The following is an 84,931-nucleotide window of genomic DNA, read 5'->3' on the forward strand; positions in this document are numbered from 1 at the left end:
CAGGGGGCGGCACGACAGGCGACAGTCTGGCGGGGGAAAGCCGGGCGGAGGGAAGCCGGGCGAGGCACAGCCCGGCGCCCGGCAGCCAGGCGCCCGGCAGCCAGGCGCCCGGCAGCCAGGAAGGGGACGCCCACGCGGGCGGCGGGCAGGCGCGGGACGCCAGGCGTACCGGCTCCAGGGACGACGTCTGATGGACCGCTCGCGGACGGCGCGCCGCCGGCTCCCGGCCCTGGCGGCGTTAGTGCTGGTCGCGACCCCCCTGACCGCGTGCGGCACCGAGTCGAAGGCGATCTGCGGCGTGATCGTCGACTCCACCAGCTACGCCGACCCCGCCACCTCCAGGAACGACGTCACCTCCAAGCTCCCTTCCTTCGCCCAGGAGTGCGACTGGATCGGCTTCGCGGCTGTCACCGGCAGCTCGGAGAGCAGCGCCTGCCGCCAGGACCCGGTCCCCATCGCCGCCACCCGGGCGGAGAACCCCAACGAGAACCCCGTCGTCGAGGAGCGCGTCAGGGAGCACCGCATCACGGAGGTGCTGCCCAGGGCGGTCCAGCTGTTCGACTGCCCGGGCGAGGGCGAGGGGTCGGACGTGCTCGGTGCCCTGCGCTACCTGGTCAAGCAGCTCAGCGCGCAGCGGCAGCCCGACAAGGCGCACCGGATCATCGTGTTCAGCGACCTGATCAACAACCGGGGCGACCTGAACATCAACCGGCTCGACCTGAACGAGGACGCGCGCCGGCAGAAGGTGAAGGAGCTCCGGGAGGCGCGGCTGCTGCCGGACCTGACCGGGTACGCGGTGGTCGTCCACGGCTTCCTGCGGGAGAAGACGTCCAGCCCGGACCGGTTCCCCCTGCTCGAGGGCTTCTGGCGGGAGGCGTTCGAGGCGGCGGGCGCGACCACGGTGGACCTGCTCTGAGCGACCGTTGAGAGCGCTCTCCCACCCGGACAATCGCCGGATCACACCCATGTCAAGCGCGTTGTGCGGAATATTGACAGGAAGTCACGGCTGTGTTCACATCTCTGAGAGAGCGCTCTCTCTCACGCCTCCGCACCCCCCATGGAGCGATGATGACAACAGCAAACAGGCTCCGACGACGCCTCGCGGCGGTGTCCGTGGCGCTCGCGGCACTGTGCGGACTGCTCGTCCAGGTGGCCGTCGGCGCCTCGGCCTCCGTCCCGCCCACCCCGTCGGGCTGGTCGCTGGTCTGGTCCGACGACTTCAACGGCGCCGCGAACACCCTCCCCTCGTCGTCCAACTGGATCATCGACACCGGCCACTCGTACCCCGGCGGCCCGGCCAACTGGGGCACCGGCGAGGTCCAGAACTACACCTCCAGCACCTCCAACCTCAGCCTCGACGGCTCCGGCAACCTGCGCATCACGCCCCTGCGCAGCGCGTCCGGCGAGTGGACCTCGGCGCGCATCGAGACCAGGCGGGCCGACTTCAAGCCGGCTGACGGGCGCATCCTGCGCATCGAGAGCCGGCTCCAGATGCCGAACGTGACCGGCAGCGCCGCCCTGGGCTACTGGCCGGCGTTCTGGGCGCTCGGGGCGCCGTACCGGGGGAACTACTGGAACTGGCCGGCGATCGGCGAGTTCGACATCATGGAGAACGTCAACGGGATCAACTCCGTGTGGGGCGTGCTGCACTGCGGGGTGAACCCGGGCGGGCCGTGCAACGAGACCACCGGCCTGGGCGCCAGCCGGGCGTGCCCGGGGTCGACGTGCCAGGCGGCCTACCACACCTACCGGTTCGAGTGGGACCGGAGCGTGAGCCCGAACCAGCTGCGGTGGTACGTGGACGGGCAGCAGTTCCACGGCGTCAACCAGTCGCAGTTCGACGCGACGACCTGGGCCAACATGACCGGTCACGCGGGCTACTTCCTGCTGCTCAACGTGGCGATGGGCGGGGCGTTCCCCAACGCGCTGGGCGGCCAGACGCCGACCGCGGCCACCGTGCCGGGGCGGCCGATGACGGTCGACTACGTGGCGGTGTGGCAGAGCGGCTCCGGTCCCGGCCCGACCGATCCTCCCGGCGGCGTCGACGCCCGCTCCACCATCCAGGCCGAGGCGTACCAGGGGCAGTCCGGCACCTTCGTCGAGCCGACCACGGACACCGGCGGCGGCCAGAACGTCGGCGCCATCGCCAACGGCGACTGGCTGCGCTTCGAAGGGGTCGACTTCGGCTCGACGGCCGCCACGCAGTTCAGGGCGCGGGTGGCCTCCGGGGCGGCCGCGGGGGTGAGCGGGCTGGTGCAGGTCAGGCTGGACAGCCCCACGGCCACGCCCATCGGTGACTTCGCGCTGGGCAACACGGGCGGCTGGCAGAGCTGGCGTACGGTGCCGGCGAACATCTCGGGGGTGACGGGCACGCACACGGTGTACCTGACCTTCTCCTCCGGTCAGCCCGCCGACTTCGTCAACGTCAACTGGTTCACCTTCGCCACGTCCTGACCGGTGCTCCCCGCACCACCCGTCACGAGCGGGTGGTGCGGCGGCGGAGCACGATGCGTTCGGCCCAGCTAGCCGCCTCCGGGTCCCGCAGGCCCTCCACCACGCCCCCGAGGTAGGCGGTCGCCAGGCTGTCGAACCCGCTGTCGAGCTGCCGAACCCGGCCGGCCCGGCGCCGCTCCACCCCCTGCAGGTACTGGGCGATGCTCTCCGCGTAGCCCGCGTCCCGCTGGTAGGCCGCCTGGGCGCTGGCGGACGTGCGGGCCTCGGCGTCGCGCTTGGCGCGCAGCTCCCAGAGGCGTCGGTCGTTCGGGTTGTGCATGCGGCGGCCGAGGTCGGCGGCGATGAGGGCGGTGGCCACGAGGAGGGCGAGCAGGAGGATCATGGTGGGGAGCTGCCCGACGCCGTCCGAGGTGGGCCCGATCTCCTCCCCGTCCACGATCAGGGGTCGCACCAGGGCGTCGCGGCGCAGGACGGCCACGGCGACGATCAGGCCGAGCCACACGACCGCCACGCCGACCAGCAGCAAGCGGCCCTTGGCCGAGCTCCCGTGCTCCTGCCAGGAGCGGAACGCCCGCCCGTACATGTGCGGCGCCACCAGCATGATCAGCGCGGCGCCCGCGGCGAGGAGCGCGGTCATCGCGACGCTGTCGCCCCAGCTCAGGATGACCTGGTACAGGATGGGCACCTCGACGATCAGCAGGAGCAGCAGCAGGAGGGCGGCGGGCAGCCAGCGGCGCACGACCGGCCAGTGGCCGCCCGAGATGGCGATGGAGCTGGGCCGGCCGTCGCCGGGGCGCCTGCTGGGCTGCTCCAGCTCCGTGACCCGGCGCTGGCTGTCCTCCAGGGCCTTCCTGGCCTCGCCGAACGCGCGCTGCGACTCCGCCAGCCGGATCTTCTGCCCCTCGAACTCGGCCCGCGCCCGCTGGATCTCCTGCTCGGTGCGTTCCTCGATCTTGGCCAGCTCCTCCAGCCGCTCGTCCTCCAGCTCGTGGAAGCGGGGCACGCTGCCGGTCTGGAGGGTGAGCGTGTCGATCTGGCCGTCGGCGGCGTGCGCGCGGCCGAGCTCGCGCTCCTCGCGGCGGCGCTGCGCCCAGTCCGGCAGGCGGTAGAGGTCTCCCTCGTACGCCACCGCGGGCGCGATGCGGGTGACCTGGTCGCCAGGATCGGCGGACTCGACGGCTGTCTGCCGCTTCGAGCGGTTGAGGCGGTTGAGGCTGATGAAGCGCATCGGACCTCCCCGGCGGGGTTCTGCCTTCGATGCTAATTCCCGGGCGTGGAAAGCCATGGTGGTGCGGGCGAATTGGGGAACAATGGTGCGAGTGAGCGAATTGCCGGTGATCGATCTCGCCCCGTTCCTCGACGACTCGGCGGGCCGCGGGAAGCAGGCCGTCGCGGACCGGATCGGGGCGGCCTGCCGGGACAGCGGCTTCTTCTACGTCTCCGGCCACGGCGTGCCGCCCGCGCTCATCGAGCGGCTCGACGCGGCGAGCAGGCGGTTCTTCGCGCTGCCCGAGCACGTCAAGGACGAGATCTCGATGGAGCGGGGCGGCCGGGCCTGGCGAGGGTTCTTCCCGGTCGGCGGCGAGCTGACGTCGGGGCGGCCGGACCTGAAGGAGGGCATCTACTTCGGGGCCGAGGAGCCGCCGGGGCCGCTGCCGCTGCACGGCCCCAACCTGTTCCCGGCCCAGGTGCCCGAGTTGCGGGACGCGGTGCTGGAGTACCTCCGGACGATGACGGGGGTGGGGCAGGCGGTCATGGGCGCGATCGCGCTGAGCCTCGGGCTGGACGAGGACTACTTCCGCTCGGGGTACACGGCTCACCCGACCATCCTTTTCCGGATATTTCATTACCCGCCGGCCCCGCCCGACGACCCCGACACCTGGGGCGTCGGCGAGCACACCGACTACGGGCTGCTCACCCTGCTCCTCCAGGACGCCAACGGCGGGCTGCAGGTGCGCACGCGGCAGGGGTGGGTCGAGGCGCCGCCGCTGGAGGGCACGTTCGTGTGCAACATCGGCGACATGCTCGACAAGCTCACCGGCGGCCGATACCGCTCCACCCCGCACCGCGTACGCAACCGCAGCGGCAACGAGCGCCTCAGCTTCCCGTTCTTCTTCGACCCAGGATGGGACAGCGAGGTCCCGCCCCTCCCCTACGCCCCCGGGCGGCGCTGGGACGGCCAGGTGGACTTCACCGGCACCTACGGCGAGTACCTGCTGTCCAAGGTCTCCAAGGTGTTCCCCCGCCTCTTCGAGCGCCAGGTCTAGGCCGACTCGCGGACCACGAGCCGCGTCGGGAGCACGACCGACGTCGTGTGCCGCCCCTCCAGCCGCGAGAGCAGCAGGCGGGCCAGCGCCAGCGCCTGGTCGGCCACCGGGACGCGGACGGTGGTCAGCCCGGGCGTGGTGGCCGAGGCGGCGTCGATGTCGTCGAAGCCCACCACGGCCAGGTCCTCCGGCACCCGCTTCCCGGCCTCCCGCGCCGCCTGCAGCGCCCCGATCGCGAGCTGGTCGGTGGCTGCGAAGACGCCGTCCAGCGACGGGTCGTCGCCGAGCAGCCGCCGGGTGGCCGCCGCGCCCGACGAGCGCGTCAGCTCGGCCAGGGCCAGGTGCGGCCGCAGGCCCGCGCGCTGGAGCGCCGCACGGTGCCCGGCCAGCCGGTCCTGCACGGTGATCAGGTCCGTGGGGCCGCAGACCATGCCGATGCGGCGGCGCCCGAGGGCGAGCAGGTGCTCGGTGGCCGCCGCCGCGCCGCCGGCGTTGTCCACGTCCACGTACGGCACCAGCGACGCGATCGCCGGCTTGCCCAGCAGCACGATCGGCACCCCGGTACGCGAGAGCCGCTCGGCCAGCGTGTCGGCCCGGTCGGGCGGCAGCAGCACGACCCCGTCAGCCAGGCGGGCCTCCAGGTGCGCGACGATGCGCCGGTGGCTCTCGGCCGTGTCGGCGAGCATGAGCGTGATCTGCTTGCCCGCGCCCTCCAGCAGGCTCGTGACGTACTGGACCACGGCGGCCGTCAGCGCGTCGCCGCCCTGCCGGGGAACGGACAGGACGAGCGCGATCGCGTTCGTGCGGCGGGTGACCAGGCTGCGCGCGGCCAGGTTGGGGACGTAGCCGAGCTCGTTGACGGCCTGCATCACGGCGGCCCTGACCTCGGGGCTCACCGACGACTCGCCGTTGACGACCCGCGAGACCGTGGCCCGGGACACGCCGGAGCGGGCGGCCACGGTCTCCAGGGTGGGCCGCTTGGGGCGCGTCTCGGCGAGGCCGTTGCGGCGGATCACGTCGCGGTACCACAGCGCGCTGTCCTTCAGCCGCCGCCGCTGGGTGGCGAAATCGACGTGGACGAGGCCGAACTTGCGCTGATACCCGTCGGCCCATTCGAGATTGTCGAGCAGTGTCCAGACGAGATATCCGCGCACCCGGGCGCCGTCCTCGACGGCCGCGCGCACCGCCCGCAGGTGCTCCTCGATGAAACTGATGCGCTCGACGTCGTGAATTCCGTCGCCGGTGACCACGTCCACGAAATCGGCGCCGTTCTCGGTGACCATCAGGTCGAGGTCCGGATATTCGCGGGAAACGCGGAGCAGGAGATGGGAGAGGCAACTGGGGACGATGGGCCAGCCCATGGCGGTGACCGCCGTGGGAATGGTGCAGAAGAGAATGCCTTCGCTGCCCGGATGGGCGGGATCGGCGGGCTCGCTCGGCTGCGCCTGGACGACCAGCGGCGTGTAGTAGTTCACGCCGAGCAGGTCGAGGGGCTGGGCGATGGCCTCCAGGTCGCCGTCGTGGACGTGGCCGAGCCCGCCGTGTCGCTCGACGATCGGGAGCAGCTCGGCGGGATAGGCGCCGCGCAGCATCGGCTCCAGGAACTGCCGGTTGACCAGCGCGTCGATCCTGGCCACGGCCTCGGCGTCCTCCTCCGACAGCGTCCGGCCGAAGTCGCTGACCTGGGCGGGTGTCATGACCGGCGAGAGGTTGAGCACCGTGCCGACCTTGGCGGCCCCGGCCGAGCGCAGGGCCTGCACGCCCAGCCCGTGGGCGAGCAGCATGTGGTGGGCGCTCCGGAAGGCCTCGGCGGCCGACTTGCGGCCCGGGGCGTGGATGCCGGAGCCGTACCCGAGGAACGCCGCCACCCACGGCTCGTTCAGCGTGAACCACGTGTCCACCCGGTCGCCGAGCCGCTCGTGCACGGCCGCGGCGTAATCGGCGAAAAGGTAGGCGGTGTCGCGGGCCGGCCAGCCGCCGAGATCCTCGACCGCCTGCGGCAGATCCCAGTGGTAAAGGGTGGTGTACGCGGTGATTCCCGCGGCTCCCAACTCGTCGAGCAACCGGTCGTAGAAGTCGAGCCCGGCCGCGTTGGGCTTGCCGCGCCCGTCCGGGAGAATCCGCGCCCAGCTCACCGAGAACCGGTAGGCGGCCATTCCCAGATCTTTCATCAGCCGCACGTCTTCGGGATAACGGTGGTAATGGTCGCACGCCTCCGCCCGGTCGGCGGAAAAGGTGTCCCAGATGGAGGGCCGGCGACCGTCGGCGGCCGTGGCCCCCTCGATCTGGAAAGCGGAGGTCGACACGCCCCACACGAAGCCTTCGGGGAAGCTCGCGGTGCTCATGGTTACGGATACCTTCCGGTCACTGTTCAACGCGCCCAGTCTCCCGCGCGCCGCTCGTCGCGCGCCAGCCTGGCCAGGCGGTATACAGAGCGCGTGGAACTGGACCGGCTCGATCGTGACATCATCGCGGCGCTCGTCGACGACGCCCGCCAGACCTACGCCGAGATCGGCCACCAGGTGGGGCTGAGCGCGTCGGCGGTCAAGCGGCGGGTGGACCGGCTGCGCGAGAGCGGGGCGATCACCGGTTTCAGCGCCCGGGTGGCGCCGCAGGCGCTCGGCTGGACGACCGAGGCGTACGTGGAGCTGTTCTGCCAGGGCAAGACCAAGCCGTCGGACATCGCGCTGGCCGTGGCCAAGTTCCCGGAGGTGGTGGCGGCGGCCACGATCACCGGCGAGGCGGACGCGCTGCTGCACATCAGGGCCACGGACGTACGCCATGTGGAGCGGGTGATCGAGCGCATCGCGGCGCAGTCGTTCGTGGTGCGGACCAAGAGCTCGATCGTGCTGTCGAGGCTGGTGGACACCCCTCCCGGTGCGGCCGTCCCGGAATCGCGCAACGGATCGCCTGCCCCCGGCTGAGAGACGCAACAGATTCGCGCGAACACGCAATGTCAACCCCTTGGCCTGCATAAACATACATTCTTAGGCTGTCTCCAGCCCCTTCAATGGGGATTTCCCCTGCTAAAGGACTCGATGGAGCGCTGCATGCCCAAACACTTCCTCATGTGCCGTCCGGACTACTTCACGGTCGAGTACGCGATCAACCCGTGGATGCATCCCGAGGCGGGCGCCGACCGCGACGTGGCGGTCCGGCAGTGGGAGGGCCTCAAGTCGGCGTACGAGGAGCTCGGGCACAAGGTGAGCCTGATCGACCCGATCGACGGGCTGCCCGACATGGTCTTCGCCGCGAACGGCGCCCTGGTCGTGGGCGGCCGCGTCTACGGCGCCCGGTTCACCTACCCCCAGCGCGGCGCCGAGGGGCCCGCCTACCTGCGCTGGTTCGCCGAGCGCGGCTACCCGACGGCCGAGCCGGCCCACGTCAACGAGGGTGAGGGCGACTTCCTCACGCTCGACGAGGTCATCCTGGCCGGCACCGGCTTCCGCACGGACGTGGTGGCCCACCAGGAGGCGCAGGAATACCTGGGGCGCCCGGTGATCTCGCTGAAGCTGGTCGACCCGCGCTTCTACCACCTGGACACGGCGCTGTTCCCGCTCGACGGGCACAACGTCGCCTACTACCCCGGCGCCTTCTCGCCGGGCAGTCTCGCGGTGCTGCGCCGCATGTTCCCCGACGCGGTGGTCGCGACCGCCGAGGACGCCGAGGTGCTCGGCCTCAACGCGGTCAGCGACGGCACGAACGTGGTCATCAACGCCGAAGCGTCCAACCTCCAGTTGGAACTCAAGCGCCGAGGGTACGAGGTGATCCCGGTCGACCTCTCGGAGCTGCGTAAGGCGGGTGGGGGCCCCAAGTGCTGCACACTGGAGATCAGGGGGGAGAACTGACATGACCACCAGCGCAGAGCTGATCGAAGTGAGCGAGCGCCGCGGCGCCCACAACTACCATCCACTGCCCGTCGTGATCCATGAGGCGCACGGCGCCTGGGTCACCGACGTCGAGGGCAAGCGGTATCTGGACTGCCTGTCCGGCTACTCCTCGCTCAACTTCGGCCACGGGAACCCGAAGATCATCGAGGCCGCGAAGGAGCAGCTCGAGCGGCTCACGCTGACCAGCCGGGCCTTCTACCACGACCAGTTCGCGCAGTTCTGCACCGGGCTCGGCGACCTCACGAGCAAAGACATGGTCCTGCCCATGAACACCGGCGCCGAGGCCGTGGAGACCGCCATCAAGGTGGCGCGCAAGTGGGGCTACGAGGTCAAGGGCGTCGAGCCCGACCAGGCCAACATCATCGTGATGGAGGGCAACTTCCACGGGCGCACCACCACGATCGTCAGCTTCTCCACCGACCCGGAGGCGCACGACAACTTCGGCCCGTACACGCCCGGCTTCCGGCTCGTCCCGTACGGCTCCGCCGACGCGATCAGGCAGGCCGTGGACGCCAACACGGTCGCCGTGCTGGTCGAGCCGATCCAGGGCGAGGCCGGGGTGCTGGTGCCGCCGGACGGCTTCCTGAGCGACGTGCGCGCGCTGTGCACGGCCGAGGGCATCCTGATGATCGCCGACGAGATCCAGTCGGGGCTGGGGCGCACGGGGCAGACGTTCGCGTGCGACCACGAGGGCGTGGTGCCCGACATCTACGTCATGGGGAAGGCGCTCGGCGGCGGGGTCGTACCGGTCTCGGCGATCGCCGCGAACCGGGACGTGCTCGGGATCATCCACCCGGGCCAGCACGGCTCCACGTTCGGCGGCAACCCGCTGGCCTGCGCGGTGGCGAACGCGGTCATCGAGATCCTGAACACCGGCGAGTTCCAGGCCAGGGCCGCCAAGCTGGGCGAGGTGCTGCACACGCGGCTGCGCGAGCTGATCGGCAAGGGCGTGCTCGAGGTGCGCGGGCGCGGGCTGTGGGCGGGCGTGGACATCGACCCCGACCTGGCCAGCGGGCGCGAGATCTCGAAGGCGCTGATGAAGCGGGGGGTGCTGGCCAAGGACACGCACGGGTCCACGATCCGGCTGGCGCCGCCCATCGTCGTCTCCGAGGACGACCTGCTCTGGGCGATCGACCAGCTCGTCGACGCCATCTACGAGTTCAGGAACCGCTAGGCACAGCCTGTCCGGCTCCGCGAGGAAGGGCCCGGCCACCCTGCGTGGCCGGACCCTGTCCAGGGGAACGCTCCTCCGGTTCACGGGGTCACGCGCCGATGCGGCGCACGGTCACCGCCTAAGCGGTCACCCGCCAGACCTGCATGCCCTCCGGGGCGTCCTCGGCCGCGAACCCGGCCTCCTTCAGCTCGCTCACCAGCACCTCCGTCGCGGGCCAGTGGCTGGTGCCGGTGACCTCGTCCTCGCTGATCACCACGCCGCGCTGCCTGATCCGGTAGACGAACCGCGAGGTGACGCTCTCGCCCGCGACGTCGAGCACCTGCCCGGCGATCTCGTACGTGTGCCTGCCCACCTGGTACGAGCCCATGACCGCCGGCTCACCCGGCACGCGCGCGCCCCGGTCGCGCCAGTTGAACACCAGCCGCCCGCCCGGTTCGAGCTGCCTGGCCAGCACCCGCCACAGCTCGGCCCGCTCGGCGGCGGGGAAGCTCTGCAGCACCGAGATCATCACGACGGCCTCGACCGGCTCGTCCACCTCCACGTCCAGGGCCCCGCACGGCAGCACGGTCACGCGGCGCACCGCGTCCGGGTCGTGGGCCAGGCGCGAGACCAGCACCGAGCGCATGCCGAGCGACGGCTCCAGGGCGTAGATCTCGGCGGGGGTCACGCGGGCGATGAGCTCGGTGATGAGGCCGGTGCCGGCGCCGATCTCGATGACGCTCCGCCGGACGTCCGCCAGCAGCGGGGGCAGCAGCTCGCGGATCTCGGGCACGTGGCCGTCCTCGTGCCAGAGGTCGTAGAAGGGCACGGCGACGGCGTAGTTGTCCTCGTACATGGGACTTCAGCGTAGATGCGTGGAGTCGATCGGTTTGACCACCTCGCCGGTGGAGCCGTACCAGGTGACCTGGTCGGGCAGGGTGAGCGTGGCCAGCGCGTTCTGGAACCAGGGGCCCTTGGTGACGCGCCACCGGAACGGCGGGCGCGGGATGCCCGCCAGCCGCGCCAGCAGGGTGCCGACCAGGGTGGCGATCGAGAACTGGGTGAACACGTTGGCCCAGCGCAGCATCCGGCTGAGCGGGTTGCGGACCGGCGAGCAGACGACCTGGAAGACCGGCCCGCCGTCGGCCTTGGCCAGGTAGGAGTAGTGGACGTCGCCCGACAGGATCAGCACGGGCTTGCCCACCCCGATCAGCAGCCGGGCCAGGTCGTCGAACGAGCGCCGGAACGCCGCCCAGTGCTCCAGGTCGACGGCCTGCCGGAACTTCTCCGACCACCGCCGCACCAGCGGGCCCCACTTGCCGTCGCACAGGGCCTCGTTCCAGTTCTGTACGCCGTGCACGCCCTCGGGCAGCAGGAACGGGATCGACGAGCCGATGATCAGCTGCTCGGCCGGCCGCCGCGCCTGCTCCTCCAGCCAGGCCCACTCCCCGGGGTCGAGCATGCGGCGGTCGCCGGGGGTGAGCTGCCTGGCGCACCTGGTGTCCACCATGATCAGGCGGGCGGGCCCGAGGTCGCGGGCGTAGCTCCAGCGGTTGCTGCTCGGCTCGGCGTCGGCCCGCTCGGCGAACGCGTCGAGCGCCGCGCCGCCGTCACCGGCCATCAGCTTGGCCAGCACCGGGTCCTCGGCCCGCTCGGCCGGCGAGAGGTTGCCGAGGTGCTGGTAGATCCAGTAAGCCCCCAGCCCGGACATCACCCGGTGGGGCCACCACGGCACCTTGGCCATCTCCTCGCGCCAGGGCTGCGAGGTGTTCCAGTCGTCGCGCAGGTCGTGGTCGTCGAAGATCATCGCGCTCGGCACGGTGGACAGCAGCCAGCGGATCTCGGTCTCGGTCCACGCCTGGCGGTAGAGCTCGGCGTACTCCTCGAAGTCGGCGATCTCCCCCTGCGGCTCCGTGGTCCTGCGGGCGCGGATGTAGGCCAGCATCTCCGGCGAGGGGTTGTCGGCGTAGACCTGGTCGCCGAGGAGCAGCAGCAGGTCGGGCCACTCCTCCTCGTCCGCCTGCGCGAGGTGCTCGCCGTAGGCGCGCAGGACGTCGTCGCCGTGGCTGCGTACGTGCGCGGCGTCGTGCGGCACGCTGGTGCGGCACGACCCGAACGCCAGCCGCCGCGCCCCTCCGGCGGGCAGCAGCCGGATCCGGCTCGGCGGGCGACCCGCCAGGGGCCATACCTGCTCCCCGTCGAGCTTCACCGAGTACGAGGCGATATCCTGGGACAACTCAACGAGATCCACGATCGCGTAGTGGTGACCGTGCACGGCGAAGGTGGGCGACCGATAAGTCCTGCCGTCCGCCTCGACGGCGACCGTGCCGGGTTCGGCGGTCTCCACCCAGATCGAGGCGCTGACGGAGTCGACATAGCGCAACAGCGGTCCCACCACGAGTGCGGGCATTCGACCCCCGATTCGACGTTCCGGCATACTCTCGCCCGCAAGCCTGCCAGAGTGGCACGGTCCACAGCATCCGATCACCGGCTTGGATTTCTACCAACAACTAGGCAAGGTCAAACGCCCCGCTCTAGGATGATCGTGACAACAACGCCCAAATGGGGAAGGCAATGGCGCTTTTTCCGCAAATAGGGCGTACATAACAGGAGGAATTCCTTCCATGAGCATCATGGTGCCGTCAAAGACGCCGGCCCTGATCACCCCGGGCCGTCAGGCCCTCGATTCCGCTCTCCAGCAGCTCGACCAGGCCGCCGAGCATCTCGGGCTCGAAGACGGGCTCCGCACGATGCTGGCCACGCCCCGCCGCTCGCTGACCGTCTCGGTCCCGGTGCGGCGCGAGGACGGCCGCCTGGACGTCGTCCAGGGCTTCCGCGTCCAGCACAACGTCTCGCGCGGCCCCGCCAAGGGCGGGCTCCGGTTTCATCCCGGCACCGACATCCACGAGGTCACCGCGCTCGCGATGTGGATGACGTGGAAGTGTGCGCTGGTCGGCATCCCGTACGGCGGCGCCAAGGGCGGCGTGGCCGTGGACCCGGCCGGGCTCACCACCCGCGAGCTGGAGCGGATGACCCGCCGCTACGTCAACGAGATCCTGCCGCTGATCGGCCCGGAGAAGGACATCCCGGCGCCCGACGTCGGCACCGACGAGCAGACCATGGCCTGGATCATGGACACCTACAGCGTCAACGCCGGCTACTCGGTGCCCGGTGTGGTCACCGGCAAGCCGACGACGCTGGGCGGCTCGCTCGGACGCGCGGGCGCGACCTCGCGCGGCGTGCAGATCGCGGCCCTGGCCGCGCTCGGCCGCTCGCCGGAGGGCGTGACCGTGGCCGTGCAGGGCTTCGGCAAGGTGGGCGGGCCGGCCGCGCAGTTCCTGTCCGACGCGGGGTGCACGGTGGTGGCGGTGTCCGACGCCACCGGCGCCGTTCACTCCGCGCGAGGTCTGGACATCGCCCGGCTGCGCGCGTGGGTCGCCGAGACCGGCGGCGTGCGCGGCTTCCGGGAGGCCGACGCGCTGGCCCACGAGGACCTGTTCGAGCTGGACGTGGACATCCTGGTCCCGGCCGCGCTCGAGGGCGCGATCACGGAGGCCAACGCGCCCAGGATCCGCGCCCGCCTGGTCGTCGAGGGCGCCAACGGCCCCACCACGCCCGAGGCCGACGAGATCCTCGCCGCCAACGGCACCACGGTCGTGCCCGACATCCTGGCCAACGCGGGCGGGGTGATCGTGTCCTACCTGGAGTGGGTGCAGAACATGCAGGCCTACTCGTGGAGCTCCGGCGAGGTCGAGCTGAAGCTGCGCGACCTCATGCTGGGCGCGTTCTCCGAGGTCACGTCGCTGGCCGCCGAGCGCGGCCTGACGCTTCGGCAGGCGGCGCACGTCATCGGCGTGGGCCGGGTGGCCGAGGCGCACCAGATGCGCGGCCTCTACCCGTGAGCGCGACTTAAGTAGCACGGGGCCCGCCCAAGGTTCGATGCCGGGGCGGGCCTCGCGTTGGGACCCTGAACGGCATGAGAGGTTTCATCAACGTCGTCGCCGTGATCGCGATCATTCAGGGGTTGGGCGGGTTCATCGGGCGGGTGTGGTTCGACCGCGAATGGGGGTTCCTGCACCGGCTGGTGGAGTTGCCCCTGCCCGGTTATCTGGGCGTGGCGGTGGCCGGGGTGGTGGCGCTGGTCTGGACGGACGTGGCCAAGAAGCGCGAGCAGGGCTGAGCGCCGGCCGCCCGGCCGCCGAGCTCAGGGCCTGAGCCCGACCACGCCTAGCTCAGGCCCTGAGCTCGGCGTAGTCGAGCGCCTCCACCAGGCTCTCCAGGTCGCGCATGAGCTGATCGGTCCGCTCCCGCCCGAACGCCAGCGCGATCACCCCCTGCTGCTCGGCCACGGCCCCGTCCACCCGCGCGAGCAGCTCGGCCCCGCGCTCGGAGACGAACACCGCCACCCGCCGCCGATCCCCCGTCGACGGCCCCCGATAGACCAGCGCCCGGTCGATGAGCCGGTCGACGGCCTTGGTCAGCGTCGGGTGCGGCATCAGCACGGCCTCGGCGAGCTCTCCCATCGACTCGCCCCGGCCGTCGGCCAGCGCCCGCATGATGCGCCACTGCTCGACCGTGACGTCCTCGCCGGAGAGCACCGCCGCCAGCCCCCGGTTGACGCTGCGCTCCGCACGGCTCAGCAGATAGGCGAGTGAGGACCCGAGCCCAGAGGTGGTCATGGAGGAGGTCCTTTCGTCGGGGTGCTAGAAGGGAGGATACTCGTCGGCGTGGCGGCGACCGTCGATCCTCTCGAAGCGCGGCTCCTCCCCTCTGACTCGATCAGGATCGGCCTGGTCGTGCCCGTGTCCGGGGTGCTCGGCCTGATGGGCCCGTGTGCGATCAACTGCGCCGTGCTGGCCGCCGAGGAGATCAACGACCGGGGCGGCCTGCTGGGGCGGCAGGTCGAGCTGGTGCTCGTCGACGGCGGGCGGCCCGCGCAGGTGGTGGGGGCCGAGGTGGGCGGGCTGGTCCGGTCGGGCACGGTGGCGGCCGTGGCCGGGGCCCACGCGAGCGACGTGCGCGTGGCGGTGGTGGCCGCGATCGCGGGGCGGGTGCCGTTCGTGTACGCGCCGCCGTACGAGGGCGGGGGCCGCGCGCCGGGGGTCTACTTCCTCGGCGAGACCCCGGAGCGGCAGCTCGCGCCAGGCATCGAGTGGCTGATCGGCACGCGGCGGGCGCGCCGGTGGTACCTGCTGGGCAACGACTACATCTGGCCGCGCCTGGTGCACGCCAGCGCCCGCACGCGGCTGCGCGCGGCGGGCGCGACCGTGGTGGGCGAGCGGTTCGTCCGCTACGGCGCGGCGGTGAACTGGCTGGACCGGGTGGCCGACGCCAGGCCCGACGCGATCCTGCTGACGCTGATCGGCAGCGACCTGATCGCCTTCAACCGGGCGTACGCGGCCTCCGGGCTCGGGGCGGCCCGGCTGTGCGGGGCGCTGGAGGAGCACGGCCTGCTGGGCATCGGCGGCGACACCACCGGCGAGCTCTACTCGTCCATGGGCTACTTCCGTGGCCTGCCCACCTCGGCCGGCCTCGACTTCGCCGAGCGCTACGCCGCCCGGTTCGGCGCGGACGCCCCCATGCTCAACGCCCACGGACACGGCTGCTACGAGGCGGTCACGATGCTGGCCGCCCTGTGCGCGCGGGCCGGCTCGCTGGCGGTGCCCGCGCTGGACGCGGTCGCCGACGGCACCCGGATCACCAGCGCGCGCGGAACGCTCACGCTGCTCGATCGGCAGGTACGGCATCCCGTCCACCTCGGCAGGGCCGATGGCCTGGATTTCTTCCTACAGAAACCTTTTCAGTAGAAAGCTTTGGCTCTAAGGTGCGAATCGCCCCCCAAGCAGCTAGGAGCCGTCCATGAGCACAGTCGAGCAGTTCGGCTACCGCCAGGAACTCAAGCGTTCCCTGGGCTTCGCCGACCTGATGATCTATGGCCTGATCTTCATGGTGCCGATCGCACCCTTCGGCATCTTCGGTTCTGTCTTCTCCATCTCGCACGGGATGGTGGCGCTGGCCTACGTCATCGGGCTGGTGGCGATGGCGTTCACGGCGCTGTCGTACGCCCACATGGCCCGGGCCTTCCCGATGGCCGGCTCGGTCTACACCTACGCCGGGCGCGGCATCGCGGCCCCCGTCGGGTTCATGGCCGGCTGGGCGATCCTGCTGGACTACATCCTCGTGCCCTCGCTGCTCTACCTGATCGCCAGCATGGCCATGAACACCTTCGTACCGGTGATCCCCGTGTGGGCATGGCTGGTGGCGTTCGTCCTGCTCAACACGGTCATCAACTACCTGGGCATCCAGATGACGGCCAGGATCACCCGGATCATGCTGGTGGCCGAGCTGGCGGTGCTGGCGATCTTCCTCGTGGTCGGCGGCGTCGCCCTGGCCCAGGGCAAGGCGCAGACCGGCGCGCTGACCCCGCTCTTCGACTCCTCCTCCTTCACCTTCAGCGTGGCGTTCGCCGCCGCGTCGGTGGCCGTGCTGTCGTTCCTCGGCTTCGACGGCATCTCCACGCTGGCCGAGGAGAACCGCGAGGACGCCCGCCGCCTCGGCCGCTCCATGGTGGCCGCGCTGGCGGTGGCGGCCGTGCTGTTCGTGGTCCAGACGTGGGTGGCGGCGCTGCTCACCCCGAACCGGGCACAGCTGATCACGCAGGGCGACCTCAAGGGCAACGCCTTCTACGACACCGCCACGTTCGCCGGCGGGCCGTGGCTGGGGGTGCTCACCGCCGTGGCCACCGCCATCGCCTGGGGTTTCGCCAACTCGCTGGTCGCGCAGGCGGCCACCTCGCGCCTGCTGTTCGCGATGGGCCGCGACCGGCAGCTCCCGGGTTTCCTGGCCAAGGTGGACCCCAAGCACCGGGTGCCGGTCAACGCCACGCTGGTGGTGGCCGTCATCTCGCTGGTCGTGGGCATCTTCATGAGCACGAGGGAGAACGGCGCCACCGAGCTGGCCTCGCTGGTCAACTTCGGCGCGATGACCGCCTTCCTGCTGCTGCACATCGCCGTGGTCGTCCACTACACGGTCAGGCAGCGCAGCCGCAACTACTGGGCGCACCTGGTCGCGCCCGTGGTCGGCTTCGGCGTCCTGGTGGCCGTCGTGATCAACCAGAACGTCGCCGCCCAGTGGGTCGGCGGCGTCTGGCTGGCCGCCGGCCTGGTCGTCCTCGGCGTCTCGTATCTGCTGGGCCGCAGGCCCGTCCTACCGTCGGAGGTCAAGTGAACGTCGTCTCCTACCATCCCTCGCCGGAAGAGCTGAGCTACACCTTCGGGGGTCGCCCGGCCGTCGGCAAGGTACGGCCGGGCACGATCATGGAGCTGTACACCGAGGACTGCTTCGGCGGCCGGGTCCGTACGGTGGACGACCTGCCGTCGCAGGTGTGCGAGTTCCCCTATCTCAACCCGGTGACCGGCCCCTTCCACGTGGCGGGCGCCGAGCCCGGCGACACGCTGGCGCTGCACTTCGTCAAGATCACGCCGGCCCGGGACTGGGCGGTGTCCACCACGTTTCCCCACTTCGGCGCGCTGACCGGGACGCACACCACGGCCATGCTCCAGCCGCCGCTGGAGGAGCGGGTCTGGCGCTACGACATCGACCTGGAGCGGAACGTGGCCGTCTACCACGCCCGCAACAGCGACTTCAGCGTGGAGCTGCCGCTGGACCCGATGCACGGCACGGTCGGCGTCGCCCCCGGCGCGAACGAGGCCCGCATGACGATCACCCCCGACGCGCACGGCGGCAACATGGACACCCCGGAGCTGCGCGCGGGCGTCACCGTCTACCTGGGCGTCAACGTCGAGGGCGGGATGTTCTCGATCGGCGACGGGCACGGGCTGCAGGGACACGGCGAGGTGTGCGGCACGGCGGTCGAGTCGGCCATGAACACCGTGGTCGCGGTCGAGCTGATCAAGGGTGTGGCCACGCCGTGGCCACGGCTGGAGGACGACCTGCACCTGATGTCCACGGGGTCGGCCAGGCCGCTGGAGGACGCGTACCGGATCAGCCAGCACGACCTGGTCACCTGGACCTCGGAGCTGACCGGGCTGGACACGCTCGACGCCTACCAGCTCGTCAGCCAGGCCGGGCAGGCGCCGGTCGGGAACGTGTGCGACACCAACTACACCATGGTCGCCAAGCTGCCCAAGGCGTACGTGGCTCGGGCACCGGTCTACGAGTCCGCGCACGCTCGCCTGCGCGCGCTGGGTTCCGCGTACACAAGTTAGGGTAAACATTGATGTCGCAGGTCAGAGCACTGATCATCTTCGTCCTAGAGTGGGAAGGTGCTCAGGTTGGTGCTGTCTCTGGTCCTGCTCGATCCAGCCGCCGTCACCGAGGTGTCCCAACGAAACGTCCCCGTTCCCCGCGTGCTCACCCCTGAGGGCGACCGCCTGGGCTACGCGCCGGTCCCGCGCCCCTACACGGGGGCGCGGCGGCTGGCGGGGGTGCTGCTCGGCCACGATCCGGTCGCGAAGACGGACGTCCTGTGCGGGGGCACGGTGATCGGCTCCCGCAGTCGCAGCCTGGTGCTGACGGCGGCGCACTGCCTGTACCACGACGGGCGGCTGCTCAAGCACCTGGCCTTCCTGCCCGGGTACGACCGCGGCCGGCCGCGGCTGGGGGTCTGGCCGGTCGTGCGGACGTGGGTGCCGGCCCGGTGGCGCACGCGGCCGTACTCGCCGGACCTGCTGCCGTACGACGTGGGCCTGGTCGGCGTCGTCCGCCGCAAGCGCCCGCTGGAGGACGTGACCGGGCGGGGCCTGTCACCCATGCCCACCTCCCGGGGCACCGAGCTGCGCGGGCTGGAGCTGCTCGGCTACCCGGTGGGCAAGGGCTATCCGGGCACCACGATGTACCGGTGCCTGGGCGACACGGTCGAGGGCATCTCGCAGGGGCCGGGGCTGATGGTCACGCGCAACTGCCACGCCGCCGCCGGCGGCAGCGGCGGCCCCGCGTTGTACGGCGGCTCGGTGGCGGGCGTCGTGTCCTCCTCCAGCCCGCTGAGCGACGCGAAGGGCTACACCGTGCTGACCCGGCTGGGGCGCCGGCCGTTCGAGCGGATGTTCGCCAGGGCCGACCGCGCGATGCGGCTCACTCCGTCGTCCTGACGATCTCCTCGCAGAGGGCGTGGGTGGCCAGCGCGTCACCGGCGTCGATCCGGCGGCCCTCGCGCACGGCGGCGAGGAACTCCAGGCAGATCTGCTCGATGCCGCGCTGTCTGGCCACCGGCACCCAGTCGGGCCGCCTGGCGAGCGTCTCGCCGCCCCGGTAGTCGATGACGTCGCCGAGGTTGACCACCCGGCGCTTGACGCCGTCGCCCATGGCCTCGCAGCTCTCCTCGCCGGCGCCGCTCATCCGGTTCATGACGCCGATGGCGGTGAACCCGTCGCCCGACAGCTCCAGGACGATGTGCTCGATCAGGCCGTCCTTGACGCGGGTCCTGATGGACGTGCCGGTGACCTGGCCCGGGGCGAGGAACCTCAAGGTGTCCGCCACGTGGATGAAGTCATCGAATATCGCCCGCCGGGGGGTGTCGGGGTGGTTGTCGCGGTTCTTCTCCATGAGGATCAGGTGCCGGGGATGGGCGGCCAGCCCGGCGTACCCGGGGGCGTGGCGGCGGTTGAAGCCCACCATCAGGGACCTGTCCCCGGCCCTGGCCAGGCGTACGAGGTGCTCGGACTCGGCCAGGGTGTAGGCGATCGGCTTGTCGACGTAGACGTGGATCCCGGCGTCGAGCAGCTGCTCGACGATCTCCGGGTGGGCCTCGGTGGCGGCGTGCACGAACGCCGCCTCGACCCCGGCCTTGATCACCTCGTCCACGCTGGTGGACCGGGCGGCGATGCGGTAGGCGTCGCCGAGCCGGTCCAGCCGGGTCTCGTTGCGGGTGCAGAGGTGCAGGTCAAGGGCGGGCTGGGCGGCGAGCACGGGAAGGTAGGCCTTCTCCGCGATGTCGCCCAGGCCGATCAGCGCTGTCTTCACCCGTCGAGCGTAGCCTTGAGCGCCTGGGCGATCGGGGTAGGCGCGACGCCGAACGTGCTCTGGAACGCCGAGGAGTCGAGCACGTAGGGCGCGACGAACTGGTAGCGGATGTGCCGCATCTCGCCGATCATCGGCGAGAACAGCCCGGCCGCCCGGACCACCGGCCACGGCAGCTGCGTCATCCGGGGCGCGGGCCGGCCGAGCAGCGCGGCCATGCGCTCCCCGAGCTGCCGGAAGGTCAGCGGCTCGGCGGTGGGCACGTGCCAGGGCCGCCCCCAGGCCCGCTCATCGCTCCCGGCGACGACCAGCGCGTCGGCCACGTCGGGCAGGTACGTCCAGCTGTGCGGCATGTCCGCCGGCCAGACCAGCTGGATGGTCTTGCCCGCCCTGAGCGGCACGAGGAAGCGGTCGCCCATGTAGGACTGGTCGGTGGCGCCGGGGCCGAAGTAGTCGGAGCCGCGCACCTCGGTGGCCCTGATCCGGCCGGCCCGGTGCGCGGCCAGCGCGTCGGCCCACATCCTGGCCCGGACCTGGGCCTTGGGGCTGGTGGAGGCGAGCGGCAGGTCCTCGGTCATCGGGACCGACACGGGGCCGTACGGGTAGAGGTTGCCGAGCATCACGTACACGGCGCCGGTGGCCTCGGCGGCGCCCAGGAACGACGCGGCCATCGGCGGCCAGTCGGTGAGCCAGCGGTGGTATTTCGGGTTGACGCAGTTGTACAGGACGTCGGCCCCCTTGGTGACCTCGGTCAGCCGGGCCCGGTCCGCGACGTCGGCGGCCACCTTGACCGCACCCGCCGGGCCGCTGCCCGACCGGGTCACGACGACGACCTCGTGTCCCTGGGCCATGAGCTTGGCGGCCAGATGCGTACCGACCTGGCCGGAACCCACGACGACGTGCTTACCCATGATCAGACCTCTTTCCAGACGATGCGGAGAACCGCGTTGAGAACGAAGAGCGCGGAGAAGACGGCGGCGGAGGTGACCAGCCCGGAGGCGTAGAGCGCGAGGGCGCCGCCGCCGAACCAGAGGATCTCCAGCGCGGCCCGCGCCAGGCCGGTCAGCGGGTAGGTGGCGTTCGCGCCGCCCCCCGCCCCGAACAGCGCCCAGGCGGCCACGAACAGCGCCGGGCCGCCGAGCCCCGCCAGCAGCTTGACGATCCAGTGGGGGCTGACCGTGAAGCCCCAGTAGGCCACGGAGGCCAGCACGCCCAGCTCGAGCAGGAACATCAGCAGGGCGTTGGCGTTCTTGGCGAGGGCGAGCATTCCGGGCCTCCGTGAGTGGTGTTCGCTTACGAGAGCAATGCTCTCTCAAAAGAGCGCCAATCGTCAAGAGCAGTGCTCTCGATTTTTGGCACCGCTCTGATAATCTGCTTCACATGACAGCCAGCCGAACCGCCAGAGAACGCGTCAGGGCCGAGCTCACCAAGGAGATCACCGACATCGCGCGACGCCAGCTCGCCACCGAAGGGGCCGGCGGCCTGTCGCTGCGGGCCGTGGCGCGCGAGATGGGCATGGTCTCCTCGGCCATCTACCGCTACTTCCCGAGCCGCGACGACCTCCTCACCACGCTGATCATCGACGGCTACAACGCGCTCGGCGAGGCCGTCGAGCGGGCCGAGGCCACGTGCCCGCGCGTGGCATACCGGCAGCGATGGCTGACGGCCTGCCACGCCGTGCGCGACTGGGCGGTGGCCCACCCCCACGAAATACGCGCTGATCTACGGCTCCCCCGTGCCCGGCTACCAGGCGCCGCAGGACACGATCGCGGCCCGCGTACGCGACGTCACCGTGCTGGGCCGCATCGTCGCCGACGCCTGGCGGGCGGGCGCGCTGCGGACCCCGGAGACCGACGCCCCGCCCGAGCTCGGGCCCGACTCCGCCAACTTCCGCGCGCTCATGCCCGAGGTGCCCGACAGCGTGATCTGGCTGGCCCTCACGGCGTGGACCACGTTGTACGGGTGGGTCAACTTCGAGGTGTTCGGCCAGTTCAACAATGCGATCGACGACCGGGGCACGGCGTTCGGGCATGCCATGGGGCTGATGGGCGACACGATGGGGCTTGCTCAGTAAGACTTACTAAGTTTTACTGAATACATGGCACGCAGGACACAGGAGCTCGGCCGCTTCACGGACGTGGCGCTGCTGGTGCTCATCAGCCTCGCGGAAGGGCAGAAGCACGGCTACCGGATGATCGGCGACATCGAGGAGTTCTCGGGGACGTCGCTGGAGCCGGGCACGCTCTACGGGGCGCTGATGCGGCTGGAGGAGCGCGGCTGGATCGAGCCGGTGGGGTCCGCGGAGCGGCGCAAGCCGTACCGGATCACCGAGGGCGGGCGGGAGGCGCTGCGCGAGCAGCTCGCCACGCTCCGCCGCGTCGAGCAGGCGGGGATCACACGCGTGTCTTGGGGGCAGGCATGATGAGGACGCTGGCGAAGGTCGTGCTGGGCTGCTACCCGAAGGTGTGGCGGCAGCGCTACGGCGAGGAGGTCGCCGACCTGGTCGCCGCGCGGCCGGTACGCGCGCGCACGGTGCTCGACCTGGCCGGCGGCGCCGCCGACGCGTGGCTGCACCGGCGGCACATCCCCGGGGGCAAGCCCATCAGGATCCCGCTCCCGCTGCTGCTGCCCGTCGCCGGCTACGGGCTGCTCAATCTGTGGAATCCCGGCGTGCGCGACATGACCAGCATCAACGGCGTCTGGGCCCAGGCGGCGAGCCTGGGGCCGATCGCCGAGCAGCTGGCCAACGCGGCGACGTCACTGTTCATCGCGGCGGCCGCGATGGGCGCGCTCTCGGTGATGCCGCTGCTGCTCACCTCGTTGGCCGCCTCGTGGCGGCCGTCGGCCGGTGCCGTCACCCGGGGCAGGGCGCGTGGGGTGGTCGCGACCGCTCCGCTCCTCGCGCTCCCGATCTGGGGGTTCTGCTCCATGTACTACAGCATGGCCTTCGACGGCGGCGGGTTCCCCGTCGGGCCGCTGGGTCACGCGATGCTCGGCGGCTTCATGGGGCCGATCGTGCTGGCGCTGGTGCTGCCGCTGCCCTCGATCGCGGCCAAGGCGCCCGCCCTCGTGCCCGACGTGCGGGCGAGCGGCAACACGCTCGCGGTGGCGGCCATCCTGAACGCGATCGGCTGGCTGGCCATCGCGGTCCTGCTGGCCATGGGCCTGACCCAGGCGTCGCCGCGGTTCCTGATCGCCATGGCGGCCAGCGTGCTGGTCAGCATCGGGATGACCGCGCTGGTCGCGAGAAGCGCGCTCCGGCAGGGCCGCGCCACCGTGGGCGAGCTCAGCCTCGCCTGACCACCCCGCCGACCAGGCTTGTCCGGCCCGCGGTGGGGCAGGGGGCGGTCAGCTTCGGGCCGGTTTGAGCAGGGGCACGAGCACCTCGTCCACGATCTCGACCACGAGCCGGTCGGGGATGGGCGGCCCCTCGAAGAGGAAGTGGTGGCGCAGCAGGGCGTGCCCGGCGTCGAGCCGGCGGGGGGTGACATCCGCCGGATCCACCTCCCCGCGCTCGACGGCCCGGCGGACGACCTCCTCCATCAGCTTCCTGCTGACACCCTGCGAGTTCCGCCGCATGCTACCGAGCGGCGACTCGCCCCTGAGCGCCTCCCCGAGCAGCCCGCGCATCGCCTCTCCGGCCGGGCCGGACAGCGCCTGCGCCGTGCGGGTGAGCATCGCCACCAGGTCGTCGCGGAGGTTGCCCATGTCGGGCGAGCTCTCCGGCGTGGGCAGCGACTGGTAGACCGCCTGCATCACCAGCTCGATGCGGGTGGGCCAGCGCCGGTAGAGCGAGGCCTTGCTGGCCTTGGCCCGCTCGGCGACGCGCTCCATGGTCAGCCCGGCATAGCCGACCTCGGCCAGCTCGTCGAGCGTGGCCTGGTAGATGGCGGCGCTGAGCGCCTCGCCCCGGCGCCGTGGCTGCTTGCGGTGGTCGGTGACCATGGTGGCAATTTTAGGGAGCGCCGGTGACCGCGCCGTCGTGGGCGGTGACCGCCTGCCCGGTCACCCTGCCGGTGTCGCCGTTGACGGTGACCACCTGCCCGTCCGCCAGCACCGACGTCGCCGTGCCGGTGCCCATGACGGCCGGGATGCCGTACTCCCTGGCCACGATCGCCGCGTGCGAGGCCGTGCCCCCGGTGTCCACGACCACGGCCGCCGCCTGCTGGAACAGCGGCGTCCACGACGGGTTCGTGTACGGGCAGACGAGCACGTCGCCGGCGGCGAGCCGGCCGAACTCGGCGGGGGTCCTGATCACCTTCACCGGCCCCGTCGCGCTGCCCCCGCCGGCCGGCGCCCCCGTGACCAGCGCGTCCCCCGGATCGGAGGCCGGGAAGACCGCGGCGGGGTCGAGCAGCCGCACCCCGGCCAGCTCCTCCCGCTTGGCCGCCCGTGCCCTGACGGTCTCGCGCAGCCGCTCGGCCGCCTCCCCTCGCAGGGCGGCCACGTCCGCGATCGCCTCCAGCTCCTCCAGCCGCAGGTGGAAGACGTCCTCCGGCTGACCGAGCACGCCCGCCGCGCGCAGCCGGCGGCCCATCTCCAGCAGCGACCTACGCAGGACGGGCTGCGGCATCATGAAGTAGAAGTGGCTGTCCTCGCGGAAGGCGACGCCCGCGCGGGCCGCCGCCACCCAGCGCGCGACCCTGGCTCGGCGGCGCTTCGAGCGCAGGAGGGGGTGGGCGAGCAGGCGTTCGAGCGCGTCGTCGGGCTCCTTCTGCGGGGGCGGCCCGGCGGCCAGCACCCTGACCAGGTCGAGGACGACCTCGGGGGCGTCGCCCCAGGTGGGCACGGTGACGAGGAGAGGGCTCGCGGTCTCGCGGTGGCCGTACTCCGCCAGGAACGCCGCCAGCGCGTCCGCGAACTCGGCGGGCGGCGGGTCGGTGTCCAGGGCTCCCGTGCGCCTGGCCACCTCGGCCAGGTGTTCCAGCGCCCGGTTGGTGTCCGTGGTACGGGTACGCGCCCCGTGCAGCAGGTCGCCGAACAGCGCCCGCCGCCCGAGCAGCCTGGTCGTCACCAGCAGCCGCAGCATCGCCAGCCCGAAGCCCGGCAGGTAGTCCACCCGCAGGTCGGCCACGGGCGTCACCAGGGCGAGCGCCTGCCTGGGCACGCGCCGCAGCTCGGCCCACGACATCGCGCCCAGGTCGCGGGCGCCCAGCTCCTCGATCGCCGCCAGGTAGTCGCGGAAACGCGGGTCTCGCGTCCACCGGGCGGGGTCGTACCGTCTGGCCTTGGCCAGCAGCCGGAACGGCGTCGCGAGCACCTTCACCGTGGGGTGCGGGGCGGGCGGCAGGAGCTGGTAGACGACGCCGTCCTCCTCGCGCAGGAAATCCTCGAACGCGCGCCGCACGCCGAAGGTGCCCAGGACCTTGCCCATCAGCCCGGCCGGGCCGTACGGGACCCACGTGGACATGTCGATCGGATACGGCCGCTCGGGCAGGTATTCCAGCAGGACCGTGGCCAGGCGGCGCTGCACCGGGTTGAGCCTGCCCACCGGGGGCGGCGGCAGCGCGGTCATCGGGCGGGCCTGCAGCAGGTGGACGCGGCCGCCCGCGTACGCCCACTCGATGTCCTGCGGGCGGCCGAAGTGCGCGGCCACCTCGCGGCCCAGCCGGCCCAGCTCGGCCAGGACCGCGTCGGGCAGCCGCTCGGCGCCCTCGTCCGTGCCGCTCTCGCGGGTGACGCCGCCGCCCGCCGTGCCGCGAATGACCACCTCGCGGCGGCCGGGCGTGAAGTCGGCCTTCCCCGACGGGTGCAGCACGTAGTGGTCCGGCGTGACCAGGCCGGACACGACGGCCTCGCCCAGGCCGCTGCTGGCGTCGATCACGATCCGGGTCCGGTCGCCGCTGACCGGGTTCGCGGTGAACATGACGCCCGCCACGTCCGCCTCGACCATGCTCTGCACGACCACCGCGATCCGTACCTCGGAGTCGTCGATGCCCAGCTTGGCGCGGTAGGCGACGGCGCGGTCGGTGAAGAGCGAGGCCCAGCAGCGGCGTACGGCGTCGAGCAGCGCCGCCTCGCCGACGACGTTGAGGTAGGTGTCCTGCTGCCCGGCGAACGCGGCGCCGGGCAGGTCCTCGGCGGTGGCGCTCGACCGTACGGCCACGGGGCCGCCGCCGAGCGCGGCGTAGGCGTCGACGATCGCCTGCCGCAGGTCGTCGGGCAGCTCGACCCGCTCGAAGGCGGCCCGGGTGTTGCGGCCCTGGGCGACCAGCTCGTACGCGTGCGTGGTGACGACGAACCCACCGGGGACCGGGAAGGAGTTCCTGACGAGCTCGCCCAGGTTGGCGCCCTTTCCGCCGGCCATGGCCAGGTCACCCCGGCCGAAGGCGTTCAGGGGTGCGACGAGTTTCACTGTCTCTCCTCGACGTATGAGGTGGTACGGAGTGGCCGCGCGGGCAGCGCCAGCGCGAGGACGAACGCCACGGCGAGCAGCGGCGCCATGGCGGCGAACACGGGCGGCACGGCCTCGGCGAACGCCTGGCGGACGCCTGGCGGCAGGTTCGACGGCGAGGTGCTGGAGATGCCCGACCGCAGCGTGATCAGGGCGCCCACGAGCGCGACCCCGGCCGAGGCCCCGATCTGGCGCAGGAACGTCACCGACGAGGTGGCGGTGCCCAGGTCGGCGTACTCCACGGCGTTCTGGGCGGCCAGCACCATCACCTGCATGACGAGCCCGACCCCCAGCCCGGTCAGCGACATGGCGAGAACGAGCCCGGCCGTCGAGCCCGCGGTCAGCCCGATCAGCCCGAGCCCCACCGCCGCCAGGGCCGTGCCCGCGACGGGGTAGGGCTTGTACGTGCCGGTCCGGGTGATGAGCCGCCCCGACACGACGGTGGTCAGCAGCACCCCGCCCATCAGCGCGGTCACCAGCAGCCCGGCCTGCGTGGCGCTGGTGCCGTGGGCGATCTGCACGTACGCCGGCATGTACGTGACCGTCCCGAACAGCGCGAAGCCGATGACCAGGCTGATCAGCACGGGGACCGCGAACGCCCGGTCCCTGAACAGCCGCAACGGCAGGATCGGGTCCTTGGCGTACCGCGCGCTGACCAGCCACGCCGCCACCCCTGCCGCCGCCAGCGCCAGGTAGGCGGGATTCCTGGTCTGCCCCACCATGACCACGCCCACCACGGCGACGGCCAGCGTGACGGCCCCCGCGACGTCGAGCGGCGCCCGCGACTGTGGCCGCGGCAGCTTGAGCGTGAGACTCAGCACGACCAGCGCCAGCAGTCCGAGCGGCGGGTAGATGGCGAAGATCCACCGCCAGCTCAGCCGGTCGATGAAGAACCCGCCGACCAGCGGCCCGCCCACGGCGGCCACGACATACGCCGCCCCGATGAACCCGAGGTAGCGCCCCCGGTCCCGGGGACTCACGATCTCCCCGATGATCGCCTGTGCCCCGATCATCAGCCCGCCACCGCCCAGCCCCTGGATCGCGCGGAAGGCGATGAACTGCGGCATCGACGTGGCCAGCGCGCACAGCACGGCGCCGGTCACGAAGACGACGATGGCGACCTGCATGGTGGGCTTGCGTCCGTACCGGTCGCCGAGCTTGCCGTAGACGGGCATGACGACGGTGGCGGCGACGAAGTAGGCGGTGACGACGGCGGGCATCTGCTCCAGCCCACCGAGCCCACCGGCGACGGCGGGGAGCGCGGGGGCCATGATCGTCTGGTCGAGCGCGCCCAGCAACATCGCCAGTATCAGACCCGACAGCACGAAGCCCATGGCACCGCTCCTTAGAGAACGAACCGTTCTCTAAGGAGCATAGGATTCATTCCATAGAAACGCAACGTTCACTAACACGAAGAAGAGGTACGACGACCCTCGCCGCACCCGGGCACGGCCTTGCGGAGGAGGGGCGCGAGAGGCGACTGCTTGGCGGGATCCCCCGCTCAGGCGGCACACCGGCCCGCGCTGCGCCCGCACGGGTGTGGTGCGCGAGACCGGAGGCAACGGAAGGGCGCAACCTCCCGTACGCCCGCCCAGGAGAACCGCCACCACACCCGCCCCGCCCTGACACGGCCCCTCAGGGGAGGCGGGTGGGAGGCAGGGAGGGCACAAGGCGCACGAGCGGCCAGGACCTGCGAGGGAGCGAGGCGGAAGGGCAAGGCGCTGCAAGGGCCGGGAAGCGTGAGAGGGCGCGAGGAGCGCGATGCCCGCCGCGGGAGTCGCGGGCGGGCGGCGTGTGCGAACAGCGGGGACCCCGCTCCCCACGCCCTCGGCGAAGGTCCTTGGAAGGGGAGCGGGAGGCCCGTGGTCAGACAGTGCGGGTGGAGGAGCGGGGACCGCTCACACCATCAGCGGGAAGCGCGGTTGACCGCGGAGATGATGGCCTTCAGGGAGGCCGTCGTGGTGTTGGCGTCGACGCCAACGCCCCACAGCACCTTCCCGCCGATCTCGCACTCCAGGTAGGAGGCGGCCTTGGCGTCGCTGCCGGCGCTCATCGCGTGCTCCACGTAGTCGAGGACCCGCGCCTGGATGCCGACCCCCGCGATGGCGTCGATGAACGCCGAGATGGGGCCGTTCCCGGTGCCCGCGATCTCGCGGATCTCACCGTCGACGCGTACGTCGGCGCTGATGCGGTCCTTGTCGTCCACCGTGGACTCGTGGCGGTGGGCCATGAGGCTCAGGCGGCCCCAGCGGTTGGCCGGGTTGGGCAGGTATTCGTCGCGGAAGATCTCGAACATGGCGGCCGGGCTGATCTCGCCGCCCTGCTCGTCGGTGCGGGCCTGGACGACCTTGGAGAACTCGATCTGCAGCCGGCGCGGCAGGTCGAGCTGGTGGTCGGCCTTCATGATGTAGGAGACCCCGCCCTTGCCCGACTGGCTGTTGACCCGGATGACGGCCTCGTAGGTGCGGCCGATGTCCTTCGGGTCGATGGGCAGGTAGGGGACGGCCCAGGTGAACTCGTCGACCGGCACGCCGGCGGTGGCCGCGTCGCGCTCGAGGTGCTCGAAGCCCTTCTTGATGGCGTCCTGGTGGGAGCCGGAGAAGGCGGTGTAGACCAGCTCGCCGCCCCACGGGTGGCGCGGGTGCACGGGCAGCTGGTTGCAGTATTCGGTGACGCGGCGGATCTCGTCGATGTCACTGAAGTCGATCTCGGGGTCGACGCCCTGGGAGAACAGGTTCATCCCCAGCGTGACCAGGCAGACGTTGCCGGTGCGCTCGCCGTTGCCGAACAGGCAGCCCTCGATGCGGTCGGCGCCGGCCATGTAGCCCAGCTCGGCGGCGGCCACGGCGCTGCCGCGGTCGTTGTGCGGGTGCAGCGACAGGACGATCGAGTCGCGGTGCTTGAGGTTGCGGTGCATCCACTCGATCTGGTCGGCGTAGATGTTGGGGGTGGCCATCTCGACCGTGGCCGGCAGGTTGATGATGACCTTGCGGTCGGGGGTGGGCTGCCACACCTCGTTGACCGCGTCGCACACCTCGACCGCGTATTCCAGCTCGGTGCCGGTGAACGACTCCGGCGAATACTGGAAGTAGACGTCCACGTCGGTGGCGTCGGCGAGCTTCTTGACCAGCTTGGCGCCCTCGACCGCGATGGCGGTGATGCCCTCTTTCTCCTGGCCGAACACGACGCGGCGCTGGAGGGTGGAGGTCGAGTTGTACAGGTGCACGATGGCCTGCTTGGCGCCCTCGATCGACTCGAAGGTGCGCTCGATCAGCTCCGGCCTGGCCTGCGTCAGCACCTGGATGGCCACGTCGTCGGGGATGCGGCCCTCTTCGATGATCTGCCGGATGAAGTCGAAGTCGGTCTGCGAGGCGGCCGGGAAGCCCACCTCGATCTCCTTGTAGCCCATGCGTACCAGCAGCTCGAACATCTGGAGCTTGCGGTGGGAGTCCATCGGGTCGATCAGGGCCTGGTTGCCGTCGCGCAGGTCCACCGCGCACCAGCGGGGCGCCTTGGTGATGACCTGATCGGGCCAGGTGCGGTCGGTCAGCCGGATGGGTTCGAACGGCTGGTAACGGTGGATCGGCATGCGGCTGGGCTGCTGGGCGGTCATGGCTGATGCTCCTCGTCGGTCTGCGGAAGAAAGCGGCCGACGCGCATGGCTCGCTCCGCGGCGAGGGAGCCGGCCTTAGAGGCCCCCGCCGCGGCAGCTAAGAAGGAGCCCGCGCAGCATGCCATGAACGCTACCAGACACCTCGGGATGCACCGCCCCGGATCTCAGATCCTGAGAAACATCAGTCCGCGATCAGGACGCTGAGACAGGTCACGCAACCCTCGATCCGCTCGTACTCGGAAATATCAACCTTTGTCACGATAAATCCGCGCTTTTCGAGCATGGCGGCGGTCTGCGGCGCCGACGCGGCCAGCAGGACGCGGTCGCCGCCCAGCGGCACCACGTGCGCCCCCGACTCCTCCTCCGGCACCAGCAGGCCGGGCAGGTCCACGCGGCGCGGGTCCCCGATGAGCGTCCCGTCGGGCAGCGCCGTCACCGCCGACTTCAGGTGCAGCACCCCGCTCATGACCACGGGCACGACCCGGCGCTCGGGGAGCAGGGCGGTCAGCTGCGTGATGCCCTCGGCGCTGGTACGGGCGGACCTGCCCACGTACACGGTGGGGCCGGTCTGCAGCACGTCGCCGCCGTCCAGCGTGCCGGGCGGCGCGATCCTGACCGACCTCATGCCCAGCTCGCGTACGACCTCCGCCACCGACTCCACCTCGGGCCGCCGCTCCGGCGCGCCCGGCCTGGTCAGCACCGCCAGCCGCCTCGACACCACCACCGTGTCCTCGACGAACGGCCCGTCGGGCAGGTCGTCGGCGGGCGGCACGTACACGGGCCGCCACCCGGCGCCGGCCAGCGCCCGCACGTAGGCGTCGTGCTGTGCGGCGGCCCGTTCGCAGTCCACCGGCTCCCGCTCGATGTGGGTGACGATGCCCTCGGCGAGCCGCGGGCCGGGCTTCCTTACCAGCGCGATACCAGACATAGGGCGTGTTCTATCACGCAAGCATTAGAGTCTTGGGCATGCGGGACGACGAGATTCTCACCAGGATCAGTGCCCTGGTCACCGAGGAGCACGAGCTGCGCGACAGGCTCTCCGCCGGCCAGGTCACCTCCGACCAGGAGCACGAGCGCATCAAGGAGCTGGAGACGGCCCTCGACCAGTGCTGGGATCTGCTCAGGCAGCGCCGCGCCAGGCGCAGCGCGGGCGCTGACCCCGACGGCGCCGCCGCCCGCCCCGTCGGCGAGGTGGAGAACTACCGCCAGTGAGCGTGCCGTAAATTCGCTGGCAGGCGCCGGCCCGCGTACGTTTTGCTGGGGCGTATGCGCATCCAGCCGATCGATCTCGATCACCCGGGCGACCTCATCGAGGGCCTGTACGACGCGTTCGTGACCGGGAGCGCCGACGACCCGGGGCCCATGCTCTCCCTCCCCTGGTTCTCCTACCTGGTCAGGACGGGCGGTCCGGGCGAGCGGTCCGAGGCGTGGGTGACGACGGAGGGCGGGAAGGTGGCCGGCGGCTACGCGCTGACCCTGCCCCAGCACGACAACACGCACATGGGCTGGCTGTTCCCCCTCGTGGTGCGGCCCGAGCGGGGCGGCGGGGGCCTGGGCTCGGCGCTGTTCGCGCACGCCCTCGACCGGATGCGCGCCCATGGCCGGACGCTGCTCCTGACCGAGACGCCCGCCGCCGGCGTGGGCATCCGCTTCGCCACCGCGCGCGGGATGTCGGTCGCGCTCAAGGAGGCCCGCCGCACGCTCGACCTGCGTACGGCGGACTGGGCGGCGCTGGAGCGGATGCGGCCGGAGGTGGCCGGCTACCACCTGGAGCGCTGGGTCGGCCCGGCGGGCCCCGAGCTGCTGCCCGACCTGTCCACGCTGATGGGCGGCATGAACGACGCCCCGCGCGACGCGGACGTCGAGGACATGAACTTCTCCGTCGACCGCCTGCGCATCCGCGAGGAGTCCATCCCGGTCACCGGCCGCACCTGCTACACGGTGATCGCCCGGCGCACGTCCGACGGCGCCCCCGCCGGCTACACGCGCATCCTGCTCGACGCGGAGCGCTCCGACGGCTGGGGCCACCAGGCGGACACGACCGTGCTGCGCGAGCACCGGGGTCACCGCCTGGGGCTGCTCCTCAAGGTCGACAACCTGCTCTGGCTGCGGGAGCGGGAGCCCCACCTCGACCGGATCATCACCTGGAACGCCACGTCCAACGCCCACATGCTCGCCATCAACGAGGCCATGGGCTTCGAGCTCTTCGACGAGTGGAGCGAGTTGCGGCTGGAGGTGTAGTCGCCCCAGGCCATGACCTCGGCCCGTACACCCTGCTCGAAAGGCCGGGCGAGGGCGGCATGGGGGTCGGCGCTCGAATGCGTGCAGAATGCCAAGCCGCCGTTGCGTCGAGGTTAAGCACGCGTAAGAACCTCATGTTAAGCGGACGTTAGATCTGACCCCTGCTCCCTTGTCCGAACATCCTTCTGGCGTAAGGCTCTGACCAGCCACTACTCCCCCCAAGAGCCCCCGGAGGTGCTTCGTGAGCAAGGCACGCGTGCCATGGAAGGCCGTGATCGGCGGTTCCGTCGGCAACCTGGTCGAGTGGTACGACTGGTTTGTCTACAGCAGTTTCGCCGTCTATTTCGCCGCCGCCTTCTTCCCCGAGGGCAATGACACGGCGAAGCTGCTCAACACCGCCGCCATCTTCGCCGTCGGCTTCTTCATGCGCCCGCTCGGCGGCTGGCTGCTCGGCCGCTACGCCGACAGGAAGGGCCGCAAGGCGGCGCTCACGCTCACCGTCACGCTGATGTCGGCCAGCGCCCTGCTGATCGCGATCGCGCCCACGTACGAGGCGGTCGGCTACTTCGGCGCCCTGGTGCTGGTCGTGGCGCGACTGCTGCAGGGCCTGTCGGTCGGCGGCGAGTACGCGGCCAGCGCCACCTACCTCACCGAGGCCACCCCGCGCGGCCGCCGCGGCTTCGCCTCCAGCTTCCAGTACGTCTCCATGACCGCCGGCCAGCTCGTCGGCCTCGGCCTGCAGATCATCCTGCAGAACACGATGTCCACGGAGGCCCTGAACTCCTACGGCTGGCGCATCCCGTTCGTGGTCGGCGCGGCGGCCGCGGCCGTCGTGTTCTACCTGCGCCGCAGCCTGCTGGAGACGGAGGCGTACGACGAGGAGGAGCGCGAGGACACGAGCGCCGGCCGCGGCACGATCGCGCAGCTGCTCACCCACAAGAGGGAGGCGCTGCTGGTCATCGCGCTGACGATGGGCGGCACGGTCGCGTACTACACCTACACCACCTACCTCACCAAATACCTGTCGAACACCGCCGGCCTGGCCAAGGAGACGGCCACGCTGGTGAGCTTCTGCGCGCTGTTCATCTTCATGTGCCTGCAGCCGCTGGCGGGGGCGCTGTCGGACCGGATCGGGCGGCGGCCGTTGCTGATCACGTTCGGGATCGGGTCGATGATCGGGACGGTGCCGCTCATGACCGCGCTCGGCGGCGTCAGCGGGTTCGGCGGCGGGCTGGTGCTCTCGCTCGCCGGGTTGCTCATCATCACCGGCTACACCTCGATCAACGCCGTGGTGAAGGCCGAGCTCTTCCCCACGAACGTGCGCGCCCTCGGCGTGGCGCTCCCCTACGCGATCGCGAACGCCCTGTTCGGCGGCACCGCCGAGTATGTGGCGCTGTGGTTCAAGGACAGCGGTATCGAATCCGGCTTCTTCTGGTACGTCTCCGGCTGCGCCGCGGTGTCCCTCGTCGTCTACCTCACCATGCGCGAGACCAGGGACGCCGCGCTCTCGCGGGCCGAGCGGGCCACGGCGGAATCGGTGCCCGCCCGCGTCTAACCTGGCGACATGCGGGTTCTCCTGGTCGAGGACGACGATCGGCTCGCCTCAGCGCTCACCACGGCCCTCGCCCGGCACGGCCACCAGGTCACCCGGGCGGGGCTGGCCGTCGACGCCCTCCGGCTGGCGGGGGGCGTCGACTTCGTCCTGCTGGACCTGGGCCTGCCCGACATGGACGGGCTCGACGTGCTGCGCCGCCTGCGCCGGGTGTCGGCGGTGCCGCTGATCGTGGTCACCGCCCGTACCGAGGAGCGCGAGGTGCTCCGCGGCCTGCGGTCGGGGGCCGACGACTACCTGGTCAAGCCGTTCCGCACGGTCGAGCTGATGGCCCGCATGGAGGCGGTGGTGCGGCGCGGCACCCGGCCGCGCCCGCCGCGCGACGACGTGGTGAGCGTCGGCGACGTGCGCATCGACCTGGAGTCCAGGCAGGTCACGGTGGCCGGGGAGGCGGTGACGCTGACGCGGCGGGAGTTCGACCTGCTGGCGCTGCTGGCGCGCGAGCCGGGCGTGGTGCGCGGCAGGGAGGAGATCCTCGACGAGGTCTGGGGCGACCCGCTGCTGTCGGCGTCCCGGTCGCTGGACGTGCACGTGGCCAACCTGCGCTCGAAGACCGGCCGTCCCGGCCTGGTGGAGACGCTGCGCGGGACCGGCTACCGGCTGGGCTCGACGGCGTGAACTCCCGGCTGGTGGTCACGTTCACGACGCTGATCGTGTTCCTGGTCGCGGCGCTGGCGGTGCCGCTGGGCCTGGCCTACGCCTCCCACCGTACGAACCGGCTGCTCCTCGACCGCCGCGCCGACGCCACCCGCTTCGCGGAGCTGGCCGACCATGCCGCGCGGGAGGGGGACCGGTCCGGGCTGCTGACGGAGATCACGCGCTACGCCGACCTGTACGGCGCCGCCGTACGCGTGCGCGACCGCGACGGCTCCCTCCTCCTCACCGCCGGCCGCTTCGAGGCCGACGACCGCGACGCGCTGCGCCTGGCGCTGTCCGGCCGCACGACGGAGGACCTGCCCACGATCAGCCCGTTCGGACCGGCCACGGTGCTGCTCGCCGAGCCGGCCGGCCGGGACGCGCAGCTGTCCGGCGTGGTGCTGCTCCAGGCCCCGGCGGACCGCGCCCGGGTGGACGTGACGCTGGTGTGGGCGGGGCTGGCGCTGGGCGCGCTGGTCACGCTGGCCTACGCGGTGCTGGTGGCCAGGCGGCTGGCCCGCTGGATCCTGCGGCCGGTCACCGAGCTCGACCGCACCACGCAGGCCATCGCGCAGGGCCGGATGGACGCGCGGGCGCATCCCGGCGTGGGCCCCTCGGAGCTGCGGCGGCTGGAGGTGCGCTTCAACGCGATGGCGGACGCGGTCGCGGGCGCGATGGAGCGGCAGCGGGCGTTCGTGGCCGACGCCTCCCACGAGCTGCGCACCCCGCTCACGGTGCTCGGGCTGCGGATGGAGAACCTGGAGCCGCACCTGCGCGTCGAGGGCACGGCCGAGTACGAGGAGGCGATGGCGGAGCTGGACCGGCTGGCGCTGCTGGTGGAGGACCTGCTGGCGCTCGCCAGGGTGGAGGCGGGCGCGGGGGTCGAGGGCAAGGAGATCGAGCTGGGGCCGCGGCTGGCGGCGTGGCGGGAGGTGTACGGGGCGAAGGGGGTGCGACTGGTGACCGACATATCCGAAATGTCGGTCGTTCCCGAGGTAGCGGCCAGGATCGCCGACATAGCCCTCGACAACGCCCAGAAATTCGTGCCCCCGGGCGGCACGGTGACCGTCACGCTGGCCGACCGGGTGCTGCGGGTGGCCGACGACGGGCCGGGGCTGAACGAGGAGGAGCGCGCGGAGGCACTGGGCCGCTTCTGGCGATCCGGCGCCCACGCGAACGTCCCGGGCAGCGGCCTGGGCCTGGCCATCGCCGCCGAACTGGCCAGATCATGCGGCGCCACGCTGCGCCTGCTCCCCGCCGAACCGCACGGGCTCGTGGTGGAGCTCCGGCTGCCTCAGCCGTAGGCGGTGCGGTAGTAGCGGGCCGCGCCCGCGTGCAGCGGCACGACACCGGTGCCGATGGCGTAACGCTCGTCCAGCCGCCCGCCGGGGGCCGACGGGGCCTGGAGGCGGTCACGGGCGCGGAAGAGCGTCTCGGTGATCGTGTACGCCAGGTCGGCCGGGAGCGAGGTCCGGCACATCAGGTAGCTGGGGGTGCCGATGGTCGGCACGGGCCTGGTGCCCCCGTAGGTGCCGGTGGGCACGGACGCGTCCTCGTACAAGGGGCCGAACACCCGCCGCAGCACCGGCACCAGCGGCTCCAGCGGCACGAGACGGATGCCGCCGGCCTCGGCCAGCGCGGGCGTGGGCACGCCGCCCGACCAGAAGAACGCCTCGATCCGGCCGCTCCGCAGCGCCGCGACGGAGGCGTCCAGCTCCAGCCGGGCGATCTCGGGCGGCCGCTCCAGCCCGGCCGCGGCCAGCACGCGGGTGGCGGTCACCGCCGTGCCCGACCCCTCCACGCCGATGGACACGGCCCGCCCGGCCAGCTGTCGCACGGTGGCGATCTCGGAGCCGGCGGCGACGACCAGGTGCACGTAGTTCATGTACATCCGGGCCAGGGCGGAGACGGGCTGGTGGCGTACGCGTATCGCGTCGTCGGCGCTGTCGGCCAGCGCGAACCCCGCGTCCGCGCGCCCGTCGGCCATCATCGTGAGGTTCTGCACGCTGGCCGCGGTCCGCAGCACCCGCACCCTCAGCCCGCCACGCCGCAACTCCTCCGCCAGCCGGTCCCCGAACTGCCCGTACGGCCCGCCCGCCAGCCCCGTCGCCAGCCGCAGCTCCGGCAGCCCGCCGTCGCCCGCCGAGCACCCGCCCGCCAGCACGGCGAGCCCGAGGAAGGAGCGGCGCGATATGGACATGAATTAACGCTATCCGGTGGCACAGAATGGACAGCGTGACGACCGCACGCCTGCGCATCTCCCCAGAGCTGAGGATGTTCCTGCCCGTGAGCCGCCGCCAGGAGTGGCAGGAGGTGACCCCGGACGGCACCTCCACGCTCGGCCACCACGTCGAGTCGATCGGCGTCCCGCTGACGGAGGTCGGCCCCATGGTGGTGAACGGGCGGGGCGTGGCCCCGGCGTACCAGCTCGTGCCCGGCGACGTGGTCGAGGTGCACCCGGTCCCCCGGCCCCAGCAGCTGCCGGAGGAGCCGCGTTTCCTGCTCGACGTGCACCTGGGCACGCTGGCGCGGCGGCTGCGCCTGCTGGGCATCGACGCGGCCTACCACAACGACATGGACGACCCGGCGCTGGTGGTGCAGGCCAACGAGGAGCGGCGGGTGCTGCTCACCCAGGACCGCGGCCTGCTGCGCCGCCGAGCGCTGTGGCTGGGCGCGTACGTCCGCGGCTCCGCCCCCGCCGACCAGCTCCGCGACCTGCTCGAACGCTTCGCCCCGCCGCTGCGCCCGTGGACGCGCTGCACGGCCTGCAACGGCGAGCTGGCGCCCGTACCGAAGGACGAGGTCGAGCCCCTGCTGGAGGCCGGCACCCGGCGCCACTACGACGCCTACGGCCGCTGCGCGACCTGCGGCCAGGTCTACTGGCACGGCGCGCACAGCGACCACCTGGAGGAGATCGTCCGGACGGCCCGCGCCTGGACGACCGCCTAGACGGCCAGCAGGCGGCGGACGTCCTCGCGGTGCAGTTCCTCGGCCGTCCCCGTGCGTACGACGTGCCCGCCGTCGAGGATGACGAAGGTGTCCGCCAGCCGCAGCGCGATGTCCAGATACTGCTCCACCAGCAGCACGGCCAGCCCGGAGGCGTGCAGCCGCTCGATGGCCGCCTCGATCTCCAGGATGATCGACGGCTGGATGCCCTCGGTCGGCTCGTCGAGGATGAGCATCCTCGGTCTGGTCACCAGCGCGCGGGCCATGGCGAGCTGCTGCTGCTGGCCGCCCGACAGGTGCCCGGCGCTCCGCTTGAGCAGCGGCCTGAGCGCGGGGAAGACGTCCAGGGCCTCGTCGATGGCCGACCTGGGCTGCTTGGCGGCCTCCACGGTCACCAGCAGGTTGCCCATGACGGAGAGCTGGGGGAAGCACTGGTGGCCCTGGGGGACGTACCCCATGCCGAGGCGCACCCGCTCGTGCGGCTTGAGCCTGGTGACGTCGCGGCCGTCGAACGTCACCGTGCCCGCCGTGGGGGGCAGCACCCCCATGATCGTGTTGAGCAGCGTGGTCTTGCCGACCCCGTTGCGCCCCATGACGCATGCGAGTTGCCCGGGCTCGACCTCGAGCGAGACCCCGAACAGCACGCGGGCCCTCCCGTACCCCGACTCAAGGCCGGTTACCGACAGCATCGCTGGCCCTCCTCCCCAGATAGACCTCCTGCACGCGCGGGTCGGCGCTGACCTGGTCCACCGACCCCTCGACGAGCACCTTGCCCTCGTGCAGCACGGTCACCTTCGAGGCGTGCCGCCGCAGGAACTCCATGTCGTGCTCCACCACGATCACCGTGTGGTCGTCGGCGATCTGGGTGAGCAGCTCGCCCGTGCGCTCGCGTTCGTCCTTGGACATGCCGGCCACCGGCTCGTCCAGGAGCAGCAGTCTGGGCCGCTGCGCCAGCAGCATCCCGATCTCCAGCCACTGGCGCTGGCCGTGCGAGAGAACACCCGCTGAACGCTCGGCGAGCTCTTCGAGCCCGGTCCTGGCCAGGGCCTCCTCGACGGCCTCCGAGACGCCCCTGCGCCGCCTGGCCAGCGACCACAGCGGCTTGCGGAAGCTGGCGGCCAGGTCCAGGTTCTCGAGCACGGTGAGCGCCTCGAACACCACCGACGTCTGGAAGGTGCGCCCGATGCCGAGCCGGACGATCTGGTGCTCCTTCCGGCCGACCAAGGAGTGCTCGCCGAACCGCACGCTGCCCGCGGCCGGCCTGGTCAGGCCGGTGATGACGTCGATGAGCGTGGTCTTGCCGGCGCCGTTGGGCCCGATGAGGAAGCGCAGCTCGCCCTCGGGCACGGTCAGGTCCACGCCGTCGAGCGCGCGGAAGCCGTCGAACACCACTTGTACGTCACGTAGTTCGAGCACGCCGCAACCTCCCCAGGATGCCGGCGATCCCCTTCGGGGCCAGCGTCATGACCAGGATGAACAGGGCCCCCTGCAGGTAGAGCCAGCCGTCGGCGAACTGCTCGCTGAACGCCGTCTTGGCGTACCCCATGGCCACGGCCCCCAGCACGGCCCCGGCCAGCACGTGCCGCCCGCCTACGGCCACCGCGACGACGAGCTCCAGCGAGGGCACGACGCCGAGCAGCGCGGGCGAGATGATGCCGACGACCGGCACGAACAGGGCTCCGGCCAGCCCGGCCATGCCCGCCGAGGCGGCGAAGGTGACGGTCTTGACCAGGGCCGGGTCGTAGCCGAGGAAGCGCACCCGGTCCTCCCCGTCGCGCACGGCGACGAGCAGGCGGCCGTACCGGCTGTTCACGAGCTGCCGGGTGGCCAGGTACAGCACCCCGAGCACGCTCGCCACCACCACGTAGAGCCCGCGCTGCGTGGAGTCCTCGGCGAGGTCCTGCCCGAACAGCTCGAAGAAGTTGGTCATGCCGTTGGTGCCGCCGGTCAGCCCCTGCTGGCCGACGAGCAGGATGACCATGGCGGCGGCCAGCGCCTGGGTGAGGATCGCGAAGTACGCCCCCCGCACCCGCTGCCGGAACACCAGCGTGCCCAGGATCAGCGCGAGCGCCACGGGCCCGAGCACCGCCATGCCGAGCGCGAAGACCGGGTTCGCGAACGGCACCCACAGGGCGGGCAGTTCCTCCACCCCGCTCCACACCATGAAGTCGGGCAGCCCGCCCCCGTCGGCGTATCCGGCCTCGGTGAGCTTGAGGTACATGGCCATGGCGTAGCCGCCGAGCCCGAAGAACACGCCCTGGCCGAGCGCGAGCATGCCGCCCTGCCCCCAGGCCAGCCCGATCCCGAGCGCGACGATCGCGTAGCACAGATACTTGGCCAGCAGCCCCAGCCGGAACGGCTCCAGCAGCAGCGGCGCGGCCACCAGCGCGATCACGGCGATGGTCGCGAAGGGCAGATGTCGCTTGATCATGTGAGCACCCTCGACCTCAGCACGAACATGCCCTGCGGCCGTATCTGCAGGAAGGCGATGATCACAGCGAACACGATCACCTTGGCCAGCGACGCGTCCGACCAGAACTCGGCGTAGGAGTTCAGCAGGCCGAGGCCGATGGCCGCGAGCACCGCCCCGCGCAGCTGCCCGAGCCCGCCGGCCACGACGACCAGGAACGCGTCCACGATGTAGTACGTCCCGAGCGCGGGCCCGACGGGCCCGATGAGCGTCAGCGCCACCCCGGCCACGCCCGCCAGCCCCGACCCGATGAAGAACGTCAGCATGTCCACCCGGCCGGTGTCGATCCCGCTGGTGGCGGCGAGCTGCCGGTTCTGCACCACGGCCTGGGTCCGGCGGCCGAGCCCGGTACGCGTGAGGTAGACCCAGACCGCCACCACGCCGGCCACCGCGAGCCCCATGATGAACATCCGGTTGTAGGGCAGGATGCCCACCCCTCCCGACAGCCAGGAGGGGGCGGTCACCTGCACGTTCGGGGCGCCGAACAGGTCGCGGGCGAGCTGCTGCAGCACCAGGCTGACGCCCCAGGTGAGCAGCAGCGTGTCGAGCGGCCGGCCGTAGAAGTGCCTGATCGCGGCGCGCTCCAGGACGAGTCCCATGACCCCGGCGACCAGGAACGCCACAGGCAGCGCCAGCACCAGGTCCCGCACCAGGAACGCGGTGTAGGCCCCCGCCATGATGAACTCGCCGTGCGCCATGTTGATCACGCCCATCTGCCCGAACGTGAACGTCAGGCCGAGCGCGATGAGCAGCAGCACCGCCCCGATCGACAGCCCGATGGGGAGCTGGTTGACGAAGGCCGACATCACTGCCCCGCGGACAGACTGCTCGCCCAGGGGTAGCCCTTGAGGTACGGGTCCGGCTTGATCGGTTTGCCGGAGTCCCAGACCTGCTTGATCAGGCCGTCCGGCTGGATGATGCCGATGCGGGCGGTCTTGTACATGTGCTGGTTCTCACCGTCGATGGTGACCAGGCCCTCGGGGCGTTCGAGCGCGATGCCCGGCGCGGCCTTCTTGACCGCCTCGACCTCGGTCGTGCCCGCCTTCTTGACCGCCTCGGCCCACAGGTAGACGGCGTTGTAGCCGGCCTCCATGGGGTCGCTGGTGACCTTGTTCTGCCCGTACTTGGCCTTGTACGCCTTGACGAAGGCCTCGTTGGCCGGCGTCTCGGTGGTCTGGTAGTAGTTCCAGGCGACGGGGTGGCCGACGATGTTGTCCACGCCAATGCCGGTGACCTCCTCCTCGGCGATGCTCACCGACAGGACGGGCATGCTCTCGGCCGTGGCTCCCGCGCTCTTGAGCTGCTTGAAGAAGGCGACGTTGCTGTCGCCGTTCAGGGTGTTGAAGACGGCGTCCGGTTTGGCCTGGACGACCTTGTTGACCAGCGTGGAGTATTCGGTGTGGCCCAGTGGCGTGTACTCCTCGCCGAGGATCTCCATCCCGTTCGCCGCCGCGTACGCCTTGATGATCTTGTTCGCGGTCCGCGGGAAGACGTAGTCGCTGCCGACCAGGAACACCTTCTTCTTGCCCTGCTCCTTCAGGTAGTCCAGGCCGGGGATGATCTGCTGGTTGGTGGTGGCGCCGGTGTAGAAGATGTACGGCGAGCTCTCCAGCCCCTCGTACTGCACCGGATACCACAGCAGCGCCTTGTACCGTTCGAAGACCGGCAGCATCGCCTTCCTGCTGGCCGAGGTCCACCCGCCGAAGACGGTGGCGACCTTGTCCTGCCGGATGAGCTTGGTGGCCTTCTCCGCGAACGTGGGCCAGTCGGACGCGCCGTCCTCCACGACGGGGACGAGCTTCTTGCCGAGCACGCCGCCGGCCTTGTTGATCTCGTCGATCGCGAGCAGCTCGGCGTCGCGCACGGTGACCTCGCTGATGGCCATCGTGCCGCTGAGGGAGTGCAGGAGGCCGACCTTGATCTCGTTGGACTCGGCGGCGGGTTCGGCGCCGGATCCGCAGGCCGCGAGGGCTAAGACGAGGAGCGCGGAGACAATCGGGCTGGAGATGCGCACAGCCGTTCCTTCCTGCCGACCAGTTCTGCGAGAAAGGTGACTCGACATTTCGCTGGAAGATCCCGTACGTTAATTGGCGATTGCCAAACGTTCACAAATGCACAAACCCCGTCATGTCGTTATTCACCAAGTGGCGAAACCAACACGACATCCCCCGGCAACAGCGAGGAAACGGCCGGTTCCTATGGTCCGGCCATGCGGCTTACCTCACACGAGCAGGAGCGGCTGCTCATCCACGTCGCCGCCGGGGTGGCACGAGAGCGCCAGTCCCGGGGCCTTCGGCTCAACCACCCCGAGGCTACCGCCATCATCGCGTCGTTCCTCATGGAGGGCGCCAGGGACGGTCGCACGGTGGCCGACCTGATGGAGGCCGGGCGCTCGGTGCTCGGCCGGGCCGACGTCATGGAGGGCGTACCGGAGATGCTGGACAGCGTGCAGATCGAGGCCACCTTCCCCGACGGCACGAAGCTGGTCACCGTGCACAGGCCGATCCCGTGATCCCCGGCGAATACGTGCACCCCGAGGGGTCGATCGCGCTCAACCCCGGGCGCGAGCGGGTGACGGTGCGCGTGGTCAACACCGCCGACCGGCCGGTGCAGGTGGGCTCGCACTACCACTTCGCCGCGGCCAACCCGGGGCTGGAGTTCGACCGGAAGGCGGCCTGGGGGATGCGGCTCGACGTGCCCGCCGGCACGGCCGTCAGGTTCGAGCCGGGCGTCGAGCGCGACGTGACGCTGGTGCCGCTGGCCGGCCACCGGGTGGTGCCGGGCCTGCGGCCCGAGTGGGCGGGGCCGCTCGATGACTGACGGAGCTCGCATCTCGCGCGCCCGCTACGCGGCGCTCTACGGGCCCACGACCGGCGACCGGATCCGCCTGGCCGACACCGACCTGTTCGTGGAGGTCACCGAGGACCTGTCCATGGGCCCGGCCGGGCCCGGCGACGAGGCCGTCTTCGGCGGCGGCAAGGTCATCCGCGAGTCCATGGGCCAGGCCAGGACCACCCGGGCCGAGGGCGCGGCCGACCTGGTCATCACCGGCGCGGTGATCCTCGACCACTGGGGCGTGGTGAAGGCCGACGTCGGCATCCGCGACGGCCGCATCTTCGCCATCGGCAAGGCGGGCAACCCCGACACGATGGACGGCGTGGACCTGGTCATCGGGCCGTCCACGGAGGTGCTCGCGGGCAACGGCAAGATCCTCACCGCCGGGGCCGTCGACTCGCACGTGCACCTGATCTGCCCGCAGCTCCTCGACGAGGCGATCGGGTCCGGTGTCACCACGATCGTCGGGGGCGGCACCGGGCCGGTCGAGGGCACCAAGGCCACCACCGTCACCGGGACCTGGTATCTGGCCCGGATGCTGGAGTCGCTCGACTCCTACCCGCTGAACTTCGCGCTGCTCGGCAAGGGCAACACCGTGAGCACCGACGGCCTGCTCGAACAGCTCAGGGCCGGGGCCTCCGGCTTCAAGCTGCACGAGGACTGGGGCACCACGCCGGCCGCCATCGACGCCTGCCTGAGCGTGGCCGACGCCTCCGGCGTGCAGGTCACCATCCACACCGACACGCTGAACGAGGCCGGCTTCGTCGAGTCGACGCTCAAGGCCATCGGCGACCGGATGATCCACGCGTACCACACCGAAGGGGCGGGCGGCGGGCACGCCCCCGACATCATCCGCGTGGCGGCCTACCCCAACGTGCTCCCCTCCTCCACCAATCCCACCAGGCCGCACACCGTCAACACGCTCGACGAGCACCTCGACATGCTGATGGTCTGCCACCACCTCAACCCGTCGATCCCCGAGGACCTGGCCTTCGCCGAGTCGCGCATCCGGCCGACGACGATGGCCGCCGAGGACGTGCTGCACGACATGGGGGCGATCTCGATGATCGGCTCCGACTCGCAGGCCATGGGCCGGATCGGCGAGACGATCATCCGTACGTGGCAGACCGCGCACGTGATGAAGACCCGCCGCGGCTCGCTCGGCGATGTGGCGGCGGGCCCGGCCGACAACCTCCGCGCCCGCCGCTACATCGCCAAATACACGATCTGCCCGGCCATCGCCCACGGCCTGGACGCCGAGGTGGGCTCCGTCGAGCGCGGCAAGCTCGCCGACCTCGTCCTGTGGGACCCGGCCTTCTTCGGGGTCAAGCCCGACCTGGTGCTCAAGGGCGGCGTGGTGGCCTGGGCCCAGATGGGCGACGCCAACGCCTCGATCCCGACGCCGCAGCCGGTGCTGCCCCGGCCCATGTTCGGCGCCTCGCCGGTCACGGCGGCGGCCACCTCGCTGCACTTCGTCTCGCCCCTCGCCCTCGAGGCGGGGATCGCGGACCGGCTGGCGGTCCGGCGTCGCCTGGCGCCGGTCGAGGACGTACGGCGGAAGGGGAAGTCGTCGATGCCGCTCAACGACGCGCTGCCGCGGATCGAGGTGTCGCCCGACACGTTCGAGGTCCGGGTCGACGGCACCCTCATCGAACCGGCCCCCGCCACCACCCTGCCCATGGCCCAGCGGTACTTCCTGTTCTGATGCATCCCGCCCTGCTGCTCCTCACCGACTCCCGCCTCCCGGCCGGCGGGCACGCCCACTCGGGCGGCACGGAACGCGCCACAGTCTCGGGGGCGGTGCACGACGTGCCGTCCCTGGCGTCGTTCCTGCGCGGCCGACTGCACACCGCGGGCGCGGTCACCGCGGCCCTGACGGCGGCGGCCTGCGCCGAGGCCGCTCAGAACGCCACGCCCGCCGGCTGGACGGCGCTGGACGCCGAGGTGGACGCCAGGACCGCCGCCCCCGCGCAGCGGGACGCCTCCCGCACGCAGGGCAGGCTGCTGCTCCGGGTCGCCCGCCGGGTGTGGCCCTCGCCGGTGCTGCACGAGCTGGCCCGGGCCACGCCGAGCCCCCATCATCCGATCGCCCTCGGCGCCGCCGCACACGCCGCCGGGGCCACGCCGGAGGAGGCCGCGCTCGCGGCGGCGTACCACGCGGTCAGCGGGCCGGCCACGGCGGCGGTCCGGCTCCTGGGCCTCGACCCGGTGGCCGTGCACGCCCTGCTGGCCGGTCTCAGCTCCGATCTCACCGCCGTCGCCGCGCAGTCCTGCCTGGCCCTGACCACTCCGGGTCCCCGCTGGGAGACCCTGCCCGCGTACTCAGCCCCCGCGCTGGACCTTCTCGCCGAGCAACACGCCCAGGCCGAGGTCCGGCTCTTCGTCTCCTGAGGAAGGAACCCTGCATGGGAGCCAATCACGACGACCACCACCACACCCCCGACGGCCGCGGCCGGGCGCTGCGCCTGGGCGTGGGCGGCCCGGTGGGCAGCGGCAAGACGGCCCTGGTGGCCGCCCTGTGCCGGGCCCTGGGCCCGACGCTGTCCCTGGGCGTGGTGACGAACGACATCTACACCACCGAGGACGCCGACTTCCTGCGCCGGGCGGGCGTGCTCGACCAGGAGCGCATCCTGGCCGTCGAGACCGGCTGCTGCCCCCACACCGCCATCCGCGACGACATCGCCGCGAACCTCGACGCCGTGGAGACCCTGGAATACCGCTTCGGCCCGCTGGACCTGGTGATCGTGGAGAGCGGCGGCGACAACCTCACGGCCACGTTCAGCCGGGGGCTGGCCGACCGGCAGATCTTCGTCCTGGACGTGTCCGGCGGCGACAAGGTGCCGCGCAAGGGCGGGCCCGGCGTGACGACGGCCGACCTGCTGGTCGTCAACAAGACCGACCTGGCCCCCATGGTGGGCGCCGACCTGGGCGTGATGGCGCGCGACGCGGCAGCCGTACGCGGTGAGCGGCCGGTGCTGTTCACCTCGATCCGGCAGGACCCCACCGCCGCCACGGTCGCCACGTGGGTCTCCGAACAGGTGCACGCCTGGTCCCACAGCCACGCGGCCCCCGTCTCGTAATGCCCCGCGCCATGAGCGCGAGCGCCGCCGTGGCGACCGCGCGGGGGGACGACGGCCGCACCGTGGTCAGCCGCCTGGCCTCGGCGCCGCCGCTGACGCTGCGCCAGACGGGCCCGTCCACCGTGCACCTGGTCTCCACCGCGGCGGGCCCGCTCGGCGGCGACCGGCTGGCCCTGGACCTGTACGTCGCGCCCCGCACCACCCTGGAGCTGAGCTCGGTCGCGGCCACGCTGGTCCTGCCCGGCGAGGGCGAGTCCGAGCTGCTGGTCACCGCCCGCGTGGGCGCGGGCGCCACGCTGCGCTTCGCCCCGGAGCCGACGGTGCTCGCCGCCGGCAGCCGGCACCGCCTCCTGGTACGCCTCGCGCTGGAAGCGGACGCGAGCGTGCTCTGGCGCGAGGAGATCGTCTTCGGCCGCCACGGCGAGGCGCCGGGCCGCTGTCACGCCCGCTTCGACGCCACCCGCGACGGCCTGCCGCTGCTCAGGCAGGAGTTCACGGTCGGCGACCCGGACCTCGACCCCTCCCCCGCCGTGTACGGCTCCGCCCGCTGCGTCGGAACCACGTTCCTGACGGCCGCCGCGAAGGAGGCGGCCGTGGCCGAGGGCGTCGCGGTGCTCCCGCTGGCCGGCCCCGGCACGCTGGTGTCCGCCCTGGCGGACGACGCGGTGCGGTTGCGCTCCAGGCTGGAGTGGGGCGAGCGCACGGCTGTGGCGGACGAGCCGCCGGACCCGGCCGCGCCCTGGTGACGACTCCGTTGCGTACGGTGGTGAGCGGCGCGAGCCGGGCTTACAGTGATCGTGTGGCCGACGACCTCAAGCCCACGCCCGCCCGCCCGAGAGTCCGCCGCGGTTACCCGCTGGCCGTGATGGCCGCCGGAGCGCTCCTGGTGTTCTGCGCGGTCCTGCCCTGGGCCGGCCTGCAGGCCACGAGCAGCCTCATCGGCGGCGGGGTGGCCAGCGACGTGCGCGGCATCGACGACACCTTCGGCGTCTACACCCTGCTGGCCGGGCTGGTGGCGCTGGGCTGCGGCCTGGTGGGCACGCTCGCCCACCCGAGGCTCGCCGCGCTGGCCGTCGTGCCCGGCGGCGTGGCCCTGCTGGTGCTGGTGCTGTTCGTGACCGACGGCAGCGGCCTGCAGGACCGGATCTCCATCGACCTCGGCGAGCTGCTGTCGATCGAGCCGGTGATCAGGTTCGGCTGGTTCGGCGCGCTGGGCTGCGCGGTGGCGGTGGTCCTGCTGTCGCTCCTGGCGCTCTTCCGCCGCCCGTGACGCGGATCAGTCGTAGAAGCCCAGCCGGCGCAGCTGCTTGGGATCGCGCTGCCAGTCCTTGGCCACGCTGATGCGCAGGTCAAGATAGACCCGCGTGCCCATCAGCGCCTCGATCTGCTTGCGGGCCTTGGTGCCCACGTCGCGCAGCCGCTCGCCCTTGTGCCCGATGACGATGGCCTTCTGCGAGGGCCGCTCCACGAACAGGTGGGCGTAGATGTCCAGCAGGTCGTCGCGCCCCTCGCGGGGCACCATCTCGTCGACGACCACGGCGATCGAGTGGGGCAGCTCGTCGCGTACGCCCTCCAGCGCCGCCTCCCTGATCAGCTCACCCACCAGCACCTGCTCGGGCTCGTCGGTGAGCCGGCCGCCCTCGTAGAGAGGCGGCGACTCCGGCAGGTGCTCGATCAGCACGTCCGCCAGCACGTCGAGCTGCTCGCCCGACTGCGCCGACACCGGCACGATCGCGGCGAACTCCGCCACCTGCGACACCGCCACCAGCTGCTCGGCGATCTGATCCCGGCTCGCCAGGTCGGTCTTGGTCACCACCGCGATCACGGGCGTCTTCTTCACCGCCGACAGCTTGTCGGCGATGAACCGGTCACCCTTGCCGATGGGCTCGTTGGCCGGCACGCAGAAGCCGATCGCGTCCACCTCGGTCAGCGTGGACAGCACCAGGCTGTCGAGCCGCTCGCCGAGCAGCGTGCGCGGACGGTGCAGGCCCGGCGTGTCGACGATGATGAGCTGGGCGTCGGGACGGTGCACGATGCCCCTGATGACACGCCTGGTCGTCTGCGGCTTGGACGAGGTGATCGCCACTTTCGTGCCGACCAGGGCGTTCATCAGCGTGGACTTGCCGACGTTCGGCCTCCCCACGAAGCAGGCGAATCCGGCGCGATGGTTGTCTGGCGAAGTCACGTACTGCATTCTGTCCCATCAGCGGGCGTGTTCACGCCACCAGGCGAACGCCTGGGGCGCCACGCCGGGCGTCCACGGGGTCGTGTCGTAGCCGGACAGCTCCTGCTCCGACAACCACCGGAAGTCGTTGATCTCCACGCCGTCGGGCTCGGGCCCGGCCGAGCCGGGGGCCAGCGCGCAGGCGTAGGCCGCGATCACGTAGCCGACCTGGTGACCGTTGGGGTAGACGGTGCGGAACTCGGGGCCGCCGTAGACCCCGATCAGGCCCCGTACCTCGACCTCGATGCCGAGCTCCTCGCGCAGCTCCCTGACCACCGCCGCCTCGGGCCGCTCGTCCGGGTCCACGCCGCCGCCGGGCGCCGCCCAGAGCCCGACGTCACCGTGCCGGGCCAGCAGCAGCCGGCCGGCCTCGTCGAACACGAACCCGGACACCGACGGCAGCATGAGCAGCTCGGACCCGACGATCTCCCGCAGTCTCGCCAGGAACGGCGACATCGGCACGTCAGCCCCGCAGCGTTCCGTCGGGACCGGCCACGAGCAGCGACTTGACGCCCAGCTCGGCGGCCACCGCCTCGTCGGCGGAGCTCGGCGCCCCCTCGCTCACCAGCGCCACGGCCTCCAGGGACCGCGCGCCGCTGGAGATCGCCATGGCCACCGCCACCTGCACCGCCGACAGGGTGAGCGCGCTCAGCGCCACGTTCGTCGCCGAGTAGGTGCGGCCGGTCTCATCCCGCACGGCCGCGCCTTCCGCCGAGCCGTTGCGCGCCCGGGCGGCCCGGGCCAGCGTGATGATCTTGCTGTCTTCAGGATCGAGAGTCACGAGCTCTAGGTTAGGCGCTGACCATGGAAATGGCCGCCTCGACCACCTCGTCGGTACGAGCGGCGTCCACGTCGTTCATGCCCGTGTGCACGACGGACACCAGCGTGTCCCCCACGCGCGACAGCACGACGTCCATCGCGTACGGGTAACCGTGCAGCCGCCCGCGCAGCCGCGCGCCCACGGACTCGTCCCCCGCGTTCCGCACCTGGAGCTCCTGCAGCCGCAGGTAGGTGCCGCTGGAGGTGCGTACGACGCGGCACGACCCCATCGCCCTGGCCAGGTCGTCGAGGTGCCCCGCGGCCTGCTCGTTCGCGTACCGGGCCAGTCCCACCCCGGCCTGCTCCCCCAGCCCGTCGCCGTGGTAGCTGACGGCCGCCTGCGCGGTCAGCGCCTGCCCCGGCGCCCGCCCTCCGGCCGGCTCCAGCAGCGCCCGGCAGTTCCGGTCCGCCTGCCCGAACGGCATCCGCCACGCCTGCTCCGGCCTGGCCGTGAAGCCGTCCGGCAGGCGCGGATCCTTGCTGAGCACCTCGCGCAACTGTGCCATGGCCTGCGCGTCGAGGAAGCTCTCCGCTCCCCCGCCGCCGCATCCCGCCAGGACGCCGGCCAGCAACGCGCAGGCTATGATCCCCGGTTTGCGTTTCATGATCCCCCCTGTGATCGCAGCCTGCCCCACAGACGAATGCGGCAATCCACCGGAGTGTCCACCAATACGCAAAAAGGGTGCTCCCGCCCGGTTTCCGGACGAGAACACCCTTTACGCCGAGCAGCGTCACAGCCGGCTAGCAGCCGAGACGCTGTCGTCCCCCCAGAAACATCCTCCGGCCGCGAACCCCACCCGGCGTTCGGATGCTTCTCTCGTGACACCCACCGCACTGGATGTCGTGGTTAGAGAGTGCCGGACCCGGCTTGCAGAAGACTTGTAGAACGCTTGCGGCTTCCGTCCGCCTTTATCCACATCCGGGACTTGCGGGGGACTAGTCGCGTTCGGCGGCGGCCGGGACGACCTCGTCCTCCGGCGGCGTGACCCGCCGCACCACGACCGTGCTGATGCGGTTGCGGCGGCCGGCCAGGCTCTCCGCCGTCAGCGATAGCCCGGCCACCTCCGCGTGCGACCCGGCTATCGGCACCCGCCCGAGCGCGTGGGCCAGCAGCCCGCCCACCGTCTCCACGTCCTCGACCTCGATCTCCGTGTCGAACAGCTCGCCGAGCTCGTCCACCGGCATGCGGGCCGTCACCCGCAGCCCGGCGCCCGGCACGGGCTCCACGCGGGGCGCCTCCTGGTCGTACTCGTCGGTGATCTCCCCGACGATCTCCTCCAGGACGTCCTCGATCGTCACCAGGCCGGCCGTGCCGCCGTATTCGTCGATCACGATGGCGATGTGGATCTGCCTGGCCTGCATCTCCCGCATGAGCTGGTCGATGGGCTTGCTCTCCGGCACGTAGGCGGCCGAACGCATGATCGTGTCGACCGGCTCCTTGCCCCCGCCCTCGCCGGACTCGTGGATCTTGCGGGCGATGTCCTTGAGGTAGGCGATGCCGACGACGTCGTCCTCGTTCTCGCCCACGACCGGGATGCGGGAGAACCCGCTGCGCAGCGCCAGCGACAGGGCCTGACTGATCGTCTTCGTGCGCTCGATGTAGACCATGTCGGTGCGCGGCACCATGACCTCGCGCACCAGCGTGTCGCCCAGCTCGAAGACCGAGTGGATCATCTCGCGCTCGTCGGGCTCGATCACCCGGCGCTCCTCGGCCAGGTCCACCAGGTCGCGCAGCTCGGCCTCCGAGGTGAACGGGCCGTCGCGGAAACCCTTGCCCGGCGTCAGCGCGTTGCCGAGCAGGATGAGGAGCTTGGGCAGGGGGCCGAAGATGCGGGTCAGGCCGTACACGATGGGGGCGCTGGCCAGCGCGACCGGCTCGGCGTGCTGGCGGCCCAGCGTGCGCGGCATGACCCCGACCACCACGTAGCTGATCAGGATCATCACGACCGCGGCCCAGACGTAGGCCCAGCCCTGGTCGTGCAGGAGGTCGATGAACAGCAGGGTCGCGATCACCGTGGCGACCAGCTCGCAACTCAGCCGCAGCAGCAGGAGCAGGTTGAGATAGCGCGGCGGGTCGGTCACGATCGCCTGCAGCCGCGCCGCCCCCCGCCTGGCCTCACGCGTGTATTCCTCGGCACGCACCCTGGAGATGCGCGTCAGCGCCGTCTCCGCGCTGGCGATCAGGCCACCGATGATCACCAGGGCGACGACGGACAGCAACCAGGCGTTCACCGCGGGTTGCGCACCTCCTGCCACGACTCGAGGAGCCGGGACTGCAGTCCGAACATCTCCTTGTGCTCCTCCGGCTCGGCGTGGTCGTAGCCGAGCAGGTGGAGGATGCCGTGGGTGCACAGCAGCTCGAGCTCGTCGGCGGTGCTGTGGCCGGCCTCCTCGGCCTGCCTGGCGGCCACCTGCGGGCAGAGCACGACGTCACCCAGCAGCGCCGGGTCGGCGGGGCCGTCGGACTCCCCCCGCGCGCCGCCGCCGGGACGCAGCTCGTCCATCGGGAACGCCAGCACGTCCGTCGGACCGGGCTCGCCCATCCACTTCTCGTGCAGCTCGGCCATGGCGTCCTCGTCGACCACCACGATGGACAGCTCGGCGAGCGGGTTGATGCCCATCTCGCGGAGCACGTGAGCGGCCAGGGCGGTGATGCTCTCCTCGTCGACCCCGACGCCGGACTCGTTGTTGATCTCGATGCTCACGGTCGCCGCTTCCCCCGCTGCTGGATGGCCTTCGGCTCCTGGGCCTCCCGCGAGGCGTCGTAGCGGCCGTAGGCGTCGACGATGTCGCTGACCAGCTTGTGCCGGACCACGTCGGCGCTGGACAGGCGGGCGAAGTGGATGTCGGGGATGCCGTCGAGGATGTCCTGCACCACCCGCAGGCCGCTGACCGTGCCCGAGGGCAGGTCGACCTGCGTCACGTCACCGGTCACCACGATCTTGGAGTTGAAGCCTAGCCTGGTCAGGAACATCTTCATCTGCTCGGCCGAGGAGTTTTGCGCCTCGTCGAGGATGATGAAGGCGTCGTTGAGGGTGTTGTGGGTCAGGAGGAAGTCCTCGGTGACGTACAGCGAGTCCTCCGCCGCCACCTGGATGCACACGCACTCCGCGGTACCACGTGGTTCGATGCGGTCCACGAAGCGCATCGGGCGACCGCCTCCGGACGCGTTGTAGGCCTCGGCCTTCCGCGACAGCCGGAAAGGCTCGATGCCTTCCGGAAGCCGGATGTCCAGGATGTACGCGTCGTGCCGGTGGCGGATCTGCCTGCCCCGCGCCGACCCGGGCGTGCGTCCTCTCGCCGGACGCGTGCGCCAGTAGGCCACGCCTCCGAGGGACTGGACGAGGAAGACCACGTCCTCGCGAAGCCGCGGCGAGACGGTGCTGAACTGGATCCGGCACGTGCGCCCCTGCTGGGTGACAGGCCCCCCGTCAGCGTCGAGCAGTCCCTGCAGGACCGCCATCCTCGTCTCAGCCGTGTTGCGCAGATAGACCTCGGGCACGAACTTCGTGTTCGACTTGCAGCCCGACAGGCGCAGGCGCCGCATGACGTCGGTGATCGGATTGGCGATCGTCATGCTTTCCCCGGGCTGCCTCACCCGGTTGAGCACGTAGTCCGGCCCGCCCTTCCACCGCGCCCGCACGCCGGGAAGGGCATGCTCGAGCGCCATGACCAGCTCCGGGTCTTCCGTCGCGAAACTCGGGGTGGTCGTCCCGGTGACACACCCGTCTCCCAGGAGCAGGCCGAGCGCGTACGGATCCATGGGAACCTCGCGCTCGGGAAAGCAGACCGGCGCGCTCAGCAGCGGCAGCTCCCACTTGTGGTAGTGAGAGGACCGCAGGTCGCCGATCAGCTCCTTGGTCTCCAACACCCGCCACGGCTGCTCGCGTCTGGCGTCGTCACGGGTGCGGACAGTCCAGAGGTGGTCTTCGGAGGCGAGCACCGAAGCACCGTCCTGGCTGTACAGCCGATAGATCTTCTTCTCCCCCTGCGGGTAGACGCCCAGCACAGGGGTCGGCTCGCCGTTCGACCCGATGACGAGGTCACCGACCTCGAGCTCTCCGATGGAGCGCCATCCGTCAGGAGTCAGCACGCCGGTGCCGAGCGGCTGCGCCCGGCCGCGCATGTATGCCAGCGGTGCGACCTCGATCGTGCCCGCCGCCATCAGCTTGGGGATCGAGTCGGGGTCGACCATGTCGTGCAGCGCGTCGTAGAGCGGCCGCAGGTAGGGGTCGATCTTCTCGTAGAGCGTGCCGGGCAGGAAGCCGAGCCGCTCGCCGGCCTCGACCGCCGGGCGGGTCAGGATGATGCGGTTGACCCGCTTCTCCTGCAGCGCGCGCACGGCCTTGGCCATCGCGAGATAGGTCTTGCCGGTGCCGGCCGGGCCGATGCCGAACACGATCGTGTGCTTGTCGATCGCGTCGACGTAGCGCTTCTGGTTGACCGTCTTCGGGCGGATCGTCCGGCCACGGGAGGACAGGATGTCGAGGGAGAGGACCTCGGCGGGGCGGTCGGAGGTCATGCGCAGCATGGCGATGCTGCGCTCGACCGCGTCGGGGGTGAGCTCTCCGCCGCTGCGCAGGACTTCGACCAGCTCCTCGAAGAGCCGCACCACGGTGCCGCTCTCGTCGGGGCTGCCGGTCACGGTGATCTCGTTGCCCCGCACATGGATGTCGGCCCGGAAGGCGCCCTCGATGACGCGCAGCAGCTCGTCACGGGAGCCCAGGAGGCTGACCATCGGATATTCGTCCGGTATCAGCACCTTCGCTTGAGTGCGCGAGGGAGGTGCCGTGCGTCGGGATTCGTGTAGTTCGGACATGGGCAGGCCAGCGGCCTGATGCCTCCCGGTCTCTTTCGGTGTGCTTCTCCGCCCATCGTATCCGGGAGCAGGCGGATTGCTCGCGTCAATATCACCGCGTCCGGTTATCCGGGCGGCCAGCTCAGATCCCGCCCGCCCAGGATGTGGGCGTGCACGTGGAAGACGGTCTGCCCGGCGCCGGGCCCGGTGTTGAACACGATCCGGTAACCGCCCTCGGCCACGCCGTCCAGCACGGCCACCTCGTGGGCGGACTTCAGCACCTCGTCGGCGAGACCGTCGTCGGCCGCCGCCAGCGCGGCCGCGTCGGCGTGGTGCTCCTTCGGGATGACCAGCGCGTGGGTGGGCGCCTGCGGGTTGATGTCGCGGAACGCGAGGGTCCGGCCGGTTTCATAAACGATCTCAGCGGGAATCTGCTTGGCGACGATTTTGCAGAAGAGGCAATCGCTCACCCGATCACCCTACAGAGAGGGCTGCCGTCAGCGAGTCCGTTGCGAATCGGTAATCGGCTGTGTCGTGCGTACGAAGATCGACGCGGTTAGGGTGAGTGTGCGACACTTCAGCGTAAAAACAGACGATTCAGGGTCGGGCGAGCGCCACCTGGCGAGGACACGACTGGGTAATGCACCCTAAGGAACCGGGGAAACCTCAAGAACCGGAAGAGCGTAAACCCTCTGGGAAGGCCGCGCGTCCCACTGATGTGACCACCGAAACCCTTCTGGCCGACAGGTCGATGGGGGCGGTGCCGGTCGGGTGGGATGCCGACATGGCCGTTACCGCGCTGTACAGCGCGCACTTTCGGTCGTTGGTGCGTCTCGCTGTGTTGCTGGTGCGCGACATAGCAACAGCTGAGGAAGTCGTGCAGGATGCGTTCGTCGCCATCCATGGCGCCTGGCGTAGGCTGCGCGACCCCGACAAAGCACTCGCCTACCTGCGTCAATCTGTCGTCAACCGGTCCAGGTCCGTGCTGCGTCACCGCGCGGTCGTCGAGAAGTATGCTCCCAAGGGCCTGCCCGACGCCCCGAGCGCCGAGAACGGCGCGATCGGCGAGCTGGAACGCTCCGCCGTCATCGAGGCGTTACGTGCCCTGCCGACCCGACAGAGAGAAGCACTGGTCCTACGCTACTACGGTGATCTGTCCGAAGCTGAGATCGCCCACGCCATGGGCATCAGCAAGGGCGCGGTCAAGAGCCACACGGCACGTGGCATGGCCGCCTTGCGATCGGTCCTGGAGAAAATGTCATGACCCAGCCCCCCGACGAGTACGGCGATCTGCTGCGCCGTGCGCTCCGCGCGGAGGCGGACGCGGTCGTGCCCTCGCCGGAAGGACTGGAGATCATCCGTGCCCGCATCGAGCGGCGTGGCGTACGCAACCTGTTCTGGTGGCGAGCGGGCGCGGCCGCCGCCAGTGCCATCCTGGTGGCCGGAACGATCGTGATGGCCGTTCCCGAGCTGCGTTCCCAGATCATCGACCAGAAGCCCGTCGCCCCGCTGGGCAACGAGGTCACCGAAGTCCCGTCCAACTCCTCCACCACCCGCTCGCAGCAGCCCCCGGCGCAGGAGCCGAGTCCCGACCAGCCCAAGGTCGTGATCCCGGACACCACGCAGCCGGCGTCGCCGCGGCCCACCAAGAAGGCCGACTCGACCAGCAGGCCGTCGCCGTCGCCCAGCGCCACCCCCACCGACTGCCCGTCCACCCAGGCCGAGCAGGTCGAGCCGCCGGCCGACTGCCCCGTGATCTCGCCGACGCCCACCGTGGAGCAGACGACAGTGCAGCCCACGACGTCGTGTCCACCTGAGGAATGCCCGCCCGACGACGTGACGGAGACTCCCACCACCGTGGCCAGTCCCCTGCTGGAGACCGACCAGACCACGCCCTAGGAGCTCACCAGCGCCCCGTGCGGCTGAGCAGCACGGCCGCCGCCGCCACCCCCGCCGTGGACGTGCGCAGGACCGTCGGCCCCAGCAGCACCGGCATCGCCTTGGCCGCCCGGAACCCGGCCAGCTCCTCCTCCGAGACGCCCCCTTCGGGCCCCACGACCACCACGATGTCGCCCCCGGCCGGCAGCTCCACCCCGGACAGCGGCTCGGCCGCCTCCTCGTGCAGCACCAGCCCCAGCGCCGCCTCCGACAGCAGCCGCTCGACCTGCGCGGTCGAGGCCAGGTCCGCCACCTCGGGCAGGTGGAACCGGCGGGCCTGCTTGCCCGCCTCGCGGGCCGTGGAGCGCCACCGGCCCAGCGCCTTGGCGACCTTGTCGCCCTTCCACTGCGTGATGCTGCGCGCGGCCGCCCAGGGCACGATCACGTCCACACCCGCCTCGGTCATCATCTCGACCGCCAGCTCGCCCCGGTCGCCCTTGGGCAGCCCCTGGACGACCACGATCCGGGGCCGGGGCGCCTCGACGTCGTAGCGGCGCAGCACGTCGAGCCTGAGCGCGTCCTTCAGCGTCTCGCGGACGACGCATTCGGCCACCCCGCCGGCCCCGTCGGTCAGATCGACCCGCTCACCGGCCCGCAGGCGGCGCACGGAGGCCGCGTGCCGCCCCTCGGGGCCGTCGAGCGTCAGCTCCGGCCCGTCCAGCCGGTGGGCCAGGAACACGGGTGCGGTCACGTCACCGGCCGTTGAAGGCGTCACGCAGGCGGGAGAAAAAACCCTGCTGTCCCGGTGCGAACTTGCCAGGCGGGCGCTCCTCACCCCGCTGCCTGGACAGTTCGCGCAGGAGCTCTTCCTGGGCCGTGTCGAGCCGGGTCGGCGTCTCCACGTTGACGTGGATCAGCAGGTCGCCCCTGCCGGACTCGTTGAGCCGCTGCACACCGCGCCCGTACATGGTGATGACCTGGCCGGACTGCGTGCCGGGGCGGACGTCGACCTCCTCGGAGCCGTCGAGCGTCTCCACCGCCAGGATGGTGCCGAGGGCGGCGGCGGTCATCGGGATCTGCACGGTGCAGTGCAGGTCGTCGCCGCGCCGCTCGAAGATCTCGTGGGCCCGCTCGACGATCTCCAGGAACAGGTCTCCGGGTGGTCCGCCGCCGGGGCCGACCTCGCCCTCGCCGGCGAGCTGGATGTGGGTGCCGTCCTCCACGCCCGCGGGGATGCGGACCTTGATCGTACGGCGGGTGCGCACCCGGCCGTCGCCGGAGCACTCCTGGCAGGGGTGGCGGATGATCGTGCCGAAGCCACCGCACTGCGGGCACGGCCGCGAGGTCATGACCTGGCCCAGGAAGGACCGGGTGACCTGGGAGATCTCGCCGCGCCCGTTGCACATGTCACAGGTGTCGGGGTGGGTGCCCGCCGCGGCTCCCGCGCCGTGGCACACCTCGCACAGCACGGCCGTGTCGACGACCAGCTCGCGGGTGGTGCCGAACGCCGTCTCGCGCAGGTCGAGCTCCACCCGGATGGTGGCGTTGCGGCCCCTGCGGGCGCGCGAGCGGGGCCCCCGGGCGCCGCCCGCCGTGCCGAAGAAGGCGTCCATGATGTCGCTGAAGGGGAAGCCCGCTCCGAAGCCTCCGGCGCCCGCGCCCGCCGCCGCGCCGCCGAAGGGGTCGCCACCCAGGTCGTACATCTGGCGCTTGTTCGGGTCGGACAGCACCTCGTAAGCCTGCGTGATCTCCTTGAACCGCTCCTGGGTCTCAGGATCGGGGTTCACGTCGGGGTGCAGCTCACGGGCGAGTCGGCGGTAGGCCTTCTTGATCTCGTCCTGACTTGCGTCACGGCGCACCCCGAGGGTGGCGTAGTAGTCGCTGTTTGCCACTTATCGACCTCTTATGATGCAGCCAGGATCTGGCTGACGTAGCGTGCCACCGCGCGTACGGCGCCCATCGTCACGGGATAGTCCATCCTGGTCGGCCCCAGCACGCCGAGCCGGGCAAGTTGGTTGTCGCCAGAACCGTATCCGGTCGCGACGACGGATGTGCCGCGCAGGTAGGGGTTTTCTGAGCCGATGCGCACGGTGAGAGCGGACGGCGTGTCTGATGAAGTCTCGCCGAGCAGCCGCATCAGGACCACCTGCTCCTCCAGCGCCTCCAGCACGTCGCGCAGGCCGACGGTGAAGTCGGCGCCGGCGAGGTTGGCCGCGCCGGCGAACACGATCTTCTCGTCGTGCCGCTCCACCAGCGTCTCGAGCAGCACGGACAGGATCGTGGCCACGGCGGGCCGGTCTTCGACGGGCAGCCGCTCGGGCAGGTCGGCGACCAGCTCCGGGACGGTGCTCAGGCCGCAGCCGTCGAGGCAGGCGTTGAGCACGGCCCGCAGGTGCGCGATGCGGGTGTCCTCCACCACTTCGGGCAGCTCGACCACGCGCTGCTCGACCCGGCCGGTGTTGGTGATCAGCACGAGCATGACCCGCCGGTCGTTCAGCGGGACCAGCTCGACGTGCCTGACCGTCGAACGCGTCAGCGTCGGGTATTGCACCACCGCCACCTGCCTGGTCAGCTGCGCGAGCAGCCGGACCGTGCGGGTGACCACGTCGTCGAGGTCGACGGCGCCGGCGAGGAACGTCTCGATCGCCCTGCGCTCGGCCCCCGACAGCGGCTTGACCTGCGACAGCCGGTCGACGAACAGGCGGTAGCCCTTGTCCGTCGGCACGCGGCCCGCGCTGGTGTGGGGCTGGGTGATGTAGCCTTCCTCCTCCAGCGCGGCCATGTCGTTCCTGACCGTCGCCGGGGAGACCTTCAGGTTGTGGCGCTCGGCGAGTGCCTTGGAGCCCACCGGTTCGTTGGTGGACACGTAGTCTTCGACAATGGCGCGGAGCACCGCCAGTTTCCGATCGTCGAGCACGTGCTCACCTCCTGCCTCTGTCCTTATCAGGAACGCGGTGTCTAGCACTCTGTGTTCCCGAGTGCCAAGTGTACGGCTCTCGCCCACAAGGTGCGATAACACCGCGTCCCATCCTGCTGCTAGCTTCCTGGAAGCGACAGGCCTCACACTTGCCCATATGACCGACGAATCCCAGCCCCCGTCGTACGGCCCCCCGCCCGGGCAGGGTCCTTACCACGGTCAGCCGCGACCTCCTCAGTACGGCCCGCAGCCCGGCTCCCAGCCCGGCTACGGCCCGCAACCGGGCTCCCAGCCCGGTTACGGCCCCCAGCCCGGCTCTCAGCCCGGCCCCGGCCAGCCACCACAGGGCCAGCCACCGCACGGTCAGCCACCACAGGGCCAGCCGCCGCAGGGCCAGCCGCCCTACGGACAGCCGCCTTTCGGCCAGCCACCGCAGTACGGTCAGCTGCCGCAGTACGGTCAGCCCACCCAGTTCGGCCCGCCACCTCAGTACGGACAATACGGCCAACAGCCCCAATTTCCGCCACGAATCGACTCCAAAGCGATAAAGCCCCGCCTGTGGTGGCTCGCGGCGGCCTGGGGCGTGTTCGTGGTGTGCGCGGTGGCGGGGGTGCTCATGTTCACCGGCGGGGTGGTGAGCAGCGTGGCGGACCTGGCTCCGACCCGGACGTTCGCGTCGGGCGAAAGCGTCACCGTCCCGGTGGACCCGGCCGACAAGCCCGCCGTGTACATCGCCAGTGACACTCAGGTCACCTACGACTGCGCCATCACCGGCGGGCCCGGGCAGGCCAGGCTGGCCAAGACCGCGGGCACCCAGAAGGTCACGGTGAACGGGGCCGTCTGGGAGCAGTTCCTCGTGATCAACGCCCCGGCCAAGGGCGACTACCAGCTCACCTGCACCAACCAGGAGCAGGCCACCGTACGCTACGGCGTGGGCCGCGACGCCCTGTCCGCCGTGGGCGGGATCACCGGCGGGCTGGCCGCGCTGGTGCTCGTCCCCGGCGTGGGTCTGCTCGTCGCGATCGCCGGCACCATCACCGTCCTCGTACGCCGCAGCGGTGCGCGTAAGCGCCTTGCGGTCAGCGGGTGATTTGCTACGGTCCCCGTGTGTACGAGGGCGATGTTCTGTCGGGAAATTGGCGTCGGCCGGGCAAGGGCAAGATCCCGAAAGTGCCCGCCGAGCCGGACCTCGTCGTGGAGGACGCGGACAGCGGCTTCTGCGGCGCCGTGGTGGCCTGCGACAAGGAGGCCGTCACGCTCGAAGACCGGTTCGGCAAGCGCCGCCTGTTCCCCCTCGCACCCGCCGCCTTCCTGCTGGACGGCAAGGCCGTGACCCTGGTCCGCCCCACGGCGGCCCCCGCGGGCCCCAGGCGCAGCGCGTCGGGCTCCATCGCCGTGGAGGGGCTGCGGGCCAGGGTGGCCAGGCAGAGCCGGATCTACGTGGAGGGCGTGCACGACGCCGCCCTCGTGGAGAAGATCTGGGGCCATGACCTTCGGGTCGAAGGGGTCGTGGTCGAATATCTCGAAGGCGTGGACGACCTGCCCGCCATCGTGGCGGAGTTCGGCCCCGAGCCGGGGCGCCGGCTGGGCGTGCTGGTGGACCACCTGGTGCCCGGCTCCAAGGAGAGCAGGATCGCCGCCGAGATCACCTCACCGGACGTGCTGGTGGTGGGGCACCCCTACATCGACATCTGGCAGGCGGTCAAACCCTCCGTGCTGCGCATCCCCGCCTGGCCCGACGTGCCGCGCGGGGTGCCGTGGAAGGAGGGCGTGATCGCCGCCCTCGGCTGGCGCATGGAGCCCGCGGAGGCATGGCGGCGCATTCTCGGCGCCGTCTCGAAGTACACGGACCTGGAGCCGGAGCTGCTCGGCCGGGTCGAGGAACTGATCGACTTCGTTACGGAGGCACCATGACCCACGACCCGCCCCAGCCACCGCCCGACGACGACGCCACGCGCAGAGTCACCCCCGCGGACCTCCCCCCGCCCTCCGGCCCCCAGCAGCCCGGCTACGGCCAGCCGAACCCGTACGGCCAGCAACCCGGATCGCAGCCGGGTTACGGCCAGCAACCCGGCTCCCAGCCCGGCTACGGCCAGCAGCCCAGCTACGGCCAGCCGCCGCCTCCCGGGTACGGCCAGCAGCCAGGCTCCCAGCCCGGCTACGGGCAGCCGGGCGCCTACGGGCAGCAGATCCCCTATGGCCAGCAGGCGCCTTACGGCCAGCAGTCCGGCTCCCAGCCCAACTACGGGCAGCCGCCGCCCCCCGGCTACGGCCAGCCGGGCGCGTACGGCCGCCCCGGCGCACACGGCTACCCCCAGGGCCCCGGTGAGCCGTACATCCCCGGCAGGTTCGGCCCGCGCCCCGGCACCGACGACACCACCATGGCGATGCTCTCGCACCTCCTCGGCCTGCTGGTCTCGTGGATCGGCCCGCTGATCATCTACCTGATGAAGAAGGACGAGTCCCCCTACGTCAGGGACCAGGCCGCGGAGGCGCTGAACTTCCAGATCACGATGTTCATCGGCTACCTGATCGCCGGCATCCTGACGGTCGTCTTCATCGGCATCCTGCTGCTGCCGATCGTCTGGATCCTGTCGCTGATCTTCCACATCCAGGCCGCGATGGCCACGAACAAGGGCCAGCCGTACCGCTACCCGTTCTCCATCCGGATGATCACCTAGACCAGGAGATCCCTGATGAGGGCGTCGGCCAGCAGCCGCCCCTGGAGGGTCAGCACCATCAGCCCCGACCTGAACGGCTCGGGCTCCAGCAGCCCGCGCGCCAGTGCGCTCGCCACGGCCGTGCGCGCCGCGGGCGCCACCTCGGCCAGCGGGTAGCCGGAGACCAGCCGCAGCTCCAGCATCAGCCGCTCGGCGTCGCGGTCGTCCTGGCCGAGCACCTCGCGCGCGTGGGCGGGCGAGGCGCCGGCGGCCAGCCGCTGCGCGTAGGCGGCCGGGTGTTTGACGTTCCACCAGCGGGTGCCGCCGACGTGGCTGTGCGCGCCGGGGCCGGCCGCCCACCAGTCGCCGCCGGTCCAGTAGAGCAGGTTGTGGCGGCAGCGCGCCTCGTCGGAGACGGCCCAGTTGGACACCTCGTACCAGCTGAACCCGGCCGCGGCCAGCAGCTCGTCGGCGATCAGGTAGCGGTCGGCGGCCACGTCGTCGTCGGGCATCGGCAGCTCGCCGCGCCGGATCCGGGCCGCCAGCCGGGTGCCCTCCTCGACGATCAGCGAGTACGCCGACACGTGGTCGGGACCGGCCTCGATCGCCGCCGTCAGCGAGGCCCGCCAGTCGTCGTCGGACTCCCCCGGCGTGCTGTAGATCAGGTCGAGGTTGACGTGCTCGAACCCGGCCGCCCGCGCCTCCCGCACGGCCGCCGCCGCCCGGCCGGGCGTGTGCCGCCGCTCGAGGACCTGGAGCACGTGCTCGCGGGCGCTCTGCATGCCGAAGCTGATCCGGTTGAACCCGCCGTGGCGCAGCTTCTCCAGGTAGGAGGGGTCGACGGACTCGGGATTGGCCTCCGTGGTGACCTCGGCCCCCGGCTTCAGCCCGAACTCCGAGTCGATCGCGGCCAGGATCCTGGCCAGGTCTTCCGGGGGCAGCAGGGTGGGGGTGCCACCGCCGAAGAACACCGTCTCCACCGGCAGGTCGGCGCCGCCCAGGACGCGGCGCGCGAGGCGTATCTCCGCCACCACCGTGTCGGCGTAGTCTCGGTGCGAGGCGCCTGGGCCCAGCTCGGCGGCGGTGTAGGTGTTGAAGTCGCAGTAGCCGCAACGCGTCACGCAGAACGGCACGTGCACGTAGAAGCCGAACGGGCGCTCGCCGAGGCCGCTCAGGGCGCCGGCGGGCAGCTCGCCCGAGGTGGGCGCGGGATCGCCGTCAGGCAGGGTCGATGGCACGCCTCCAGTTTGCCCGGCTCCCAAGGGTGCTCCGATCCACCTGCAAACCGTGGCGGGTCCACTGACGCCATACCGGCAAAGGGGACATCGAATTCGCCCGTACCACGGCGGAGCGGATGTGGGAGGCGGGGGCTCCGGTCACCGACTGGACGAACGCCTTCCTGCAGCCGCCGCCCGAGCGTGAGCCTGCCGTCGGCGGCGACCACCAGGCAGGACCTCGCCGACCTGGTGGTGTCGCTGTTCTCCGACCCCGCGTTCGCGTGGGGGCTGCTGTCGGATCCGGCGGAGGTCGCGCGGATCGTTGACGGTGACGGGCGGCGGCTCTACGATCGCGTCTAACTTATAGGAAAGTTTCCTATATAAGTGGCGCAGTCCCCGGGAGCCGCTCCGTGAAGAAGAAGATCCTGCTCGCACTGTCGCTCTTACTCGGCCTCACGGCGATCTCCGTGCCCGCCGAGGCCCACTCCGGGTTCAAACGGGTCGCGTACTTCATCCAATGGGGCATCTACGGCCGGAACTACCACGTCAAGGACGTGGACGTCTCGGGCGCCGCGGCCAAGCTCACGCACCTGAACTACGCGTTCGGCTTCGTGAACGCCGAAGGCGGCTGCTACTCGGCCGACCCGTGGGCCGACTGGCAGCGGCCGGTGCCGGCGGAGCAGAGCGTGGACGGGGTCGCGGACGCGCCCGGCCAGGCCCTCAACGGCAACCTCAACCAGCTCCGCAAGCTCAAGGCCAAGCACCCCGGGCTCAAGACGATGATCTCCCTGGGTGGCTGGACCGGCTCGAAGTACTTCTCCGACGCCGTGCTCACCCCCGAGTCCCGGGCCGCGCTGGCCAGCTCCTGCATCGACCTGTGGCTGCGCGGCAACCTGCCGGGGCTGGAGCCGGGCGCGGGCGCCGGCGTGTTCGACGGGATCGACCTGGACTGGGAGTGGCCGGGCTCGGCCGGGGCCGAGGGCAACGTCATCAGGCCCGAGGACAAGCGGAACTTCACGCTGTTCGTGGAGGAGCTGCGAGGGCAGCTCAAGGCGTTCTCGTCCGGGGCGCAGCTCACGGCGTTCCTGCCGGCCGCGGCGGCCAAGATCGACGCCGGGTTCGAGGTGCGCAGGGTGTTCAGGCAGCTCGACTTCGCGACCGTGCAGGGGTACGACCTGCACGGTACGTGGGAGCCGCAGACCGGGCACAACGGGAACCTGTTCACCGACCGGCGGGACCCGAACCCGGTGAAGTACAGCGTGGACCAGACCGTACGCGACTACCTCTCGCGCGGCGCGCCCGCCCGCAAGCTCGTGGTCGGCGTGCCCGCGTACGGCCAGGGCTGGACGGGCGTGACCGGCGGCGGCGACGGCCTGTACGCGCCCGCCACCGGCCCGGCCCCCGGCAAGTGGGCCCCCGGCACGGAGGACTACAAGGACCTGGTCGGCAAGCCCGGCAAGCGCTACCGCGACCTGCGCACCGGGGCCATGTGGCTCTATGACGGGAACGAGTTCTGGTCCTACGACGACCCGGCCATGCTGGTGCAGAAGGCGGCCTACATCCGGCTCAAGGGGCTCGGCGGGTCGATGATGTGGTCGATCGACCAGGACGACGCGCGCGCCTCGCTCACCTCGGCGCTCTACTCGGTCCTGCGCTGACGACCCGGCCGGGCGCGGCCTCTCCTCTCAGGCGAGGACGCGCTCGGCCATCTCGTCCCACCGGGCGTCATGTCCGGGAACCGCCAGGATGCGGCGCAACGCGTCCCTGTCACCGTGCCGGGCCCGGAACCAGTCGGCCACGCTCACCCCGGTATCGGGCCGCGAGACGATCTCCACCTCGTCCCCCGCCCCCAGCTCGCCGAGCTCGACCACCTTCAGGTACGCCCCGGGCCGCGCCGCCGCCGTGAACCGCTTGATCCAGCCGGACTCGTCCATCCAGTTGCGGAACACCACGCACGGCGTCCTCGGCTTGGTCACCTCCAGAACGGCCCCGCCCACCCGCCACCGCTCGCCGACCAGGGCGCCGTTGACGTCGAGGCCGGACGTGGTCAGGTTCTCGCCGAACTGCCCGTGGTGCAGCTCCCTGCCCAGCTCGCCCTCCCACCAGTCGTAATCCTCACCGGCGTAGGCGTAGACGGCCTGATCGGGCGAGCCGTGGTGCTGCTTGTCCGCCTGCTCGTCCCCGACCAGCCCGTCGGCCAGCACCTGGACCCGGTGCGGGACCGCCCGCTTGTCGATCGCCGTACGCTTCAGGTTCCCCGCCCAATCGGCGTCGACCGGCGTGCCCACGTTCACCGAGAGAATGCGCATAGGGGGACGGTAACCGAGGATCCGCACCGCCAGCGACCCGCCTCCACCCCAGGGTGGAGATCGGGGCACTCAACCCACAGACCGATCCGGTACGACCGCCGCCTCCCTACGGTCGTGGCCTGTGGAAACTGTGCAAATCTCCCTCCTCGTCCTCCTCGCCGTCGTGTTCGTCATCTACCGCCAGACGCGCACCCGCCCCGCCGCCGCGACGGGCAGCCTCTACACCGCCGCCGCCATGATCGTCCTCGGCCTCGTCTCGGGCGGCCTGCTCGACTCCGGGGGTTCGGGCGGGCTCGTCGACACCGGGCACCTCGCCCTCAGCGCCACTCTCTTCGCCGTGGAGGCGGTCGCCGCCGTGGCGCTCGGTGTGTGGCGCGCGAGGACCGTACGCATGTGGGTCGACGACTCCGGTGTCGCCTGGTCGAAGGCCACCGGCTGGACCCTGCTGGCCTGGCTGGCCTCTATGGCCACCCGCGTCGCCCTCTACTTCGCCGGGGTGGCCGCCGGCCTGACCGTCTCCACCGGGAGTGTCCTGGTGTTCCTCGGCCTGACCATCGGCACCCAGGCGTACCTCGTCGCCCGCCGGGGACGTGCGCTCACCGGCAACCGGATACTTTCATGAGGTGATGCGTGGATTGTCCAGAGTCGTCCCCGTCGCGTTGCGGCTGGGGTTGATCGTGCTGCTGATCGTGGTCCAGGTGCGGGCGACCCCCGCACCCGGCCTCACCGGCGTCGCCCTGGCCGTCACGCTCCTGACCGTGGCACTCGCCCTCACGCTGCTCGCGATCCTCCTCCTGTCGCGCCCGCCCCATGTCCTGCCGCGCCCGCCACACGTCATGTCGCCCTCGCCGCACCTCATGTCGCGCCCGCCGCACCTCATGTCGCGCCCGCCGCATCTCATGTCGCCTTCGCCACACGAGACCTCTCGCCGGGCAACGGCGGCCGACGCCGCACAGCCGCACCGAGGAGCCGCGCCATGGAAGGCGTTCCGCCTGTCGGGGAGAGCCTCACAGCTCGTCACACTGATCGCCCTCGGCCTGGCGGTGCTCCTCTCCATCGCCCTCAACTCGATCACCCACAGCGGGGTGACGATCGGCGTCCTGCTCGTCTGCGTGAGCCTGGCGGTGAGCCGCCTGTCGTTGCGCCAGTCGTTCACCGTCGGGCTGCTGGCCGTCGTAGGGCTCGTCGTGGCGGCCGAGCTCTCCGGCTCCCCGGCGAACGACCTCACCCTCGTCCTCAGCGTCTGCCTGATCTTCCTGATCACGTACGCGGCGAAGCAGCGCAAGGCCACCAGGGCCGCCGAGGCGAGGGAGGCCGTGCTCGCGGAGCGAGCCAGAATCGCCAGGGAGATCCACGACATCCTCGCCCACTCGCTCTCCGCCCAGCTCGTCCACCTGGAGGGAGCCAAGCTGCTGCTCCGCGCGGAGCGGACGGCCGAGGCCCTCGACCGCGTCACCCACGCCCGCGACCTGGCCAAGTCGGGCCTCGAGGAGGCCAGGCGGGCGGTGTCGGCGCTGCGCGAGGACCCGCCCGCGCTGCCCGTGGCGCTGCGTACCCTCGCGAAGGACTTCGAGCACACGGCGCACCAGTCGTGCACGCTGCGCATCTCGGGTCCCGAGCAGCGCCTCCAGCCGGAAACGGAGCTCGCCCTGCTCCGCACCGCCCAGGAGGCCCTCACGAACGTCCGCCGCCACGCGCCCGGCAGCCCGGCCACGGTCGAGCTCGACTTCGACCCGACCGGCTGCGACCTGCGCGTCACCAACCCTGCCTCCGCCGAGAAGGGCTCACCGGGCGGTGGGTACGGCCTGGTGGGCATGCGCGAACGCGCCGAACTCCTCGGCGGCACGCTGTCGGCGGGCGAGCGGGACGGCGGCTTCCAGGTCCACCTGCGAGTCCCAGCATGACCCCGCCTCCACAACCCACCCACCGCCCCGACCCACGGCTCACCCACCACCGTGGGGAGCCGCCCACCGGCTGTCCCAGCAGCCTGCCCACCGGCCAGCCGCCTGGCGGAGTGCTCACCGACTGTCCTAATGGGCTGCTCACCGGCCGGCCTGATGGACTGCCCACCGGCCGGCCTGGCGGGCTACCCACCGGCCGGCCATCTCCCACCGCCGAGCCCGGGAGCCGGCGGATGGCCGCTCCCCTCGAACCTCAGGAGGTGCCCGTATGACCAGGGTGGTCGTGGTCGATGACCAGGCCGTGGTGCGTGAGGGCCTGGTGCTGCTGCTCGGCCTGCTGCCGGGGATCGAGGTGGTCGGGTCGGCGGGCGACGGCGAGGCGGCGCTGCGGCTGGTCGGCGCGGAGCGGCCGGACGTGGTGCTCATGGACCTGCGCATGCCCCGCATGGACGGCGTGGAGGCCACCGGCCGCATCCGCACCGCGTACCCGGAGACCCAGGTCGTCGTGCTCACCACGTATTCGGATGACGATTCGGTCTTCGCCGCGCTACGGGCGGGCGCGCGGGGCTTCCTCACCAAGGACGCGGAGGCCGACGACATCGCCTCGGCCGTGTCCACGGTGATGCGCGGCGACGCCCAGCTCGACCCCACGGTGCAACGCCGCCTCCTCGACACGATGTCCCCACCCCCGACCACGCCACCCCCGCCGACCCAGGCCACCCCGCCCCAAGCGCCTGCCCCTCGATCGCCAGTCCCCGCCGCAAGCGACCCAGAAGCCATCGAGACAGGGTCCGGAACGGCAGCGAGCAGCCCCGCGCCTGCGCCCGCACGCGGATCCGACACCGCGGCCGGATCCGACACCGCGGCCGGACGCGAGACCGGGGCCACAGCCGGACGCGGATCCGGGCCTGCAGCCGGGCGGGTGTCCGGGCCCTCAGCCGGGCGGGTGTCCGGGGCTGTGGGCGGACGCGGGTACAGGGGCGGAGCCGGGGCCGGGCAGGGGTCGACGGTCGTGGACGGGCGCGGATCAGGGAGCGCAGCCGAGCGGGAGTCCACGAGCGCGGACGGACGTCGGTCCGGGGTCGCGGATGGGCGGGAGTCCGGGGTCGCAGGCAGGCGTGGTGGGCGGGGGGCGGCGGCGTGGGGTGGTGGGGCGCCCGACGGGCTTACGCCGCGCGAGAGCGAGGTGCTGGCTCTCATCGCCGAGGGCCTGTCGAACGCCGAGATCGCCTCCCGCCTCTACATCACCGAAGCCACTGTCAAGACCCACATCAACAACCTCTTCGCCAAGGCCCACCTTCGCGACCGGGCCCAGGCCGTCACCTACGCCTACCGGCACGGCCTGGTCAACCCCGGTTGAGCTGGGACTCCTCGTCGAAGCCGGCCAGCTGTAACAACGTCTCCAACGCCGCCTGCCTGGTCTCCTCGATCGAGCCTCCTCGCTCGCCGAAGCACTCGGCCGCCACGTCGAGCAGCGCCGTCACCACGACCGCGTCGGGATAGGGCACGTCGACGAGGACCGTGCCGTCCTCGCCCTCCTCACCCTCCCCCAGGTGGAGTTTCAGCAGCCGCCGAGTCTCCTCGGCCACAGCCACCCCCAGCACCGCGGCACGCTCGAATCGCTCAGAAGCAATCACGTCACCCTCCAGTCGCACAGGTGTTCGGAACAGAAGGTAGACGGTGGCACCGACAGAATCCCTTGCGCAGCCCGGCTTCCTGAGCCCGCCGCCGCGGACGCGTACGCGATCAAGCTTGTGGCTGGATACGCTCGAACGGTGTACGACTCGATCATTCGCATTGACGACCTCACGGTCGAACTCGGGGGCAATCCCGTACTCAAGGGCATGGAGCTGACCGTGTCGCCGGGCGAGGTCGTGGCCGTGGTCGGCCCGAACGGATCCGGCAAGTCCACGCTGCTGCGCTGCCTGGCCGGGCTCCAGCCCGCCACCTCCGGCGAGGTACGCGTGTTCGGGCGGTCGCCGGCCGACGACGCCGGCTTCTGGGGCCGGGTCGCGCTGCTGGGTGACGAGCCGGCCTGGTATCCGGGGCTCACCGCGCGCGAGCACCTGGAGCTGATGGGGGCCGTACACACCAGGGCCCGGATGACGGTGGACGCGGCGCTGGAGGAGTTCGCGCTGGTGGAGCGGGCCGACGCGCCGCCGCTGAACCTGTCCACCGGCCAGCGCCAGCGCCTGTCCCTGGCCTCCGCGCTGCTCAGGCCGAGCACGCTGCTGCTCCTCGACGAGCCGGAGCGCGGCCTGGACGCCGGGTTCCGCGCCCGCCTGGCCGACCTGCTCGACGAGTACGCCGCTGAGGGCGGCACCGTCGTCATGGCCACGCACGACGAGGGCCTGGCCACCCGCGCCCGCCGGGTCTCGCCGTCCGGGGTGCCCGCATGACCGGTCCCGGCCGGTTCCGCCGGGTCACGTGGTCGAGAGGTTCCCGCATGACCGGCCGGGACCGGTTCCGTGGGATCTCGGGGCCGGGAAGGGCCCGCGCGACCAGCCGGTACGCGTTCCGTGGGATCTCCGGCCCGGTGAGCGTGCCCCGCCGCGTCTCGGCCTGGGAGGCCGCCGTATGAGCGAGTCGGCCGGCAGCGTAAGGGCCGTGCGGGCTTACCTGCGTTCCAAGGGACGTGCCCCCGCCGGCCTGCTCGACCGCTACGTCACCGCGTTCTGCCTGGCCATGTTCGTGGCCGTGGGGGGCCGGCCCCTGTCCGGGGTGTTCGCCGGGCTGGCCGGGACGGTCGATCCCGCCCGCATGGGTGCGGGGGTGGCGCTGCTGGCGCTGGCCGTCGCCGGTTTCCTGGCGGTCGCCCGCTCGGCGGGGCCCGTGCTGCTGCCCGCCCCCGACGCTTCCTGGCTGCTGATGTCCCCGCTGGATCGGCGGCTGCTGCTCGCCCGGCCGGCACGGATGTTGTTCACGGTCGCCGTGGCGGTGGGTGTGCTGCTCGGGGTGGGGATGCTGGCGGTGCTGGGCGCGCCCGACCACCTGGTGTGGCGGGTCCTGGGCGCGCTGGCCCTCGGCGTGTCCGCGAGCGTGGGCGGGATGGCGCTGGCCGTGCTCGGGCAGGTCTCCCAGCCGTGGCAGCTCTGGCTGACCGGTGCGACGGCGGCACTGCTGGTGCTGGCCGTGGTGGCGGTCAGCGGGCAGCTGCGTACGGTGCTGGCGGTCGCCGCGAGCGCGCCCCTGACGGCCCTGGCCGCCGCCGTGGCCGCTGCCGCCGTGGCCGCCGGCCTGCTCGTACGGCAGGCGTCGGCCTCGCTCGGCCGGATCCCCACCCGTACCCTCGTGACCGCCTCGACCCGGGCCGGACACGTGGCGAGCGCGACCGTGTCCCTCGATCCCGGCGCGCTGACCTGGATCGCCGAGGACAACCACTGGCGGGCCAGGAAGCTGGGCTCCCGGCGCTGGCCGCCGATGCCGGCGCCGTTCGCGCTGGCCTGGCACGACTGGCGCCGCCTGGGCCGCAGGCCCGGCCGGCTGGCGGCCATCGCCGCGACCGCCGCGCTGCCCTTGGTCCTGGCCCAGGCGGGCGCCTCCCCGGCGGTGCTCGGCGTGGCCGTGCTGGCGGGCGGGCTGGCCGTGGCGACGACGAGCACGTCCGGGGCGCGCCGGGACGCGGACAACCCGGCCCTGGCCCGGCTCATCGGGGTGGGCCACCGCCCGGCGCTGGCGGCCCGGGCGGTGCTGCCGACGCTGCTCAGCGGGACGTGGGCGGCCATGGCGCTGGCGGGCCTGGCCATGGCCCACGACCCGTCCTTGGGAGCGGCCCTGGCCCAGATCCCGGCCGTCGTCCACGACCTGTCAGGAACGGCCCTGGCCGACGACGCGGCAGCCGGGTTTCCCGTGGCGTGGTGGTTGTTCGGGCCGCTGGCCGCGCCCGCGCTGGCTGCCGGTGCCCTGCGGATGGCCAGGCGTGCCCCGGTCGACCATTCGATGCCGGTCATCGACACCCCGGGCGGCTCCATCCCGACCGGGCCGGTCTTCTGGGCGGCCACCGGGCCGGACCTGGCCCTGCTCGGATGCCTCCCGACCGCCATGGCGCTGGCCTCCCAGCCCGCCTCCCCAGGGCCGTTCCTGGCGGCGCAGGCAGCGGTGAGCGCGGTGGTGCTGGTGGGTTACCTGTGGCAGGCGGGCAGGCCGAGGTAAGGGAGGCGAGGGAGGGTGACGGGAGCTCAGGCCACGTACACGTCGCTCGGCACCCCGCCGTACGGGATCGTACGATCCCTCCGCATCCCGGCCCGCTCGGCCACCCTCCGCGACGGCTCGTTGATGTCCCGGATCACCGCCACGACCGTCCCCAGCTCCCTGCCGATCCGGAGGGCGGCCTGGACCAGCTCCACCGCGTACCCGTGCCCCCATGCCGAGGGCCGGAATCGGTAGTACAGGTTCAGCACCTCGTCCCCGTCCACGATCGCGCGCCGCAGCCCGCCGAAGCCGAGCACGCGCGGCTGCCCCAGAGGCCGCGCGGCCCAGTAGCCGATCCCCCGCTCGGTCCAGTCGTCGATCCACAGTTCGAGCATGGCGCGGCTCGACTCCAGGTCGGTCACGGGGCCGCTGGGATGGTACACGCTCGTGCGCGGGTCGGAATGAATCTCGTGCACCGCGTCCAAGTCGTCGGCCGTGACCCGAGATAGGACCATTCGCGCCGTCTGCACCACTTCCATGCTTTCAGGGTAGTCGCTACGATCGGAAGGCAATCGCTACCGATCGATGGGCGATGAGATGGACGTCCCGAAGATTCAGTCCTCGTTGCGCCTCATCGCGCGCGGGCTGGAAGAGCTGGCCGCCGCGCTGGGCGACGAGCAGGAGGCGGGCGAGGACGAGCGGACGGCGCGGGTCATCCAGGACTGGGGGCGGCGCGGCCTCACCCAGAAGGAGGCGTCGGCGCTGTTCCAGCGGCACGGGTTCGCCCCGCAGACGACGGGCGGATGGGCCCGCGGCGAGTGGGTGGAGATCGGCGACGACGGCCTGCGCTACCTCACCGCCAAATCGCACACCTGGCTGGAGGAACGGACATGACCTTCTCGGTACGCATCGCCGTACGCGGCTACGAGCTCGACACGCAGGGCCACGTCAACAGCGCCGTCTACCACCAGTACGGCGACCACGCCCGCTGGGAGTGCCTGCGCGCGGCCGGCATCGACGTCGACGACCTGCGCGGCACCGGCCTCGGCCCCGTCACCCTGGAGAACACCATCCGCTACCACCGCGAGCTGCGCGGCGGCGACGAGGTGGAGGTGACGTGCGCGTTCGAGTGGGGCGAGGGGAAGACGTATCGGGTCCGGCAGGAGTTCAGGAGGCCGGACGGCGAGCTGGCCGCCGAGCTGACGGGCGTCGGCGGCCTGATGGACCTCGACGCCCGCCGCCTGGTCGACGACCCGAAGGGCCGCTGGCGCTCGCTCGCGCGGACGCCGGCGGTCCTCAACCTGTAGCGGCGGCTACTTCTTGGCCTTGTCGACGGCGCCGGAGTCGGTGGACAGCGCGGCGACGAAGGCCTCCTGCGGCACCTCGACCCGGCCGACCATCTTCATCCGCTTCTTGCCTTCCTTCTGCTTCTCCAGCAGCTTGCGCTTACGGGAGATGTCGCCGCCGTAGCACTTGGCCAGCACGTCCTTGCGGATGGCCCGGATGTTCTCGCGGGCGATGACCCGGGCGCCGATGGCGGCCTGGATCGGCACCTCGAACTGCTGCCTCGGGATCAGCTCGCGCAGCTTCTTCGCCATGTCGACGCCGTAGCCGTAGGCCTTGTCCTTGTGCACGATGGCGCTGAAGGCGTCGACCGGCTCGCCCTGCAGCAGGATGTCGACCTTCACCAGCTCGGCCTCCTGCTCGCCGGCCGGCTCGTAGTCGAGCGAGGCGTACCCCCGCGTGCGCGACTTGAGCTGGTCGAAGAAGTCGAAGATGATCTCGCCGAGCGGCAGCGTGTAGCGGATCTCGACGCGGTCCTCCGACAGGTAGTCCATGCCGAGGAGCTGGCCGCGCCGCCCCTGGCAGATCTCCATGATCGCGCCGATGAACTCGGCCGGCGCCAGGATCGTGGACTTGGTGACCGGCTCGAAGACCTGCGCGATCTTGCCCCCCGTGGGGAACTCCGACGGGTTGGTGACCGTGAGCTCCTTGCCGTCCTCCATGACCACGCGGTAGACCACGTTGGGGGCCGTGGAGATCAGCGACAGCCCGAACTCGCGCTCCAGCCGCTCGCGCACGATCTCCATGTGCAGCAGCCCGAGGAAGCCGACCCGGAACCCGAACCCGAGCGCCGCCGAGGTCTCCGGCTCGTAGACCAGCGCGGCGTCGTTGAGCTGGAGCTTGTCGAGCGCCTCGCGCAGCTCGGGATATTCGTCGCCGTCGATCGGATAGAGGCCGGAGAACACCATCGGCTTCGGGTGCTCGTAGCCGGCCAGCATGTCCGTGGCGGGCTTGACCGACGAGGTGACGGTGTCACCGACCCGCGACTGCCGCACGTCCTTCACGCCGGTGATCAGGTAGCCCACCTCGCCCACGCCCAGGCCCAGCGCGGCCGGCTTGGGCTCCGGGGAGATGACGCCGATCTCCAGCGTCTCGTGGGTGGCGTTGGTGGACATCATCAGGATGCGCTCGCGCTTGCCCAGGTGGCCGTCGATGACCCGGACGTACGTCACCACGCCGCGGTAGGTGTCGTAGACGGAGTCGAAGATCAGCGCCCGGGCGGCCTTGTCGGCGTTCCCGACCGGCGCGGGCACGGTCGCGACCACGTGGTCGAGCAGCTCGCGCACGCCCTCGCCGGTCTTGCCCGACACCTTGAGCACGTCGGAGGGGTCGCAGCCGATCAGGCCCGCCAGCTCCTCGGCGAACTTCTCCGGCTGCGCCGCCGGCAGGTCGATCTTGTTGAGGACGGGGATGATGTGCAGGTCGGCGTTCATGGCGAGGTAGAGGTTGGCCAGGGTCTGCGCCTCGATGCCCTGGGCCGCGTCGACCAGCAGGATCGCGCCCTCGCACGCCTGCAGCGACCGGGACACCTCGTAGGTGAAGTCGACGTGCCCGGGAGTGTCGATCATGTTGAGCACGTGGCCGTCCCACGGCAGCCGCACGGCCTGCGACTTGATCGTGATGCCCCGCTCGCGCTCGATGTCCATCCTGTCGAGATATTGGGCACGCATGGAACGGTCGTCGACCACGCCGGTGATCTGCAGCATCCGGTCGGCAAGGGTCGACTTGCCATGGTCGATGTGCGCGATGATGCAGAAGTTGCGGATCAACGCGGGGTCGGTCTGGCCAGGCTGAGTGCGCACCGAAGTCCGTTTCGACAGGGTTGAGGTCAAGCAGTCTTTCATGGTGACATGCCCGGGTGATTGCCCGAACCGTCATTCGCCGCGGCCTGCGCCTGCTCGCGCTTGCCTTGGTCATCGTGGTCGCGCTGGTCGGCCTCCTCGCCGCGGCGCTCCGCCTCCAGTTTACCGGTGCCCCGGCAGCCTGGGCGAAGAGCACCGGTAACGACGCCCTCTGGCTGGGCCACGCCTGGGTTGACGGCCGCCGCACGGAGCGCGACGTCGAGCAGCTGGCGGTACGCCTCCGCGCCACGGGCGTCAAGGATGTGTACGTCCATTCGGGCCCTTTTGAGTGGGACGGCCGCTTAGATCCCGCCAAATATCCCAACGCCGGAAATTTCATCCAATGGATGCGTAAGCAGCTCCCCGCCATCCGCGTCTCCGCCTGGCTCGGCCAGGCCGTCAAGAACGGCCTCGACCTGGATGACCCCAGATCCCGCGAGAACGTCCTGGCCGGCGTGGCCGCCATCATGAAGCAGGGCTACGACGGCATCCACTACAACTTCGAGCCCATCGGCGACGGCGACACCGAGTTCCTCGACCTCCTCGACCGGACCAGGCAGCACACGAAGCTCCTGTCGACCTCGGTCCCGCAGATCGAGCCGTACGCCGGCATGCGCCTCACCGCCCGGACCCTCCTCGGCCACGACAAGTACTGGTCCGAGGGCTACTTCGGCCAGGTCGTGGACCGCGTGGACCAGGTCGCGATCATGACGTACGACTCCTACACCCCCACGCAGTCCCTCTACGGCGGCTACGTGGCCCGCCAGGCGAGCCTCGCCCTCGACCTGGTCCCCGCCTCCAAGGCGCTGTACATCGGCGCACCCGCCTACCACGACCACGGCGTACCCTGGCTCGACAACGCCGAGAGCGTGGCGATGGCGGCGGAGGGCGCCCGGCTGGCCCTGACCGGCCACGGCAGCCGGCGCGAGCTCTTCGGCCTCGCCCTCTACGTGGACTTCGCGGCCACGGAAGAGGATTGGCACGAGTACATGACACTATGGCGTTGATTTGAGCAGCCGCCTGAGTTATTGGTACCCTGGGTAACTGCGTGTGGCGCGCCCTCTCTCGAGCCCGCGCGCCCCATCCATCACCAGACTTTCACCGAGGCTTCTTCGTGGCGAACATCAAGTCCCAGATCAAGCGCAACAAGCAGAACGAGAAGGCTCGCCTGCGCAACAAGGCGGTCAAGTCCTCTCTGAAGACGGCCGTCCGGAAGTTCCGCGAGGCCGCCGAGCAGGGCAACGCCGAGCAGGCCGTGGCGCTGCAGCGGGTTGCCGCCCGTCAGCTCGACAAGGCCGTGAGCAAGGGCGTCATCCACAAGAACCAGGCCGCCAACCGCAAGTCCGCGATCGCCAAGCAGGCCGCGGCGCTGGCCGCCAAGTAGGCCGAGCCCAGCAACCCGGCGACAGATAACGCCGCACTCCCACGGGGGTGCGGCGTTTTTGGGTTTTGCGGCTCTTTTGTCACGGTTTCGATATCACACCGCCGTATCGGGTGCGTCACCGTTACAAAGATCGCCTTGCCCCTCGCCCAAGATGTGCTCGAAGGTGCACTAAACGGGCGAAGGGGGACACATGCGGGGGCCGTTGGTCGTCAAGAGGGCGTTCAGCGAACCGCTGCTCCTCCTGGCCGCGTTCGGCTCGATCCTGCTGGCCACCACCACGCTGGTGGCGCTGACCATGTATGCCTCCTCGATCGCCGACGCCGGTGTGCGCAGGACGATGGAGACGGCCTCGTACCGGCAGACCGCGGCTACCATCAGCGCGCCCGTGACGGCGGAGACCTTCCCGAAGTTCGACCAGGCCGTACGCGCCGAGCTCGGCCGGGCCTACACCGAGCCGCCCGCCGTCACGACCAGCTTCCGCTCCGACTCCTACACCATGCCCGGCCAGGAGAGCCGCGAGCTGCCCGAACTGCTCAGGTTCGGCAGCTACGACGGGCTCGACCGGCATGCCCGGCTGGTCGCCGGCGCCTGGCCGAAGCCGGGTGAGGAGCCGGGTGAGGAGCCGGTCGAGGCGGCGATCTCGCTGTCGGCGGCCTCGGCGACCGGGTTCGAGGTGGGGCAGGAGTTCACCACGCGGGGCCGGCTCGACCCCCGCCCGGTCAGGGTCCGCGTGGTCGGCGTCTTCCAGCTCAACGACCCGTTCGGCGAGCGCTGGGCCGGCGAGCAGCTGCTCAGCCGGGGGGTCGAGCGCGGCGAGTTCACCACGTACGGGCCGCTCATGGTGGCGCGCGAGACGTTCGTCGCGCGCTTCGCGACCAGCGTCAACGCGACCTGGACCGCCGTGCCCGACCTGCGCGCCCTCACGCCCGAGCAGCTGCGGCCGCTGGCCGGGGCGATCGCCGGGATCGGGGAGCGGTTGCAGGCGGGCGGCTGCCCGAGCTGCGTGGCCGCCGGCCACCTGCCCGAGATGCTCACCCAGCTCGACACCGCCTCGCTGGTGGCACGCTCGACCATGCTGATCCCGGTGCTGCAGCTCCTGCTGCTGGCCGCGTACGCGCTGATGCTCACCGCGCGGCTGCTGGCCGACCACCGGCGGATGGAGGTGGCGCTGCTGCGCTCCCGTGGCGCGGGCACGGTGCGGCTGGCGGCGCTGGCGGGCGGGGAGGCGCTGCTCGTGGCGCTCCCGTGCGCGATCGTGGCGCCGTTCCTGGGGCCGCCGCTGCTCGCGCTGGTCAACCTGCTGCCGTGGATCAGGTCCTCCGGGGTGCGGCTGGCGCCCGAGGCGGACGTGGGCACCTACCTCGTGTCGTTCGGGGTGGCGCTGGCCGCCGCCGTGCTGCTGGTGCTGCCGGCGCTGGCGGGCGCGCGGCGTACGTACGTGGAGGAGCAGTCTGCGCGTGGGCGCGGCGGCGGCCGGGGGCTGATCGAGCGGGCGGGCGCCGACCTGGCGCTGCTGGTCGTGGCCGGGCTGGCCATCTGGCAGCTCCAGCGCTACGGCGCGCCCGTGACCGCGACGGCGGCGGGCGGGCTGGGCATCGACCCGCTCATCATCTCCGGGCCCGCTTTGGCCCTGCTCACCGGCGGCATGCTGGGGCTGCGGCTGGTGCCGCGCATCTCGAGGCTGGCCGAGCGGCTGACCTCCGGCCGGCCCACGCTCGCGCCCGCGCTCGGGGCGTGGCAGGTGAGCCGGCGGCCGCTCAAGTACGCCGGGCCGGCGCTGCTGCTCACCATGGCGATCGCGATCGGCATCGTGTCCCTGGCCACCGCGGCCACCTGGCGTTCCTCCCAGCTCGACCAGGCCCGCCACCAGGCCGGCGCCGACCTGCGGCTGTCGGGGCCGCCGGACGGGCCGGAGCTGGGGGCGCTCGGGCGCGGCACGGCGTTCACCGCCCTGCCCGGCGTCACCGCCGCCTCCCCCGGATTCCGCGGGCAGACCGAGGTCAGCGGCGAGAGCGCGCTGCTGCTCGCGCTCGACGCGGCCAAGCTGGGGGAGCTGTTCCACCTGCGTCCCGACCTGTCGGCGCAGCCGGTCGGGGAGCTGGCCAGAGCGCTGGCAGGCGACCAGGCGGGCAGGCTGGACCTGCCGGGACGGCCGGCCACGCTGACCCTGCGCGCCGAGGCGAGCGCGGAGATGTCGCTGCGGCTGGTGGTGTCCGACGCGCTCGGTGTCTGGCGCGACGTGTCGCTCGGCGTGCTCAAGCCGGGCGAGAACCGGGTCGAGGTGGACCTGCGCGCGCTGGCCGGGCGGAGCGGCACGATCACGTACCCGCTATCGCTGCGCGGCCTGGTCGCGGGCGCGCCGGAGGGCACCGCGAACCTGGAGGTGACCGGTCTGAGCGCCGACGGCCAGGACGTGGCGGTGCCCGCCCTCACGATGAGCGTGACCCGCTCGACGGCGGCCCCCTTCGTCCGGGGCCCCGAGCCGGGGCCGATGCCCGTGGTGCTGACCGCCGACCTGGCCGCCTCGCTCAAGCTGGGCGTCGGGCAGGTCGGGCGGGCCAGCATCGACCGCAGGGTGCTCCCGGTCAAGGTGGTCGGGGTGGTGGACACGATGCCGACCACCGCGGCCGGCCAGAAGGCCGTGCTCGCCGACTGGGGGACGATGCAGGCGTACGAGTTGGCCGCCGCGCAACCGCCCAGGCCGGCCACGGAGTGGTGGCTGGCGGCAGGGAACGCCTCGACCGCCGCCGCGGCACTCAAGGACCACCCCGAATGGGACGTCACCGCGCTCGACCAGCAGCAGCTGGCCGCCACGCTGCGGGACGACCCGCTGGCCAGCGGGCTGCAGGGAGCGCTGATGCTGGGGTTCCTGGCGGCGCTGGTGTTCGCGGTGCTCGGATTCCTGGTCAACGCGGCCGTCGCGGCGCGGGAGCGGATGGCCGAGTTCGCGATCCTGCGGGCGCTCGGGGTCAGCTCCAGGCAGGTGTTCGGGATGCTGGCCATGGAGCAGGCGTTCGTCATCGGGCTGTCGCTGGCGGCGGGCACCGGGCTGGCCGTGGTCGTCGGCGTGCTGGTGGTGCCGCACATCGTGCTGACCGGCCAGGCCGCCGCCGTCACGCCGGACGTGGTGCTGGACATTCCGTGGGCGGTCACCGGCGCGATGCTGGCGCTGGTGGCCGGGGTGCTGTTCGCGATCGTCGCCGGGCTGGCACGCAACCTGCGCAGGCAAGGGCTCGGCCTTCGGGAGGAACAGTGAGGACCTGGCTGCTCGCCCGGGTGCACCTGGGCACGGTGGCCGTGCTCTTCGTGCTGACGTTGAGCGCCTGCCTGCTGGTCGCGGGCCTGCCCAGGGCCACGCAGGCGTCGTACGACGAGGCGCTGCGCCGCTCGCTGACCGCCGCCCCCGCCATGCAGGCCGACCTGACCGTGGCCGTGGCGTCCGGCTCGCGCGAGGAGGACCTGCGCGAACGCGGCCAGTTCGACTCCCGCGAGCGCCTCTGGCGCGAGATCCTGCCCCCGGACCTGCGCCCGCTGACACGGGCCACCGGCCACATGAGCGCCAAGACCACGCTCACGCCGATCGCCGGCACCAGCGGCGGGGCCTTCATCAACCTGGGCTGGCTCTCCGACGCCGACCGGCGCGTGGACTGGGTCCGGGGACAGGCGCCCGGCGCGCCCGCCACGATGCGCCACGAGGGCGAGACGATACCCGTCTTCGAGGTCGGGATCGTCGAGGAGGCCGTGGGCGAGATGGACCTGCGGCTGGGCCAGACGACGATCGTCGGCGAGAACGACTACGCCGCGGTGAAGATCGTCGGGGTCTTCCGGGCCAAGGACCCCGGCGACCGCTACTGGTCTCACAACGCCGACGTCCTGCACGTCATCGAGCAGCAGCCACCCGGCGGCCAGGACCATGTGAAGCACATCACCACGCTGATGTCCGACGCCGGGCTGACCGAGCTCAGCGGCGAGGGCCGCCACCTGACCTATCGCTGGGTCCTGCCCCTCGACGGGAAGGCGGCCGGCGCGCTGGCCGCGCCCGCCCTCCAGGCGGCGGTGACCGAGTTCGACCGGGTCGTGGCGCTGCAGTCCGCGGGCTCCGCCAGCCGGTACCACGTCGAGACCGGGCTGCCGGAGCTGCTCCACGACTTCCTCGCCGAGCTGTTCACCGCCCAGACCGTGATGTACCTGGTGCTCGGCGGGCTGCTGGCGGTGGCGCTCGGCGTGATCGTGCTGGCCGTGCAGCTCCTGGCCGACAAGCTGGACCACACGCTGTCGCTGACGCGGGCGCGCGGCGGGTCGCTGCGGCAGGTGGCGGGCACGGCGGCGGCGCTGACCGGGCTGGCCGTGGCGCCGGGGGCGCTGGCCGGGTACGCGCTGTCGTACCTCGTGCCCGGGCCCGTGCTGCCGATCGTGCACGCCGGGCCGGTGATCGTGGTGGTCGTCGCCGTCGGGTTCGCCGCCGTGCGGCCGGCCCTCGTCCACCGCCGGCCGCTGCACGAGCGGCGCGACGACGTGGCCGCCGCCCGGCCCTCCGCCCGGCGGGTCACGCTGGAGGTGCTGGTCGTGGTGCTCGCGCTGGCGGGGGCGTACCTGCTGCGGGCCCGGGGGCTGAGCACCTCGGCGGGGCAGGATCCGTTCCTGCTGGTGGTGCCGATCGCCTTGACGGTCGCGGCGGCGCTGATCACGTTGCGCTGCTACCCGTACCCGCTGCGGCTGCTCGTCCGGCTGACCTCGCGCGGCCGGGCGGCCGTGCCGTTCCTGGGGCTGACCAGGGCGGCCAGGGCGCGCTCCGCCAGCGTGCTGCCGGTGCTGATCCTGCTGCCCGCGCTGGGCGTGTCGGTGTTCGCGGCGGTCGTGTCCGACGGGATCGCGGGCACGCAGCGGCTGGCGTCCTGGCAGCAGGTGGGGGCGCCGATCAGGATCACCTCGGAGGTCGAGATCCCGCCCGCCGCGATCGAGCGGATCCGCGGGCTCGCCGGGGTGCAGCAGGTGGTGCTCGCGCAGACGGGCCGGGTGCAAATCGGGTACGGCGCGGAGCGGGCGGAGGCCATCGCCGTGGACGTGGCCCAGTGGCGCCGGATCCTGGGTGACGCCCCCGTCGGCCTGCCCGCGCTGTCCGACGGCGGCGCGCTCGTCTCGCCCGAGCTGCGGGGGCGGGGCACGCTGGAGATCGGCTGGCAGTCCCGGCTCAAGCTGGCCACGCGCGGGCTGATCGAGTCGGTGCCCGGCTTCTACGCCAAGGGCAAGTTCATGGTCGTGCCCCCGAGCGTGCAACTCCGTCTCGCCCCGAACACCCTGCTGATCGAGGGGGACGCCTCGCTCGCCGCGCTGGAGCGGCTGGTCCCGTCGGCCACCGTCACCTCCCAGGAGGCGGCCCTGCGGGCCATCCAGGACGATCCGCTGACCAGCACGGTCCGGTGGACGCTGGCCGTGGTGACGGGGGCGCTGGCGGCGTACGCGCTGATCGCCGTTGTGCTGTCGCTGGTCATCGGGGCCGCCGAGCGGGCCAGGGCGGTGTCGTTCCTGCGTACGCTGGGCCTGTCGGAGCGGCAGGCGCAACGGCTGACCGTGCTGGAGATCCTGCCCATGATCCTCGTCACCGCGCTGGTCGGGCTCGGCCTGGGCCTCGGCCTGCCGGCCGCGCTCGGGCCCGGCGTGGACCTGTCGTCGTACGCCGGTGACCTGCCGGTCGGCGACTACTCGCTCGACCTGTTCCTGCCGAGCGCGCTGGCGGCCGGGCTGGCCGCCGTGGCCGTGCTCGGTGCGTACGCGCACACCGCCATCAGCCGCCGCAGCAGCCTCGGCGCCGTCCTTCGAGTGGGGGACCTCACATGAACCCGACCCTGTCAGAGCTGGAAGCCAAGGCCACGCGGAAGAAGGCCGCGTTCGGCGGTGACGCGCACATCGTGTGCGACAACCTCGTACGCATCTACAAGACCGAAGGCGTCGAGGTCGTCGCCCTGCAGGGGCTGGACCTGGTGATCGACGAGGGCGAGCTGGTGGCCATCGTCGGGGCGTCGGGGTCGGGCAAGTCGACGCTGCTCAACGTGCTGTCCGGGCTGGACGTTCCGACTGCGGGCGTGGCCCGGGTGGCGGGCATGGACCTGCTGTCGATGAGCGCGCGCGACCGGCTGCGGTACCGGCGGTCGGTGGTGGGCTTCGTCTGGCAGCAGACGGCCAGGAACCTGCTGCCGTACCTGACGGGCCGGGAGAACGTCGAGCTGCCGATGAAGCTGGCGGGCGGCGGTCGTTCGTCCGGGACCGGCACCGCGAGGCAGCGACGGGAACGGGCCGACCAGCTGCTGGAGCTGCTCGGCGTCGCCTCCTGCGCCGGCCGCAAGCCTCCCGAGATGTCCGGCGGCGAGCAGCAGCGCGTGGCCATCGCCGTCGCCCTCGCCAACTCGCCGCAGCTCATCCTGGCCGACGAGCCGACCGGCGAGCTGGACAGCGAGACGTCGGAGCAGGTGTTCGACGCGCTGCGCAAGGCCAACAGGGAGCTGGGGGTGACCGTGGTCATCGTGACGCACGACCCGCTGGTCTCGGAGCAGGTGGACCGAACGGTGGGCATCCGCGACGGGCGTACCAGCAGCGAGACGCTGCGGCGCGAGGACGCGGAGGGGCAGATCATCGCCGAGGAGTACGCCGTGCTCGACCGGGTGGGGCGGCTGCAGCTGCCCCGCGACTTCATGAACGCCCTCGAGATGGAGCGCCGGGTGCGCCTCGAGCTCGAATCCGACCACATCGGCGTGTGGCCCGCCCGAGAGGAGCCCTCAAGTGACTGATTCGCCCCTGGTCGTGGTGGAAGGGCTGCGCAAGGTCTACCGGACCGGGCCCAAGGAGGTCGTGGCGCTGCGGGACGTGTCGTTCTCGGTGTTCCCCGGGGAACTGGTGGCGGTCCGGGGTCGGTCGGGGTCGGGGAAGACGACCCTGCTCAACCAGATCGGCGGCCTGGACAAATCGGACGCCGGGCGGGTCGTGGTGGACGGGCACGAGGTCACGGCCATGTCCGAGGACGAGCTGCTGGCGCTGCGCCGGGACGTGGTGGGGTTCGTGTTCCAGTCGTTCGGGCTGATCCCCGTGCTGTCGGCGGCGGAGAACGTGGGGGTGCCGATGCGGCTGCTGCGGATGCCGGTGGAGGAGCGGGAGGCCCGCGTACGGATGCTGCTGGCCCTCGTGGGGCTGGAACAGCACGTCAACCAGCGGCCGTACGAGCTGTCCGGGGGGCAGCGGCAGCGGGTGGCCATCGCCCGGTCCCTGGCCAACCGGCCCCGGTTGCTGGTGGCGGACGAGCCCACGGGGCAGCTGGATTCGCAGACGGGGCGGCAGATCATGGAGTTGCTGCGGGCGCTCGTACGGAGTGAGGGGGTCACGGCGCTGGTGGCGACGCACGACCCGAGCCTGATGACGCTGGCGGATCGGGTGCTGGAGATCAGCGACGGCGTGGTACGCGAGGCCGCCCGCACCTGACCCGCCCGCACTCGTTGGGCCCGCATTCCTACTCCCCCCGCACCCCACCCGGGCCCGGCGCCTCCATCTCCCCCACTACGGCACCCCGAGCCCTTACCCCTCCCCACTACGGCACGGCGACCCGCACCCCAACCCCTACCCCTACCCCTACCCCTACGACACAGCGACCCGCGCCCCAACCCCTCCCGCTCCCGCAATGTCCACCCGGCCCCCTGTCTCCCACTCCCAAGGCGCGTCGTCAATCCCTCAGGCTCGGAACCGGCGATCGCGGTCCGGCCGTCGCCGGCGGCCTCGACCAGGCGATCGCGGCCAGGTTGGCGGCCGCGACCAGCACCCCACCCACCAGCGCCATCGCCGCCACCCCGGTCACCCCGGCCAGCGGCGCCGCCACCGCCAGCCCGAGCGGCCGCGCCGCGAACGAGATGAGCTGATCGAACGACCGCACCCGCCCCAGAGCACCTTCCGGGATCTCCTCGGCCACCACCGTCTCCCACAGCGGGCTGAGCACCCCCAGCCCGAACATCGCCACGAAATACGCTCCGGCCAGCACCACGACAGGCGACGGCCCGGCCAGAGCCATCATGGGCAGCAGATAGCACGCGGCACCGACCTGCACCACGACCAGCGGCCGCCGGATCGGCAACCGGGGAGCGGCGAACACCCCCAGAACCATCCCCACGGTCCCGCTCTGCACGATCGCCATCCAGCTCGCCTCGCCCCCCAGCCCCTGCACGGCGGTCACCGGCCCAAGCGTCAGGAACAACCCGGCCATGAAGTGCCACACCCCGTGCCCGAGCACACAGGCCAGGAACCAGGGCCGTACCCTGACCTCCCGCCACCCGTCGGCGAGGTCCCGCCCGAACGCCGAAACCGCCCGCCCCCTGACAGGCCCTCGCAGACCCGCGACAGGCTTACCCCCTCGCGCCTGGCGATGGCCCGCAGCCCGCTCCGCGCGGGCCGCTCCTGCCGTACGGATCCCTCCAAGGGTCACCGCCGAGCACGCGAACAGCACCGCCGTCACCCCCGCCGCCCAGCCGGGCCCGGCGGTGACGGTGATCGTACCGGCGATCGCGGGGGCGGCCACGGACGACAGGCTCGTCACCACGCCGATGCGCGCGTTCATCCGCAACCTGTCCGGACCGGGCACCACCGCCACCACCAGCCGCGGAACGGCCGGGCTCCCGAACGCGATGGCCACCCCCGCCAGAGCCGACAACAACGCCAGGTCGAGCAGGCGATTCAGCCCCAGGAGCAGTTCAACGGCGATGGCGGCCTGCGACACGCACCGGGTCAGGTCCGCGAGCAGCACGACCCGCTCGGGCCTGAACCGATCGGCCAGCACACCACCGACAGGCAGGAGCAGCAGCATCGGAACCAGCTCACTCGCCAGCACGATCCCGACCGCCCCACCGTCGCCGGTGGCCCGTAACACCGCCAGGGTCAGGGTCGTCGGGATGAGCGCCGTGGCCAGAGCCGACAGGCATCGTCCAATCAGAAGCCGGTACGTCATGCCTCGAGACAATATTTCGCCAGCTAATGTTTCGTCAACGAAATACTCGCTGGCATATGATCCCGGCCATGGACGACTCCGTCGATCGCCACCTGGCCCGCTGGCGCGGCAAGGCGCCCTTCGACGAGCGGGTGGAGGCGATCGTGACCCGCCTGCAGTTCCTGGTGAAGCACGTGGCCCACACCAAGGAGGCAGCGCTGGCGGAGGTGGGGATGCAGGACTTCGAGTTCGAGACGCTGCACCGCCTGGTGGCGCGCGGCGGATCCGCCACACCGTCCGAACTCGCTGCGGACCTGCTGCTCTCGCCGGCCGGGATGACGGGCCGGCTGGACACGCTGGAGCGGTCAGAACTGGTGCGGCGGGTGCGCAGCACGGAAGACCGGCGCCGGGTTGACATCGAACTCACCCCGAAGGGTCACGACCTTTGGACGGACGCGATGACGATCCGCGCCGAGGCGGAGGCCTCCGTCGTCAACGCCCTGCCCCCCGAAGACCAGGCCCTCCTGGACAGCCTCCTCAAACGGCTGCTCCTCCACGCGGAAACCCCCACCTGACCTGCCCCCCACGCCAAGCCGCCTGCCAACCCCCTACCACCACACAACGCCCCACCCAACCTTGACCCAACACCCATGCAACCCCGGCCTGACGACCCGCTCCAACCTCGACCCGGCACCCGCCCAACCCCGGACCGATACCGCTCCAACCTCAACCCCACACTCGCCCGACCTCGACCCGATACCCGCTGCCCAACGCCTGCCCACGCACCAACCAACTTGAGAGCCGACACTCGCCCAACCGCCGGCTCGACATCGGCCCAACCATCCCCCAGCTAAGCTTGCGATTTAAGCAGGTCCGGGCATCGGTGCAGGTGCGTCCAGATCGCGCCCGATGTTGTGGCATATCACCATGTAACGGGACGTACCGGAATGTGACTGCCGCGCTACGGCGTGTCGTGTCAG

At 71.6% G+C, this 84,931-nt stretch carries 87 protein-coding genes and 2 pseudogenes; 51 read left to right on the forward strand and 38 right to left on the reverse strand.

Features of this window, described 5'->3' with window-relative positions; all coding sequences use genetic code 11:
* The 3 genes from ACTWPW_RS32030 to ACTWPW_RS32040 all read left to right on the forward strand — a co-directional run.
* A partial coding sequence (locus ACTWPW_RS32030; protein ID WP_443170803.1) for a hypothetical protein occupies positions 1-191 on the forward strand: 191 nt, incomplete at its 5' end.
* On the forward strand, positions 191-916 hold the full coding sequence (locus tag ACTWPW_RS32035; RefSeq protein ID WP_443170804.1) for a hypothetical protein: 726 nt from the start codon (positions 191-193) through the stop codon (positions 914-916). The genes ACTWPW_RS32030 and ACTWPW_RS32035, both read left to right, overlap by 1 nt.
* A 149-nt stretch (positions 917-1,065) precedes the next feature.
* Positions 1,066-2,454 carry a glycoside hydrolase family 16 protein gene (locus ACTWPW_RS32040; RefSeq protein ID WP_443170805.1) on the forward strand — a complete coding sequence of 463 codons (1,389 nt, stop codon included), beginning with the start codon at positions 1,066-1,068 and terminating at the stop codon, positions 2,452-2,454.
* A gap of 22 nt (positions 2,455-2,476) precedes the next feature.
* Here the strand turns inward: ACTWPW_RS32040 and ACTWPW_RS32045 are convergent, their stop codons facing one another.
* The gene (locus ACTWPW_RS32045) at positions 2,477-3,682 is read right to left on the reverse strand and encodes a hypothetical protein (protein WP_443170806.1); all 1,206 of its coding nucleotides are present in this window, start codon (positions 3,680-3,682) and stop codon (positions 2,477-2,479) included.
* A gap of 91 nt (positions 3,683-3,773) precedes the next feature.
* On the opposite strand from ACTWPW_RS32045, the gene ACTWPW_RS32050 reads away from it, so the two are divergent.
* Positions 3,774-4,721, forward strand: a complete 948-nt coding sequence (locus tag ACTWPW_RS32050) for an isopenicillin N synthase family dioxygenase (RefSeq protein ID WP_375111897.1) — start codon at positions 3,774-3,776, stop codon at positions 4,719-4,721.
* Here the strand turns inward: ACTWPW_RS32050 and ACTWPW_RS32055 are convergent.
* Positions 4,718-7,066, reverse strand: a complete 2,349-nt coding sequence (locus ACTWPW_RS32055) for a GH1 family beta-glucosidase (RefSeq protein ID WP_443170807.1) — start codon at positions 7,064-7,066, stop codon at positions 4,718-4,720. The genes ACTWPW_RS32050 and ACTWPW_RS32055 overlap by 4 nt on opposite strands.
* A gap of 93 nt (positions 7,067-7,159) precedes the next feature.
* Here ACTWPW_RS32055 and ACTWPW_RS32060 point away from each other — a divergent pair, with 93 nt between their 5' ends.
* The 3 genes from ACTWPW_RS32060 to rocD all read left to right on the forward strand — a co-directional run bounded on the left by ACTWPW_RS32060 (position 7,160) and on the right by rocD (position 9,785).
* The gene (locus tag ACTWPW_RS32060; RefSeq protein ID WP_375111899.1) at positions 7,160-7,645 is read left to right on the forward strand and encodes an Lrp/AsnC family transcriptional regulator; all 486 of its coding nucleotides are present in this window, start codon (positions 7,160-7,162) and stop codon (positions 7,643-7,645) included.
* A gap of 126 nt (positions 7,646-7,771) precedes the next feature.
* Complete coding sequence (gene ddaH / locus ACTWPW_RS32065) at positions 7,772-8,569, forward strand: dimethylargininase (protein WP_443170808.1); 798 nt, start codon at positions 7,772-7,774, stop codon at positions 8,567-8,569.
* 1 nt (position 8,570) lies between these two features.
* The gene (gene rocD, locus ACTWPW_RS32070) at positions 8,571-9,785 is read left to right on the forward strand and encodes an ornithine--oxo-acid transaminase (protein WP_443170809.1); all 1,215 of its coding nucleotides are present in this window, start codon (positions 8,571-8,573) and stop codon (positions 9,783-9,785) included.
* A gap of 118 nt (positions 9,786-9,903) precedes the next feature.
* On the opposite strand, the gene ACTWPW_RS32075 is transcribed toward rocD, so the two are convergent.
* Together ACTWPW_RS32075 and ACTWPW_RS32080 are read right to left on the reverse strand one after the other, a co-directional pair.
* Entirely contained in the window at positions 9,904-10,620 is a 717-nt protein-coding gene (locus ACTWPW_RS32075; protein WP_375111902.1) for a class I SAM-dependent methyltransferase, read from the reverse strand.
* A gap of 6 nt (positions 10,621-10,626) precedes the next feature.
* The gene (locus tag ACTWPW_RS32080; RefSeq protein WP_443170810.1) at positions 10,627-12,174 is read right to left on the reverse strand and encodes an alkaline phosphatase D family protein; all 1,548 of its coding nucleotides are present in this window, start codon (positions 12,172-12,174) and stop codon (positions 10,627-10,629) included.
* A gap of 214 nt (positions 12,175-12,388) precedes the next feature.
* Here ACTWPW_RS32080 and ACTWPW_RS32085 point away from each other — a divergent pair, with 214 nt between their 5' ends.
* A complete protein-coding gene (locus ACTWPW_RS32085) occupies positions 12,389-13,666 on the forward strand; it encodes a Glu/Leu/Phe/Val family dehydrogenase (protein ID WP_443170811.1) in 1,278 nt (425 codons plus the stop codon).
* A gap of 74 nt (positions 13,667-13,740) precedes the next feature.
* Positions 13,741-13,944, forward strand: coding sequence for a hypothetical protein (locus ACTWPW_RS32090; RefSeq protein ID WP_375111905.1), 204 nt, complete (start codon positions 13,741-13,743; stop codon positions 13,942-13,944).
* A gap of 52 nt (positions 13,945-13,996) precedes the next feature.
* On the opposite strand, the gene ACTWPW_RS32095 is transcribed toward ACTWPW_RS32090, so the two are convergent.
* Positions 13,997-14,443 carry a MarR family winged helix-turn-helix transcriptional regulator gene (locus tag ACTWPW_RS32095; RefSeq protein WP_364123531.1) on the reverse strand — a complete coding sequence of 149 codons (447 nt, stop codon included), beginning with the start codon at positions 14,441-14,443 and terminating at the stop codon, positions 13,997-13,999.
* A 48-nt stretch (positions 14,444-14,491) separates the two neighbouring features.
* On the opposite strand from ACTWPW_RS32095, the gene ACTWPW_RS32100 reads away from it, so the two are divergent.
* From ACTWPW_RS32100 to ACTWPW_RS32115, 4 genes are read left to right on the forward strand one after another with little or no spacing between them, the layout of a single operon-like run.
* A complete protein-coding gene (locus ACTWPW_RS32100; protein ID WP_375111906.1) occupies positions 14,492-15,571 on the forward strand; it encodes a substrate-binding domain-containing protein in 1,080 nt (359 codons plus the stop codon).
* Positions 15,572-15,623: 52 nt separating this feature from the next.
* A complete protein-coding gene (locus ACTWPW_RS32105; protein WP_443170812.1) occupies positions 15,624-16,991 on the forward strand; it encodes an APC family permease in 1,368 nt (455 codons plus the stop codon).
* The gene (locus ACTWPW_RS32110) at positions 16,988-17,992 is read left to right on the forward strand and encodes an acetamidase/formamidase family protein (RefSeq protein ID WP_375111908.1); all 1,005 of its coding nucleotides are present in this window, start codon (positions 16,988-16,990) and stop codon (positions 17,990-17,992) included. Before ACTWPW_RS32105 ends, ACTWPW_RS32110 begins: the two co-directional genes overlap by 4 nt.
* Positions 17,993-18,049: 57 nt before the next feature.
* Complete coding sequence (locus tag ACTWPW_RS32115) at positions 18,050-18,874, forward strand: trypsin-like serine peptidase (protein ID WP_375111909.1); 825 nt, start codon at positions 18,050-18,052, stop codon at positions 18,872-18,874.
* Here the strand turns inward: ACTWPW_RS32115 and ACTWPW_RS32120 are convergent.
* The 3 genes from ACTWPW_RS32120 to ACTWPW_RS32130 are packed head-to-tail and all read right to left on the reverse strand — an operon-like array spanning position 18,858 to position 21,009.
* Positions 18,858-19,745 carry a Gfo/Idh/MocA family protein gene (locus ACTWPW_RS32120; protein ID WP_375111910.1) on the reverse strand — a complete coding sequence of 296 codons (888 nt, stop codon included), beginning with the start codon at positions 19,743-19,745 and terminating at the stop codon, positions 18,858-18,860. The genes ACTWPW_RS32115 and ACTWPW_RS32120 overlap by 17 nt on opposite strands.
* Positions 19,742-20,653, reverse strand: coding sequence for an NAD-dependent epimerase/dehydratase family protein (locus tag ACTWPW_RS32125; RefSeq protein ID WP_443170813.1), 912 nt, complete (start codon positions 20,651-20,653; stop codon positions 19,742-19,744). Before ACTWPW_RS32125 ends, ACTWPW_RS32120 begins: the two co-directional genes overlap by 4 nt.
* 2 nt (positions 20,654-20,655) lie before the next feature.
* A complete protein-coding gene (locus ACTWPW_RS32130; protein WP_375111912.1) occupies positions 20,656-21,009 on the reverse strand; it encodes a YrdB family protein in 354 nt (117 codons plus the stop codon).
* A 113-nt stretch (positions 21,010-21,122) separates the two neighbouring features.
* Here ACTWPW_RS32130 and ACTWPW_RS32135 point away from each other — a divergent pair.
* From ACTWPW_RS32135 to ACTWPW_RS32150, 4 genes and pseudogenes are all read left to right on the forward strand, one after another.
* Positions 21,123-21,248 (forward strand): annotated as a pseudogene (locus tag ACTWPW_RS32135) (TetR/AcrR family transcriptional regulator); the annotation flags it as partial.
* Between the two features lie 229 nt (positions 21,249-21,477).
* Positions 21,478-21,816 carry a TetR-like C-terminal domain-containing protein gene (locus ACTWPW_RS32140; RefSeq protein ID WP_443170814.1) on the forward strand — a complete coding sequence of 113 codons (339 nt, stop codon included), beginning with the start codon at positions 21,478-21,480 and terminating at the stop codon, positions 21,814-21,816.
* Positions 21,817-21,840: 24 nt separating this feature from the next.
* Entirely contained in the window at positions 21,841-22,164 is a 324-nt protein-coding gene (locus ACTWPW_RS32145) for a PadR family transcriptional regulator (RefSeq protein WP_375111914.1), read from the forward strand.
* Entirely contained in the window at positions 22,161-23,042 is an 882-nt protein-coding gene (locus ACTWPW_RS32150) for a hypothetical protein (protein WP_375111915.1), read from the forward strand. Before ACTWPW_RS32145 ends, ACTWPW_RS32150 begins: the two co-directional genes overlap by 4 nt.
* A gap of 48 nt (positions 23,043-23,090) precedes the next feature.
* On the opposite strand, the gene ACTWPW_RS32155 is transcribed toward ACTWPW_RS32150, so the two are convergent.
* The 5 genes from ACTWPW_RS32155 to ddaH (ACTWPW_RS32175) form a co-directional block, all read right to left on the reverse strand.
* Positions 23,091-23,687, reverse strand: coding sequence for a TetR/AcrR family transcriptional regulator (locus ACTWPW_RS32155; protein WP_375111916.1), 597 nt, complete (start codon positions 23,685-23,687; stop codon positions 23,091-23,093).
* Positions 23,688-23,697: 10 nt separating this feature from the next.
* Positions 23,698-26,097 (reverse strand): PEP/pyruvate-binding domain-containing protein, encoded by a 2,400-nt coding sequence (locus ACTWPW_RS32160; RefSeq protein WP_375111917.1) that lies wholly within the window; start codon positions 26,095-26,097, stop codon positions 23,698-23,700.
* The gene (locus ACTWPW_RS32165; protein ID WP_443170815.1) at positions 26,094-27,470 is read right to left on the reverse strand and encodes an MDR family MFS transporter; all 1,377 of its coding nucleotides are present in this window, start codon (positions 27,468-27,470) and stop codon (positions 26,094-26,096) included. The genes ACTWPW_RS32160 and ACTWPW_RS32165 overlap by 4 nt, the downstream gene beginning before the upstream one ends.
* Positions 27,471-28,042: 572 nt before the next feature.
* On the reverse strand, positions 28,043-29,749 hold the full coding sequence (gene leuA, locus ACTWPW_RS32170) for a 2-isopropylmalate synthase (RefSeq protein WP_375111919.1): 1,707 nt from the start codon (positions 29,747-29,749) through the stop codon (positions 28,043-28,045).
* A gap of 181 nt (positions 29,750-29,930) precedes the next feature.
* Complete coding sequence (ddaH, locus tag ACTWPW_RS32175) at positions 29,931-30,677, reverse strand: dimethylargininase (RefSeq protein WP_443170816.1); 747 nt, start codon at positions 30,675-30,677, stop codon at positions 29,931-29,933.
* A 38-nt stretch (positions 30,678-30,715) separates the two neighbouring features.
* Here ddaH (ACTWPW_RS32175) and ACTWPW_RS32180 point away from each other — a divergent pair, with 38 nt between their 5' ends.
* The 5 genes from ACTWPW_RS32180 to ACTWPW_RS32200 all read left to right on the forward strand — a co-directional run bounded on the left by ACTWPW_RS32180 (position 30,716) and on the right by ACTWPW_RS32200 (position 35,542).
* Positions 30,716-30,961: a DUF2630 family protein gene (locus ACTWPW_RS32180; protein WP_375111921.1), complete on the forward strand. Its 246-nt coding sequence runs from the start codon at positions 30,716-30,718 to the stop codon at positions 30,959-30,961.
* Between the two features lie 54 nt (positions 30,962-31,015).
* Positions 31,016-31,990, forward strand: coding sequence for a GNAT family N-acetyltransferase (locus tag ACTWPW_RS32185; RefSeq protein ID WP_443170817.1), 975 nt, complete (start codon positions 31,016-31,018; stop codon positions 31,988-31,990).
* Between the two features lie 241 nt (positions 31,991-32,231).
* Entirely contained in the window at positions 32,232-33,545 is a 1,314-nt protein-coding gene (locus tag ACTWPW_RS32190; RefSeq protein ID WP_443170818.1) for an MFS transporter, read from the forward strand.
* A 9-nt stretch (positions 33,546-33,554) separates the two neighbouring features.
* On the forward strand, positions 33,555-34,220 hold the full coding sequence (locus ACTWPW_RS32195) for a response regulator transcription factor (RefSeq protein ID WP_375111924.1): 666 nt from the start codon (positions 33,555-33,557) through the stop codon (positions 34,218-34,220).
* Positions 34,217-35,542 carry an ATP-binding protein gene (locus tag ACTWPW_RS32200; protein ID WP_443170819.1) on the forward strand — a complete coding sequence of 442 codons (1,326 nt, stop codon included), beginning with the start codon at positions 34,217-34,219 and terminating at the stop codon, positions 35,540-35,542. The genes ACTWPW_RS32195 and ACTWPW_RS32200 overlap by 4 nt, the downstream gene beginning before the upstream one ends.
* Here ACTWPW_RS32200 and ACTWPW_RS32205 read toward each other — a convergent pair.
* Entirely contained in the window at positions 35,533-36,438 is a 906-nt protein-coding gene (locus ACTWPW_RS32205; RefSeq protein ID WP_375111926.1) for a TAXI family TRAP transporter solute-binding subunit, read from the reverse strand. The two genes, ACTWPW_RS32200 and ACTWPW_RS32205, sit on opposite strands and share 10 nt — an antisense overlap.
* A gap of 26 nt (positions 36,439-36,464) precedes the next feature.
* Between ACTWPW_RS32205 and ACTWPW_RS32210 the strand changes: the two genes are divergently transcribed.
* A complete protein-coding gene (locus ACTWPW_RS32210; protein WP_375111927.1) occupies positions 36,465-37,187 on the forward strand; it encodes a Mut7-C RNAse domain-containing protein in 723 nt (240 codons plus the stop codon).
* On the opposite strand, the gene urtE is transcribed toward ACTWPW_RS32210, so the two are convergent.
* Genes urtE through urtA form a run of 5 tightly spaced genes read right to left on the reverse strand, consistent with a single transcriptional unit; the run spans position 37,184 to position 41,668 of the window.
* Complete coding sequence (gene urtE / locus ACTWPW_RS32215) at positions 37,184-37,873, reverse strand: urea ABC transporter ATP-binding subunit UrtE (protein WP_375111928.1); 690 nt, start codon at positions 37,871-37,873, stop codon at positions 37,184-37,186. The two genes, ACTWPW_RS32210 and urtE, sit on opposite strands and share 4 nt — an antisense overlap.
* Positions 37,851-38,600 carry an urea ABC transporter ATP-binding protein UrtD gene (gene urtD / locus ACTWPW_RS32220; protein ID WP_375111929.1) on the reverse strand — a complete coding sequence of 250 codons (750 nt, stop codon included), beginning with the start codon at positions 38,598-38,600 and terminating at the stop codon, positions 37,851-37,853. Before urtD ends, urtE begins: the two co-directional genes overlap by 23 nt.
* Positions 38,584-39,615, reverse strand: coding sequence for an urea ABC transporter permease subunit UrtC (urtC, locus tag ACTWPW_RS32225; RefSeq protein WP_443170820.1), 1,032 nt, complete (start codon positions 39,613-39,615; stop codon positions 38,584-38,586). Before urtC ends, urtD begins: the two co-directional genes overlap by 17 nt.
* Entirely contained in the window at positions 39,612-40,460 is an 849-nt protein-coding gene (urtB, locus tag ACTWPW_RS32230) for an urea ABC transporter permease subunit UrtB (RefSeq protein WP_375111931.1), read from the reverse strand. Before urtB ends, urtC begins: the two co-directional genes overlap by 4 nt.
* Entirely contained in the window at positions 40,460-41,668 is a 1,209-nt protein-coding gene (urtA, locus tag ACTWPW_RS32235; protein ID WP_375111932.1) for an urea ABC transporter substrate-binding protein, read from the reverse strand. Before urtA ends, urtB begins: the two co-directional genes overlap by 1 nt.
* A 195-nt stretch (positions 41,669-41,863) precedes the next feature.
* Here urtA and ACTWPW_RS32240 point away from each other — a divergent pair, with 195 nt between their 5' ends.
* The 7 genes from ACTWPW_RS32240 to ACTWPW_RS32270 are packed head-to-tail and all read left to right on the forward strand — an operon-like array spanning position 41,864 to position 46,839.
* Positions 41,864-42,166 (forward strand): urease subunit gamma, encoded by a 303-nt coding sequence (locus ACTWPW_RS32240; RefSeq protein WP_364123473.1) that lies wholly within the window; start codon positions 41,864-41,866, stop codon positions 42,164-42,166.
* Positions 42,163-42,474, forward strand: a complete 312-nt coding sequence (locus ACTWPW_RS32245; RefSeq protein ID WP_375111933.1) for an urease subunit beta — start codon at positions 42,163-42,165, stop codon at positions 42,472-42,474. Before ACTWPW_RS32240 ends, ACTWPW_RS32245 begins: the two co-directional genes overlap by 4 nt.
* Positions 42,467-44,194 carry an urease subunit alpha gene (locus ACTWPW_RS32250; protein ID WP_443170821.1) on the forward strand — a complete coding sequence of 576 codons (1,728 nt, stop codon included), beginning with the start codon at positions 42,467-42,469 and terminating at the stop codon, positions 44,192-44,194. Before ACTWPW_RS32245 ends, ACTWPW_RS32250 begins: the two co-directional genes overlap by 8 nt.
* The gene (locus ACTWPW_RS32255; protein ID WP_443170822.1) at positions 44,194-44,880 is read left to right on the forward strand and encodes an urease accessory protein UreF; all 687 of its coding nucleotides are present in this window, start codon (positions 44,194-44,196) and stop codon (positions 44,878-44,880) included. The genes ACTWPW_RS32250 and ACTWPW_RS32255 overlap by 1 nt, the downstream gene beginning before the upstream one ends.
* Before the next feature lie 14 nt (positions 44,881-44,894).
* Positions 44,895-45,569, forward strand: coding sequence for an urease accessory protein UreG (gene ureG / locus ACTWPW_RS32260; protein WP_375111935.1), 675 nt, complete (start codon positions 44,895-44,897; stop codon positions 45,567-45,569).
* A gap of 11 nt (positions 45,570-45,580) precedes the next feature.
* Positions 45,581-46,315, forward strand: a complete 735-nt coding sequence (locus ACTWPW_RS32265; RefSeq protein WP_375111936.1) for an urease accessory protein UreD — start codon at positions 45,581-45,583, stop codon at positions 46,313-46,315.
* A gap of 53 nt (positions 46,316-46,368) precedes the next feature.
* A complete protein-coding gene (locus tag ACTWPW_RS32270) occupies positions 46,369-46,839 on the forward strand; it encodes a hypothetical protein (RefSeq protein WP_364123461.1) in 471 nt (156 codons plus the stop codon).
* A 6-nt stretch (positions 46,840-46,845) separates the two neighbouring features.
* Here ACTWPW_RS32270 and era read toward each other — a convergent pair whose 3' ends face one another.
* The 9 genes and pseudogenes from era to ACTWPW_RS32315 form a co-directional block, all read right to left on the reverse strand.
* Complete coding sequence (era, locus tag ACTWPW_RS32275; RefSeq protein WP_375111937.1) at positions 46,846-47,754, reverse strand: GTPase Era; 909 nt, start codon at positions 47,752-47,754, stop codon at positions 46,846-46,848.
* 18 nt (positions 47,755-47,772) lie between these two features.
* Positions 47,773-48,249: an NUDIX domain-containing protein gene (locus ACTWPW_RS32280; RefSeq protein WP_375111990.1), complete on the reverse strand. Its 477-nt coding sequence runs from the start codon at positions 48,247-48,249 to the stop codon at positions 47,773-47,775.
* Positions 48,250-48,256: 7 nt separating this feature from the next.
* Positions 48,257-48,574 carry a cytidine deaminase gene (locus tag ACTWPW_RS32285; RefSeq protein WP_443170823.1) on the reverse strand — a complete coding sequence of 106 codons (318 nt, stop codon included), beginning with the start codon at positions 48,572-48,574 and terminating at the stop codon, positions 48,257-48,259.
* A 10-nt stretch (positions 48,575-48,584) separates the two neighbouring features.
* Positions 48,585-49,217, reverse strand: coding sequence for a hypothetical protein (locus tag ACTWPW_RS32290; protein WP_375111939.1), 633 nt, complete (start codon positions 49,215-49,217; stop codon positions 48,585-48,587).
* Positions 49,218-49,548: 331 nt separating this feature from the next.
* Complete coding sequence (locus tag ACTWPW_RS32295; RefSeq protein WP_443170824.1) at positions 49,549-50,844, reverse strand: hemolysin family protein; 1,296 nt, start codon at positions 50,842-50,844, stop codon at positions 49,549-49,551.
* The gene (gene ybeY, locus ACTWPW_RS32300) at positions 50,841-51,317 is read right to left on the reverse strand and encodes an rRNA maturation RNase YbeY (protein ID WP_375111941.1); all 477 of its coding nucleotides are present in this window, start codon (positions 51,315-51,317) and stop codon (positions 50,841-50,843) included. Before ybeY ends, ACTWPW_RS32295 begins: the two co-directional genes overlap by 4 nt.
* Positions 51,314-52,738: a PhoH family protein gene (locus ACTWPW_RS32305; RefSeq protein ID WP_443170842.1), complete on the reverse strand. Its 1,425-nt coding sequence runs from the start codon at positions 52,736-52,738 to the stop codon at positions 51,314-51,316. The genes ybeY and ACTWPW_RS32305 overlap by 4 nt, the downstream gene beginning before the upstream one ends.
* Positions 52,727-53,350 (reverse strand): annotated as a pseudogene (locus ACTWPW_RS32310) (PhoH family protein); the annotation flags it as partial. The pseudogene ACTWPW_RS32310 and the gene ACTWPW_RS32305, both read right to left, overlap by 12 nt.
* Before the next feature lie 185 nt (positions 53,351-53,535).
* Positions 53,536-53,880 carry a histidine triad nucleotide-binding protein gene (locus ACTWPW_RS32315; protein ID WP_375111942.1) on the reverse strand — a complete coding sequence of 115 codons (345 nt, stop codon included), beginning with the start codon at positions 53,878-53,880 and terminating at the stop codon, positions 53,536-53,538.
* 281 nt (positions 53,881-54,161) lie between these two features.
* Between ACTWPW_RS32315 and ACTWPW_RS32320 the strand changes: the two genes are divergently transcribed.
* Together ACTWPW_RS32320 and ACTWPW_RS32325 are read left to right on the forward strand one after the other, a co-directional pair.
* Positions 54,162-54,674, forward strand: a complete 513-nt coding sequence (locus ACTWPW_RS32320; RefSeq protein ID WP_080047132.1) for a SigE family RNA polymerase sigma factor — start codon at positions 54,162-54,164, stop codon at positions 54,672-54,674.
* Positions 54,671-55,309, forward strand: a complete 639-nt coding sequence (locus ACTWPW_RS32325) for a hypothetical protein (RefSeq protein WP_443170825.1) — start codon at positions 54,671-54,673, stop codon at positions 55,307-55,309. The genes ACTWPW_RS32320 and ACTWPW_RS32325 overlap by 4 nt, the downstream gene beginning before the upstream one ends.
* Before the next feature lie 4 nt (positions 55,310-55,313).
* Here ACTWPW_RS32325 and ACTWPW_RS32330 read toward each other — a convergent pair whose 3' ends face one another.
* The 3 genes from ACTWPW_RS32330 to hrcA are packed head-to-tail and all read right to left on the reverse strand — an operon-like array spanning position 55,314 to position 58,205.
* Positions 55,314-56,039 carry a 16S rRNA (uracil(1498)-N(3))-methyltransferase gene (locus ACTWPW_RS32330; protein ID WP_443170826.1) on the reverse strand — a complete coding sequence of 242 codons (726 nt, stop codon included), beginning with the start codon at positions 56,037-56,039 and terminating at the stop codon, positions 55,314-55,316.
* A 1-nt stretch (position 56,040) separates the two neighbouring features.
* Positions 56,041-57,180 carry a molecular chaperone DnaJ gene (gene dnaJ, locus ACTWPW_RS32335; protein WP_364123443.1) on the reverse strand — a complete coding sequence of 380 codons (1,140 nt, stop codon included), beginning with the start codon at positions 57,178-57,180 and terminating at the stop codon, positions 56,041-56,043.
* Between the two features lie 11 nt (positions 57,181-57,191).
* On the reverse strand, positions 57,192-58,205 hold the full coding sequence (hrcA, locus tag ACTWPW_RS32340; RefSeq protein WP_375111946.1) for a heat-inducible transcriptional repressor HrcA: 1,014 nt from the start codon (positions 58,203-58,205) through the stop codon (positions 57,192-57,194).
* A 157-nt stretch (positions 58,206-58,362) separates the two neighbouring features.
* On the opposite strand from hrcA, the gene ACTWPW_RS32345 reads away from it, so the two are divergent.
* The 3 genes from ACTWPW_RS32345 to ACTWPW_RS32355 are packed head-to-tail and all read left to right on the forward strand — an operon-like array spanning position 58,363 to position 60,886.
* Positions 58,363-59,295, forward strand: a complete 933-nt coding sequence (locus tag ACTWPW_RS32345; RefSeq protein WP_443170827.1) for a hypothetical protein — start codon at positions 58,363-58,365, stop codon at positions 59,293-59,295.
* Positions 59,296-59,312: 17 nt separating this feature from the next.
* On the forward strand, positions 59,313-60,119 hold the full coding sequence (locus ACTWPW_RS32350; protein ID WP_375111948.1) for a DUF3097 domain-containing protein: 807 nt from the start codon (positions 59,313-59,315) through the stop codon (positions 60,117-60,119).
* A complete protein-coding gene (locus ACTWPW_RS32355; protein ID WP_443170828.1) occupies positions 60,116-60,886 on the forward strand; it encodes a DUF4870 domain-containing protein in 771 nt (256 codons plus the stop codon). Before ACTWPW_RS32350 ends, ACTWPW_RS32355 begins: the two co-directional genes overlap by 4 nt.
* Here ACTWPW_RS32355 and hemW read toward each other — a convergent pair.
* Positions 60,883-62,103 carry a radical SAM family heme chaperone HemW gene (gene hemW, locus ACTWPW_RS32360; protein WP_443170829.1) on the reverse strand — a complete coding sequence of 407 codons (1,221 nt, stop codon included), beginning with the start codon at positions 62,101-62,103 and terminating at the stop codon, positions 60,883-60,885. The two genes, ACTWPW_RS32355 and hemW, sit on opposite strands and share 4 nt — an antisense overlap.
* Before the next feature lie 180 nt (positions 62,104-62,283).
* Here hemW and ACTWPW_RS32365 point away from each other — a divergent pair, with 180 nt between their 5' ends.
* Positions 62,284-62,442 (forward strand): hypothetical protein, encoded by a 159-nt coding sequence (locus ACTWPW_RS32365; protein ID WP_443170830.1) that lies wholly within the window; start codon positions 62,284-62,286, stop codon positions 62,440-62,442.
* A 50-nt stretch (positions 62,443-62,492) separates the two neighbouring features.
* Positions 62,493-63,740, forward strand: a complete 1,248-nt coding sequence (locus ACTWPW_RS32370) for a glycoside hydrolase family 18 protein (protein WP_375111952.1) — start codon at positions 62,493-62,495, stop codon at positions 63,738-63,740.
* 27 nt (positions 63,741-63,767) lie between these two features.
* Here ACTWPW_RS32370 and ACTWPW_RS32375 read toward each other — a convergent pair whose 3' ends face one another.
* On the reverse strand, positions 63,768-64,391 hold the full coding sequence (locus ACTWPW_RS32375) for an MOSC domain-containing protein (protein ID WP_443170831.1): 624 nt from the start codon (positions 64,389-64,391) through the stop codon (positions 63,768-63,770).
* A 121-nt stretch (positions 64,392-64,512) separates the two neighbouring features.
* On the opposite strand from ACTWPW_RS32375, the gene ACTWPW_RS32380 reads away from it, so the two are divergent.
* The 3 genes from ACTWPW_RS32380 to ACTWPW_RS32390 all read left to right on the forward strand — a co-directional run bounded on the left by ACTWPW_RS32380 (position 64,513) and on the right by ACTWPW_RS32390 (position 67,652).
* Positions 64,513-65,013 (forward strand): hypothetical protein, encoded by a 501-nt coding sequence (locus ACTWPW_RS32380; protein WP_375111954.1) that lies wholly within the window; start codon positions 64,513-64,515, stop codon positions 65,011-65,013.
* A gap of 13 nt (positions 65,014-65,026) precedes the next feature.
* On the forward strand, positions 65,027-66,295 hold the full coding sequence (locus ACTWPW_RS32385) for a sensor histidine kinase (protein WP_443170832.1): 1,269 nt from the start codon (positions 65,027-65,029) through the stop codon (positions 66,293-66,295).
* A gap of 265 nt (positions 66,296-66,560) precedes the next feature.
* A complete protein-coding gene (locus ACTWPW_RS32390; RefSeq protein WP_443170833.1) occupies positions 66,561-67,652 on the forward strand; it encodes a response regulator in 1,092 nt (363 codons plus the stop codon).
* On the opposite strand, the gene ACTWPW_RS32395 is transcribed toward ACTWPW_RS32390, so the two are convergent.
* Entirely contained in the window at positions 67,639-67,929 is a 291-nt protein-coding gene (locus tag ACTWPW_RS32395) for a hypothetical protein (protein WP_375111957.1), read from the reverse strand. The genes ACTWPW_RS32390 and ACTWPW_RS32395 overlap by 14 nt on opposite strands.
* A gap of 138 nt (positions 67,930-68,067) precedes the next feature.
* Here ACTWPW_RS32395 and ccmA point away from each other — a divergent pair, with 138 nt between their 5' ends.
* Together ccmA and ACTWPW_RS32405 are read left to right on the forward strand one after the other, a co-directional pair.
* On the forward strand, positions 68,068-68,691 hold the full coding sequence (ccmA, locus tag ACTWPW_RS32400) for a heme ABC exporter ATP-binding protein CcmA (protein ID WP_443170834.1): 624 nt from the start codon (positions 68,068-68,070) through the stop codon (positions 68,689-68,691).
* 208 nt (positions 68,692-68,899) lie between these two features.
* Positions 68,900-70,444, forward strand: a complete 1,545-nt coding sequence (locus ACTWPW_RS32405) for a DUF6297 family protein (RefSeq protein ID WP_443170835.1) — start codon at positions 68,900-68,902, stop codon at positions 70,442-70,444.
* Between the two features lie 26 nt (positions 70,445-70,470).
* Here ACTWPW_RS32405 and ACTWPW_RS32410 read toward each other — a convergent pair whose 3' ends face one another.
* A complete protein-coding gene (locus ACTWPW_RS32410; protein WP_375111960.1) occupies positions 70,471-70,962 on the reverse strand; it encodes a GNAT family N-acetyltransferase in 492 nt (163 codons plus the stop codon).
* 46 nt (positions 70,963-71,008) lie between these two features.
* Between ACTWPW_RS32410 and ACTWPW_RS32415 the strand changes: the two genes are divergently transcribed.
* Positions 71,009-71,317: a hypothetical protein gene (locus ACTWPW_RS32415; RefSeq protein ID WP_443170836.1), complete on the forward strand. Its 309-nt coding sequence runs from the start codon at positions 71,009-71,011 to the stop codon at positions 71,315-71,317.
* A complete protein-coding gene (locus ACTWPW_RS32420; protein WP_364123411.1) occupies positions 71,314-71,730 on the forward strand; it encodes an acyl-CoA thioesterase in 417 nt (138 codons plus the stop codon). Before ACTWPW_RS32415 ends, ACTWPW_RS32420 begins: the two co-directional genes overlap by 4 nt.
* Before the next feature lie 6 nt (positions 71,731-71,736).
* Here ACTWPW_RS32420 and lepA read toward each other — a convergent pair whose 3' ends face one another.
* Both lepA and ACTWPW_RS32430 read right to left on the reverse strand, forming a co-directional pair.
* Complete coding sequence (gene lepA / locus ACTWPW_RS32425; protein WP_375111962.1) at positions 71,737-73,569, reverse strand: translation elongation factor 4; 1,833 nt, start codon at positions 73,567-73,569, stop codon at positions 71,737-71,739.
* Between the two features lie 38 nt (positions 73,570-73,607).
* Positions 73,608-73,883, reverse strand: coding sequence for a hypothetical protein (locus tag ACTWPW_RS32430; protein ID WP_375111964.1), 276 nt, complete (start codon positions 73,881-73,883; stop codon positions 73,608-73,610).
* A gap of 72 nt (positions 73,884-73,955) precedes the next feature.
* On the opposite strand from ACTWPW_RS32430, the gene ACTWPW_RS32435 reads away from it, so the two are divergent.
* The 6 genes from ACTWPW_RS32435 to ACTWPW_RS32460 all read left to right on the forward strand — a co-directional run bounded on the left by ACTWPW_RS32435 (position 73,956) and on the right by ACTWPW_RS32460 (position 82,462).
* Positions 73,956-74,615 (forward strand): hypothetical protein, encoded by a 660-nt coding sequence (locus ACTWPW_RS32435; RefSeq protein ID WP_443170837.1) that lies wholly within the window; start codon positions 73,956-73,958, stop codon positions 74,613-74,615.
* 107 nt (positions 74,616-74,722) lie between these two features.
* Positions 74,723-74,992: a 30S ribosomal protein S20 gene (gene rpsT, locus ACTWPW_RS32440; RefSeq protein ID WP_375111967.1), complete on the forward strand. Its 270-nt coding sequence runs from the start codon at positions 74,723-74,725 to the stop codon at positions 74,990-74,992.
* Between the two features lie 190 nt (positions 74,993-75,182).
* Positions 75,183-78,248 carry an FtsX-like permease family protein gene (locus ACTWPW_RS32445; protein ID WP_443170838.1) on the forward strand — a complete coding sequence of 1,022 codons (3,066 nt, stop codon included), beginning with the start codon at positions 75,183-75,185 and terminating at the stop codon, positions 78,246-78,248.
* Positions 78,245-80,830 carry an FtsX-like permease family protein gene (locus ACTWPW_RS32450; protein WP_443170839.1) on the forward strand — a complete coding sequence of 862 codons (2,586 nt, stop codon included), beginning with the start codon at positions 78,245-78,247 and terminating at the stop codon, positions 80,828-80,830. Before ACTWPW_RS32445 ends, ACTWPW_RS32450 begins: the two co-directional genes overlap by 4 nt.
* Entirely contained in the window at positions 80,827-81,777 is a 951-nt protein-coding gene (locus tag ACTWPW_RS32455; RefSeq protein ID WP_375111970.1) for an ABC transporter ATP-binding protein, read from the forward strand. Before ACTWPW_RS32450 ends, ACTWPW_RS32455 begins: the two co-directional genes overlap by 4 nt.
* Positions 81,770-82,462: an ABC transporter ATP-binding protein gene (locus ACTWPW_RS32460; RefSeq protein WP_375111971.1), complete on the forward strand. Its 693-nt coding sequence runs from the start codon at positions 81,770-81,772 to the stop codon at positions 82,460-82,462. The genes ACTWPW_RS32455 and ACTWPW_RS32460 overlap by 8 nt, the downstream gene beginning before the upstream one ends.
* 238 nt (positions 82,463-82,700) lie before the next feature.
* Here the strand turns inward: ACTWPW_RS32460 and ACTWPW_RS32465 are convergent, their stop codons facing one another.
* Positions 82,701-83,972 carry an MFS transporter gene (locus tag ACTWPW_RS32465; RefSeq protein WP_443170840.1) on the reverse strand — a complete coding sequence of 424 codons (1,272 nt, stop codon included), beginning with the start codon at positions 83,970-83,972 and terminating at the stop codon, positions 82,701-82,703.
* A gap of 68 nt (positions 83,973-84,040) precedes the next feature.
* Here ACTWPW_RS32465 and ACTWPW_RS32470 point away from each other — a divergent pair, with 68 nt between their 5' ends.
* Positions 84,041-84,526 (forward strand): MarR family winged helix-turn-helix transcriptional regulator, encoded by a 486-nt coding sequence (locus tag ACTWPW_RS32470; RefSeq protein WP_443170841.1) that lies wholly within the window; start codon positions 84,041-84,043, stop codon positions 84,524-84,526.
* Positions 84,527-84,931 lie beyond the last annotated feature (405 nt).

The sequence above is a fragment of the Nonomuraea sp. KM90 genome (assembly GCF_052246675.1).
GTDB lineage: Bacteria > Actinomycetota > Actinomycetes > Streptosporangiales > Streptosporangiaceae > Nonomuraea.

Coding starts and splice junctions, on each gene's coding strand:
- ACTWPW_RS32035 (WP_443170804.1), top strand. CDS start 191: ATGGACCGCTCGCGGACGGCGCGCCGCCGGCTCCCGGCCCTGGCGGCG.
- ACTWPW_RS32040 (WP_443170805.1), top strand. CDS start 1,066: ATGATGACAACAGCAAACAGGCTCCGACGACGCCTCGCGGCGGTGTCC.
- ACTWPW_RS32045 (WP_443170806.1), bottom strand. CDS start 3,682: ATGCGCTTCATCAGCCTCAACCGCCTCAACCGCTCGAAGCGGCAGACA.
- ACTWPW_RS32055 (WP_443170807.1), bottom strand. CDS start 7,066: ATGAGCACCGCGAGCTTCCCCGAAGGCTTCGTGTGGGGCGTGTCGACC.
- ddaH (WP_443170808.1), top strand. CDS start 7,772: ATGCCCAAACACTTCCTCATGTGCCGTCCGGACTACTTCACGGTCGAG.
- rocD (WP_443170809.1), top strand. CDS start 8,571: ATGACCACCAGCGCAGAGCTGATCGAAGTGAGCGAGCGCCGCGGCGCC.
- ACTWPW_RS32075 (WP_375111902.1), bottom strand. CDS start 10,620: ATGTACGAGGACAACTACGCCGTCGCCGTGCCCTTCTACGACCTCTGG.
- ACTWPW_RS32080 (WP_443170810.1), bottom strand. CDS start 12,174: ATGCCCGCACTCGTGGTGGGACCGCTGTTGCGCTATGTCGACTCCGTC.
- ACTWPW_RS32085 (WP_443170811.1), top strand. CDS start 12,389: ATGAGCATCATGGTGCCGTCAAAGACGCCGGCCCTGATCACCCCGGGC.
- ACTWPW_RS32090 (WP_375111905.1), top strand. CDS start 13,741: ATGAGAGGTTTCATCAACGTCGTCGCCGTGATCGCGATCATTCAGGGG.
- ACTWPW_RS32095 (WP_364123531.1), bottom strand. CDS start 14,443: ATGACCACCTCTGGGCTCGGGTCCTCACTCGCCTATCTGCTGAGCCGT.
- ACTWPW_RS32105 (WP_443170812.1), top strand. CDS start 15,624: ATGAGCACAGTCGAGCAGTTCGGCTACCGCCAGGAACTCAAGCGTTCC.
- ACTWPW_RS32125 (WP_443170813.1), bottom strand. CDS start 20,653: ATGGGTAAGCACGTCGTCGTGGGTTCCGGCCAGGTCGGTACGCATCTG.
- ACTWPW_RS32130 (WP_375111912.1), bottom strand. CDS start 21,009: ATGCTCGCCCTCGCCAAGAACGCCAACGCCCTGCTGATGTTCCTGCTC.
- ACTWPW_RS32145 (WP_375111914.1), top strand. CDS start 21,841: ATGGCACGCAGGACACAGGAGCTCGGCCGCTTCACGGACGTGGCGCTG.
- ACTWPW_RS32150 (WP_375111915.1), top strand. CDS start 22,161: ATGATGAGGACGCTGGCGAAGGTCGTGCTGGGCTGCTACCCGAAGGTG.
- ACTWPW_RS32155 (WP_375111916.1), bottom strand. CDS start 23,687: ATGGTCACCGACCACCGCAAGCAGCCACGGCGCCGGGGCGAGGCGCTC.
- ACTWPW_RS32165 (WP_443170815.1), bottom strand. CDS start 27,470: ATGGGCTTCGTGCTGTCGGGTCTGATACTGGCGATGTTGCTGGGCGCG.
- leuA (WP_375111919.1), bottom strand. CDS start 29,749: ATGACCGCCCAGCAGCCCAGCCGCATGCCGATCCACCGTTACCAGCCG.
- ddaH (WP_443170816.1), bottom strand. CDS start 30,677: ATGTCTGGTATCGCGCTGGTAAGGAAGCCCGGCCCGCGGCTCGCCGAG.
- ACTWPW_RS32180 (WP_375111921.1), top strand. CDS start 30,716: ATGCGGGACGACGAGATTCTCACCAGGATCAGTGCCCTGGTCACCGAG.
- ACTWPW_RS32185 (WP_443170817.1), top strand. CDS start 31,016: ATGCGCATCCAGCCGATCGATCTCGATCACCCGGGCGACCTCATCGAG.
- ACTWPW_RS32195 (WP_375111924.1), top strand. CDS start 33,555: ATGCGGGTTCTCCTGGTCGAGGACGACGATCGGCTCGCCTCAGCGCTC.
- ACTWPW_RS32205 (WP_375111926.1), bottom strand. CDS start 36,438: ATGTCCATATCGCGCCGCTCCTTCCTCGGGCTCGCCGTGCTGGCGGGC.
- ACTWPW_RS32210 (WP_375111927.1), top strand. CDS start 36,465: ATGGACAGCGTGACGACCGCACGCCTGCGCATCTCCCCAGAGCTGAGG.
- urtE (WP_375111928.1), bottom strand. CDS start 37,873: ATGCTGTCGGTAACCGGCCTTGAGTCGGGGTACGGGAGGGCCCGCGTG.
- urtC (WP_443170820.1), bottom strand. CDS start 39,615: ATGATCAAGCGACATCTGCCCTTCGCGACCATCGCCGTGATCGCGCTG.
- urtB (WP_375111931.1), bottom strand. CDS start 40,460: ATGTCGGCCTTCGTCAACCAGCTCCCCATCGGGCTGTCGATCGGGGCG.
- ACTWPW_RS32240 (WP_364123473.1), top strand. CDS start 41,864: ATGCGGCTTACCTCACACGAGCAGGAGCGGCTGCTCATCCACGTCGCC.
- ACTWPW_RS32250 (WP_443170821.1), top strand. CDS start 42,467: ATGACTGACGGAGCTCGCATCTCGCGCGCCCGCTACGCGGCGCTCTAC.
- ACTWPW_RS32255 (WP_443170822.1), top strand. CDS start 44,194: ATGCATCCCGCCCTGCTGCTCCTCACCGACTCCCGCCTCCCGGCCGGC.
- ureG (WP_375111935.1), top strand. CDS start 44,895: ATGGGAGCCAATCACGACGACCACCACCACACCCCCGACGGCCGCGGC.
- ACTWPW_RS32265 (WP_375111936.1), top strand. CDS start 45,581: ATGAGCGCGAGCGCCGCCGTGGCGACCGCGCGGGGGGACGACGGCCGC.
- ACTWPW_RS32280 (WP_375111990.1), bottom strand. CDS start 48,249: ATGTCGCCGTTCCTGGCGAGACTGCGGGAGATCGTCGGGTCCGAGCTG.
- ACTWPW_RS32290 (WP_375111939.1), bottom strand. CDS start 49,217: ATGAAACGCAAACCGGGGATCATAGCCTGCGCGTTGCTGGCCGGCGTC.
- ACTWPW_RS32305 (WP_443170842.1), bottom strand. CDS start 52,738: ATGCGCGGCCGGGCGCAGCCGCTCGGCACCGGCGTGCTGACTCCTGAC.
- ACTWPW_RS32320 (WP_080047132.1), top strand. CDS start 54,162: ATGGGGGCGGTGCCGGTCGGGTGGGATGCCGACATGGCCGTTACCGCG.
- ACTWPW_RS32325 (WP_443170825.1), top strand. CDS start 54,671: ATGACCCAGCCCCCCGACGAGTACGGCGATCTGCTGCGCCGTGCGCTC.
- ACTWPW_RS32345 (WP_443170827.1), top strand. CDS start 58,363: ATGACCGACGAATCCCAGCCCCCGTCGTACGGCCCCCCGCCCGGGCAG.
- ACTWPW_RS32355 (WP_443170828.1), top strand. CDS start 60,116: ATGACCCACGACCCGCCCCAGCCACCGCCCGACGACGACGCCACGCGC.
- ACTWPW_RS32375 (WP_443170831.1), bottom strand. CDS start 64,391: ATGCGCATTCTCTCGGTGAACGTGGGCACGCCGGTCGACGCCGATTGG.
- ACTWPW_RS32390 (WP_443170833.1), top strand. CDS start 66,561: ATGACCAGGGTGGTCGTGGTCGATGACCAGGCCGTGGTGCGTGAGGGC.
- ACTWPW_RS32410 (WP_375111960.1), bottom strand. CDS start 70,962: ATGGAAGTGGTGCAGACGGCGCGAATGGTCCTATCTCGGGTCACGGCC.
- ACTWPW_RS32415 (WP_443170836.1), top strand. CDS start 71,009: ATGGGCGATGAGATGGACGTCCCGAAGATTCAGTCCTCGTTGCGCCTC.
- ACTWPW_RS32420 (WP_364123411.1), top strand. CDS start 71,314: ATGACCTTCTCGGTACGCATCGCCGTACGCGGCTACGAGCTCGACACG.
- ACTWPW_RS32430 (WP_375111964.1), bottom strand. CDS start 73,883: ATGGACGTACACATCCTTGACGCCCGTGGCGCGGAGGCGTACCGCCAG.
- ACTWPW_RS32435 (WP_443170837.1), top strand. CDS start 73,956: ATGCGTAAGCAGCTCCCCGCCATCCGCGTCTCCGCCTGGCTCGGCCAG.
- ACTWPW_RS32445 (WP_443170838.1), top strand. CDS start 75,183: ATGCGGGGGCCGTTGGTCGTCAAGAGGGCGTTCAGCGAACCGCTGCTC.
- ACTWPW_RS32455 (WP_375111970.1), top strand. CDS start 80,827: ATGAACCCGACCCTGTCAGAGCTGGAAGCCAAGGCCACGCGGAAGAAG.
- ACTWPW_RS32465 (WP_443170840.1), bottom strand. CDS start 83,972: ATGACGTACCGGCTTCTGATTGGACGATGCCTGTCGGCTCTGGCCACG.
- ACTWPW_RS32470 (WP_443170841.1), top strand. CDS start 84,041: ATGGACGACTCCGTCGATCGCCACCTGGCCCGCTGGCGCGGCAAGGCG.